The sequence below is a fragment of the Streptomyces sp. NPDC054783 genome (genome assembly GCF_053611725.1).
Genome location: NZ_JBSHAY010000001.1, coordinates 695305 through 808014, shown reverse-complemented (window position 1 = coordinate 808014; position 112710 = coordinate 695305). Strand labels below are relative to the sequence as shown.

The 112710-nt window shown below is 70.5% G+C and carries 103 protein-coding genes and 5 pseudogenes (1 of these 108 only partly in view); 42 read left to right on the top strand and 66 right to left on the bottom strand.

The features are described from left to right. The 3 genes from pstS to ACWGJ5_RS03735 form a co-directional block, all read right to left on the bottom strand. On the bottom strand, positions 1-728 hold the 5' portion of the coding sequence (gene pstS / locus ACWGJ5_RS03745; protein ID WP_453308146.1) for a phosphate ABC transporter substrate-binding protein PstS. It extends 421 nt beyond the left edge of the window; the window shows 728 of its 1149 coding nt (coding positions 1-728); it begins with the start codon at positions 726-728; the stop codon falls past the left edge of the window. Positions 729-1571: 843 nt separating this feature from the next. After that, on the bottom strand, positions 1572-2990 hold the full coding sequence (locus ACWGJ5_RS03740) for an MFS transporter (protein ID WP_453308145.1): 1419 nt from the start codon (positions 2988-2990) through the stop codon (positions 1572-1574). Positions 2991-3323: 333 nt separating this feature from the next. Then, positions 3324-3848 (bottom strand): transglycosylase SLT domain-containing protein, encoded by a 525-nt coding sequence (locus ACWGJ5_RS03735; RefSeq protein WP_453308144.1) that lies wholly within the window; start codon positions 3846-3848, stop codon positions 3324-3326. A gap of 621 nt (positions 3849-4469) precedes the next feature. Between ACWGJ5_RS03735 and ACWGJ5_RS03730 the strand changes: the two genes are divergently transcribed. Then, entirely contained in the window at positions 4470-4751 is a 282-nt protein-coding gene (locus tag ACWGJ5_RS03730) for a VOC family protein (protein ID WP_453308143.1), read from the top strand. A 206-nt stretch (positions 4752-4957) separates the two neighbouring features. Here ACWGJ5_RS03730 and ACWGJ5_RS03725 read toward each other — a convergent pair whose 3' ends face one another. From ACWGJ5_RS03725 to ACWGJ5_RS03715, 3 genes and pseudogenes are all read right to left on the bottom strand, one after another. Continuing rightward, a complete protein-coding gene (locus ACWGJ5_RS03725) occupies positions 4958-5407 on the bottom strand; it encodes a spore-associated protein (protein ID WP_453308142.1) in 450 nt (149 codons plus the stop codon). Positions 5408-6034: 627 nt separating this feature from the next. Beyond that, positions 6035-6631: pseudogene (locus ACWGJ5_RS03720) on the bottom strand (response regulator). A gap of 283 nt (positions 6632-6914) precedes the next feature. Beyond that, the gene (locus ACWGJ5_RS03715) at positions 6915-7139 is read right to left on the bottom strand and encodes a hypothetical protein (RefSeq protein ID WP_228617800.1); all 225 of its coding nucleotides are present in this window, start codon (positions 7137-7139) and stop codon (positions 6915-6917) included. Positions 7140-7481: 342 nt separating this feature from the next. Here ACWGJ5_RS03715 and ACWGJ5_RS03710 point away from each other — a divergent pair, with 342 nt between their 5' ends. The 3 genes from ACWGJ5_RS03710 to ACWGJ5_RS03700 all read left to right on the top strand — a co-directional run bounded on the left by ACWGJ5_RS03710 (position 7482) and on the right by ACWGJ5_RS03700 (position 10097). Further along, positions 7482-7940 carry a DinB family protein gene (locus ACWGJ5_RS03710; RefSeq protein WP_453308141.1) on the top strand — a complete coding sequence of 153 codons (459 nt, stop codon included), beginning with the start codon at positions 7482-7484 and terminating at the stop codon, positions 7938-7940. A 719-nt stretch (positions 7941-8659) separates the two neighbouring features. Beyond that, entirely contained in the window at positions 8660-9445 is a 786-nt protein-coding gene (locus ACWGJ5_RS03705; protein WP_453308280.1) for a pentapeptide repeat-containing protein, read from the top strand. 190 nt (positions 9446-9635) lie between these two features. Beyond that, on the top strand, positions 9636-10097 hold the full coding sequence (locus ACWGJ5_RS03700) for an SRPBCC family protein (RefSeq protein WP_453308140.1): 462 nt from the start codon (positions 9636-9638) through the stop codon (positions 10095-10097). A gap of 350 nt (positions 10098-10447) precedes the next feature. On the opposite strand, the gene ACWGJ5_RS03695 is transcribed toward ACWGJ5_RS03700, so the two are convergent. Then, complete coding sequence (locus ACWGJ5_RS03695; protein WP_453308139.1) at positions 10448-11137, bottom strand: GNAT family N-acetyltransferase; 690 nt, start codon at positions 11135-11137, stop codon at positions 10448-10450. 253 nt (positions 11138-11390) lie between these two features. On the opposite strand from ACWGJ5_RS03695, the gene ACWGJ5_RS03690 reads away from it, so the two are divergent. Together ACWGJ5_RS03690 and ACWGJ5_RS03685 are read left to right on the top strand one after the other, a co-directional pair. Next, positions 11391-11888 carry a MarR family winged helix-turn-helix transcriptional regulator gene (locus ACWGJ5_RS03690; RefSeq protein ID WP_453308138.1) on the top strand — a complete coding sequence of 166 codons (498 nt, stop codon included), beginning with the start codon at positions 11391-11393 and terminating at the stop codon, positions 11886-11888. Continuing rightward, on the top strand, positions 11885-12664 hold the full coding sequence (locus ACWGJ5_RS03685; protein WP_453308137.1) for a class I SAM-dependent methyltransferase: 780 nt from the start codon (positions 11885-11887) through the stop codon (positions 12662-12664). The genes ACWGJ5_RS03690 and ACWGJ5_RS03685 overlap by 4 nt, the downstream gene beginning before the upstream one ends. Positions 12665-13346: 682 nt before the next feature. On the opposite strand, the gene ACWGJ5_RS03680 is transcribed toward ACWGJ5_RS03685, so the two are convergent. From ACWGJ5_RS03680 to ACWGJ5_RS03665, 4 genes are all read right to left on the bottom strand, one after another. Then, a complete protein-coding gene (locus ACWGJ5_RS03680) occupies positions 13347-13715 on the bottom strand; it encodes a YybH family protein (protein ID WP_453308136.1) in 369 nt (122 codons plus the stop codon). Between the two features lie 32 nt (positions 13716-13747). Further along, complete coding sequence (locus ACWGJ5_RS03675; RefSeq protein WP_453308135.1) at positions 13748-14461, bottom strand: SDR family NAD(P)-dependent oxidoreductase; 714 nt, start codon at positions 14459-14461, stop codon at positions 13748-13750. Positions 14462-14611: 150 nt separating this feature from the next. Then, positions 14612-15541, bottom strand: coding sequence for a LysR family transcriptional regulator (locus tag ACWGJ5_RS03670; protein ID WP_453308134.1), 930 nt, complete (start codon positions 15539-15541; stop codon positions 14612-14614). A gap of 339 nt (positions 15542-15880) precedes the next feature. Then, positions 15881-17167 carry an MFS transporter gene (locus ACWGJ5_RS03665; protein ID WP_453308133.1) on the bottom strand — a complete coding sequence of 429 codons (1287 nt, stop codon included), beginning with the start codon at positions 17165-17167 and terminating at the stop codon, positions 15881-15883. 134 nt (positions 17168-17301) lie between these two features. On the opposite strand from ACWGJ5_RS03665, the gene ACWGJ5_RS03660 reads away from it, so the two are divergent. Then, on the top strand, positions 17302-18237 hold the full coding sequence (locus tag ACWGJ5_RS03660; protein WP_453308132.1) for a LysR family transcriptional regulator: 936 nt from the start codon (positions 17302-17304) through the stop codon (positions 18235-18237). A 270-nt stretch (positions 18238-18507) separates the two neighbouring features. Here ACWGJ5_RS03660 and ACWGJ5_RS03655 read toward each other — a convergent pair whose 3' ends face one another. Continuing rightward, entirely contained in the window at positions 18508-19791 is a 1284-nt protein-coding gene (locus ACWGJ5_RS03655; protein ID WP_453308279.1) for a phosphatase PAP2 family protein, read from the bottom strand. Positions 19792-20325: 534 nt separating this feature from the next. Here ACWGJ5_RS03655 and ACWGJ5_RS03650 point away from each other — a divergent pair. After that, positions 20326-20481: a DUF6131 family protein gene (locus ACWGJ5_RS03650; RefSeq protein WP_228617815.1), complete on the top strand. Its 156-nt coding sequence runs from the start codon at positions 20326-20328 to the stop codon at positions 20479-20481. Between the two features lie 635 nt (positions 20482-21116). On the opposite strand, the gene ACWGJ5_RS03645 is transcribed toward ACWGJ5_RS03650, so the two are convergent. Both ACWGJ5_RS03645 and ACWGJ5_RS03640 read right to left on the bottom strand, forming a co-directional pair. After that, positions 21117-21947, bottom strand: coding sequence for a cytochrome c oxidase assembly protein (locus tag ACWGJ5_RS03645; RefSeq protein ID WP_453308131.1), 831 nt, complete (start codon positions 21945-21947; stop codon positions 21117-21119). Then, positions 21947-22513, bottom strand: coding sequence for a DUF2243 domain-containing protein (locus ACWGJ5_RS03640; protein WP_453308130.1), 567 nt, complete (start codon positions 22511-22513; stop codon positions 21947-21949). Before ACWGJ5_RS03640 ends, ACWGJ5_RS03645 begins: the two co-directional genes overlap by 1 nt. Before the next feature lie 625 nt (positions 22514-23138). Here ACWGJ5_RS03640 and ACWGJ5_RS03635 point away from each other — a divergent pair. The 3 genes from ACWGJ5_RS03635 (at position 23139) to ACWGJ5_RS03625 (ending at position 25191) form a co-directional block, all read left to right on the top strand. Next, positions 23139-24053, top strand: coding sequence for an N-acetyltransferase family protein (locus tag ACWGJ5_RS03635; protein WP_453308129.1), 915 nt, complete (start codon positions 23139-23141; stop codon positions 24051-24053). 320 nt (positions 24054-24373) lie between these two features. Next, on the top strand, positions 24374-24604 hold the full coding sequence (locus tag ACWGJ5_RS03630) for a hypothetical protein (protein WP_453308128.1): 231 nt from the start codon (positions 24374-24376) through the stop codon (positions 24602-24604). Positions 24605-24768: 164 nt separating this feature from the next. Next, positions 24769-25191 (top strand): hypothetical protein, encoded by a 423-nt coding sequence (locus ACWGJ5_RS03625; RefSeq protein WP_453308127.1) that lies wholly within the window; start codon positions 24769-24771, stop codon positions 25189-25191. Between the two features lie 169 nt (positions 25192-25360). Here ACWGJ5_RS03625 and ACWGJ5_RS03620 read toward each other — a convergent pair whose 3' ends face one another. Continuing rightward, a complete protein-coding gene (locus ACWGJ5_RS03620; protein WP_453308126.1) occupies positions 25361-25660 on the bottom strand; it encodes a hypothetical protein in 300 nt (99 codons plus the stop codon). A gap of 125 nt (positions 25661-25785) precedes the next feature. Between ACWGJ5_RS03620 and ACWGJ5_RS03615 the strand changes: the two genes are divergently transcribed. Further along, a complete protein-coding gene (locus tag ACWGJ5_RS03615) occupies positions 25786-26979 on the top strand; it encodes a permease (RefSeq protein WP_453308125.1) in 1194 nt (397 codons plus the stop codon). A 42-nt stretch (positions 26980-27021) separates the two neighbouring features. Here the strand turns inward: ACWGJ5_RS03615 and ACWGJ5_RS03610 are convergent. From ACWGJ5_RS03610 to ACWGJ5_RS03600, 3 genes and pseudogenes are all read right to left on the bottom strand, one after another. Continuing rightward, positions 27022-27795, bottom strand: a pseudogene (locus ACWGJ5_RS03610) (threonine synthase); the annotation flags it as partial. A gap of 508 nt (positions 27796-28303) precedes the next feature. Beyond that, positions 28304-28516, bottom strand: a complete 213-nt coding sequence (locus ACWGJ5_RS03605; protein ID WP_453308124.1) for a hypothetical protein — start codon at positions 28514-28516, stop codon at positions 28304-28306. 264 nt (positions 28517-28780) lie between these two features. Then, a complete protein-coding gene (locus ACWGJ5_RS03600; protein WP_453308123.1) occupies positions 28781-29932 on the bottom strand; it encodes a carboxylate-amine ligase in 1152 nt (383 codons plus the stop codon). Positions 29933-30319: 387 nt separating this feature from the next. Here ACWGJ5_RS03600 and ACWGJ5_RS03595 point away from each other — a divergent pair, with 387 nt between their 5' ends. Together ACWGJ5_RS03595 and ACWGJ5_RS03590 are read left to right on the top strand one after the other, a co-directional pair. Continuing rightward, positions 30320-31696, top strand: a complete 1377-nt coding sequence (locus tag ACWGJ5_RS03595) for a glycoside hydrolase family 43 protein (RefSeq protein ID WP_453308122.1) — start codon at positions 30320-30322, stop codon at positions 31694-31696. Positions 31697-31994: 298 nt separating this feature from the next. Next, a complete protein-coding gene (locus ACWGJ5_RS03590; RefSeq protein ID WP_453308121.1) occupies positions 31995-34355 on the top strand; it encodes an alpha-amylase family glycosyl hydrolase in 2361 nt (786 codons plus the stop codon). Between the two features lie 68 nt (positions 34356-34423). On the opposite strand, the gene ACWGJ5_RS03585 is transcribed toward ACWGJ5_RS03590, so the two are convergent. Further along, complete coding sequence (locus ACWGJ5_RS03585; protein WP_453308120.1) at positions 34424-35911, bottom strand: extracellular catalytic domain type 1 short-chain-length polyhydroxyalkanoate depolymerase; 1488 nt, start codon at positions 35909-35911, stop codon at positions 34424-34426. Between the two features lie 1165 nt (positions 35912-37076). Here ACWGJ5_RS03585 and ACWGJ5_RS03580 point away from each other — a divergent pair. Continuing rightward, a complete protein-coding gene (locus ACWGJ5_RS03580; protein WP_453308119.1) occupies positions 37077-39152 on the top strand; it encodes a SpoIIE family protein phosphatase in 2076 nt (691 codons plus the stop codon). Beyond that, positions 39139-39729 carry an aldo/keto reductase gene (locus ACWGJ5_RS03575; RefSeq protein WP_453308278.1) on the top strand — a complete coding sequence of 197 codons (591 nt, stop codon included), beginning with the start codon at positions 39139-39141 and terminating at the stop codon, positions 39727-39729. The genes ACWGJ5_RS03580 and ACWGJ5_RS03575 overlap by 14 nt, the downstream gene beginning before the upstream one ends. A 283-nt stretch (positions 39730-40012) precedes the next feature. Here ACWGJ5_RS03575 and mgtA read toward each other — a convergent pair whose 3' ends face one another. Beyond that, positions 40013-42733: a magnesium-translocating P-type ATPase gene (gene mgtA, locus ACWGJ5_RS03570; RefSeq protein ID WP_453308118.1), complete on the bottom strand. Its 2721-nt coding sequence runs from the start codon at positions 42731-42733 to the stop codon at positions 40013-40015. Between the two features lie 737 nt (positions 42734-43470). Here mgtA and ACWGJ5_RS03565 point away from each other — a divergent pair. Beyond that, positions 43471-43740, top strand: coding sequence for a hypothetical protein (locus ACWGJ5_RS03565; protein ID WP_453308117.1), 270 nt, complete (start codon positions 43471-43473; stop codon positions 43738-43740). A gap of 101 nt (positions 43741-43841) precedes the next feature. Next, a complete protein-coding gene (locus ACWGJ5_RS03560; RefSeq protein WP_453308277.1) occupies positions 43842-44051 on the top strand; it encodes a ferredoxin in 210 nt (69 codons plus the stop codon). 422 nt (positions 44052-44473) lie between these two features. Here ACWGJ5_RS03560 and ACWGJ5_RS03555 read toward each other — a convergent pair whose 3' ends face one another. Beyond that, on the bottom strand, positions 44474-45163 hold the full coding sequence (locus ACWGJ5_RS03555; RefSeq protein ID WP_453308116.1) for a TetR/AcrR family transcriptional regulator: 690 nt from the start codon (positions 45161-45163) through the stop codon (positions 44474-44476). 138 nt (positions 45164-45301) lie between these two features. On the opposite strand from ACWGJ5_RS03555, the gene ACWGJ5_RS03550 reads away from it, so the two are divergent. The 3 genes from ACWGJ5_RS03550 (at position 45302) to ACWGJ5_RS03540 (ending at position 47782) form a co-directional block, all read left to right on the top strand. Then, positions 45302-46492: a cytochrome P450 gene (locus ACWGJ5_RS03550; protein ID WP_453308115.1), complete on the top strand. Its 1191-nt coding sequence runs from the start codon at positions 45302-45304 to the stop codon at positions 46490-46492. Positions 46493-46498: 6 nt separating this feature from the next. Further along, positions 46499-46720, top strand: a complete 222-nt coding sequence (locus tag ACWGJ5_RS03545; RefSeq protein ID WP_453308114.1) for a ferredoxin — start codon at positions 46499-46501, stop codon at positions 46718-46720. Between the two features lie 75 nt (positions 46721-46795). Continuing rightward, positions 46796-47782: an ornithine cyclodeaminase family protein gene (locus ACWGJ5_RS03540; protein WP_453308113.1), complete on the top strand. Its 987-nt coding sequence runs from the start codon at positions 46796-46798 to the stop codon at positions 47780-47782. A gap of 225 nt (positions 47783-48007) precedes the next feature. On the opposite strand, the gene ACWGJ5_RS03535 is transcribed toward ACWGJ5_RS03540, so the two are convergent. Next, complete coding sequence (locus ACWGJ5_RS03535) at positions 48008-49003, bottom strand: hypothetical protein (RefSeq protein ID WP_453308112.1); 996 nt, start codon at positions 49001-49003, stop codon at positions 48008-48010. 92 nt (positions 49004-49095) lie between these two features. After that, on the bottom strand, positions 49096-49533 hold the full coding sequence (locus tag ACWGJ5_RS03530) for a TIGR03618 family F420-dependent PPOX class oxidoreductase (RefSeq protein ID WP_453308111.1): 438 nt from the start codon (positions 49531-49533) through the stop codon (positions 49096-49098). Positions 49534-49656: 123 nt separating this feature from the next. Here ACWGJ5_RS03530 and ACWGJ5_RS03525 point away from each other — a divergent pair, with 123 nt between their 5' ends. Next, on the top strand, positions 49657-50469 hold the full coding sequence (locus ACWGJ5_RS03525) for an amidohydrolase family protein (protein WP_453308110.1): 813 nt from the start codon (positions 49657-49659) through the stop codon (positions 50467-50469). A 24-nt stretch (positions 50470-50493) separates the two neighbouring features. On the opposite strand, the gene ACWGJ5_RS03520 is transcribed toward ACWGJ5_RS03525, so the two are convergent. After that, positions 50494-51024: a hypothetical protein gene (locus ACWGJ5_RS03520; protein ID WP_453308109.1), complete on the bottom strand. Its 531-nt coding sequence runs from the start codon at positions 51022-51024 to the stop codon at positions 50494-50496. Between the two features lie 554 nt (positions 51025-51578). On the opposite strand from ACWGJ5_RS03520, the pseudogene ACWGJ5_RS03515 reads away from it, so the two are divergent. From ACWGJ5_RS03515 to ACWGJ5_RS03490, 6 genes and pseudogenes are all read left to right on the top strand, one after another. Further along, positions 51579-51953, top strand: a pseudogene (locus ACWGJ5_RS03515) (GntT/GntP/DsdX family permease); the annotation flags it as partial. A gap of 115 nt (positions 51954-52068) precedes the next feature. Continuing rightward, on the top strand, positions 52069-52935 hold the full coding sequence (locus tag ACWGJ5_RS03510; RefSeq protein ID WP_453308108.1) for a hypothetical protein: 867 nt from the start codon (positions 52069-52071) through the stop codon (positions 52933-52935). Positions 52936-53014: 79 nt separating this feature from the next. Next, entirely contained in the window at positions 53015-54871 is a 1857-nt protein-coding gene (dnaK, locus tag ACWGJ5_RS03505; protein WP_453308107.1) for a molecular chaperone DnaK, read from the top strand. Positions 54872-54873: 2 nt separating this feature from the next. Next, positions 54874-55419, top strand: coding sequence for a nucleotide exchange factor GrpE (gene grpE / locus ACWGJ5_RS03500; protein WP_453308106.1), 546 nt, complete (start codon positions 54874-54876; stop codon positions 55417-55419). A 129-nt stretch (positions 55420-55548) separates the two neighbouring features. Further along, positions 55549-56790 (top strand): LmeA family phospholipid-binding protein, encoded by a 1242-nt coding sequence (locus ACWGJ5_RS03495; RefSeq protein WP_453308105.1) that lies wholly within the window; start codon positions 55549-55551, stop codon positions 56788-56790. A gap of 100 nt (positions 56791-56890) precedes the next feature. Further along, positions 56891-58177: an ATP-binding protein gene (locus ACWGJ5_RS03490; RefSeq protein ID WP_453308104.1), complete on the top strand. Its 1287-nt coding sequence runs from the start codon at positions 56891-56893 to the stop codon at positions 58175-58177. A gap of 71 nt (positions 58178-58248) precedes the next feature. On the opposite strand, the gene ACWGJ5_RS03485 is transcribed toward ACWGJ5_RS03490, so the two are convergent. Beyond that, positions 58249-59472 (bottom strand): saccharopine dehydrogenase family protein, encoded by a 1224-nt coding sequence (locus tag ACWGJ5_RS03485; RefSeq protein ID WP_453308103.1) that lies wholly within the window; start codon positions 59470-59472, stop codon positions 58249-58251. Positions 59473-59610: 138 nt separating this feature from the next. Between ACWGJ5_RS03485 and ACWGJ5_RS03480 the strand changes: the two genes are divergently transcribed. Continuing rightward, the gene (locus tag ACWGJ5_RS03480) at positions 59611-60318 is read left to right on the top strand and encodes a TetR/AcrR family transcriptional regulator (RefSeq protein ID WP_453308102.1); all 708 of its coding nucleotides are present in this window, start codon (positions 59611-59613) and stop codon (positions 60316-60318) included. Between the two features lie 68 nt (positions 60319-60386). Here the strand turns inward: ACWGJ5_RS03480 and ACWGJ5_RS03475 are convergent. The 7 genes and pseudogenes from ACWGJ5_RS03475 to ACWGJ5_RS03445 all read right to left on the bottom strand — a co-directional run bounded on the left by ACWGJ5_RS03475 (position 60387) and on the right by ACWGJ5_RS03445 (position 64967). Next, positions 60387-60482: pseudogene (locus ACWGJ5_RS03475) on the bottom strand. A gap of 519 nt (positions 60483-61001) precedes the next feature. After that, positions 61002-61352 (bottom strand): ArsR/SmtB family transcription factor, encoded by a 351-nt coding sequence (locus tag ACWGJ5_RS03470; RefSeq protein WP_453308101.1) that lies wholly within the window; start codon positions 61350-61352, stop codon positions 61002-61004. A 159-nt stretch (positions 61353-61511) separates the two neighbouring features. Then, positions 61512-61937, bottom strand: a complete 426-nt coding sequence (locus ACWGJ5_RS03465) for an ATP-binding protein (protein WP_453308100.1) — start codon at positions 61935-61937, stop codon at positions 61512-61514. After that, positions 61937-62344: a pyridoxamine 5'-phosphate oxidase family protein gene (locus tag ACWGJ5_RS03460; RefSeq protein WP_453308099.1), complete on the bottom strand. Its 408-nt coding sequence runs from the start codon at positions 62342-62344 to the stop codon at positions 61937-61939. The genes ACWGJ5_RS03465 and ACWGJ5_RS03460 overlap by 1 nt, the downstream gene beginning before the upstream one ends. Further along, positions 62341-64101 carry a SulP family inorganic anion transporter gene (locus ACWGJ5_RS03455; RefSeq protein ID WP_453308098.1) on the bottom strand — a complete coding sequence of 587 codons (1761 nt, stop codon included), beginning with the start codon at positions 64099-64101 and terminating at the stop codon, positions 62341-62343. Before ACWGJ5_RS03455 ends, ACWGJ5_RS03460 begins: the two co-directional genes overlap by 4 nt. Continuing rightward, the gene (locus ACWGJ5_RS03450) at positions 64098-64439 is read right to left on the bottom strand and encodes an ArsR/SmtB family transcription factor (RefSeq protein WP_453308097.1); all 342 of its coding nucleotides are present in this window, start codon (positions 64437-64439) and stop codon (positions 64098-64100) included. Before ACWGJ5_RS03450 ends, ACWGJ5_RS03455 begins: the two co-directional genes overlap by 4 nt. Before the next feature lie 174 nt (positions 64440-64613). Beyond that, a complete protein-coding gene (locus ACWGJ5_RS03445) occupies positions 64614-64967 on the bottom strand; it encodes a zinc ribbon domain-containing protein YjdM (protein ID WP_453308096.1) in 354 nt (117 codons plus the stop codon). A gap of 145 nt (positions 64968-65112) precedes the next feature. Here ACWGJ5_RS03445 and ACWGJ5_RS03440 point away from each other — a divergent pair, with 145 nt between their 5' ends. Continuing rightward, on the top strand, positions 65113-65322 hold the full coding sequence (locus ACWGJ5_RS03440) for a hypothetical protein (protein WP_453308095.1): 210 nt from the start codon (positions 65113-65115) through the stop codon (positions 65320-65322). A 45-nt stretch (positions 65323-65367) separates the two neighbouring features. Here ACWGJ5_RS03440 and ACWGJ5_RS03435 read toward each other — a convergent pair whose 3' ends face one another. The 3 genes from ACWGJ5_RS03435 to ACWGJ5_RS03425 all read right to left on the bottom strand — a co-directional run bounded on the left by ACWGJ5_RS03435 (position 65368) and on the right by ACWGJ5_RS03425 (position 67682). Then, complete coding sequence (locus ACWGJ5_RS03435) at positions 65368-66075, bottom strand: B3/B4 domain-containing protein (RefSeq protein WP_453308094.1); 708 nt, start codon at positions 66073-66075, stop codon at positions 65368-65370. 73 nt (positions 66076-66148) lie between these two features. After that, complete coding sequence (locus ACWGJ5_RS03430; protein ID WP_453308093.1) at positions 66149-66796, bottom strand: FMN-binding negative transcriptional regulator; 648 nt, start codon at positions 66794-66796, stop codon at positions 66149-66151. A gap of 49 nt (positions 66797-66845) precedes the next feature. Beyond that, positions 66846-67682 (bottom strand): EamA family transporter, encoded by an 837-nt coding sequence (locus ACWGJ5_RS03425; protein ID WP_453308092.1) that lies wholly within the window; start codon positions 67680-67682, stop codon positions 66846-66848. 119 nt (positions 67683-67801) lie between these two features. Here ACWGJ5_RS03425 and ACWGJ5_RS03420 point away from each other — a divergent pair, with 119 nt between their 5' ends. After that, on the top strand, positions 67802-68386 hold the full coding sequence (locus tag ACWGJ5_RS03420) for a helix-turn-helix domain-containing protein (protein ID WP_453308091.1): 585 nt from the start codon (positions 67802-67804) through the stop codon (positions 68384-68386). A gap of 89 nt (positions 68387-68475) precedes the next feature. On the opposite strand, the gene ACWGJ5_RS03415 is transcribed toward ACWGJ5_RS03420, so the two are convergent. From ACWGJ5_RS03415 to ACWGJ5_RS03405, 3 genes are all read right to left on the bottom strand, one after another. Continuing rightward, complete coding sequence (locus tag ACWGJ5_RS03415) at positions 68476-69135, bottom strand: RICIN domain-containing protein (protein WP_453308090.1); 660 nt, start codon at positions 69133-69135, stop codon at positions 68476-68478. 185 nt (positions 69136-69320) lie between these two features. Further along, positions 69321-69578 (bottom strand): hypothetical protein, encoded by a 258-nt coding sequence (locus ACWGJ5_RS03410; protein WP_453308089.1) that lies wholly within the window; start codon positions 69576-69578, stop codon positions 69321-69323. 335 nt (positions 69579-69913) lie between these two features. Beyond that, positions 69914-71419: an FAD-dependent monooxygenase gene (locus ACWGJ5_RS03405; protein WP_453308088.1), complete on the bottom strand. Its 1506-nt coding sequence runs from the start codon at positions 71417-71419 to the stop codon at positions 69914-69916. Between the two features lie 338 nt (positions 71420-71757). Between ACWGJ5_RS03405 and ACWGJ5_RS03400 the strand changes: the two genes are divergently transcribed. Then, a complete protein-coding gene (locus ACWGJ5_RS03400; RefSeq protein WP_453308087.1) occupies positions 71758-72318 on the top strand; it encodes a TetR/AcrR family transcriptional regulator in 561 nt (186 codons plus the stop codon). Positions 72319-72570: 252 nt separating this feature from the next. On the opposite strand, the gene ACWGJ5_RS03395 is transcribed toward ACWGJ5_RS03400, so the two are convergent. Both ACWGJ5_RS03395 and ACWGJ5_RS03390 read right to left on the bottom strand, forming a co-directional pair. Then, the gene (locus tag ACWGJ5_RS03395; RefSeq protein WP_453308086.1) at positions 72571-72945 is read right to left on the bottom strand and encodes a Tn3 family transposase; all 375 of its coding nucleotides are present in this window, start codon (positions 72943-72945) and stop codon (positions 72571-72573) included. Between the two features lie 9 nt (positions 72946-72954). Next, complete coding sequence (locus tag ACWGJ5_RS03390) at positions 72955-75072, bottom strand: SpoIIE family protein phosphatase (protein WP_453308085.1); 2118 nt, start codon at positions 75070-75072, stop codon at positions 72955-72957. 375 nt (positions 75073-75447) lie between these two features. Here ACWGJ5_RS03390 and ACWGJ5_RS03385 point away from each other — a divergent pair. Continuing rightward, a pseudogene (locus ACWGJ5_RS03385) lies at positions 75448-76284 on the top strand (LLM class flavin-dependent oxidoreductase); the annotation flags it as partial. Between the two features lie 106 nt (positions 76285-76390). Here the strand turns inward: ACWGJ5_RS03385 and ACWGJ5_RS03380 are convergent. The 9 genes from ACWGJ5_RS03380 to ACWGJ5_RS03340 all read right to left on the bottom strand — a co-directional run bounded on the left by ACWGJ5_RS03380 (position 76391) and on the right by ACWGJ5_RS03340 (position 89159). Beyond that, a complete protein-coding gene (locus ACWGJ5_RS03380; protein WP_453308084.1) occupies positions 76391-77626 on the bottom strand; it encodes an RNA polymerase sigma factor in 1236 nt (411 codons plus the stop codon). Then, positions 77613-77954, bottom strand: a complete 342-nt coding sequence (locus ACWGJ5_RS03375) for a YciI family protein (RefSeq protein ID WP_453308083.1) — start codon at positions 77952-77954, stop codon at positions 77613-77615. Before ACWGJ5_RS03375 ends, ACWGJ5_RS03380 begins: the two co-directional genes overlap by 14 nt. Before the next feature lie 97 nt (positions 77955-78051). Next, complete coding sequence (locus tag ACWGJ5_RS03370; RefSeq protein WP_453308082.1) at positions 78052-79347, bottom strand: FAD-dependent oxidoreductase; 1296 nt, start codon at positions 79345-79347, stop codon at positions 78052-78054. A gap of 49 nt (positions 79348-79396) precedes the next feature. Next, on the bottom strand, positions 79397-80038 hold the full coding sequence (locus tag ACWGJ5_RS03365) for a flavin reductase family protein (RefSeq protein ID WP_453308276.1): 642 nt from the start codon (positions 80036-80038) through the stop codon (positions 79397-79399). Positions 80039-80145: 107 nt separating this feature from the next. Beyond that, entirely contained in the window at positions 80146-81162 is a 1017-nt protein-coding gene (locus ACWGJ5_RS03360) for a cytochrome c oxidase assembly protein (protein WP_453308081.1), read from the bottom strand. A gap of 152 nt (positions 81163-81314) precedes the next feature. Next, positions 81315-85379, bottom strand: coding sequence for a molybdopterin-dependent oxidoreductase (locus ACWGJ5_RS03355; RefSeq protein WP_453308275.1), 4065 nt, complete (start codon positions 85377-85379; stop codon positions 81315-81317). Positions 85380-85710: 331 nt separating this feature from the next. After that, complete coding sequence (locus ACWGJ5_RS03350) at positions 85711-86352, bottom strand: lamin tail domain-containing protein (protein ID WP_453308080.1); 642 nt, start codon at positions 86350-86352, stop codon at positions 85711-85713. Positions 86353-86650: 298 nt separating this feature from the next. Further along, the gene (locus ACWGJ5_RS03345) at positions 86651-88312 is read right to left on the bottom strand and encodes an alkaline phosphatase family protein (protein WP_453308079.1); all 1662 of its coding nucleotides are present in this window, start codon (positions 88310-88312) and stop codon (positions 86651-86653) included. Positions 88313-88610: 298 nt separating this feature from the next. Then, positions 88611-89159, bottom strand: a complete 549-nt coding sequence (locus ACWGJ5_RS03340) for a YciI family protein (RefSeq protein WP_453308078.1) — start codon at positions 89157-89159, stop codon at positions 88611-88613. A gap of 95 nt (positions 89160-89254) precedes the next feature. Here ACWGJ5_RS03340 and ACWGJ5_RS03335 point away from each other — a divergent pair, with 95 nt between their 5' ends. Continuing rightward, positions 89255-89920 carry a class I SAM-dependent methyltransferase gene (locus ACWGJ5_RS03335; protein WP_453308077.1) on the top strand — a complete coding sequence of 222 codons (666 nt, stop codon included), beginning with the start codon at positions 89255-89257 and terminating at the stop codon, positions 89918-89920. Between the two features lie 39 nt (positions 89921-89959). Here the strand turns inward: ACWGJ5_RS03335 and ACWGJ5_RS03330 are convergent, their stop codons facing one another. Next, complete coding sequence (locus ACWGJ5_RS03330; protein WP_453308076.1) at positions 89960-90613, bottom strand: HAD family hydrolase; 654 nt, start codon at positions 90611-90613, stop codon at positions 89960-89962. A gap of 228 nt (positions 90614-90841) precedes the next feature. Here ACWGJ5_RS03330 and ACWGJ5_RS03325 point away from each other — a divergent pair, with 228 nt between their 5' ends. Further along, on the top strand, positions 90842-91636 hold the full coding sequence (locus ACWGJ5_RS03325) for a PIG-L deacetylase family protein (protein WP_453308075.1): 795 nt from the start codon (positions 90842-90844) through the stop codon (positions 91634-91636). Positions 91637-91673: 37 nt separating this feature from the next. On the opposite strand, the gene ACWGJ5_RS03320 is transcribed toward ACWGJ5_RS03325, so the two are convergent. From ACWGJ5_RS03320 to ACWGJ5_RS03305, 4 genes are all read right to left on the bottom strand, one after another. Next, a complete protein-coding gene (locus ACWGJ5_RS03320) occupies positions 91674-92051 on the bottom strand; it encodes a DALR anticodon-binding domain-containing protein (protein ID WP_453308274.1) in 378 nt (125 codons plus the stop codon). After that, positions 91969-93162, bottom strand: coding sequence for a DSD1 family PLP-dependent enzyme (locus tag ACWGJ5_RS03315; protein ID WP_453308074.1), 1194 nt, complete (start codon positions 93160-93162; stop codon positions 91969-91971). The genes ACWGJ5_RS03320 and ACWGJ5_RS03315 overlap by 83 nt, the downstream gene beginning before the upstream one ends. A gap of 83 nt (positions 93163-93245) precedes the next feature. Further along, the gene (locus tag ACWGJ5_RS03310) at positions 93246-93878 is read right to left on the bottom strand and encodes a helix-turn-helix transcriptional regulator (RefSeq protein WP_453308073.1); all 633 of its coding nucleotides are present in this window, start codon (positions 93876-93878) and stop codon (positions 93246-93248) included. 59 nt (positions 93879-93937) lie between these two features. Further along, positions 93938-94933, bottom strand: coding sequence for a helix-turn-helix transcriptional regulator (locus ACWGJ5_RS03305; protein ID WP_453308072.1), 996 nt, complete (start codon positions 94931-94933; stop codon positions 93938-93940). Between the two features lie 103 nt (positions 94934-95036). Between ACWGJ5_RS03305 and ACWGJ5_RS03300 the strand changes: the two genes are divergently transcribed. Further along, positions 95037-95543 carry a hypothetical protein gene (locus ACWGJ5_RS03300; protein WP_453308071.1) on the top strand — a complete coding sequence of 169 codons (507 nt, stop codon included), beginning with the start codon at positions 95037-95039 and terminating at the stop codon, positions 95541-95543. Further along, the gene (locus ACWGJ5_RS03295) at positions 95540-96832 is read left to right on the top strand and encodes an APC family permease (protein ID WP_453308070.1); all 1293 of its coding nucleotides are present in this window, start codon (positions 95540-95542) and stop codon (positions 96830-96832) included. Before ACWGJ5_RS03300 ends, ACWGJ5_RS03295 begins: the two co-directional genes overlap by 4 nt. 26 nt (positions 96833-96858) lie before the next feature. Here the strand turns inward: ACWGJ5_RS03295 and ACWGJ5_RS03290 are convergent, their stop codons facing one another. Both ACWGJ5_RS03290 and htpG read right to left on the bottom strand, forming a co-directional pair. Further along, positions 96859-98073, bottom strand: coding sequence for a beta-ketoacyl-[acyl-carrier-protein] synthase family protein (locus ACWGJ5_RS03290; protein WP_453308069.1), 1215 nt, complete (start codon positions 98071-98073; stop codon positions 96859-96861). A gap of 201 nt (positions 98074-98274) precedes the next feature. Further along, positions 98275-100173 carry a molecular chaperone HtpG gene (gene htpG / locus ACWGJ5_RS03285; RefSeq protein ID WP_453308068.1) on the bottom strand — a complete coding sequence of 633 codons (1899 nt, stop codon included), beginning with the start codon at positions 100171-100173 and terminating at the stop codon, positions 98275-98277. A 220-nt stretch (positions 100174-100393) separates the two neighbouring features. On the opposite strand from htpG, the gene ACWGJ5_RS03280 reads away from it, so the two are divergent. Continuing rightward, complete coding sequence (locus tag ACWGJ5_RS03280; RefSeq protein ID WP_453308067.1) at positions 100394-100744, top strand: DUF1330 domain-containing protein; 351 nt, start codon at positions 100394-100396, stop codon at positions 100742-100744. A gap of 48 nt (positions 100745-100792) precedes the next feature. Here ACWGJ5_RS03280 and ACWGJ5_RS03275 read toward each other — a convergent pair whose 3' ends face one another. Continuing rightward, complete coding sequence (locus ACWGJ5_RS03275) at positions 100793-101644, bottom strand: SDR family oxidoreductase (protein ID WP_453308066.1); 852 nt, start codon at positions 101642-101644, stop codon at positions 100793-100795. Positions 101645-101765: 121 nt separating this feature from the next. Here ACWGJ5_RS03275 and ACWGJ5_RS03270 point away from each other — a divergent pair, with 121 nt between their 5' ends. Beyond that, on the top strand, positions 101766-102383 hold the full coding sequence (locus tag ACWGJ5_RS03270; protein ID WP_453308065.1) for a TOPRIM nucleotidyl transferase/hydrolase domain-containing protein: 618 nt from the start codon (positions 101766-101768) through the stop codon (positions 102381-102383). A 321-nt stretch (positions 102384-102704) separates the two neighbouring features. Beyond that, entirely contained in the window at positions 102705-103109 is a 405-nt protein-coding gene (locus tag ACWGJ5_RS03265; RefSeq protein ID WP_453308064.1) for a RidA family protein, read from the top strand. 36 nt (positions 103110-103145) lie between these two features. Here ACWGJ5_RS03265 and ACWGJ5_RS03260 read toward each other — a convergent pair whose 3' ends face one another. Then, positions 103146-103577, bottom strand: a complete 432-nt coding sequence (locus ACWGJ5_RS03260) for an ester cyclase (protein ID WP_453308063.1) — start codon at positions 103575-103577, stop codon at positions 103146-103148. A 412-nt stretch (positions 103578-103989) separates the two neighbouring features. Between ACWGJ5_RS03260 and ACWGJ5_RS03255 the strand changes: the two genes are divergently transcribed. Together ACWGJ5_RS03255 and ACWGJ5_RS03250 are read left to right on the top strand one after the other, a co-directional pair. Then, positions 103990-104376: a barstar family protein gene (locus tag ACWGJ5_RS03255; RefSeq protein WP_453308062.1), complete on the top strand. Its 387-nt coding sequence runs from the start codon at positions 103990-103992 to the stop codon at positions 104374-104376. 110 nt (positions 104377-104486) lie between these two features. Further along, on the top strand, positions 104487-104792 hold the full coding sequence (locus ACWGJ5_RS03250) for a GatB/YqeY domain-containing protein (RefSeq protein ID WP_385308977.1): 306 nt from the start codon (positions 104487-104489) through the stop codon (positions 104790-104792). Between the two features lie 65 nt (positions 104793-104857). Here ACWGJ5_RS03250 and ACWGJ5_RS03245 read toward each other — a convergent pair whose 3' ends face one another. From ACWGJ5_RS03245 to ACWGJ5_RS03210, 8 genes are all read right to left on the bottom strand, one after another. Beyond that, positions 104858-105442, bottom strand: coding sequence for an NADPH-dependent FMN reductase (locus ACWGJ5_RS03245; RefSeq protein ID WP_453308061.1), 585 nt, complete (start codon positions 105440-105442; stop codon positions 104858-104860). Further along, the gene (locus ACWGJ5_RS03240; RefSeq protein WP_453308060.1) at positions 105439-106431 is read right to left on the bottom strand and encodes an RNA polymerase sigma-70 factor; all 993 of its coding nucleotides are present in this window, start codon (positions 106429-106431) and stop codon (positions 105439-105441) included. The genes ACWGJ5_RS03245 and ACWGJ5_RS03240 overlap by 4 nt, the downstream gene beginning before the upstream one ends. Beyond that, positions 106428-107366 carry an NAD-dependent epimerase/dehydratase family protein gene (locus ACWGJ5_RS03235; protein ID WP_453308059.1) on the bottom strand — a complete coding sequence of 313 codons (939 nt, stop codon included), beginning with the start codon at positions 107364-107366 and terminating at the stop codon, positions 106428-106430. Before ACWGJ5_RS03235 ends, ACWGJ5_RS03240 begins: the two co-directional genes overlap by 4 nt. After that, positions 107366-107722, bottom strand: coding sequence for a hypothetical protein (locus ACWGJ5_RS03230; RefSeq protein WP_453308058.1), 357 nt, complete (start codon positions 107720-107722; stop codon positions 107366-107368). Before ACWGJ5_RS03230 ends, ACWGJ5_RS03235 begins: the two co-directional genes overlap by 1 nt. 459 nt (positions 107723-108181) lie before the next feature. Next, positions 108182-108919 (bottom strand): hypothetical protein, encoded by a 738-nt coding sequence (locus ACWGJ5_RS03225; RefSeq protein WP_453308057.1) that lies wholly within the window; start codon positions 108917-108919, stop codon positions 108182-108184. Between the two features lie 203 nt (positions 108920-109122). After that, the gene (locus ACWGJ5_RS03220; RefSeq protein ID WP_453308056.1) at positions 109123-109788 is read right to left on the bottom strand and encodes an acetate uptake transporter; all 666 of its coding nucleotides are present in this window, start codon (positions 109786-109788) and stop codon (positions 109123-109125) included. Positions 109789-109899: 111 nt separating this feature from the next. Continuing rightward, complete coding sequence (locus ACWGJ5_RS03215; protein WP_453308055.1) at positions 109900-111351, bottom strand: purine-cytosine permease family protein; 1452 nt, start codon at positions 111349-111351, stop codon at positions 109900-109902. 209 nt (positions 111352-111560) lie between these two features. Next, on the bottom strand, positions 111561-112463 hold the full coding sequence (locus tag ACWGJ5_RS03210) for a polysaccharide deacetylase family protein (RefSeq protein ID WP_453308054.1): 903 nt from the start codon (positions 112461-112463) through the stop codon (positions 111561-111563). Positions 112464-112710 lie beyond the last annotated feature (247 nt).

Here is a 112710-nt window from a genome sequence, read left to right as displayed (position 1 = left end):
GAGGAGCCTGCGGCGGACTGGCCGCCCTTGCCGCTCCATTGCTTGCCGTGCGCGTACGGCCAGGCACTGGAGGCGGTGGTGCTCAGGTAGGTGGTGAAGTTGTCGGTCGTGCCCGAGGCATCGGAGCGGTGGAAGGTCTGGATCGGCGTCTTCGGGAGGGTCGTGCCCGGGTTGAGCTTCGCGATCGCGGGATCGTCCCAGCTGGTGATCTGTGAGTCGAAGATCTTCGCGAGGGTTGGGGCGTCAAGGACCAGTTTGGCGACTCCCTGTACGTTGTAGCCGACCGCGATCGGGCCGCCGACCATCGGCAGGTCGATGGCATTCCCTCCGCTCTTGCAGACGCTCTTGGACCGGGTGATCTGAGCGGGGCTCAGCGCGGAGTCGGAGCCTGCGAATGCGGTACGGCCGTGCAGGAACTCCGTCTGGCCCGCTCCGGAACCGGTGCCGTGGTAGGCGATCCGGGTTCCTGGGCATGCCTGCGTGTAGCTCTTGATCCAGAACCGCATCGCGTACTGCTGGGCGGTGGAGCCGGATGCCAGCAGACTCGCCGCCTTGCCACAGGCGATGCCACCGGCCTTGGCGGTGTAACCGGAGGGGCTGGCAGGTGGTCTGCTGGAGGAGTCGGACGGCTTGTGCTTCGCACCGCAGCCGGCCAGGAGCAGAGCCCCGCAGACCGCTGCCGCGCCAATGGCCAGTGGATGCGTCCGGCTCTTGGGGTGAGGCTTCACTCTCGGGTGTCCCTTCCTGGAGTCCGCCGGTACGACGAGGGCGTGCGGCGGCGCGGGGTACGAGGTCACTGCGGCTGGAAATGGTCTACGGCGGGTTCACCCCCGCATGGCAGTTGTAGCCAGGGAAGATAGCTGTGCGTGATCAAACTATCGCGAAGCGTGTCCGATCTTCTGACTGGGCGGCGCGAGCCCCTGACGCAAACGGGGGAAGATCGAAGTTGTCGACGAACCCTGGCTCGGCAGACCGGCGTGTGTCGCCCACAGCGCGCGCTACTCAGCCATCCGGCGCCGGTACCGACAGTGAGCCCGCACGGGAGGTTGGCCGCACTGCAGGCACCTTCCGGGCGCGCCGCAAACCGCGCAGCCGGCGCCGGATCGGTGCGGTGCAGCTCTGCGCCCAGTGAAGTCAGGACGGCTTCCAGGGCTCGCCGGAGTTCCGCCCCGCCGGTGACCGGACCGGAATGGCCAGGCCAGGGTGATCACCTGGTCGCGAACTGCGCTGATCCAGTGCTGAGCCCGCCACCACCTGCGCCTTGGATGGACGCGTGCGCGGGGAGTGCGTGGCGCCAGGCCGGCGAGGCGGTCGTGGCTCGGCCGCACGGCGGGTTCACGGTGGGCGATCTCGCCGAAGCCGGTGCACCGGGCCCGTCCGAAGGGACCGAACGCGTCCACAGAGGTGAATGCGATGCCGACGGCCCGGCAGGAGAAGCAACGACAGCTGCGGAACCGGTGATCACGGCACCGGCGATTGCAGGGTCGGCGTCGGCGAGTTCGAGGGATCTGCGCGCGCCCAGGGCGTTCACCGCCGCCGGGAAGCAGCGCCGGGGCGCACAGGACCCCTCGCTACGTTGATCGCGGCGTCGTCGGCACGCACAACCACGCGAGGACCGCTGCGGTCAGGTAGGCGAGCGCACCGAGGGTCATGCTGGTGCGCAGCCCGGTGGCGTAGTGGCTGGACGTGGCGAGCAGGCTGCCCCCGAGCGCCACGCCGGTCGCGCTGCCGATCTGGCGGGCGGTGTTGAACAGCGCGGAGGCGGCGCCTGAGTACGACGCAGGCGCGGCGCCCATCACCGTCGCGGTGGAGCCGGTGAGGGCGAAGGACGTGCCGAATCCGGCGGCCATCATCGGGGCCACCAGCAGCGGGTAGGCGGGATCGGCACCCGCCGCGGCCCAGCCCGCAAGCCCCAGGGCGGCCAGCAGCATGCCGGTGACGACCAGGGGACGATCACCCGTACGGCGGGCCAACCGCCCGGACAGGACGGAGGCGAACATGGTCATCGCCACCGCCGGGAACAGCGCCAGTCCCGTGCCGAGGGCGCTGAAGCCGCGCTGGTGCTGGAACTCCAGGCTCGCGGTGAACACCATGCCGTAAAAGCCGAAGTTGAACAGCAGGCCGATGACAACTCCCCCGCTCATCGCCCGGGAGCGCAGTAGGCGAAGGGGCACGACAGGCGACACGGCCAGCCGCTCACGTACCACGAAGGCCGTGCCGGCCGCGGCGGCCAGGCCCACCCCGGCGAGGACGACCGGGGCCGTCCAGCCACGCCGTCCGGCCTCGTTGAGCGCCGCGGTCAGCAGCGCCACCGCCGCCACGACCGCGCACTGCGCCGGCCAGTCCAGGGCCCGGGCTGCACAGCGGGGTGAACGCGCCACGTGCCGCAGGGTCAGCAGCAGGCAGGCCGCACCGACGGGAAGGTTGATCAGGAAGACCCAGCGCCATCCCACCGTGGACACGAGAAGGCCGCCCAGCAACGGTCCGGCCGACGCCGCGATGCCCGCCATCGAACCCCACAGTCCGAAGGCCCGCGAGCGTTCCGTCGGCAGCGGGTAGGCCTGTTGGAGCAGGGCCAGGGAACCGGGCACGATCAGCGCCGCGCCGAGCCCCTCCAGCAGTCGGGCGGCGACCAGGAAGGGCGCATCGGGCGCAAGGGCGCACCCGGCCGAGGACGCGGTGAACACGGCCACGCCCCAACAGAAGACCCGTCGGTTGCCGAGCCGGTCGCCCAGTGCGCCGCCGGTGAGCAGGAAGCCGGCGAAGACCAGGGTGTAGCCGTCGGTGATCCACTGGATGCCGGTGAGCGAGGTCTGAAGGTCCCGGCCGATCACGGGCACGGCGACGTTGATGACCGTCACGTCCAGGATGACCATGAAATACCCGGCGCACACGGCAAGGAGCGGTACCCACATCCGCCGCTCGGGCCGGCGGGCCGGTTTGTGAGGGGACAGGGACTCACTGCCGTCGCTCGGCTCCGCGAACGCCACGGTCTCAACCCCATCCCGCGCACGGACGTACACAATCGAACGTCACAGTAAGGGACGTGTGCCCCGTAGCCCGGGAAGACCGGGCTGATGTGCCTCACGGCTTGCGGGGGCTGCGGGACAGCGCGGTGTGCCGGTAGAACGCTTGTCGATCACGCTGTGTGTCTCGCGCGTGCTGACCGCCTGCGCGGTGGGCCGGTGCCACACCCGGCCGTCGCCCTCCAGACGCTCGCAAGAGCGGCGGCGTCGTCGTGGACAAGCCTTGCCATGGCGACCGTGCACCGGCAGTGGACCCGCCTCAGCTGCGGTGCTCTGTCCGCGTGTGCAGGGCCGGAATCAGTAGGCGGAGTTGACGTTGTCGATGGAGCCGTAGCGGTGGGCGGCGTAGTTGGCGGCCGCGGTGATGTTGGCGACCGGGTCGGTGACGCTCTTGGCGGTGCCGGCGACGTGGTAGGCGTTGAAGGTCGGGTCGATGACCTGGAGGAGGCCCTTGGAGGGGGTGCCCTTCTGGGCGTTGCCGTCCCAGTTGTTCTGGGCGCCGGGGTTGCCGCCGGACTCGCGCATGATGTTGCGCTTGAGGCCCTCGTAGCTGCCGGGGATGCCCTTGGCCTTCATGATCTGCAGGGACTGCTTGATCCAGCCGTCGAGGCTGTTGGCGGAGCCGCTCGTGGACTGGGCGGTGGTGCCGCTGCCGGTCGAGGAGGCCGTGACCACCGAGGAGGCGGGCACCTGCGTCGCTTCGGCGGCCTGTGCGTTCGCGGGCATCAGGGTGAGGGCGGCGGCTGCGGCGCCCGTGGTGGTGATGCCGGTGAGGGCGAGGGTGCGAAGGCGGGCGATGCGGGTGCGGGTGGTCATGATCATACGAAAGCAACTCTCCGGCGGGGACATGGGCGGTGCCGGCCGCTGTTCGTTGCGGCGGCGTCGATCTGCCCGCGCGGATGCGGGGCAGACCTCGGGGGGTTCGCTGGGTGCGTGTTCCGGCTCCCGGCGACGACAGCCATGGTTAGCGGCGGCCAGGGCGGAAGGCAATGATGTGACCTACTACCCCACTGCGGGCAAATGGACCTAAATCGGAAACTGTAGTGACATCTGTCCTGTTCAGGGGCATCTCGTCCTACGATGCTGGTTAGGATGTGATCCCGCTCTCGTGGGCACCGTCACGCCTGGCAGCCCCCTAGGCACCGAAGAGCGAGCAGCAGTTCCACGAGACCGCGGCCTGGAAGACTGCCGTGTCCTGGGTCAGGGGGCCTGCGCGTACTTCCGCTCCGAATCCCTGACCGCCGGCGCGAACCTCGTGCAAGCGATGGACGAACTGCCCGGCCTCACATCGCGGCCGTGGCACGCGCGCTCGGCATCCCCACGGACCGCCCGTCCGCCGTACACACCGTCCAGGTCACCTTCGACGCCCTTGCCGGGCCGGCCGTAGTCCGGTTCTGACGCTCACTGCTCGGTCATTCGGACCGGGCGAACAACCCTGAGGACTTGGTCGACCGCACCGCCGCGGGGCACCGTCCCACTTCCAGCAGATGGACGCACCAGGCTCGGCGCAACCGGGTTCACATCGACGTCTGGGTGCCCTATGACCAAGCCGGAACCCGCTCAGCCGTAGCCATCGCCGCCGGAGGGCGCCTGGTGACCGACGCCCACGCTCCCTCGTACTCCGTACTGGCCGACCGGGAAGGCAACGAAGCGCAGTCGTTGGTGGTGATGTCGGCCGTTGCCCGGCGCGGGGTGGCCGGGGTGTCCAGCAGCTGGATTCTCTGAGCTGTGGCGTCCCTGCCGACAGATCACTCCCTCCCAGCCGCTGCCGCGCGGCAAGCAGCTGACGCCCGCTTCAAGGGGGGCCGGCCTGCTCTCACAGGCCGCCGTCGCGGGGATGTGGTTGCCCTCCAACGCTCCTACGTGTCCGACGGACCCTGGCGGAACAAGGTGTGTTCCGCCAGGACACGCCGGACCACTTCGCCGGCCAGTCAGCGGGTGAAGGTGACCCTGCTTTCCTTCAGAGCGCCGCAGTTGGAGCCGGTCACCTGGACGTACACGTTGCTGATGTTGCCACCCCAGTCGACGCAGTGAGCCTTGCCGTAGACGTAGGTCGGCCCCGCGTACGACGTGTACTGCCCGTAGTCCTGGTCACCCTGATCGGTGGCGGAGACATAGATCCATGCGGACATGGCCACGACGGTACCCGGGTTGCTGCGGATGGTCGCGACGCAGTTCTTTCCGTTGGCGGAGTTGTACGTCAGATAGACGGTGCCCAACGACCCGACGGGCGCGGAGTTCACGGTCTTGTAGCCGCTTCCGCAGACCTTCTGCGGTGTGGTGTTGGCCGTGGCCGAGGCCGGTGCTGCCAAGGCCGTCGCGGTCCCCACCGACAGGGCCGCCAGTGCGGTGGCGGCCAAAGCGGAACGAGCAAATCGCATATTTCCCCCTTGCGACTGTTGGAGGTGTTTGCTCCTACCTGGTGTGACCCCCGAGGCCGCCAAAGGGTTGTGCCCTGTTCGCCAGAGACGTCTTGCGGGCAGCAACAGCAGGCCGGCCGACGACGCCAGCACGTTTCATGTCGTGCGAGGGATCGCCCATGACGTCGCGCAGGTCGAACACGGACAGCCTGTCCAGGTCCAGTTGGCCCATTTGCCTGGGCAGGTCGTCGGCGCAGGCGTCGATGTGGTCGTCGCAGACGCCGCCCCGTGCCCCCGCATCCGCCCGGCAGGCGCCGCCCACTGAGCCGGCTGAGCTGGAGAAGCGGAAAGAGGCGAACCTGCGCCGACTGCGACAGGAGAACAGCGACCTGCGCCGCACGCTCGCGCTGTACGACGAGGTCATCCGGCAGCACGCCCTCGAAACCGACGCCCTCCGCCGGAGCGCCAACGCCCATCCCCGGCACGCCCGCACCCGCTCCTCGCCATCGTCCCGACCCTGGCCTGCGGCCATTCGGAGCGCTCAGCACGCGAGTTCGGCCAGCACTCCTCCACTCGATTCCGATCCGTCGCTCTGGGAGAGACGACCTGGCCCATCGGTGAATGGCGGGCCAGGTTGAACTCGGACGGTCAGACCAAGGCTGACTCGTAGGAATCGATGACGAGTTGGCCTCGGTCGCGGGCGTCGAGCTTGGTCAGCAACCGCGCCACGTGGCTCTTGGTGGTGGCCGCGCTGAGGTAGGTGGGCGGCGATCTCGGCGTTGGACATGCCGCGTCCGACAAGAGTCAGCACTTCGCGTTCGCGGTCGGTGATCCCCTTGATCTCACGTCGGCGTCGGTTGGGGGCGACGCCCCGGCCGGTGAAGTCCTGGATGAGGCGGCGGTGACGCCGGGTGCGGTCAGGATGTCGCCGGCGGCTACGACGCGGACCGCCGTCACGATGTCGTCCAACACCATGTCCTTGACCAGGAAGCCGCTTGCGCCGCCGTGCAGCGCAGCGTAGACGTTCTCGTCGTCGTCGAAGGTGGTGAGGATGACCACGCCGGCCGGGGCACCCGCCTTGATGAGCCGGGTCGCCTCGATGCCGTCCATGACGGGCATCCGGATGCCCGTCACCACGACGTCGGGGTGAAGATCAGTGGCAATCCGGACCGCCTCGGCCCCGGCCCCGGCTTCAATCGGCACCGGCTCCAGGTCGGCTCCCCGCCACGCACCGACTCCCTCCATTCGGCCATCCTCCCGCCCGGGCCGCCGCCCGCATGCGACACGTGACCCAGTCGCCGCCCCGCCGCAGCCATTCCGGCCTTGAGAAGGCCACTCCTGCTGAAGTGTCGATGAGGCACCTCCGGCGGCGGGAAGCCACACCCCCAGCTGGTGGCGGCCCGACGCGGCGAAATCCGGCGGGGCGACACCGAACGGCCCTGCGGCTAGCCGGGGCCTGGTCACACGGCCCCCGGCGTCCGACGTACACACGCCCGTAGGGGTCGCGACAGGGAACATCGAGGGCCGACTACACCTCGCCGGTGGCGAACAGCTCCAAGTGCCCGCACTTGGGGCAGCGGAACGCCTCTATCTGCCGCCGGGGTCGGCCCATCCGCTTGGCGCCCCCGAAAATCCCCCTCTCCAGGGCGCCTTCGATCCACCGGGCGTAGCCACGCGAGTGCTCGCCGGCGTCCTCGATGAAACCTTCCACCAGACCGACGGTGCCGCATTGTGTGCACGTGTAGTTGCTCATCCGGTGAGTGTAGAAAACGGTCTTCACGCTCCGCCGTCCCAGCCGGGCAGGGGTCGACGGCTGCGGGTCCCGTTCTGGACCCGGGTGTTGTTGTCCGTCTCGTGATGAGGCCGGATACAGCGTCCGGACAGCGCGTCTCGCCGCCGCGGCGCCTCACGGCACACCGACGCCCCCCGGCCAGAGCGCGTCCTACCCCCCTGCGCCGCGTTGTCGCACAGGGACCTCGCCGGACGACGACCCCGGGGAGTAGATACTGGCCCTTAATGCACGCACGGACGAGGAGTACGACCAGTGGTCAGTGACCATCGCACAGGACCCCCCAACTTCGGCAGCGAACGAGACATGTTGAGGGCGTTCCTCGACTTCCACCGTGCCACCCTCGCGATGAAGTGTGACGGGCTTACCGATGAGGAACTGCGACAGCAGTCGATGCCGCCGTCGACGCTTTCGCTGCTCGGTCTGGTGCGGCACATGGCTGAGGTGGAGCGTGCCTGGTTCCGCCGGGTGTTCGAGGACAACGACGCGCCCATGGTCTGGTCCGACAAGATCGACTTCCAGGCCGCGTACGACGCGAGCGCTTCGACAAGGGCCGAGGCGTTCGCAGCCTGGGAGGCCGAGGTGGAGAACTCGCGCCGCATCGAGCAGAAGGCCGAATCCCTGGACCTGGCCGGGTACCAGCCAAGATGGGACGAGGAAGTATCGCTGCGGATGGTGATGGTGCACGTGCTCCTGGAGTACGGCCGCCACAACGGTCACGCGGACTTCCTGCGCGAGGGCATCGACGGAACCGTGGGCGCCTGAGTCCGCAGAGGCCCCCGCCCCCGCCCCCGCAAACTCCCCGCTCACAGCGGATCGCCTGCGCTGGTGCTCAGCCCTGGCGGCCGCGTCTTTGAGGAAGGGCTGTCCGGCCTGGGCGTCCGCCCAGAAAGGATCTGCAGCTGCCCGTCCACGTCGACTGAGAAAGACGGGAGCCGGCGCCCGGGCCCAGCCTGCACCGCTGCGCCGGACCCGACGAGGCCGGCCGTCAGCGGTCCCGGCCGCCGTCGCTCGGGGTATCGCGTGCCGTCTGCGAGAATGCAGGGCGTTCTCGGAGCGCCGCGGTATGCGGTGGTCATCACCCACCAGGAGTACACACGGTGTCGCCACAGCACGGACTCCCCTCTTCCTCCGGGGAGCGCAAGCGCCCCGCCGCGGGCGAGGTGCGCAAGCAGCCCTCCTCCTCGCGAGGAACCAAGCGTTCCTCGGCCGCCGACGGGCAGGGGCGGCCGTCCGAGGCGGGAGAGCGCAAGCACCCGTCCGGGACTCAGGGCCGGGGACGTGCCGCCTCCACGGCTCAGGGCCGCGAGCGCGCCACCGTCGGCCAGGACCGTAATGCGCAGCAGACCGGGAAGAACCGGCACAACCGCCGGAAGGAGCGACCGGACCAAAGGGGCGACGACCGCAGGGCATCCCACGACTCCGAGGCACCCCGGAACGGCGGAAGCGCCCACGCGCGTGGGACCGCCCAGGATCGCAAGGACCTGCAGGCCGACTGTGCCAACTGTTTCGGCCTGTGCTGCGTGGCCCTGCCTTTCGCCCGCTCCGCCGATTTCGCCGTCAACAAGCCGGCCGGGCAGCCGTGCTCGAACCTCCAGTCGGACTTCCGCTGCGGCATCCACGAGCGGCTGCGCGACAAGGGCTACCCCGGCTGCACCGTCTTCGACTGCTTCGGCGCCGGCCAGAAGGTGTCCCAGATCACCTTCGGCGGCACCGACTGGCGTCGGGCACCGAAGACGGCGCGCTCCATGTTCGAGGTCTTCCCGGCCATGCGGCAGCTGCACGAGCTGCTCTTTTACGTCACCGAGGCCCTCGACCTCGCACCGGCCCGCCCCGTCCACAAGGAGCTGCGGCGGACGCTGGCCCACATCGACGGCCTGACCCGCGGCAGCGCCGAGTCGATCACCGGGCTCGATGTGAACGCGCTGCGCGGCGAGGTCAACACACTGCTGCTGCGAGCCAGCGAGCTGGCCCGGGCCCAGGTCCCGGGCCGCAAGAAGAACCACCGCGGAGCCGACCTCATGGGCGCGAAGCTGGCAGGCGCCGACCTCAGGGGGGCGAGCCTGCGCGGCGCGCTGCTCGTCGCCGCCGACCTCAGCGGGGCCGATCTGCGTGACGCCGACCTGATCGGGGCCGACCTGCGCGACGCCGACCTCAGCGGGGCCAGCCTCACCGGCGCTCTGTTCCTCACCCAGGCACAGTTGAACGCGGCCAAGGGAGACGCGGCGACCGAACTGCCTCTGACGCTCGGCCGACCCGCTCACTGGTAGGCGCGGGGAGCGCTGACGGCGGACACCACCAGCCCGTGACGGACCCGCCACCTCCGTCGAAGCGGTCCGGGCGGACCCGGCCCCTGTCGTAAACGGCAGCGACCCAGGTCGCGGTAGCGCGAGCCCGAGGTGGTAGCCGGTGACTCGCCGGGTACTCGGCTCAGCACCAGGTCGATCAACGGAGGCACTGATGAGCACGGTCAAGGAAACAGTGGAAGTCGACGTGCCCGTTCGCACCGCCTACAACCAATGGACGCAGTTCGAGAAGTTCCCGGACTTCATGGAAAGCGTCGAGGAAGTCAGGCAGCTGGACGATCGCCACAACCACTGGACCACCAAGATCGGTGGAATCCGCCGGGAGTTCGACACGGAGATCGTCGACCAGCTTCCCGACGAGCGGATCACATGGCGCACCACGAGCGGCGACACGTCACAGAAGGGTTCCGTCCGCTTCCAGCGCATGGACGACATGCACACCAGGGTGGAACTCGTCATGGATGTCGAACCCAGTGGGGCCGCAGAAAGGGCCGCGGACATGATCGGAACGCTCGACCGGCGCGTCAAGGGCGACATGAAGCGTTTCAAGCAGTACATCGAGCAGCGCGGAGGAGAGTCCGGAGCGTGGCGCGGACGCATCAGGCCAGGCGGATAGCCGTACCTGCCTGAGGTTACGATCCGCCGCCATGTCCCGGCGATGACGCCATGTCCGGCGATGAGCCGCCATGTCCCGGCGATGTCGGGTGCGGACGCGGCGGATTCCGGCTGCGGCTGGCCGACAGCCTTACGGCCGTCCCGCGGCGCCGCCGATACCGCGAACACCACCAGCACGGCTGCGGCGGCAGCCACAAGGAGGGGCCGGCCCCGCCCGATGAGACATGCCGGTCAGGCGGCCGCCGCAGCGCTCGCGCAGACCAGAACGAACTGCCATCTCCCGGGCGGAGAAGTCGAGCCGGCCTCGCCGGGGCCTCGGGCTGCCTGCCCCGCACAGCGCTCTCGGGCGTGTCATTCGCGGTGCTGATCAGGTTCGGCAGGAACTGGGAGATCGGCTCCCGGTCGCAGGCCCCGGTGTCGTTCGAGGCTTCGGGTGATCCGCTCTCGGAGCATGGCGCGGCGGTCCGGCCATTCCTCTGCGGTGATCGAGAAGATCGCGGAGTCACGGAGCCGGCCGTGTTCGCCCGGAACCCACGACCGGGACCAGTTCCGCAGCACGCCCTCGAACCGGGCTCCCACCCCCTCGATCGCGGCCCGTGAACGGCCGTTGCGCGCGTCGGTCTTCAAGTCGAGGCGTGCCACCTTCCAGTTCTCGAACGCGTGGCTGAACAACAAGTACTTCGCCTCGGTGTTCACTCCCGTGCCCTGGGCCGACGCCGTGAGCCAGGTGAAGCCGACCTCGATGGCACACAGGCCGTCGCCTGTCGGCCACAGTCGCGGATCCCAGTACGCCGTGGCCCCGATCGCTCGTCCCGATGCCCGCTCCACCTGCGCGTAGGGGGCCAGTTTTCCGGCAGCGGCACGGGCGAGCTGGGCATCGATGTACTCCTCGACCTCGGCGGCCGTAGGCACCCACGTGAACCGGTACGAGCTTCGGTCCTCCTCCGCCGCCACGGCCAAGTCCGCCGCGTGGCGGTGATCCAGAGGCTCCAGACGCACGAGCGTGCCGTCCAGAACCGGTCCCTCCAACCTGAAGCCCATGAAACAAAACCCCAGTCCAATGAGTACGGCTGATTGAATTCAGGCGCTGGACCTGATGGCCCCGGCTCGACGGCCCCGGCGGTCGCCGCGGGGTGCTGCTCCGAACCCGGGCCAGGAGGTCAAGATCGGTTGCATCGATGACCACACCGCTCACGCCAAGTCCCGCGCTGTGCCGCCGCTGTCCCGTCATGCTCCCGCCCAGTGTCAGCATTGCGCCTGTTCACTTGCTTGAGCAAGCAGATAATGTTGCTTCATGAACGCATCGCCCGTCCGCGACCCCTTGCCCGCCGACGACGCCCAGGACGACCGCTGGTGCATGGCGGTACGGCTGCTGGGCCGGGTGGAGAAGCACCTGGACGAAACGCTTCAGCGACGGCACGGACTGCCGCTGTCCGAGTACCGGGCGCTGTGCGCGCTCGCCCGGCCGGACAGCGGTCCGGCCTTGCGCATGGGGGAACTGGCGGACCGAATCGGTCTCAAGGACAGCACCGTCACCCGGCTGGTCGACCGTCTGGAGGGCCAGGACCTGGCCGTACGTGCCGCCGCCGCCGGAGACGGGCGCGCGGTTGCCGCGAGCGTCACGGAAGCCGGCCGACGGCGCTACGCCGAGGCGACACCGACCTACCGGGCCGCGCTCGGCACAGCCCTGGATGCCTCGCTCACCAACGTCTACCTCGCCGACCTCGCCGCCTGGGTCCTGTCCGGACAGTCGGCGGCGAGCGGCGACGGAACCGAAGGGACACAGCCGTGACCACCGCCTGCGAACACTACGAGCGGCTGCTCGCCGAGCATTACACCTGGATGCTCGGCGGTGACATCGAGGCGGCGGCCTCCGGGCAGGCCGCACTGCTGCGGGAGGCGGGTCTGCCGGCGGACACCGCCGAGGCCGGCGGGGACATCGCGGTCGACCTCGGCTGCGGCCCCGGCCCGCAGACCCTCGCGCTGGCCCGCCTCGGTTACGCCCCGGTGATCGCCGTGGACACCAGCGCCCTGCTGCTCGACGAGCTCACCAAGTACGCCGCCGGCGCGGGTCTGGCCGGAGCGATACGGCCGGTGCACCGCGACATCCGACAGGCGCTCCCCCAGGTCCTGGACGCGGCCACGGCCGCCGTGGTTGTGTGCATGGGCGACACCCTCCCCCACCTGCCCTCCAAGGCCGACGTCTCCCGGCTTCTGCGCGACGTCGCCGCCGCACTCCGCCCGGGCGGGCAGTTCCTCGCCACCTACCGCGACCTGTCCCGGGAAGTCCGGGGCACCGACCGCTTCATTCCTGTACGCGGCACCGACGACCGCCTGCTCACCTGCTTCCTCGACTACACCGACGACGACACCGTCCAGGTCCACGACCTGCTGCATGTTCGTGGCACGGACGGTGGCTGGGAACTGCGTACCAGCAGCTATCCCAAGCTGCGGCTCAGCCCGGCCTGGCTGGCGGACCAGTGCCGGGACGCCGGCCTGGAGGTCCGGTGCGCGGTCCCCGGGCCACGAGGGCTGCAGCTCCTGCACGCCACGAAACCCGGCACCTGACCGGCAGGGCACGGCCGCGCGGACCCCGCACTGGCGTGCCGACGCCGCCGGACCGGAGCGTGCTGCCGGACCGCCCGCGGGAGCCGTCCCGGCCCGGCCTGATCTCCGTAGGCACAACACCGCACGTGTCAGGAATGAGAACCCGTCCGACGACGGGAGTCTCCGTGGACCAGCAGCTCGCGCGCACTCTGGACGATCTCCACCATGAAGGACGGGCGCACGACGGCCCGTTGGCAGACCGCCTGCTGCGGCTGCGCAACATGACCCCCCGAGGCGGCCCGGCTGGTCGCCCTGCTGATCCGTCTCCAGCGCGCCGGCCCGGTACTGGAGATCGGACCCTCCAACGGCTGCTCGGCGATCTGGTTCGCCGACGCGGTCCGTGACACCGGCGGCCTGCTGACGACCGTGGAAGTCGGAGGGGAACCGAGCGGGGATCAGGCACTTGGTCGGCCGAGGCAGTTGGTCGGCCGTGCCGGCGATGTCTGCCGCAGCTCTCGGTCGCGACCACCGGCCCGGCTACGACACCAGGCACTCTGACATCGTAAGAAGACTGGCTTGCCGCTCCAGTCACGCGAAGCGTCTCAAGCCGTCGCAACGCCAACTGCCGTTGCCGAGCAGGAACGATCACGCGAGGCAGTGCGGGCCGCGTCTCAATGATCCGGTCCTTTCAAAGGAACCGCCCTCACAGGCGGGAGACCTGGTAGTGGCTGACGTACCAGCCTTCCGCCGCCCGGGTCACCAGGACCGACAGCTTCACCTCCAGCGGGGGCCGGTCCGTGAACGAGAACTCCACGTCCAGATAACCAAGGACGACGCCGTCGGCGGGCCGTCTGGTCTGGAGGATGCGGTATGCCGCCTTCATGCCGAGGGGCTGGGAGTCGTAGTACTCGGCGATCTTCCGTCGTCCGACCCCGTAGGGGTGCAGCCCCTGAAAGATGGCGTCCTCCGTGAAGAGGGAGGCGACGCGGTCGGGTTGGTGTGCGTCGACCGCCGCCTTCCACCGGTCGAGAACTCCGCCGAGGACCGCTGCGTCGTCGGGTGTGGTGGTCATGTCCGCTCCTTCGTCGATAATCTGACGCTCTGTCAGTGTCCGGCGCTCATACCGCCGTCGACGTGCAGGATTTCACCGGTGACGAACGGTGCCGTCTCCAGGAAGAGCACCGCATCGACGATGTCACTCGCTTCGCCCATCCGGCCCACCGGGTGCAGGGCGGCGAGGAACTCGTGGGTCTCCTCGGGGTGCATGGGGGTCTTGATGGTGCCGGGTGAGACGGCGTTGACGCGGATGTTGCGGGTGGCGTACTCGACGGCCAGGGACTTGGTCGCGGACTGCAGGCCGCCCTTGGTCAGCGAGGCCAGGACGGAGGGAACGCGTGAGTCCGCGTTGTCGACCAGGCTGGTGGTGACGCTGACGATGTGTCCGCCGCCCCGGGCGAGCAGGTACGGGAGGGCCTGCTGCGTGAGGTGGAAGAAGCCGGTGACGTTGATACCGGTCACGGCCGCGTAGTCCTCGGCCGTGTAGTCGGTGAAGGGCTTCGCGATGAAGATGCCCGCGTTGTTGACCACGGTGTCGATACGGCCGAACCGCTCGAGGGCGGCGGAGACGACCCGCTCGGCGGTCGCCGGGTCGGCGATGTCGCCCTGGACGGTCAGGACGTCGGCGTCGGGGACGGGGACGATGGTGCGCGAGGTGGCGACGACGGCGTACCCGAGCTTGCGGTAGCCCTCGACGAGGGCGGCACCGATGCCCTGCGACGCGCCCGTGATGATCGCGACCTTCTGGTTCTGTGTGCTCATGGTGACCTTTCCTGGATGACCGACCCGCTATAGCCGACCGGTCGACTATTTAGAGAAAGTAGGTCGGGCACGCTGACGGCGTCAAAGGCCGGAGGGTGTTCGGCGGGACTCGTTTCCTACCGCCTGCGAGGATCAGGCTCGCAGTGCAGGTCAGCTGGGGAGCGCGTAGGGGTCGTGGGCCGGCAGCCAGGCGTCCGGGGCATGGATCCCGAGGTCTCCGACGCCGTCGCGCAGGGCGTCGATGGTGGCCAGGACCGCGGGCCGGTCCTCACTCGCGCGCCAGACCAAGGACCAGGTCCAGTACACCTTCGGCGCTACGACCGCACGGCGCACCAGGTCGGGCGGGAGCGCGTCGACCTGTCCTTTGGGCGAGTTCAGGACGGGTCGGGTGCATCGGCGCACGTGGTCGAAATAGGCGGGGCCGGTGACGGCGCCGTCGGAGATGCGCACCAGGCGGGCCCCGGTGAACTGCGCCAGCTCTTCCGCGTACACGTTCCACGAAGCCCATGAGGTGATGTCCTCGTCGATGAGGACGTCGATCTCCTTGGCCGGCAGATCGCTCGTGTCGGTGCCCTTCGCGACGGCGTAGAGCCGGTCGGCACCGAGCAGCGCGGCCCGCAGTCCGAGCCGTTCGAGGTCCTCGGTACACACCCAGCAGACAGCGAGGTCCAGGCTGCCGTCGGCGACCCGGGCGGCCTGGGTATGGGAGGGGGCGACCCAGGCGTCGACGAGCACCCGGGCCACCGTGGTGGTACGCGAAGCCAGGTCCGGCGGCAGCCAGTTGACGTAACCAATGCGCACCGTTTGTGAACCCGACAGCCGGCCGGCCCGGCGCTTGAGGTCGTCGGCCCGTTCCAGCAGGGCGCGGGTGTGCGGCAGGAGCGCGGCGCCGGCCGAGGTGAGGGAGACCGAGCGGCGGTCCCGGTCGAACAGCCGCACCCCCAGATCCCGTTCGAGTGCCTTGATCTGCTGGGACAGCGAAGGACCCGCGATGAGCAGCCGCTCGGCGGCCCGGCCGAAGTTCAGCTCCTCGGCGACCGCGACGAAGTACCGCAGCTGACGCAACTCCACGCGCGCCATGCTACGCGCGGCGGGGGACTGCGCCTGTCAGCTGCGAGGAGGCCGGCCTGGGCGGCGGTGCGGGTGATCGACGGACACGGGGTCACCGCCGACTAGCCGAGCACGTCGTACGGCAGCTCATGGCGGAGATCAGCGCCAGAGTTCCGGAAAGCACCGGACACGCCGACACCGACCGGCGGCGGGCCGACGGACGAGGTGCGCGGCATCGGCCCGGGCGGGCCGACGACGAGGCAGAGCTCGCCCAGAAGGCTCCGGGCCCGTACTCCCCCCCTGCCGGGCCCAGACCGCAACGGCCTCCGCGGTCGCCGCGGCCTCCGCGGTCGCCGCGACGGCCGCCCGTCAGGTGTGGCTCGGTGTCGGTTCCGGCTCCGGTTCCGGTTCCGGTTCGGAGAAATGCGCTGACGCGCGACGGGGAAGCAGCAGCGGGGTCGCCAGCAGGAGCACGCCGGCCAGGCCGATGGCCGTACGCGGGCCGAGCAGGCTGCCCAGCACGCCCCAGACGGCCGTCAGGAGCGCGGTCGAGGCCTTCGTCGTCACCGCCCAGGCGGACAGCGTGCGGGTGACCCGGTCGGTCGCGGTGCGCTCGAGGCGGTAGGTGGCGTAGACGGGGTTGAAGACCCCGCAGCAGGAGATGAGCCCGAGCTCGACGCCCATCACCAGCAGCAGCCCTCCGGTACCCGGCCCCAGGAAGGCCAGGCCGACGGGCCAGAGCGCGCGTAGCGTCCCGGTCACCACCAGGACCCTGTGCTGCCCGAACCGGGTGACGAGCGGTCGGGCCAGCCGTGAACCGAGCAGCCCGCCGATCGAGGGCGCGGCGAAGGCGAGGCCGTACTGCCACGGTGCGAATCCGAGCCGGCCGAGCATCAGGACGGCCAGCAGCGGCTGGGCGGCCATCACCAGGCCGTTGAACAAGGCGGTGTTGAAGAACAGCGGACGCAGCGTGGCGTCGGCGAGGATGTACCGCCAGCCGTCGAGCAGGTCCCCGGCCCGCATGCGCACGGTCTCCCGGCGCTCCGGCCTCGGCTCGTGCCCGCCCGTCGCGCGGATGCCCAGGGCCGAGAGCAGGTAGCTGACCGCGTCGGCCACCACCGTCGCCACCGGACCGAGGAGCCCGGTCGCCGCACCGCCCAGCGGCGGTCCGATGATCGTGGTCGTCCAGGACGTGGACTCGAACCGGGCGTTGGCGACGAGGAGGTGCTCGGCCGGCAGCAGCGTCTTCAGGTACGCGCCGGAAGCGGCGCGGAAGGTGATGTCGGCCGCCGCGACGACGACCGAGACCAGCAGGAGCTGAAGGAAGGTGAGCACGCCGAGCGCGAACGCGGCGGGGACCGTCAGCAGCGCCGCGAACCGCACCAGGTCCATCGCGATCAGCACCGGCCGCTTGCGGCGGAACTCCACCCACGGGCCGAGCGGCACCGCCACGGCGGCGCCCACCGCAGCCCCCACGGAGGAGAGCGCGGCGACCTCGGCCGGCCCGGCGTGCAGCACCCGGACGGCGATCAACGGGAACGCGCCGAAGGCGAGCCACGTGCCGAGCGCGCTGGTCCCGTACGCTCCCCAGAGCCACCCGAACCGCCGCCCCAGCCGATGTTCCAGCAGATGTCCCAGCCGGTGCCCGCTCCTCATGCCCATGTCCCTCGCCCACTCACCCGCACCACCGATCCGCGTTGGGAAACATCAAAGCGAGCACCACAGGCAGGGATCAAACAACCGCAGGGTCCGCCATCCACAACCAAAGGTTGTGCCCATAGGGTGGCCACATGGACCTCGAGACCGTCCGGACCTTCGTCGCCGTCGCAGAAGCGGGGCAGTTCCAGGAGGCCGCCGCCGAGCTGGCGGTCACCCAGCAGGCCGTCTCCAAGCGCATCGCCGGGCTGGAGCGCAACCTCGGCGTGCGGCTGTTCACCCGCACCGCGCGCGGCGCCGAGCTGACCATCGACGGGCAGGCGTTTCTGCCCCACGCGCGCGAGCTGCTGCGCGTCGCCGAACGCGCGGTCGCGTCCGTGCGCACCGGCCGCCGTCCGCTGCGCGTCGACGTGATCGCCTCGCGCAGCGCGCAGTCGGGCCTGATGCGCGGCTTCCACCACGCGCACCCCGAGATCGACCTCGACGTGATGATGCTGTTCGACATCGAGACGGCGGTCACCGCCATCCGCTCCGGCACGATCGACGCATCCTTCCGCGCCGTCGGCGCGCCCGGACGGCCCCTTCCCGAGGACATCGCCTCCGTCCGGGTCCTCGACGAGCCGCTCCAGCTCCTCACCGGCCCCGCCCACGCCCTGGCGGGCGCCCGGTCGGTGACCCTCGCTCAGCTCACCGGGCACCGGATCTGGATGCCCGGCATCGTCCCCGGCACCGAGTGGGCCGCCTACTACGACGACCTGGTCGCCGAGTTCGGCCTCACCATCGAGGCGACCGGCCCGAACTTCGGCTCCGACGCCCTCCTCGACACCGTCGCCGACACCCCGGCCCTGGCCACCTTCATGGGCGAGCACACCCGCCTCATCTGGCCCGCCGGCCACGGCCTGCGCCGTATCCCGGTGACCGACCCGACGCCCGTCTACCCGCACTCGCTGCTCTGGCACCGCGACAATCCCCACCCGGCACTGGCCACCCTCCGCGCCCACCTCGCCGCCACGGCGGCCGACCACGACGCCGCCGGGACCTGGGTTCCGGGCTGGGTGATTCCGCGCTGAACCGCGGCGCGTCTTCCAGCACCCTGGCCGGATCGACGGACGGTGGCTCGGGACGGGCCTGACAGCCGTATGCCGACGAAAGCGCGGCAGTGCTCGGGCCTGCGCTCGCAGCGGCGATGCACGCGCAGTCCGCCGGCCAGGGCACGGTCCGCTCCACCGGCCGGCGGTGGCGGCTCAGGCGGAGGAGGAGTCGATCCCCTTGTGGGTGAGCCCGGGCGTGGTGCCGCGGGCATGGCCCGGGGACTCGCGCTCCTCCTGGTGCCACATGACTCAAACGGGTTCCGGTTGCGGTTCCGGTTGCCGTACCGGTGCAGTCGCCGGGTCCCACAGTTTGGTGGTCCGTACGTAGCCGTGGACCACCGAGGCCATCGCCAGGATGAGAAGTGGTCCGAACAGCCATGGGTGTTGGGCCATCTGCATCGGCAGATACCGATAGGTCAGCAAGAGCGCGACGAAGACCGTGGCGCCATGCGCGACCAACTGGATTCCCGACCGGTCCCAGCCACGTGCGAGCGAGCGCAGAGCTGCCTCGATCGTGAGCGCAAACACCACGCCGGCGACGAGATCCACGCCGTAGTGGTAGCCGAACCCCAGCGTTGCGCCGAGCGTGGCAACCAGCCAGAACGCGCCTGCGAACCGCAGAATCCGTGGTCCCTTGCGGGAGTGGACGAAAATGGCCGTGGCCCACGCCGTATGCAGGCTGGGCATGCAGTTGCGCGGGGTGATCTCGTCGAACGGAATCTGGTGCGGGGTATTGATCGGCGGAGGCGTGTCGGGCCACAGGTTGGCCACCGCCCAGTGCCCGCCGTCGGCGCTGTAGGCGAAGACCGGCCCGACCACCGGGAAGATCATGTAGATTGCCGGCCCGAGCAGGCCGATGACGAGAAAGGTGCGCACCAGATGGTGGCTCGGAAATCGGCGCTCGATCGCCACGTTACGCAGCTGGTACGCCGCGACGACGACTGCGGCCACAGCAAGCTGAATGTAGACGTAGTCGAGAATATGAGAGCCGATCGGACCGGTGGCCCTGACCATCTGCCCTGCCAGCCATGACGGGTTGCCCAGTGCGTGATCGGCAGTTGCCACGTACTGGTCGAACACGGCCGGACGGGTCTTCGACGTGATCAGTAGCCAGGTGTCACCGGCCTTGCGGCCGGTCACCAGCAGCAGGCCCAGCCCGACGCCCTTCAGCAGCAGGACACGTTCCCGGCCCTTTCGGCGTGTGACAGCGATGACGGCATAGCCCAAAATCACCCACAACGCGCCATTACCGAAGGGGTGACCGTCGGTGACCTTGACGCCGAGCACCCACCTCCCCAGGAAAAAAGCAACGTCGATGCCGATCGCCGCACCAGCCGCGATGAGCCGTTGCCGCCAGGTGAGCACAACCATCATCAACGCCATGCTGGCGTACAAAAGAAAACCGGATTTGGGCGGGAATATCACCTCTCGCACTTGATTGGCGATCGGCCCCGACAGGCCGTAGCAGCGCGCACCGACCTCCAGTGCGACAAGGAAGCCGAGGACCACCACACCCGCCGTTGCCCACAGCATCACCTGCGGCCGGCGGCACGCGGCGAACTCAAATCTGGATTTAATTCGCGAAAACACCCGCGACGCGATAGGTATCAATTATTTGGCCAATTTGTCAGTTGTTAATTTGTTAATCAATTGGTCGTCCTTCATGCCGGACGGCATGCATGCCCCCCCCCGTGAAGGACAAGCCATCAGGGAGCTCGTGGTGAGTTCGATCATGTTACCCGAGCGGCGCAAGCGGATTTCGCCGGGCCGAACCGGGCCCGAAAGCGTCGCAGCGGCGGCTCGATGACGGTGCTCCGCGAAAACTCCTGACACACTGCCGGACCCGTCCCCCGGTCCGCCTTCTCACTTTCCGGCGAGTCGCGATGACTCCGGGTAGCGGATCTGGCCTTTCCCGTCCGTCCCTTCCGACCCTGCCGCCCTGCCGCACTGCCGCCCTGCCGCACGGCCCGCTCGCACGGAACAAGGACGGCATGGGCCTCATGGCGTATCACGTCCCAGTTCGGGGCACTCGGATGGCCGGAACGATTCATCACCAGGAGGCCTGTCATGATCGCCCTCGGTGTCATCCTGCTCATCATCGGTTTCGTCACAGGGGTATCCATCCTGTGGACCATCGGGATCATCCTCTTGGTCGTAGGCGCGGTGCTGTGGATCCTGGGCTCTATGGGGCACGCGGTCGCCGGTCGGCGGCACTATTGGTAGGCGTTGATCCCTCCATCTGGAGGCCGGGGGCAAACCCCCTGCTCGCGTCTGAGTAACCCCTGGGCGCAGACGGCGAGTAGCCGTCTGCCCGGCCGAGACGCCCGCTGCCCCGGCACGCCCGGCCCGGCGGGCGGAGCGGCTTCGTGTCTGCACGGGCGAGTTGATCAAGGACCACGGCAAGCGCACCACACTGAGCGTCCCAATCTGCGGCGCCGCCTTCCAGCCGAGCCCGCACGGTAGGGGGCATGCCCGCAGCGAGCCGGAGTCGAGGCGCCCGAGGAGGCCGCCGCAGCTGAATGAGGTACGGCGTCCGGGTTGGTGCGCGGTACGTCATCCTGGCCGACTGTGTCTCCAGCGGATACGGCAGGAGACCGGGCCGGCGACCACTCCGTGGGTCTCGGGGGGCGTACACGCGCCGCCGGCGATGGAACAAGTGCCGCCGCTCTTGAACAGTCGCCCTGGGGGCTACCTGGGCAAGGCCGTTCAGCACGTACCGGCTTCCTCCGTCTCGGACACCGTGTGTGACATGACCCGCAGGGAGGAACATTGCCGACCCCGTGAGCGGTTCCTGTGGTGGTGCACTTGGCGGATCCGCCCGGCCCGAGCGCTTCCGCTGGGCGAGGCGCGGAGTCGGTTCAGCGCGGCGTCGGCGCACCGACGCCTGGCCGGCCGCGCCAACTGGCCGTCGTGGTGCGGCGCTCGGGCCGCCAGGTTGCCACCAGCGCGCCGGCCAGCAGGAGTTCGGCGATGTCCCCGCCGTAGTACATGATCTCCGCGCCTTGCTGGACCTGGCCGATGGGCGCATGGACGTCGATGAAGAATCCGCCGTACATGGCCTGCGCGATCAGGGCGTGTACGGCGATGGCGATGCCCAGGTACACCAGGCGGCCCCGCACACCGGGCCGGGTGGGCGCGGGGTCGGGACCGGCGATGACGTGGGCGAACAGGCAGCCCGACACGAGGAAGTGGGCGTGCAGGAGCCAGTGCCCCGCCGGGTGCGCCATGGCGGCGTTGAACAACGGGGTGAAGTACAGCACTGCCAGGGTTGCGGTGCTCAGCGTGAGCGCTGCCGCGGGATGCACCAGCAGCCGGGCCGGTGGGCTGTGCAGGAATACGGCCACCCTGCGGGCTTGGTCGTGAGGCAACGTGCGCAGGAGGAGCGTGACCGGCGCGGCCAGTACGAGCGCCAGGGGCGCGTACATGCCGATGAGCATGTGCTGGGCCATGTGCCCGCGGAAGTCGAAGTGCGCGGCGGGTGCCAGCGGCGGCAGCAGCGCGACGGCGAGCAGCGCCAGCCCGGCGAGGAAGGACGCCGATCGCCAGGCGCTCCATCCCTGTACAGAATTGCGGCTTCGGGCCCGTCGCGCGGCGAGCAGGTAGCCACCGGCAGCGCCGAGCAGGAGCAACCCCACCAGTACCGCTCCCGGCAGGCCGCCACCGCCCTTCCCCTGGTGCATGGTGCCCATCAGGCGTGGCCTCCGGCCCGCTCGCCGCCACGGGCGGCCTCGGGGTCGAAGGGCCGGCCACTACGCTGCAGCAGATACCCGGTGATCACGAACAGGCCGCCCAGGAGGAGGAAACCGGCGTCCCACCAAGCCTGGTGAGGGCCACCGTGGACGTGGTGGATACCGAGGATCTGGTGGTCCACGATGCCCTCGACCAGGTTGAACAAGCCCCAGCCGGCCAGGATCCAGCCCCACAGCACCCGCGAGGCCCACACCGCTCGCCGGTTGTGCGTGACCCGCGCGTACAGGATGGCCAGGCCCACCAGTACGGCGATCCAGCACACCGCGTGGAAGATGCCGTCCCATAGGGTGTTCATCTCCAGCCCCGACACCGTATGGGGGTCGTAGTACTTCACCCCGATGTGGTCGTGGTTGGTGCTGGTGAGCATGTGGTGCCACTGCAGGAGCTGGTGCAGCAGAATGCCGTCGACAAACCCGCCGAGGCCGATCCCGAGCACAATCCCGGGCAGCCGCAAGCTGTTCGGCGCCCCCGGAAGCACGCGGGCCGTGCCCGCCGTCGTGGCCATCACCTGATATCCGTCCCGTCGGCAGTGTGAGTCGGGGTCAGACCCTCCCGACACCGTTTCCCGCCCGGCTCATCCCAATCAACTGCCCGCACGGCTTCAGCCATCTCGCCCATGCCGGGCGATCCACCGCAGCGCCACGGTCGACATCACGGAGAACATCGAGGTCGGTGGCATCCTGGCGGGGCCGCGAAGCCGGTGCTCCCCGGCCCCGCCTCTGCCCGGGAAAGCCTTCGGCGCGCCGCTCGCTGGGTCCGCCCCTGAAGGCACATCACCTGTGATCGCCATATCGGCGTCGGTGTGTGCGCCGGCGCCGAACCAGACCTGTTCACTCACACAGATTTCGTGAACAAAGGCTTCCAGGAGGGCGCCTGGCGAGTACCTCCGAGAGCCGTGGGGTGCGCGCCTCGTAGCCTGTTTCGGCGGAGGCCCGGAGTTGGCGGCGGAAGGCGCGGCGCGCACCTTGGGAGGCTGTCCACCTACCGCCGGTTCCCCTCACCTCAACCCGCACTTGCACCAGCACCAGCACCAGCACCAGCCGTTCTGTCGCTACAAATGCGGCTCCTGCAAGACCCGCCTCCCCGACAACGGCAGCGGCTTCGCCCCCCCGTCTGGCTACTGTGTTCAGGTGACAGAACTCAGCATGGTTGGTGACACAACGCATTGGCAGAAGGGCTTCGAGCGGCGGCTGCTCGCCTCGTACACCGCGGCCGGGCTCAGTGAGGCGGCCGCGGAGCGCATGCTCGAGGATGTACGGGCCGACGTCGGCGACTGGTCCGTGGCCGAGATCACGGACGCCGGGATGAGAGTGGGATACGTCGCCGTGGTCGTTGCCGAAAACCACGGTGCCCTCGCGGGCCGTATCGGCGACCTCCGCATCGACGCGCCCCACGCCGGCCGCGGCCACGAGCAGGCCGCCAGGGACTGGGCCCAGCAGTGGTGTGCCGAGCGCGGCGCACGCCGCCTGAACATACGGCTCACCGAGCCCGCCGGCGAGCTGTTCGACGGTTACGGCGTCCGCGGCCAACTCAGGACGCGGCGCATCGATTCCCCGCCGACACCACTCGCCGGTGTCACCGCACGGCCGATGACGCCGGCCGAATACCCCCACTGGCTCGGCCTGGAGAAGGCCGCCTACGTCGACGACATCGTCCGCTCGGGATCGCTGACTCCCGAGGAGGCCGAACGCAAGTCCGACCGCGACTTCGCCGACCTGATCCCCCAGGGCCTGGCGACGCCCGACAACACCTTCCTGGTGCTCGAGGCGCGGGGCGAGCAGATCGGCACCGGCTGGCTGAAGCACGGGTACCTCCCTGGGGTCACCTATGGCTACTCGCTGCACATCAAGGAGCAGCACCGCGGCAAAGGGTACGGACGGGCCGCGATGGCGGCCGGCGAACAGGCGACGCTCGAGGCCGGCGACACGGCGCTGATGTTCACCGTGTGGGGCGGCAACGAGGTGGCCATGAACCTGTATACGAGCGCCGGTTACCACGTGGTGGAGGAGAGTCGTTCCATCAGCCTTCCGCATCCTGCGGCCTGACGCCGGGTCACCAGAGCACAACCACCCGAAAAGGGGGGCGAGACCGTACTGCCTCGCCCGTGTCGCCGGAGACCCGGCCCAAAGGTGAACAGGCTGCCGTGGACAAGCCGGGCCGGGGAGCGTTCCCGGCCCGGCTCACCCGAGCGCGTGCTGGGGAACGGCCAGGGCTGGCGGGCGAACAGCCGGGGCAGGGCCCGCGGGCCGTGCCTGGCGCAGGCCTCTGCAACCACGTCGATCAGCCCGTCGTACTCCGGTCCCGTCTTGCCCGCACGGGCCTCGGTCACGCGGCCCCACTGGTCCCAGGGCAATACCTCCGCTCGATGTCGAAGAGCGGGATGGAAGGCGGAGGTGGCGCGAGCGCGGCATCGTCGGTGCGCGAGCAGCTCACGGTCCGCTACCTGACCGACCTCATGGCCTGCGGCGGGATCGTCGTCGCCCTGCGGGAGGGGAAAACGGTGTCGGCGGGTCTCGTCACCCATATCGGCCTGGAACGGCCCGAGGGGCTGCACCCCGGGTCACAGATCGTCACCGTCGCAATTCGCGCGGCCTGATCCCCGCCTGACTGTTGACGTTGGCCGTGGCGAGGCCATGAATCCAGCCTCTTCGCTTTCCTCGCCGCCGACTTCTGGCCTCGGCCGTCCCGTTGGCGCCCGGGGCGGCCCGAGCACGGCACCCTTTGACACGTGCTCCGCCTCAGTCGCCTATGATCATGAGCATGTCCGCCCTCCGTGAGCGTTCCGCCCACAGTCAACTGACCCCCGGCGAAAGCCTCTTGGCGTACGCCACCGTGGTCCCCGCCAAGAGCGCCAAGGGCATCGGTATCGGGGCATCCCTCGCGAACCACGTGGTCAACTCCGTGGGCGCAGAGTCCGGTGGGGCGGGCAGCATCGCCGCAGGGATGCCGCCCACCTCCGGAGCGTTGCTGTTGCGCGTGACCGACCAGCGCGTCGGACTGGTCCAGCCGCTGGACGGGACCCCGGTGTGGGAGGTGCCACGGGCGTGGGTGACCCGGGTCGAACGCCGGCCCCGGACGCAGCTGATGGCCCGCTTCCGGCTGCACTACGCCGACGGCTCCTGGCTGGCCTTCCTCACCATGCGACGCCGTACGGTCGAGCAGTTCCGCTCACTCATCGGCTGACGCAGGACCGGCTCCCTCCCCGCTGAACCCGCATCCCCCGCTCCCCCGCCGACCTGCGTCCCGGAGGATGCCGCCGACGACGGCCCTGGCCTGCTCGGGGTGTCGTTCCAGCCACGTGCCACGCCCACGGCACGGCGGCCGCCTGGCTGAGCCCCGGCGCACCTGCGGGTCAGCAGGGCCTCCGACGCCGGGACTGTCGGTGTCGGTGTCGCCGTCGGCCTCGACCAGGAAAGCCCGGGCCGTCGTGGGCGACACGCAGGCCGCCGTCCGGCGTGAGGGAGACGTCGATGGTGGCGGCGCGGCCGGCCAGGGCCTCGTTCACCGCCCGGTCGACGGCCTCGAACGGGAGCTGGTGCGGGCCGTGTCCGCCTGTCGAGCCGACGTACATCCCAGGCCTCCTCCTGATGACTTCCCTCTCCTGCAGCACCTCGGCGTGGGTGGTTTCGTACCCGACGGCGTCCTCGCTCACAACACCCCTCCTCCGGTGAGGGCGTGTCGAGCCTTCAGGCGCACACTGCGGCGGGTCGATGAAATACCCCCATGGGGTATATGATCAGGCCTGCTGGCGGCAGTTGACGGCGAAGGGTGTGCATCATGCATGCGATCGGACACGCTCTGTCCATCGCCGGGTCCATGACCTGGGAGATCACCTGGGCGTTGATCCTCGGCTTCACGTTGTCCGCCGTCGTCCAGGCGGTGGTGCGCCGGACCACCGTCGTACGACTGCTGGGCGACGACCGGCCCCGTACGCTCGCCCTGTCCGCGGGACTCGGCGCGGCCTCGTCGTCCTGTTCGTACGCCGCCGTCGCGCTCGCCCGCTCACTGTTCCGCAAGGGCGCGGACTTCACGGCGGCGATGGGCTTCGAGATCGCCTCGACCAACCTCGTGGTCGAACTGGGCGTGATCCTGGCACTGTTGATGGGGTGGCAGTTCACCGCCGCGGAGTTCGTCGGCGGTCCGATCATGATCGTCGTACTCGCGGTGCTGTTCCGGCTCCTCCTGCGTGAGCGGCTGCTGCGGCAGGCGCGGGAGCAGGCCGAGCGCGGGCTGACCGGGTCGATGGAAGGGCACGCGGCGATGGACATGTCCGTGGGCGGCGAGGGCGGCTTCCTCCGTCGGCTGCTCTCCCGCGACGGCCTCACCTCCGTCTCGCACATCTTCGTCATGGAGTGGGCGGCGATCCTGCGTGACCTGGTGGCGGGACTCCTGATCGCCGGGGCGATCGCCGCGTGGGTGCCGGACGACTTCTGGCGCGGCTTCTTCCTGGCCGACCATCCGCTCGCGGCCAAGCTGATCGGGCCGCTGATCGGGCCGGTGGTGGCCATCGCCACCTTCGTATGCTCCATCGGCAACGTGCCGCTGGCCGTGGTGCTGTGGAAGGGCGGCATCAGTTTCGGCGGTGTCATCGCCTTCATCTACGCCGACCTGCTGATCCTGCCGATCCTCAACATCTACCGGAAGTACTACGGCGCCCGGATGGCCGCCTTCCTGCTGGGCACGTTCTTCGCCGCGATGGCGGTGGCCGGCTATGTCGTGGAGTTCACCTTCGGGGGTCTGGGCCTCATTCCCGACCAGGCCGACGCGAGGATCCCCGAGGAAGGCGTCAGCTGGAACTACACGACCTGGCTCAACATCGCCTTCCTGCTGCTGGCCACCGCCCTCCTGGTCCGTTTTCTGCGCACCGGCGGTCCGGCGATGCTGCGCACGATGGGCGGCTCACCGGACCCGGGCGAACACGGCCACGACCACGACCACGCACATGGGCAGGGTGAACACCACCATCACTGAACCGCTCAAGGGTTTTCCGTGCCGTGGCCGCTCACCGTACGCTCACTCACCGAGCCCGGCCGCCCGCAGCCGGGCCCGCACGGCATTCCACTCGGGTGCCACGGGCTCGCTGCGGTGCCGACCGACACCCCGGTCCTTGAACCCGCTGGAGGTGGACACGCAGACCACCGGGCCGTCGAAGTCCTCGTCGGCGCAGACCCGCAGCCCTGCCAGGCCGGCCGCCGCCGAAAGCTCCGCCCACAGGCCGGCTCGGGCCAACTCGGTTTGCGCGGCGCGTAGTTGCTCGTCCGTGAGCAGGACAGCGCGGCCCCCGCTACCGCGCACCGCGAGTACTCCGCGGTAGCTGTTCACCGGGCAGTCGATGCCGTACGCGTCGGTCGCACCGACATCCACATGCGCTGCCGGCAGCCCCTGGCGCAGGGCGGCGGCCAGCGGTCCGCCGACGGCGGGTTCGCAGGCGATCAGCCGGGGGACCCGGTCCGTGACCCCGAGGCGGCGCAGCTCGGCGAAGCCCTTCCCGATGCCGAAGAGCAGCTCGCCGTAGCCGGTCGGGACGAAGACGGCCGCGGGGACACCGAGATCGGCGTGGATCTCGTACGCGACCGTCTTGTAGCCCTCGGGCCCGAAGGCGTGGCCGGTATGGGTGCGGGTCTGGTTGCTGACGGGCTGCAGCCCGAAGTGCTCGGCGATCCGTCGGGTGAGCGGCCAGCGTGCCTCCTCCGGCACGGGCAGCACGACGGCGCCGTACGCGCGCAGGAAGGCGTCCATCGCCGGTGTCAGGTCGGTGGAGGTGAGGACGACGCGGGGGCAGCCAGGCATAGCGCAACGGCTTCTGGCGGCGGGGCTCTACGCCCTCCCCGGCCCGGTCCCGCTCCCGGACCGGGCCACCGCCGACGAAGCCCACGCCGGCCGCGAACGGGAGCGGCCGGCCGGCGGCACCACCGTCGGGCCGTACCAGCGCTGATCACGGCGGCTCCGGCGCCAGCCCGGACACGCGGCGGCCGGGACGGGCCGGCCCGCGGAGTCCGGTGACGGGCGCGCCTGCGGCCGGTCACGCCGGGCGGCATGGCCCGTCTTCGGCGATTCATCCGTCGTGCCTTCCGTGCCATGGGCAGCTTCGTGCGCGGTCCTGGTGCACTTCCGCGCCCTGGGCATCGGTCACGCCCCGCGCCGATCGGGTCACGACGAGAAGCACTGCCCGTCCGGCCCGCGCAGACGTCAGCGATGCGCTTCCGTCATCCGGTCCAGCGGTGCCTGCTCGATGAGGGGCAGGGTTCGCACGCCGTGCTCCCGGTTCCACGGAGTGCGGCACCAGGTCCCGGCGTCAGCGAGCACAGCCGACGTCCAGCACCTCGACCACGTCGTCGCGGATCGTGTACACGAGCCAGCACCACTCCCCGAACGCGGCTGCAAGGTCCGGCGCCCGTGTCTCGGCGTCGCCGGTGACCGCGCTGATGAGCATGATGATCTCTTCGTGCATCTCGTCCGGTACGTCGAAGAGAACGTCGGCGGCCCTTTGGATCATTTCGACTTTCATGGCACCTCCCGCACGAGCAGGAGCGGCACGGTCGGCGAAGCCGAGTCCTCCGGGCTGCGCTCGTTTTCCGAACAGAGCCCTCACGACCACCGTAAGCCCAAGGGCGTCCATCGATGTCGACGGATGAAGCCGAGTTCGGTCCGCACGTCCACGAACCGCGCCCACTCCTGCGGCTTGCGCAACAAAGCCAACACCAGCCACATCCTCCCCAGCCGCTTGACGCGCCAGGTTCCCTGAGGTCGGCCCATGACGACCGGCTCGGATTCACGGAACCTCGACGGCCAGGTCGTCCACCACAGCCCGTAGGCCGTCCTCGTGCCGTTCCGCCACACGCCTCTGTCGCGCCGAGCCGGACCCGTTCAGCCGGACATCCGCCAGCCAGTCGCCGACGCGCCGATCGTCGCCGTACCGGCCGAGGTGGGGCTCGACCCGTTTCCAGAGCTCCTCGATCAGCCGGCCGACGGTCATGGGAGCGCAGTCGTGGATGTGGGTCCCGGGGAGGGTCCCGCTCGGCCCGTGCCGGGCGGCTTGCCAGTACGCGGCCCTCAGCAGCAGATCGGGGGCCTCGGGGGCGAGTTCCCCGGCGCGTACCACCTCCACCGCATGCCCGACGAGGGCGCGGACGAGCAGTGCGTACGCGGTGGTGGCCCCGGCGTCGGGCAGCACGTCCGCGATGCGTACCTCGATGGTGGGAAGATGCGCCGAGGGCCGGACGTGCCAGTAGACCATGGCCGGATCCAGCGCCGCCCCGCTGCCCACGAGTTGGCCGACCACCTGTTCGTAGTGGGCCGCGCCGCGCAGGTGGGGAGGGGGTCCTGCCGAGGGCCATCGGCTCCACACCATCGAGCGCCAGCTCGCGTATCCGGTGTCCCTCCCGTCGCAGTAGGGGGAGTTGGCAGTCAGGGCCAACAGCAGAGGCATCCAGCCCCGCAGGTGATTGACCGCATGTACCGCTTCCTCCCGTTCGGCCACGCCCACGTGCACGTGACAGGCGTTCACGCCCTGCCCGTGGATCACTGGCCCGAAGCGGCGCGCGAGGGCCTGGTACCGCGCCTGGTCCAGGACGGGCGGCGGCCCGGAACGGCCCAGGACCGCCACGCCGCTGGGCACCAGCAGGCAGTCGTGCTCGGCCGCCGCGGCAGCCGCACCCGCGCGTAACCGGACGATCTCCGCCTCCAGTTCGACGCCCGTACGACACACCCCGCTGACCGTCTCCACCTGGGACTGCGACAGCTCGGGTACGACATGCGGCCCGCCGAGGTGATCGCGAGCGGCACACACGACGGAATGCGACCTGCAGACGGCCGACCTGGTGCCCCGGTCGGCCAGGACGAACTCCTCCTCCACGCCGACCGTCGGCGGTGCGGGCAGCTCCGGCGGGCACCCGGACCCGCCCGCGGCAGCAGCAGGGGTCACGGCATCAAACGGCTCTGGCACATCCAGCCCTTTCGGAAGACTTCGGAAGACACGGGACACCGGCATCCACTCGTCACGACTCCGCGCAGCTCGCGATCACTCCTCACGCGCCCGGGCGCCTAAGCGACTTGTCGACGAACCACGAGTGGGAATCGTCATGCTGAGCCTTCGGGCAAAGCCCCTGCAAGCGATTACCAAGCCACCATCGGACCGCACAGACCGACGACCAGGGTGTGGGCCAGTCCGTTCGTCCTCGAATCAATGATGCGCGAGGAGATTGACGCGAACATGGCCACGCCCTACCGTCTGACCGACTACCCGAACCTTGTTCGATATACCAAACAATGCTTGCCGTCCTGAAGGGCCCAACTCCCCCTTGGAGCACGCATGACCACCTCCCGTCGTCACTTCCTCGGCCTGGCGGCCACCACTCCCTTGGCAGTGACCGGCGCGCTCACCCTCGGCGCCGGCACCGCTCACGCGGCCGACTCGGCGTACGTGATGTGCTACTTCACCGAGTCGACCAGCCTCGGCGAGGGGACCGACTACGGCCTCCACCTCGCCGTCAGCACCGACTCGCTCAACTGGACACCGCTGAACCAGAACAACCCCGTCGTCACGCCCACCGAAGGCGACCTCGGGCTGCGCGATCCGTTCGTCCTGCGCAAGCAGGACGGCACGTTCGTCGTCCTGGCCACGGACCTCAAGGGCACCGACTGGACCTACGTCAGCCAGTACATCCACGTCTGGTACTCCACCGACCTGCGCACCTTCACCGGCTACCACCGACTGAAGCTGCACGACATGAACACCCACTGCTGGGCACCCGAGGCCTTCTGGGACGCGGGCCGGGGCCAGTACGCGGTCATCTACTCCGCCGTCAACGACAGCGGACACAACGTCATCATGGTCAACTACACGACCGACTTCGTCACCGCCTCCGCACCCCAGGTCTTCTTCAACCCCGGCCATGACGTGATCGACGGTGACATGGCCGTCGGCGTCAACGGCGCCAGCTACCTGTACTTCAAGAAGGACCAGACGCTCGTCGGCGCGAGGTCCACCTCACTCGAACCCGGGAGCTTCACGGAGTTCAGCACGGCCGTCTCCCGCGGCGGCACCGAGGCCCCGACCCTCGTCAGATCGCTGACGTCGAACACCTGGTACCTGTGGGGCGACACCTACACGCCCAACGGCGTGTTCTACGCCTGGCAGACCAACGATCTCGCCACGGGCACCTGGACCGCCCTCGACCAGAAGACCTACACCCAGCCGCTGAACTCCAAGCACTGCGGCATCACAGCCATCAGCAGGACCGAGTACGACAACCTCGTCGCCAAGTGGGGCGCGCCCGCCTGGAACCGCCTCAAGTCCTACAATTGTCCGGCCCGTTACGTCCGCCACAGCAATTTCGTCGGCCGTATCGACGAGTACCCCGTCGACCCGCCCACCGACTCGCAGTGGACGCTCGTCCCCGGCCTCGCGGACAGCGCGGGCGTCTCGTTCCGGTCGGTCAACCACCCCAACCGCTACCTCCGCCACTACGACTACCAGCTGCAACTGGACGTCAGCGACGGTACGTCGATCTTCGCCGCCGACGCGACCTTCTACCGCACAGCGGGCCTGGCGGACGCGGAGTGGGCGTCGTTCCGTTCCTACAACAACCCGACCCGCTACATACGGCACTCGAACTACGTGCTGCGCATCGACCCGATCTCCACGACCACGGACCGGCAGGACGCGACGTTCCGGGTCGGCTACTGACCGGGAGTCGCCGCGGTGCACATCCGGCTGCGGCTCTTCGTTGCCGTGCTCCCGCAGCGGCTGCCCGCGCACGGCGACGGGCCTACGCGCTGCGCGTGCGCCGCGGCCTGCCCGGCGAGGGCCTGAGGCTGTGGCTCGCGCCCGGCTGGCGCACGATGAAGCAGCGGGCATTCCCGGAACCTGGTGGACCTCACGAAGTTGCACTATCTTGCGGCACCGTTCTGCAAGGCATTTCAAGCCATCGGTGCTTCGGACGGCGCCGAGGCCTTCTCCGCACGCCTGCACTCCGGGAGCCGCCATGACCTCGATACGCCCTGCCCCGCCGCGCAGTCGACGCCGTCTCGCCACCGCGGCCGCGGCGCTGGTTCTGGCCACCGGCCTCGGCGCCCCGATCGCCCCCGGGCCCTTCGTGGCACGCGCGTCGGCGGCGACGGGCGGGGCACTTGGCGCGCACTACGACGCCACGGGCACGACGATCGACTTCCGCGTCCACTCGTCCCGGGCGACCCGCATCGACCTGTACCTGTACCGCACCGCGCTGGGCAGCCAGGAGGCCGCGATCGTCCCGCTGACGAAGGACTCCGCCACGGACGTCTGGGCGGCCAGTGTGCCGGTGTCCACCATCCAGGGCCAGTACGGGCTCACAGGCGCGGTCTACTACGGATACCGCGCCTGGGGACCCAACTGGCCCTACGACCCGGCCTGGACGAAGGGATCGAGCGCCGGATTCCTCGCCGACGTCGACGCGGCGGGCAATCGCTTCGACCCCAACAAACTCCTCACCGACCCCTACGCCCGCGAACTCAGCCACGACCCCGTCACGCCGGGCGGCGCCGACAGCACGGCCTACGGGACCGGCCCGCAGTACCGCACGGCGGACGACGGCGCCCTCGCTCCCAAGGGCATCGTGCTCCCCGACGACACCACGAGCACCGGCACCAAGCCCACCCGCGCCCTCAAGGACGACGTCATCTACGAGGTGCACGTCCGTGGCCTCACCGAGAACGACCCCTCCGTGCCCGCCGCAGAGCGCGGCACCTATGCGGGAGCCTCCCGCAAAGCGGCCGATCTGGCCGCGCTCGGTATCACGGCCGTGGAGTTCCTGCCGGTCCAGGAGACCCAGAACGACGCCGACGACGTCGACCCGGCCTCGACCGCAGGGGACGACTACTGGGGCTACTCGACCCTGGACTACTTCGCGCCCGACCGCAGATACTCCTCCGACAAGACCCCGGGTGGTCCCACCCGCGAGTTCAAGGCGATGGTCAAGGCCTACCACGACGCCGGCATCAAGGTCTTCACCGACGTCGTCTACAACCACACCGGCGAGGGCGGCCCCTGGAACACGAGCGACAAGAACACCTACAGCCTCCTGTCGCTGCGCGGCCTGGACAACCCCACCTACTACGAGCTGACCTCCGACATGCAGAGCCCGTGGGACAACACCGGCGTGGGCGGCAACGTCAACACCTACAACCCGGTCACCGGCAATCTGATCACCGACTCCCTGGCGTACTGGAAGGACTCCCTCGGCGTCGACGGCTTCCGCTTCGACCTCGCGCCGGTCCTCGGCAACACCTGTCAGGCCGGCTGCTTCCAGTTCAGCCGCACCGACCCCGGCACCGCCCTGAACCGCATCACGGCCCTGATGCCGGCCCGGCCGGCCGGCGGTGGCACGGGCACCGACTGGATCGCGGAGCCCTGGGCGCTGGGCAGCGGCACCTACCAGGTGGGCAACTTCCCGCCCGGCTGGTCCGAATGGAACGACAAGTTCCGCGACGGGCTGCGCCGCAGCCAGAACGCCCTGGGCGTGGAGAACGTCACCCCCGGCGAGCTCGCCACCCGCTTCAGCGGATCCTCGGACCTCTACCAGGACGGCGGCCGCGCCCCCTTCAACTCCATCGACTTCATGGTCGCCCACGACGGGTTCACCCTCGCCGACCTCTACCGGTGCAACGCCAAGAACAACAACCAGCCCTGGCCGTACGGTCCCTCCGACGGCGGCTCGGACTACAACCTCTCCTGGGACCAGGGCGGTGTCGCCACCGACCAGCGCAAGGCCGCCCGCAACGGTTTCGCGTTCCTGATGCTGTCCGCCGGAACGCCGATGATGACCGGCGGCGACGAATACCTGCGCTCCCTGAAGTGCAACAACAACCCCTACAACCTCGACTCCTCCGCCAACTGGCTCACCACCGGCTGGAGCGGCGACCAGAGCACCTTCCGCACCTACGTCCAGCGGCTCATCGCCTTCCGCAAGGCCCACCCGGCCCTGCGCCCGGCCGGCTTCTACACGGCCTCCGACACCAACGGCAACGGCATGGGCCGGCTCCAGTGGTTCACCCCCGCCGGCACCACCCCGGACGGCACGTACTGGTCCGACGCGAACAACCACGCCCTCGCCTGGCGCATCGACGGCACGGAGTTCTCCGACCCGGCCTCCGCGTTGTACGTCGGTTACAACGGCTGGTCCGGAGACGTCGACTTCACCCTGCCCGCACCGGGAGCCGGCAAGAACTGGTACCGCGTCACCGACACCTCCACCTGGGCCGAGGGCCCCGACCAGGTCGCCAACCCGGGCTCGGAGAGCCTGATCGGCGGCGCCGGTACCGTCTACACCCTCCACGCCCGCGCGACACTCCTGCTGATCGCCAAGTAGAGAGACGCGGCGGTGGCCTCACCTGACGGGGCGGGGCCACCGCCGCCTGTCACGCCCCGTCCGAAGCGTCAGGACGGACAGCCGGAGTCCGCAATGACGTAGTAGCCGGACGAGGTCTCCTCAAGGGTGTGGGTGACAGCGACGTTGTAGAGGCCCATGTTCTGGTTGGAGCCGTTGGCATAGACATAGCCGCCGCTCTGATGGGCGCGGCCCGCCGCCACCTGGTTGTAGTTGTTCGCGGTGAAGCACTGTGGCTGGTATCCGGTGGTGGTCGCCGAGACCGCCGACGACTGGGAGCCGACCTTGCCTCCGGAGTCCACAGCGGCGACCGTGTAGCCGTAACCCGTACCGGAGTTGAGCCCCGTGTCGGTGTACGACGTGCCGGCCGTCGATCCGACCTCGGTGCCGCCGCGGTAGACGTTGTACGACGCCGCGCCGCTCACCGCGGACCAGGACAGGGACACGGTGGTGTCGGTCGTGCCGGTGACCGTGAGCCCGGAGGGTGCCGGGAGGCTGCCGGTGCCGCTCCCGCCGGAGGTGTCGAGGCCCCAGAACTTCGCGGTCCAGTACGACGAGCAGATGTAGTCGAGGTAGTACGTGCCCGTGCTGCCGCACTGGTCGGTGGCGGAACCGGGGTTCACCGCGAGGCCGTGCGCCATCCCCGAGACGGAGAAGGTCTCCACCGCCGGCTTGCCGTTCGCGTCGTTGTACATGGCCTGTGTCGTGCCGCCGGTCAGGCTCGTGGTCGAGGACGGGGTCCGGCTGAGCCCCCAGACGTTCGTCCACTGGTCCCGTTCCTCGGTGGCGTTGGCCGGGTTGACCGTGCTGTCACCGGTGCCCTGCCAGATCGCGATGCGCGGCCACGGCCCGCCCCAGCCGCCGGAGGCGCTGCGCACCGCGTCGCCCCACTGTTGCGGCGTCTTGTTCACCGCGTTGTACTCGCAGGTCAGGCCGCTCGACAGATCGGTCGCGCAGCCGGCCGGGATACCGGAGTCGATGGCGCCGCCCGCGAACACGTCCGGGTAGTCGGCGAGCATGACCGAGGTCATCGCGCCACCGGCCGACAGGCCCGTGACGTAGACGCGGCTGGAGTCGCTGCCGTAGTGGGACTTGGCGTAGTCCACCATCTGCTTGATCGACAGTGCCTCGCCCTGGTCACGGGTGTAGTCGGAGGACTGGTACCAGTTGAAGCAGGAGTTGGCGTTGTTGGAGCTGGCGGTCTGCGGGAGGACCAGTGCGAAGCCGTACATGTCGGCGTACTTGGGCCAGCCCGAGTGGCTGTAGTAGTCGCTCGCGCTCTGGGTACATCCGTGCAGGGCCACGACCAGCGGCGCGCCGGACGGCAGGTTGTCGGGGACGTACTGGAACATCTGCAGATCACCGGGGTTGGAGCCGAAGCCCGTGACCTCCTGCAGGCTCGCGGCCTGCGCGGAGGCCGGGGAGAGGCCGAGGACCACTGCGATCAGGGACAGGACCAGCGCCGCCGAGGAGGCGGGGCGCGGCCACGTTCGGCGCCACCAGCGGCGCGGTAGCGAATGGGGGGATGTGGGGTTCATCGTGCCACCTGGGTGCTCGCGTCGGTCGGGGAGGTTGAGAGCAGCCGGGCCCCTTCTTCCCATGCGGGTGCGTGGCTGCGGAGTTACGGGGACGTTACGTCCGGCCTTACGCGGCCGTAATGGAGATGCGCCCCACCTCCCGGCAGTCGGGCGTGTGGGTCCTCAACGTTGTGAAGCGCTTCGCTCCGGCGGCAGGGAGTGTCGAGGTGGTTCCGGATGCGTGCCAGGGTGACGGTGCGGCCGGGTCGGGTGGCGAGGCAGATCAGGGCCGCTCCTGCCACTTCTCGCCTGTCGCGTCGGTAGCGTTCGATCAGGGAGCGGGACGGGCGGGAGCCGCCGCGCAGCAGGTGCCGCAGGTCGGGCAGGCCGTCAGGGGCGGCTGTCTCGTCGGCGACCGCCATCCGGATCGTGGGCAGTCGTCCGCGTCAGGCCGCCGCCACCGCCGAGCGTGCCTTGCGCCCGCTGTCCCCGGACCGGTCGGTCGGCGCGACGTCGTGGCCTGTGTGGCGTCGCCCGGTGCGCGTATCCCGGCCTGCTCACCCTCGCGTACTCGCTCGTCGGCGGTGACGTACAGGGACGTCAGGTGCTCGTACCCGGCGCCGCAGGTGACGTCCGCACCGACGTGTACCACCACGCCTCCCGCGAGCGCCCGGACGGCCGTGTTGCGCAGAGTCGCGACACTGAGTGCCGTCACAGGCGACACAGAGCCCGGCCACACCGTGCGAGCAGAGCGGCATCGGATCGAACCGTGCCGGCACGGCCGGATGCCCGGTGTGCGTCCGATGCTGTGCAGCGCGACGGGATGAAGGCGAAGGCATGCACGGACGGCCTGATCCCGCTGTCCACGACCGCGAGGACGACGACCGTCGCAGTGAACACGGCGTCCACGCGTCGGGGCGGCCAGGACGCTCCCGCGTGCCCGCGCACGACGTCACCCCAGGCCACGGCCCATGGGTCCGGCTCGGTGCCATGGATGATCAGGGCGCTGCTCGCGGAGGACGACGCGGCGGCGCGCGCATCCCCGGCAGGGTGTTCCTTCCGCGTTGAGATTCCGGGCACCCTCAGTCAGCATCAGGCATGGAAGGTACCTTTTATCCGGTTCTCAGGGAACGAACGGAGCGCTGTGAGTACTCCGCGGGACACTCCTGACGACACAGGGCGTGGAGTGGACGAGGCGATCCTCGCTGCACTCTTCTCCGAGTCGCCCATCGGCCTGCACGTCCTGGACACCCAGCTGCGCATCGTGCGCTTCAACTCCGCCGCGCGCCACATCCACTCCTTTCCCTTGGAGGGCTATCTGGGCCGCCCCCTGGGTGAGCTCCTGCGGGACTACGGCGTCGAGGACGCCGACGTCATCGAGTCCATGGTGCGCGAGGTCCTGCGCACCGGCACGCCCAGGCGTGACGTCCTGATGAGGCTGCGCTCGCGCCGTGAGTCGTACACGGAGGCGGCAGCCTCGGTGTCCTGGTTCCGGTTGCAGGATGCGCAGGGACGTCCACTGGGCGTGGCGGCGGCCCTCCTGGACGTCACCGACCGGTACCGGGCGCGGGCGCGGCTGGCCCTCCTGGAGCGGGCGAGTTCTCGCATCGGCACGTCGATGGACCTCTTCTGCACCGCCCAGGAGCTGGCCGACGCCGCCGTTCCCGAGTTCGCCGACACCGTCACGGTCGATCTGCTCGACCCGGTGCTGCGGGGCGAGGCGCCCGAGTTCGGACCGCTCGTCGACGGCATCCCGCTGCGCCGCGCGGGCTGGTCCTCGATGCACAGCATCGAGGAGTCCGGGAGCCCCATGGCCGGGGAGGTGAGCGGCTTCCCCGCCGAGTCACCGTTCCGGCACAGCATGGCGGACCTGCGCCCACGCCTGATCGGCCGGCTCGATCCCGAAGCCGGGTGGTTGAGTGATGAACCGTTCCGCCACCGCCTGCTGACGGCCGTCCAGGTCCACTCGATGATCGTGACACCGATGCGCGCCCGCGGTCTCGTCCTCGGACTCGCCTGCTACTACCGCTGGCGCTCCCCCGACGCATACGAGGACGACGACCTGACGCTCGCCGAGCAGCTCACCGCCCGAACCGCGCTGTGTCTGGACAATGCCCGACAGCACACTCGCGGCCGCTCGGCGGCTCGCCTCCTGCAGCCCACACCGAGACCTCCCGAATTCCCCGTCCACAGCGCGGTCGAGACCGCACACAGCTATGTGCCCTGCCAGTCCGGCGGCGACTGGTTCGACGTCATCCCCCTGCCCGGTGGCCGGGTGGCCCTGGTGGCGGGAGAGATCGCCGGACAGGGCACCGGTGCCGTGACCGCCATGGGAGAACTCAGAGCCGCCATCGGCGCCCTGGCCGCGCTCGACCTGCCGCCCGACGAACTCCTGGAGCGCCTGCACGAACTCGTCGCCCGGCTCAGTGGCCAGGAGTCCCACCCGTCGCAGGACGCCTCCGGCAACCTGATGGTGGGTGCGCATTGCCTGTACGCGATCTACGACCCCGTGACCCGGCAGTGCGTCATGTCCCGTGCGGGTGCACTGCGGCTGGTCGTCGTCCTGCCGGGCGGAAGCGCGGAACTCGCCGACATCCCATACGGCCCGGCGCTGGGACAGGGCATGCCCGCCTATCGGACGGTGGAGCGCGAGCTGCCCGAAGGCAGTGTCCTGATCCTCAACAGCACGGCGTTGCCGAGGGGCTGTTCACCGTGGGATGTCGAGGGTCGGCTCGACGAGGTGAGCGCGCTCTTCGCGGGCGGTCGCCGGTCGCTCCAGGAGGACTGCGACGCCGTCACGCGCGTTCTCGTCCACGAGCAGCCCGGTCGGCCCGATTACGACGCGAACGTACTGCTGGCCAGAACCCGCGCTTTCGGTCCCGACCGGCTTGCCTTCTGGGAACTGCGCCACGAACCCGAAAGCGCGTCGAAGGCCCGGAAGCTCACCGCCGACCGGCTCACCGCGTGGGAACTCGACGAACTCGCCTTCACCACCGAACTGGTGGTGAGCGAACTGGTGACCAATGCCGTCCGCTACTCGGACGGGCCGATCGGACTGCGGCTGATCCGCGATCACACCTTGATCTGCGAGGTCTCCGACACCAGCAGCACCGTCCCGCAGCTACGGCGGGCAGAGGACACCGACGAGGGCGGCCGCGGTCTCTACCTCACCGCCCAAATGACCCAACGCTGGGGCACCCGCCCCACCGGGCGCGGAAAGATCATCTGGGCCGAGCAGACCATCCCCGATCACACCCCGTGACTCTGCAGGCAGATGCCCCCGGCTCCATTCGAGGCCAGGGGCACAGTGGGCGGCCGAGCGGCGCGGGCACCACCGCTTCCGCAGCGAGAAGCCGCCGCACTCGATCCTGACCCACGGCGTGGAGAGCCGCGTGCTGCCCACCGCTCAGCGCTATGGCATGGGCGTGCTCACCTTCGGGCCGCTCAACTCCGGCTGGCTCTCCGGGCACGTGGATCCCACCGCCGGGCACCGCAGCGCCGGTGCCGGGGCGAAGATGTTCGACCTGTCCCGGCCCGGTGTACGGGCGAAGGCCGACGCGGTGCAGAAGCTCACCGCTCTCGCCGCCGAGGCTGGTCTGCCGCTGCCCCGTCTGGCCGTCGCCTGCGTCCGCACCCACCCGGCCGTCACCGCGGTTCTCATCGGCCCGCGGCGGCCCGAGCACCTCGCCGATCTCCTCGCCGGCGCCGACGTCGAACTCGACGACGACCTGCTCGACCACATCGACGCGATCGTCCCGCCCGGCGTCACTGTCAACCCCGGCGACTTCTCCATCGACCCCACCCCGCCCCTCACCGACAAGCGTCTGCGCCGCCGCTGAGGCACACAGGCAGGACGTTGCACGCTTCATCCCGCTGCGGGTACACGACGTGTGCCGCTCCGCGGGCAGCGACGCCGTCGTCGCCACACGTGAAGCACGGGAACGCTCATCCTGTGAAAAGGCCGCGCTGTACCTCTTCCATCCGCACTCGCCAGGGCCGCGGCGCCAACACCGTCACCGGATCCGGCCGAACCCGAACGTCCCGCGCCGCGTCATGGGCCGTCTCCGGTCGACCTGGCATTTTGCACCCCCGGCGACCCGGAGTGCCGAGCCGCCCGACGTATCACCTCGACGAAGCCCGAAGAGCCTTCGCCTGCCCGGCTCCGGTGGTACCGGTCGTGTGCGGTCCGCTCGCGGGCGGACGACGGGTGGCGCTCGCCCGCCGCAGCGGGGTCACGGTGCTGAACCGTGCCGCACGGCGGCGCAGATGCCGGTGGCCGAGCGCCGGTTGGGGCGCAGCCGGTGGCCGTGCGGCCCGGTAGAAGATCCGCTTGCCGAGCTCGACGAGGAGAAGGTAGGCGACGACCATGGCACCCACCGCGGCGAAGAAGCCGCTCGGCAGCAGCTGGAATCCGAGGACGGGTGCCAGCGGGGTGACCGGCAGGACGGCGCCCAGGGTGACGACACCCAGCACCGTAAGCGTCAGGGGCAGGCTGGGGCGGCTGTGCCAGAAGGGGCTGCGACGGGTACGGATGGCGAAGATCACCAGGGTCTGCGTCGCGAGCGACTCCACGAACCAGCCGGTGTGAAACTGGTCCGCATCGGCGTGGAAGACCCCCAGCATCACCCCGAACGTCACGAAGTCGAACAACGAGCTGACGGGCCCGAAGCACACCATGAAACGCCGGATGAAGGCGATGTCCCAGTGCGCAGGCCGGCGTACCTGCTCCTCGTCGACCTCGTCGGTGGGGATGGCGAGCTGGCTGGAGTCGTACAGCAGGTTGTTGAGCAGGATCTGGGAGGGCAGCATCGGCAGGAACGGCAGGAACAGGGAGGCGCCGGCCGCGCTGAACATGTTGCCGAAATTGCTCGAGGTTCCCATCAGCACGTACTTGATGGTGTTGGCGAAGATCCGCCGTCCCTCGGCGACACCGTCCGCCAGCACTCCGAGGTCCTTCTCCAGCAGGATCACATCGGCCGCGTCCTTGGCCACGTCGGTGCCCGAGTCCACCGAGATACCCACGTCGGCGGCGTGCAGTGCGAGGGCGTCGTTGACGCCGTCTCCGAGAAAGGCGACATCGCCGCCGGTCCGCCGCTGGATGCGGACGATGCGGGCCTTGTGTTCCGGGCTGACCCGGGCGAAGACGGTGGTGTGCCCGATCGCCGTGGTGAGTCGCTCGTCGTCCATGGCGTCCAGGTCGGTCCCGGTCAGCACACCGACGTCCTTCAGCCCCAGGTCGTCGCAGACCTTGGCGGCCACCGCCGGGTTGTCCCCGGTGACGATCTTCACCGTGATGCCGAGCGCGTCCAGTCGCCCCAGCGCCGCGGCCACGTCGGGTTTGGGCGGATCGAAAAAGACCAGCAGCCCGGCCAGGGTCAGGTCACGCTCGTCGGCGGCTGTCGGAGCGGTGCCGGCCCGGGCGGGACGGGTCGCCACCGCCACGACGCGGTTGGCAGCGGCGAACTCGGCGTCCAACGCCGTACGCGCACTCTCGGGCACCTCTGCGCAGCGGTCCAGTACCGCCTCGGGTGCGCCCTTGGTGATCAGCATGGTCGCACCGCAGGGATCGGTGACGGTGACGGAGACCATGCGCCGCTCATGGTCGAAGGGCAGCACCCCGGCCCGCTTCCAGCCGCCGAGCACCGAGTGCTGCGAGGCGGCAGCCGGGGAGTCCCACAGGGCGGCGTCCAGCGGGTTGCCGCCCACCGGTCGGCCCTCGTCGTCCACCTCCGTCTCCGTGCACAGCAGCCCAAGGCGCAGCACCTCCTCCGACGACGTGCCGCCGACGGGTACGGCCCGCATGAAGTCGATACGGCCCTGGGTCAGCGTCCCGGTCTTGTCGGTGAACAGCACATCGACGTCGCCGAGGTCCTCGATGCACACCAGTCGTTTGACCAGCACTTTGCGCCGACTCATCCGCCGGGAGCCGGCGGCCAGGCTGGTGGAGACCACGGCGGGAAGCAGCTGCGGGGTGATGCCGACCGCGATGGCCAGCGAGAACAGGAGCGCGTCGATCAGCGGCTTGTGCAGCGCCGCGTTGGCGATGAAGATCGATGTGGTCAGTGCCCCGGCCACGTAGACCAGCAGCATCGAGAACCGGCGCAGCCCGACCTGGAACTCGGTCTCCAGCTGGTGGCCGCTCAGCCCGGCGGCGATCTTCCCGAACTCGGCCTCCGCCCCGGTGGCGACCACCACCCCGCGGCCGCTGCCGGCGTGCACCACGGTCCCCATCAGCGCGCACCCGGACAGGTCCGCCAGCGGCGTGCCGACCGGCACCGGGGCGGTGTCCTTCGCGACCGGCAGCGACTCACCGGTCAGCACCGACTCGCTGCACTCCAGCCCGGTGAGCTGAAGCAGCCGCATGTCGGCGGGCACGATGTCGCCCAACCGCAACTCCACCACATCGCCCGGAACCAGGCGGGTGACCTCCACCTCCTGCGGTCGCCCGTCGCGCTGCACGACCGCCCGGTGTCGGATCTTCGCGTGCAGCGACTGGGCGGTCTTCTCCGCCCGGTACTCGTTGACGAAACCCAGACCGACGGAGAGCGTCACGATCACCCCGATGATCAAGGCGTCGCTGCGCTCGCCGACGAAGTAGGAGACGACGGCTGCGGCGAGCAGCAGGCCCAGCAGCGGGGACCGCAGCTGGTGCCACAGGACGAGCCACGCCCGGGCTCGGTGCGAGTGGACCGCGTTGGGTCCCCAGCGCTTGAGCCGCCGTGCCGCCTCCGCCGACGACAGGCCGGCGTCGGTGACCTCGGCTTCGCGCAGCACTTCACAGGTGGGGCGAACGGCCGCCGCCGCAGCACGCCCCGCGACCGCCGGCCGCACGGTGGTCACCATCACCGACCGCCCCCTGGGCGCCTGCCCGAGGGCACGGAAGGACACGCGTATGCCGGGTCTGGCCCGCACGAGGCGTCGTGGACCGTCGGATCCGACAGCGCGAAGCGGACGGAGCACCTGACGGTGACGGCCTGGCACAGGCAGGAACGAGCCGATGGTGAGGTCACAGCTCCACCTTCGGCCCGCTCCGCCCCCGCCCCAAGGGGCCGTCCGGGCTTGTCCATCCGGGACCTAGGTCCCGGGGAGTCGCCCGGGCAGACCCAGGCGCCGCACCAGTGCCGGCCGGTCAAGTCCGCGCTCGGTTCGGCGCAGGCTGCGGTCAGCCGGTGTGACGCCCCCGAACGGCTCGCCGGGCGCCCGACCGATGACGGGGCGCAGCGCCTGCGGACCGATCCGGCACCGCACGGAGGTCCTGAGGCTGGGAAGGATCGAGCAGAAGCAGCGCGGACTCGCGATCGGACCCACCCGCCCCGCTTGCCGAGAGATGCCGCCGGTGTCAGGTGATCCGAACTGCCGATGACCGTTGGACATGAAAGGATCAGTCGCCCCCGGTCACGGATCCAATCGCGAGGCCGTCTCCGTGCCTTCGCACCCGTGCCGGACCGCAACGGCGGCGCACCGGTGAACATGCTGTCGACGGTCTCCTGGGCACATGTCAAGCACAGCCCGTCACAACCGCTCGGACGGTGCAGAGTGGCCGGCCCAGCTCGCCCGGAAGGAACGGCTCACTGCCGGCGGTGATCGTCTTGTGCTGTGCTGATGACATCCCTGACCAGGTTCATCGCCCCCACCACCCCGTCCGGCTGTCCGCCCTGGAGACCTTCCGCCACGGCGCCTGGGACGAAGCCCGCACGGCCTGCGAGGAGCTGTTCACCTGCGCCGGCCATGTCGGCGCGTGCTCCGAGGAGATCAGCCGCACAGGCGAGCAACTGGACGATTTCCTGCCGCCGTTCAGCCACCCAGCCCGTGTCGGCGTCACGTTCGGCCCCGACCGCGCACTGGGCTGACGACGGACCGGCGCAGTCCCTCGAACAGTCGCGGTGCGAGCCTCCCGCTCCCGCACCATGCTGGAGGTGAGGGGGGTGTGACAGCGGAGGAAGTGGTGGAGATGCGGACCGTTGTCGACCTCACGCGCTGCCAGGGCTATGCACAGTGCGTGTTCCTCGCGCCGGAGGTGTTCGAACTGCACGGCGAGGAGGGGCTGCTCTATGCCACGGCCGTACCCGACGATCAGGTCGAGCGCGTGCGCCAGGCCGCCGCGGCATGCCCCGTCCAGGCCATCCTCCTCGGAGCGGAGGTGAGCACTGGTGCCCGGTGACCTCAAGGACGGCCGTATCGTCATCGTCGGCGCGTCGCTGGCCGGGCTGCGCCGACTGACGGTGGTGTGAGCACCGCCCGCCTCGTCCAGGACCCGCCGCCCTACCGGCAGAACGCCATGCTCCGCGGCCCCCGCCACCTGTCCGTCCAACTCTGAGGCCGCGCGGCGGCTCACGGCACAGGGGGCGGGCCTGTTCGGGACCTTTCCCGCGGCTCGGTCGCCGTCGGCCAGGGGCGACGCGCAACTGCAGGATCCGCATGACTACGGCGCCCGCTGAGAAACCAGCGGACACGCCCTGCACGGCTTTGCCCCCCGCATGCGGAGGGGCAAAGCCGTGCCTGCTCCCGCCGCCGGCTGTCGGAGGCGAGGAGAGGGGTCCGGCTGCCCCGCGTCCTCACCGCTCTGCCCGCCGGACGCGTCGGCTACGGCCGCTCGTCGGGCCGCCGCTTCGCCGCTCGGCCCGTCGGCGCTGTCTCGTCACGTGCGAGAACCTCGTCACGCAGGAGTCCGTCGAGTGCCGTGAGAACGTGGCGGCAGATCTCGTCGGGTTCCGCGCTCGCCAGTGGTTCCTGGCCGACGACGACGCGCATCAGGCCGATGCCGAGCAGCCAGGCCATGGCGAGCTGGGCGCGCAGCGTGCCGTCGTCGGCCGACGAGAGGGCGGCGAGCGCGGCGGCGTACTCCTCCCCCAGCGCGCGGACGGTCTCCGGGGCGGCGTCGGCGCTGCCGATGGAGCGCAGGTAGACGGCCAGCAGCCGGTCCGAGCCGGGTTCGCCGCCCTCTTCCGCGAGGACACCGCGCAGCGCGGTCTCGAACAGCCGGTCCGGGGGCGTGCGGAGCAGCTGCTCCTTGCTTCCTTGCGCCATGACCTCGGTGAGCAGGGCTTTCTTGGACCCGAAGTAGCGGAATATGAGGGCCTGGTTCACCCCGGCTCGGCCGGCGATCTCACGGACCGTGGCCGCCTCGTATCCACGTTCGGCGAACACCGCGCCGGCCGCGTGCAGGATGCGCGTGCGGGTCCCCCGGGCGTCACGCGGGCGGTGCGCGGCCTCCTCGCTCGCGGGGCTGCCGCCGGACCGGTCCTGCCGCCGCGTGTTGCCGCTGGTGTCCACCCTGTGCTCCCTTGTGCCGCCGTGAGCCCGTTCGCGCGTGCCGAGGAGCCGTCAGAGTAACGGGCCGATTAGCGTCGTTGACCGGCCGGGAAGCACCTCCTAGCGTTGTAAGCGTGTGCTTACACCAGGGAGGCAGCAGTGACGGCAACGGACCACACACCCCTCGCCTATCCCTTCAACTCCAGCCAGGACCTGGCCCTGTCCGACGCGTACGAACGAGCCCGCGAGACGCCGGGACTGGTGCGCGTTCAGCTGTCGTACGGGGAGTCGGCCTGGCTCGCCACCCGCTACGCGGACGCCCGGCTGGTCCTCGGCGACCAGCGCTTCAGCCGGGCCCTGGCCCTCGAACACGACGAGCCACGCCCCTCCGAGGGCCGGCGGGACAGCGGGATCCTCAGCATGGATCCACCCGACCACACCCGGCTGCGCGCCCTGGTCGCCAAGGCCTTCACCGTCCGTCAGGTGGAAAAACTCCGCCCGCAGATCAGGGAGTTGACGTCCACTCTGCTGGACGAGATGGAAGCGGACGGGCCGCCGGTCGACCTGGTCGACCGTTACGCCCTGCCCATTCCGGTCGCGGTGATCTGCCGGCTCCTCGGAGTACCGGAGGAGGATCGCCCCCGGTTCCGCACGTGGAGCGACGCGGCGCTGTCCACCAGCTCGCTGACGGCCGAGGAGTTCGACCGCAATCGCGAAGAGCTGCGCGCGTACATGGCCCGGCTGATCACGGCGCACCGCGATCAGCCCCGGGACGACCTCATGACGGCGTTGATCGGGGCGCGCGATCACGACGACCGGCTGTCAGAGCTGGAGCTCGTCGACCTGTGCGTCGGCATCCTCGTCGCCGGCCACGAGACCACCGCGTCACAGATCCCCAACTTCGTGCTCACCCTTCTCGACCACCCCGAGGCGCTGTCCCGCCTGCGCGCCGAACCCACGCTCATCACGAGCGCGGTCGAGGAACTGCTGCGCTTCGTGCCCCTGGGCAGCGGTGCCGGTCAACCGCGGTACGCCAAGGAGGACATCGAGGTCGGTGGCACCCTGGTGCGAGCCGGGGAACCGGTGCTGGTCGCCATCGGCGCGGCCAACCGTGACGCGCTGCGCTTCACCGCGGCCGGCACGCTGGACATCTCCCGGAACGGCAACGCCCATCTGGGCTTCGGCCACGGCGTGCACCACTGTCTCGGGGCTCCCCTGGCCCGCCTCGAACTCCAGGAGGCCATCGGCGCACTTGTGGCCCGTTTCCCCCGGCTGCATGTCGCCGGGGACATCACCTGGAAGACCGAGATGCTGGTGCGCGGCCCTCGCGTCATGCCCGTGGGCTGGTGAGCGGCCATGACCTGGCATCTGCACGTCGCCTCCGACCGCTGTATCGGCTCCGGTATGTGCGCCGGGGCCGCACCGGATCTGTTCACTCTGGACGGCGAGCACGCACGCCCCGTGAACGAACGCATCCCGGAGGACGACGACCGCGCTCTCGAGGCTGCCGACATCTGCCCGATGCTGGCCATCACCGTCCGGGACGCGGAGGGAAGGGAGATCGGGCCTCGCGAATGAACGCTGGCATACGCTCAGATGTGATCGGTCGGGGATGGCGGCGTTCGACCGGATGTGTCCTCGGGAGGTGAGGCGGTGCTGGTACTGGGGCGCTCCCAGGTCGAGGCCCTGCTCGACGTGGACACCCTCATCGATGCCCTGGGCTCGGCGATGGCCGATCTCAGTGCGGGCCGCGCCTCGGCCCCCGGCCGCATCGCCGCGCCGGTGCCGGAACACGAGGGGCTGCTCGCGGCGATGCCGGGATTCGTGCCGTCGGCCGGGATGCTCATGAGCAAGCTGGTCTCCCTCTTCCCGCACAACGCCGGGACACCGCTGCCGACCCACCAGGCGCTGATCGTGGTGTTCGATCCGGACACCGGCGAGCCCACGGCGTTGCTGGACGGTACGGCCATCACCGCGGCGCGGACCGGCGCCTGCTCCGCCCTTTCCGCCCGGCTGCTGGCCCGTGAGGACGCCACGGTGCTTGCCCTCCTGGGCACCGGCGTACAGGCCCGCTCCCACGCCTACGCGATGTGCCGTGTCCGCCCCATCCGGCAGATCCGGGTCGCCGGCCGGGATCCGGCGAAAGCGGCAGCCCTGGCCGGGGAGCTGTCGGCGGTACTGGACGCCGAGGTCCGCTCAGCGTCCAGCTACGCCGAGGCCCTCGACGGCGCGGACATCGCCGCCGCGACCACCCATGCCCTGGAGCCGGTGATCCGCCGCCCCTGGCTCTCACCGGGGGTACACATCACGTCGGTGGGGTTCAATCCGGCCGGCCGCGAGATCGATGACGCCACGGTCGCCGAGGCTCTGGTGTGCGTCGAATCCCGGCAGGCCGCGCTGGCTCCTTTCCCGACAGGCAGCAACGATCTGATCATCCCGATCGGAGAGGGCCGTATCACGGTCGACCATGTGCACGCCGAGCTGGGTGAACTCGTCACCGGCAGCATGACGGGACGCAGCTCGCCGGACCAGATCACCCTCTACAAATCGGTCGGGGTGGCGGTGCAGGACGCCGCGGCCGCGGCCCTGGTCGTCACCGCCGCCCGGGAGCAGTCGATCGGCCAGGAGATCACGTTGTGACACCGAATCCCGGGGTGACCTGGACCACACAACTGAAGGGGTTCCGCCACGGCCGGTGGAGGCGTAGGTTCCGTTTACCCCGTGAGAGCGCCTTCACAGGCGCCGGTCCGCCAAGTCCCGGGGCGGCGGACCAGCGGGGGCCAACCTTCACATGGTGACGATCCGGCCGACGGCAGCCGTCAAGATCCCGAACGGCCGGAGGCCGGGCCGGCTGCGGCATCGTCCTCAGCCGGTCGGGAGGCCCAGGCCGTAGAACGTGACGTGGTACGGGCCCATGTACTCCGCCTCGCCGCCGACGATGAGGTCCTCCGGCTGCCGCACTCCCGCCGCGCGTGCCGTCGCCACCAACATCTCCGCCAGCTCGTGGCCCCGCGGCTCCCCGGGGCCGCCCGCGTCGACGCGCCAGCGGGGGTCGTGGTCGTCGTCCCACACCTGTCGCGTGGCCGGGTGGTCCGCCACCTGGCCCCAGCCGAGGGCTTCCGGTCGCGGGTCCATGTCATGCGGCGGGAAGCAGCCGATCGCGAGGCGGTCGTCGCAGGATATTTCGAAGAGGAGCGGTGCGCCGGGGCCTGCCCCGCGGCCGTAAAGCGGCATGCCGACCGGTCTGCCCAGGGCCGTGGTCTCGGCCGGGAGGGTGGACAGGAAGTCCGCCAGCGAGCCCGTCACCGTCTCCCAGCTCTGCGCGCGCCAGCCGCCGGGGTGGCCCAGGCCCACGTTCGCCGGGTCGTTGCGGCTGCCGAAGAATCCGCTGATCGCGTGTTCCTCGCCGTGCCCCTGGCGCCAGAACCAGTTCTCCAGCGGATCGGTCGGCTGCAGCACGAGCTCGGGGCCATCCGCACCGGCCCGGAGTTCCAGTGTGTTCGGGCGGCCGCGCCAGCGCAGGTACGGCGTGCCCCAGACCGGCCCTGAGGCATAGAAGGGACCAAGGCCGCCGTACACGCCCATGATCGACGCTTCGCCGAGTTCCGCCGTCAGCTCCTCCCTCACCGCGCGAAAGGCGGCCGCCTGCGCCGCGGCACCCGTGCCTGCCGGCTTCAGCACCGGCACCGCGAGCTCCACGTACGCCTCGCCGTGCACGTACGCCTCCTCGAACCGCCCCACCGGGCGCGGGCGGCCCTCCCGGCCGAGGGCGGCGAGCAGGGCCCGCGCGCCTGTCTCCGTCCAGCCGTCCGCGTCGGCCGCGAGCAGGCGCCTTGCCAGGTGGGCGTTCGTCTCGTTCATACGGAGATCATGGCAGCCGGCACTGACAATCCTGGAAGTCGGCCACACCTGCCGGGCGTTGAGAAGGCTCGCGGTGATGCAGGAGGTCCGGCTCAGGAAGGGAGGACGCCCGGCCGGAACGGTTCGACTCCGACGATGTGGCGCACCCGCTCCGGCTCGACCAGCACGTGTACCCGCTGCTCGCCCTCGAGCAGCCAGGGATATCCGTTCAGGCCCAGGTACTTGCGGGCCAGCCGGTCCATGCCGCGCTCGGCCTCCTCACCCTCCACGAAACGCACCGCGCGGCCGGAGATCTGCACCCGGTCGTAGGGGTTCTCGGCGTCGGCGTGCGAGAGGTGGACCCGGGCGTCGTTGCGCAGGTTCTCCTCCTTGATCCGTCCGACCGAGGTGTTGAAGACGATCAGCCCGTCCTCCAGCCCCAGCCACATCGGCGTGACATGCGGTGCTCCGTCCGGCGTCACCGTGGCCACGTACCAGAAGTTCGGCCCCTCCAGCCGCTTCCGCACCAGTTCGTTCAACTCCGCCGCCATGACCGCTCTCCTCGCCCTGATCACCTCGTGCACAATCACTCTGTCACAGAGGCGCATTGACGGTCCGTCAGTCCTGGGCAGTGTCGTACTGCGGCGATGCCACGAGCGAGGCGAGGAGAGCCCGTGCCGGTCATCGATGTGTGGATGCAGCACCCCACGCTCCGTCACTCCAACCACGAGATGTTCGAGTCGTTGCGCCGCTGGACGGGGCAGGAGCTGCTGGAGGAGCCGCTGCCGGTCGAGGCCACCGTGGCGGCCATGGCCGCGGCAGATGTGGAGATCGGTCTTTCGGCCGCCTGGTACGGGCCTCAGGGGCCGCTGATCAGCAACGACGAGGTGGCCGAGTTCGTCGCGCAGTCCGACGGACGGCTGCGCGGGGTCGCAGGCGCCGACCTCACCCGGCCCGTCCAGGCCGTGCGCGAACTGCGCCGGGCCGTTGAGGAACTCGGCTTCATCGCCCTGCGGATCGTGCCCTGGCTGTGGCAACTGCCGCCCACCGACCGGCTGTACTATCCGCTGTACGCCACCTGCGTCGACCTCGGCATCCCCTTCTGCACCCAGGTCGGTCACACCGGCCCCCTGCGCCCCTCCGAAACCGGTCGCCCCATCCCCTATGTCGACCAGGTCGCGCTCGACTTCCCCGAACTGACCATCGTCTGCGGTCACATCGGCTACCCGTGGACCACGGAGATGATCGCGGTGGCCGACAAACACGCCAACGTCTACATCGACACCAGCGCCTACACCGCGCGCCGCTACCCGCGAGAACTCGTCGAGTATCTGCGCGGCCGGGGCCGCAGGAAGGTGCTGTTCGGCACGAACTACCCCATGATCACCCCTGCCCAGGCGCTGGAACACCTCGGTGACCTCGGCCTGGACGAAGAAGCCACCGAGTTGTTCCTGTCCGGGAACGCCCGCAGGGTTTTCGGCCTGTGATCGCCGAGTCGGCCCGGGTCGGGTTCACCTGCGGCGGCAGTAGTAGGTGATGTCGTCCGTGGTGGCGTAGTTGCCGTGGTCGACGTCGATGACGGTGACCACCGCGGTGTCGCCGCTCGTCGTGTCACGCAGGCAGAACACGGTGCCAGGCGGCGCCTGACGGAAGTGCAGCAACCCGTCGGCAGGGTGGCGAGTGGCCTCGGCGGCGCACTGCGCGGCAGTCGGCACGGCCTTTCCGGGTACGACGAAGACGTCGGTGAGCGGCTGGAGTTCGAAGGCGCCATTGCCGTCGCCACCGGGGTCCGTGCCGACGCTCCAGGCGGTCTCCGAGCCGCTGACCGCGCCCGCACGCAGGTCGAAGTAGTAGCGGTAGTTCTTCAAGGACAGGGTCCGGTGCCGGTAGACCGGGGTGTAGTCGTTCGGGGTGGCCGTTGCGGGGTCGGACGGTCGAGTACTGGAGGCCGCGGTGGTGGGTGTCGCGCCCCCGTGGCCGGCCTCCGGCCCCAGCACCCCGTAGATCACTCCGCCCACCGCAGCCGTGACGGCCGCCGACACCAGCGGCGGTCGTCACACGATCCCGGGTCAGCCACCGCCGTCCGGCGGGCGGCAATGGCGGTGGGCCGGACGGATCCGCGTTCGGGCCGTCGGACGGATCCGCGTTCGGGCCGTCGGGGGGGATCCGTGTTCGGGGCCGTCGTCGCGGCCGGCCGCCCGTTGTTCTGATCCGTGGAGGGCGCCGGCAGCGGCGGAGCCGTCCATGGCGTCAGCGCCTTGTCCGCGGCTCCGGAGGCCGCCACGGCGAAGGCGATGGCGACCGCCCACCGATTGGCAGCATCGTGCGTCACCCATAACCCGCTCAGCGCCTACAGCGCCGTCAGCGCGGCGGCAAATGTCCCCAGTGTCACAAGGAGCACGACCAATCGCCGGCGTCCCGCGCTCGCATCCGCTCCCCAGTGTCTGTGGCACAGCGACCCGTCAAGTCTGGTATGGGACGGACGTGTTGGGGAGGGCGCAAGCGACGGCGAGTCAGATCCCGTCCGTGCAGACCCATTAACCTTGATCGTCTACATCCATAGCCTCCATCTCCATATGTAGACGCTTGGGCCGCCGGGATCTCGGACTACATCAAGGACACCACCGCCGGCTGGCCGCCGTCGCCGATCGTCCTCGCCTGGCTCATCGCCGCCATCCTCCGCGTGGCCCTCGGCTCCGCGACGGTCGCCGTCGTCACCGCCTCGGGCGTGGCTCTGCCACTGCTCGCCGGCAGCGGAGTCCACCCGGAGGTCATGGTCCTCGCCATCTCCTGCGGATCGATCGCCTTCTCGCACGTCAACGACCCCGGGTTCTGGATGTTCAAGGAGTACTTCAACCTGTCCGTCATCGACGCGATCAAGGCGCGCACCACGTACACGACCGTGCTCTCCATCCTCGGCCTGGGCGGCGTCCTCGCCGTGGAGTCGATTCTGGATGCCTTGAACGTGTGACCGTACGGCCGGCTCCCCGCAAGCCCGGCACCGCCGTGCGACCGAAGCACACCGAGCACCTCGGTGTGGCAGACATACCAGGGCACAAGGGGCGGGACATGATGGAGGCACCGATGTGTTCCGCGAGGAGGAGTACGGCATGGCCGAGTCGGGCTCTGGCGACACCGAGGCCGTGGCGAGCGGCAAGTCTCGGTTCGACGACATCTACGACCGACCGGACCCCCGTATGTACTTCAGCCGACTGGCCCCGCTGGAGTACGAGATCCCGCACCACGCCCAGCCGGCCTTCCGGCAGGCCGCCGCCGAACGGGCCGCGCTCGACGACGGCATCCCCGACCGGCCTGCGGTGCTGGACGTGTGCTGCTCGTACGGGATCAACGCCGCGCTGCTCAACCACGACCTGACGCTGGCGGACCTGTACGAGCGGTACACCTCACCCGACTGCCTGAAGATGTCGACGGCACAACTCGCTGCGCGGGACAGGGAGTTCTACGCCGGGCGGCGCCGACCGGACGCGGTGCCGGTGTTCGGCCTGGACGTCGCGGCCCCCGCCGTGCGGTACGCGGTGGAGGTGGGTCTCCTGGACGCCGCCTTCACCGACGACCTGGAGCAGGGACCGCCGGGCCCCGGGCTGAGGCGCGCGCTCGCCGAGGTCGGCCTCATCACGCTGACCGGGGGTGGCAGCTATGTCACCGCCCGCACCTTCACCGCGCTGCTCGACGGTGCCCGCAGACCGGTATGGGTCAGCGCGTTCGTGCTGCGGACGGTGTCGTACCACCCGGTCGTGCGCGCATTGGCCGCGCGCGGTCTGCACACCACGCTCGATGTATCCCGCACCTATCCCCAGCGGCTCTTCACGGACGAGCGGGAGCGCCAGTATGCGATCGCGACGGTCCGGGCGCTGGGCCACGATCCTGCCGGGCGCGAGGAGAACGGTCGTTTTCACAGCCTGCACTACGAGTCCCGGCCCGGCACCCCCTGACATCCCGCCGCGGAGCGTGCTCGCTTTCCGCCATCGGCCAGGGCGCCGAGAATGGAGATGACGAGGAAGGAGAGTCCAGATGGCGCGTCCAGTCGGCATAGACCTGGGAACGACGAACTCCGTGGTCTCGGTCCTCGAGGGCGGCGAGCCCACCGTGGTCACCAACGCCGAAGGTGCCCGTACGACGCCTTCGGTCGTGGCATTCGCGAAGAACGGCGAGGTGCTGGTCGGGGAGGTCGCCAAGCGGCAGGCCGTCACCAACGTCGATCGCACCGCGCGTTCGGTGAAGCGGCACATGGGCGATCACGCCTGGCGGTTCCCCGAGCACGGTGACATCGACGGCAAGCGCTACACGGCGCAGGAGATCTCCGCACGCGTGCTGCAGAAGCTGAAGCGGGACGCGGAGGCGCACCTGGGCGAGGACGTCACCGACGCCGTTGTCACCGTCCCCGCCTACTTCGACGACGCCCAGCGGCAGGCGACCAAGGAGGCCGGGGAGATCGCCGGCCTGAACGTGCTGCGGATCATCAACGAGCCGACGGCGGCGGCGCTGGCGTACGGCCTGGACAAGGAGAACGACCAGACGGTCCTCGTCTTCGACCTGGGCGGCGGCACCTTCGACGTGTCCCTGCTGGAGATCGGCGAGGGCGTCATCGAGGTCAAGGCCACCAACGGCGACACGCACCTCGGCGGCGACGACTGGGACCAGCGGGTCGTCGACCACCTGGTCACGACCTTCAAGAACAACTACGGCATCGATCTCGCCAAGGACAAGATGGCCGTGCAGCGTCTGCGGGAGGCCGCCGAGCGGGCCAAGGTCGAACTGTCGAGCTCGACGGAGACCAACATCAACCTCCCCTACATCACGGCCTCCGCGGAGGGCCCGCTGCACCTGGACGAGAAACTCACCCGCGCCCAGTTCCAGCAGCTGACGTCCGACCTGCTGGAGCGTTGCAAGGGCCCGTTCCACAACGCGGTCAAGGACGCCGGGATCAAGGTGTCCGACATCAACCACGTCATCCTGGTGGGCGGCTCGACCCGGATGCCTGCGGTGACGGAGCTGGTGCGCGAGCTGACCGGCAAGGACCCGCACAAGGGCGTGAACCCGGACGAGGTGGTGGCGGTAGGCGCCTCGCTCCAGGCCGGTGTGCTCAAGGGCGAGGTCAAGGACGTCCTGCTGCTGGACGTCACCCCGCTGTCCCTGGGCATCGAGACCAAGGGCGGCATCATGACCAGGCTGATCGAGCGCAACACCACGATCCCGACCCGCCGTTCGGAGATCTTCACCACCGCCGAGGACAACCAGCCCTCGGTGACCGTGCAGGTCTACCAGGGCGAACGGGAGATCGCCGCGTACAACAAGAAGCTCGGCATGTTCGAGCTCACGGGCCTCGCACCCGCGCCGCGCGGAGTGCCGCAGATCGATGTCGCCTTCGACATCGACGCCAACGGGATCATGCACGTCTCGGCCAAGGACCTCGGCACCGGCAAGGAACAGAAGATGACCGTCACCGGCGGCTCGGCACTGCCCAAGGACGACATCGACCGCATGGTCCGTGAGGCGGAGCAGCACGCCGAGGAGGACCGCAGGCGCAAGGAGGCCGCGGAGACCCGTAACCAGGCCGAACAACTCGTCTACTCCACCGAGGGGCTCATCAGGGACAACCCCGACAAGATCCCGGCGGACGCGAAGAGCGAGACGGAGAGCGCGATCACCGAGCTGAAGGAGAAGCTGAAGGGCGAGGACACAGCGGCGATCCGGCAGGCCATGGAACGTGCGGCCGAGGCGGCGCAGAAGATCGGTACGGCGATGTACCAGGGCTCCCGCGCGGAGAGCCAGGCGTCCTCCGGTGCGGACACGTCCTCCGCCGCCGCCTCGGACGAGGGCGTGGTGGACGCCGAGATCGTCGACGACGACAAACCGGAGGCGGGCTGACGATGGACAAGGGCTGGCTGCACCACCCGGACCCCGCCAAGCTGCAGCGTCTGCTGGAGGAACGCACGGCCGACCTGCAGCGGGTGAAGGCCGAGTACGACAACTACCGCAAGCGGGTGCGCCGGGACCGCATGGCCGTGCGCGAGATCGCCGTGGCCAACGTCATGCGCGCCCTGCTGCCCGTCCTGGACGCCGTCGACCGCACGTGCGCGCACGAGCCCATGACGCCGGGCCTGAAGGACATCACCGACACCCTGGCCGGTCAGCTGGGATCCCTGGGACTCGAGGTCTTCGGGGACAAGGGCGACCCCTTCGACCCGGCGTGCCACGACGCCGTCACCCATCACGTCTCCTCCGACACCGACCAGCTGATCTGCACAAAGATCCTGCGCCCCGGCTACCGGCTCGGTCCCCGGCTGCTGCGCCCGGCCAACGTGGAGGTCACCGGGCCGGAGCCGGCCGCGAGAAACCCGCTCGTGCACGATCGAGCGGCGCCCCTGTTCACGATGATCGACGCGGGTGACGGTCCCCGCGGCTGCGGCGCGTAGACGGACGATGCCACACGGTGTCGGCCGACCGGCCGGAGAGGCTGCGTCGCGGCCGCGAAGGGGCTGATTTCGCGCCTTACTTCTGGTAGGGCTTGCGGCTTGGGTGTGTCTATATGATCAAATCTACCGATGCGTACCCCCCACCATCAGACGCATCATGCTGCCCAGTCGGACGGAGCTGCCGCCGAGTTGGTTCCGCCCCGCCGTAACCCGTACGAGGAACTGGCCTCGCTGGCAGACCATCCGCTGGACGACTTCCTCGCCGACGACGGCACGGCGACCCGGCAGGACGACGCCGAGGAGCCCTGGGCTCCGCCCAATCACCGGCGTGGCAGCCGCCGTCGCAACCGCGCAACGGGCCTGACCACCGTGGCCCGGTGCCTCGTCTGGGTTCTCACCCTCGCCTGTCTCGCCATCCTGGCCGACCGCTGGGCACTGCTCTACGCCGAGCACAAGGCCTCTCAACAGCTCAAGGACAAGCTGCATCTCGCCGCCGCCCCCGAGGTCCACATCGGCGGCTTCCCCTTCCTCACCCAACTGGCCGCACAGCGCCTGGACTCGGTCTCCGTCACCGTCCCCGACATCCCCGCCCACCGGGTGACCCTCACCCAGGTCACCGCCACCGCCGACGACATACGCCTCGACGGCGACGGACCCACCGCGGTGCGCGGAGCGCTCGTTCGGCAGGTGCACGGTCAGGTCCTGCTGTCCTTCGCCGACATGAACCGCGAACTGGGCGCCTCGCAGGTGGCGTTCACGGCACATGGCCCCGGCCGTGTCCTGGCCAGGGGCACCGTGCGTGTCGGGGGCCGCGCGCTGAGCGTACGGGCCGACACCCGCATCCGGCGCGACGGGGACCGCGGCATCGCCACCTCCGTGGACGGCATACGGCTCGACATCGACGACCTCGCCACGTACCGGCCCGGCACCGGGTCCACCGAGGGTCTCCACCTGACCCCCGCCTCGGCGCGCCGTCTCACCCGGGAGGCGGAGAAGATCAAGGCCCTGCTGTCGGTCCCGGCGATCGTGCACCGCCTGGGTGTCCCCGACAGCACGGTGCGCGCCGCCCTCCACGACGAGGACGAACTCCATCAGCTCACCGGCGCGCCGCGCTTCCTGCACGAGCTGACCCGCGTCAACCTCCTGGACGTGGCACTCGCCCACCCGAAGCTCCTGAAGCGGCTGGGCCTGGACCTGACCCTGCTCACCGCACTGACCAAACTCACCCGCCCCGACATCGCCGACCGCTTCTCCTTCGCCTTCCAGCTGCCGGCACCATCCGACGGCGCCGTGCGCCTGCAGCGCGTGACGGTGGACAGAGACGGCATCCGCGTGGACGTGTCGGGGACGGGACTGCTCCTGGGCCACTGAGCGCTCGGGTTCGGTCGCCGCCCGCTGCGAAAGATCGGGATCGGCTCGGTTCGTCCCCGGCTGCCGCAGCGGGGACAATGGGACTCCCACACCGGGCGAGGTGGTGGCGATGCCCGCTTGGCATCTGCGCGATTATCACGACGACGATCTCGACCAGGCCATCCAGATCTGGGACCAGAGCCGCCGGGCCGACGAGGACCGGGTGTTTCCCGTGTCGGAGGTGATGGCCGCGGCCAAGGCCGGCCAGACGGCGGTCGTCGCCGTGGTCGGCGACGAACTGGTGGGTATGGCAGTGGCGCAGGCCCAGGGCAAACGGGGTTGGATCCTGCTGGTCGCACTCGCCTCCCGATGGCGCGAGCGCGGGATCGGCAGCGCTCTGCTCGCCGAACTGGAACGGCGGCTGCGCGCACTGGGCGTGCGCCACATCAGCGCGCTGCTCCCCGCCGGCGCCGCTGGGACGAAGGCTCTGGAGAACTCCGGCTACCGGTTCCGCGACGACCTGACCTACTACGAGAAACTCGAACGACCGGGAACCGCCAACGCCGATGTCCTCGCCGCGCTGGGCGGCCGCATGCTCCCCGGGGGGCTCTGGGGCACCATGGCCGGCATGGAGCGCGAGAAGGAGGTCATCGAGCGCCGTGTCGTGCTCCCGCTGACCGAGCCCGTGCTGGCCGAGCGCTACGGTCTCACCCCGCCCAAGGCGATCATCCTGTTCGGCCCGCCCGGCACCGGCAAGACCAGTTTCGCCAAGGCGGTGGCCTCGCGGCTCGGCTGGCCGTTCGTGGAACTCTTCCCTTCCCGGCTCGCGGCCGACACGAGTGAGGGTCTGGCCGTGGCGCTGCGGGACACCTTCGCGGACCTGGCGGAACTGGACTCGGTACTGCTCTTCATCGACGAAGTCGAAGAGATCGCGGGGGTGCGATCCGGAAAGGCGGTCGATCCCGGCCATGGTGTGACCAACGAGCTGCTGAAACTCATCCCCGTCTTCCGCGAGCACGACTCTCGGTTGCTGGCCTGTGCCACCAATTCGGTGCGCTCGCTCGACCCGGCCTTCCTGCGGCCGGGCCGGTTCGACTACGTCATCCCCGTCGGCCCTCCGGACCCAACCGCCCGCGCGGCGATCTGGGACCGCTATCTGAGGGCATCCGCCGGCTCGGTCGACCTCAGCCAACTGGTCGAGGCCAGCGAACTGTTCACGCCGGCCGACATCGAATTCGCCGCCCGCAAGGGCGCGCAGGCCGCGTTCGAACGCGAGGTCACACAACGCCAGGGCCGGCCGGCCACCACCGAGGACTACATGACCGCCATCGCCGACACCCGGCCCACGCTCACCGCACGGGCCATCGAGGAGTTCTCCGAGGACATCGACACGTACAGCCGGCTCTGAGTCACGGCGTCGCCCAGTACCCGGCCGCCTGCCACGCGAGAAGGGCGAGGAAGCCGAGGACGACAGCGGGATCAGCTGTCGTCGCGCAGGCCCCACGGGGAGCCGTACTCGGTGAGCAGGTCCAGGAACGGGCGCGGGGGCAGGGCCTCCGGGCCGAGAACGCCCTTGCCGGACCAGGCGCCGGTGGACAGCAGTTCCAGCGCGACGACCGGGTTGAGCGCCGTCTGCCAGACGACGGCCTGCGAGCCGTACTCGCGCATCGACCACTGGTTGTCGACCACGTGGTACAGGTACACCTCCCGAGGCACCCCGTCCTTGCTGCCCTTGACCCATGTGCCGGCGCAGGTCTTGCCCGTCATCCGCTCCCCCAGGCCGGCCGGGTCGGGCAGGCACGCGGCGACCACGTCACGCGGCGAGACCTGCACGGATCCGTCGCCCCCGGGCACGCTCACGGGGGCCGTCGAGTCCAGGCCCAGTTCGTGGAGGGTCTTCAGCTTGGCGATGAAGTCGTCGCCCAGCCCGTACTTGAACGTGACCCGTCGCGCGTCCACCCAGCGCGGTATCAGCAGCACCTCTTCGTGCTCCACGTTGACGCACTCCACGGGGCCGATGCCCTCGGGAAAGTCGAAGACCTCGGGCTCGCTGAACGGAGGGGTGGTGAACCAGCCGCGGCCCTTTTCGTACACGACCGGCGGGTTGAGGCACTCCTCGATGGTCGTCCAGATACTGAAGGACGGCGCGAAGTCGTGGCCCTCGACCCTCAGATCGGCACCGTCCCGGACACCGATCTCCTCGATGTCGTCGAAGAGTTCGTCGGCCGCGTACCGGGCGAAGACGTCGGACAGGCCCGGCTCCACGCCCATGCCGACCAGCGCCAGCTGTCCGGCCTCTTCCCAGCGCCGGGCCAGTGCGAACTGTTCGTCCCCGAGCTTGACACCGCACTCCTCATGAGGGCGCGCGCCGTGCGGCGCGGACAGCGACATCGCCATGTCCAGATAGTGCGCACCGGCCTCCAGGGCGGCCTGGAACAGCGGCATCACGAACCGGGGGTCGGTGGCGTTGAGCAGCACGTCGCAGCGCTCCTCGACGAGCATCCGGCGGACCGCGTCCTGGTCCGAGGCGTCCAGCCGCCGCGCGCTGAACCGGGCGCCCCGCTCCCCTAGCGCCGCGACCGCGGCCTCGGCGCGGACGAGGTCGTAGTCGGCGACGACCATGTGGGCGAGGAACTCGCGACGAGCGGCGATCCGGGTGACGGCCGTCCCCACGCCGCCCGCGCCGACCAGAAGTACGCGCATGTCACACACCTTTCTCCCGGGAGGCGAGCGCCTCCGGACGGGCTCGATGCAACGCGACGCAGGGATATAAGGTCAACCCCGTTGGCATAAGGGTGGTCGCAGGGGCGGCTCGGATCCGGCGACGGAAGGACGACCGAGATGGCGAAGCAAGTGGTGCCGGAGGCGGCACGTCAGCGGCGGCGGCCCACACGCGGCGGCACCGTGCTGTCGGAGGAGATCATCGTGCGGACCGCCCTGCGCGTACTGCGGGAGCACGGCAGCACCGGGCTGACGGCACGCCGTCTCGGCGCGGCGCTGGGCGCCGATCCGAGCACCCTCTACCGTTACTTCGCCGGGATGGACGACCTGGCCCGGGCCATCGGGGACGAGCTGATGGGCAGGGCGCTCGACAGCTGGACGGCCACTGGGGACTGGCGCACCGACCTCCGCGCGCTGGGCCGGGCCATCCACGCCTCCTACCTCGACCACCCGCAGGCGGCCGTCCTCACTGCCAGCCGGGTCACCGGAAGGCCTCGCGAGATCGCCGTGGACGAGGCCATCCTCGGCATCCTGCGCGGCGCCGGGCTGACCGACCCGGTGGCGGTGCGCGTGTACCACGCGTTCATCGACCAGAGTCTCGCCTTCGCCGCGCTCGACGCCGGAGCCCTCGCGCTGGCGGACGAGGCCCGCGCGGGCGACGAGGAGATGTGGCACTCCACCTATGCCCGCCTGCCCGCCGAGTCGCATCCGAACATCGCCGCCACGGCACACCTGCTCGCCCGGCACATGCCGCACAGCGCCTATCCGGTCGCCCTGGAGATACTGCTGGAACACACCGCCGCGCACCTGTCACGACCGGGTGCGTGACGCGTGCGGCTCCCCCGCTGCGCCTTCCCGTGCGTGGGTCTCTCTGCCGGGCGGCCCTGAGCTTTGTGCGGAGAGGGCAGGATTCGAACCTGCGTGGACCCCGAGGGATCCGACCGTGAGGCGTGGCTCGCTGGTCCCCGATAAACCGCTCCGGGCACCTCTCCCGATGCTCCCGGCGGTCCGGTCTCCCGCACCGCCGTTCACGTGAACAACCATGGCAGAGGCGGCTGACAGGGCTCTGACGCGTCTCTGACGACTTGTCACCCTGCTGTGGACTGCGGCCACCTGGACGCGGGCGCGGACCAGACCGTCCAGCCAGGCCTGATGGCCGTTCAACATCGGGGTCGGGGCCTGCCGGGCCAGTTCCGCGGCCGGACGGCCGATCTGGGTCTCCTGGTCCAGGACGCGGATCCGGCCGCCGGGCAGGTCCTCGACCAGCCAGGCGTCCGCATGCCGGGGCGAGGCCACCAGGCGTGCCCCGTACCGCTCGGCGTCGTACAGCGGGCCGAACGCGGCGGCGATCTCGACCTCGCAGCCGTTGCAGGAGCCCGCGTCCACGCAGCGAACCCGCGCCGAACCGCCCAACTTCCGTGCCCTCGGGAGCACTTCGCCCTCCGGGCGCGGCGGTGCGGGCTCCGCGGGGCCGTGCGCCGGTCCGGATCATGCGCGGCCGGCGGGCGTCGCTACGACCGCGGCTCCCCCTGCGACTGGGCCGCCTTCAGGTCGGCGAGCAGTTCGGCCTGGCCGGCCAGCACGCCGGAGAGGATGGTGCGGGCGACCCGGAGCAGCTCGGCGACGTGGGGGCTGGTCAGGGAGTAGTACACGTTCGAGCCCTCCTTTCGCGTCTTGACCAGGTTCGCGCGCCGCAGCACGGCCAACTGCTGGGACAGGTGCGCGGGCTCGATGCCCACCTCTGGCAGCATCTCGGCGACCGCGTGCTCGCGCTCGCTCAGCAACTCCAGGACGCGGATGCGGGCCGGGTGGCCGAGGGTCTTGAAGAACTCGGCCTTCAGTTGGTACAGCGGCGTACTCATCGAGCCGTCTCCTTCTCGGCACAACAGAACGGCCCCGCCGGCCGGGCCCCGGCACATCCCATCCATCCACTCGTCAAGAACATGCGGCCATCCTCGCCTGCTGAACCGGCCTGGCCCAACCCGCATCGAGGAACCGGGCCGGTCGGGCGCTCGCGGGTATCACAGCGGCAGGGTGATCCATATGCTCTTGCCCCCGCCGTCGGCGTCCGTGCGGACGACCGCCGTGCCGCTCAGGCCGAGGACGAGCTCCATGACGGTGCCGAGACCGCCCGTGCCGCCGCTGGTCGCCGATCCGTACAACAGCGGCTGGTACGGGTGGCGGTCGTGGACGGCGAAGGCCAGGCAGTCCCGGCCGGCCGCGTAGATCACCGTGAGCTGGGGGGAGAGGGCCGCCGCATGCCGGACGCTGTTGGTGACGAGTTCGCTCAGGATCAGCAGGGCCGGGTCCACCGAGGGGTGCCGCAGTCCGATTCCCCACTCCACGAGCACCAGCTCCGCGGTCTCACGGGCCAGCCGGACGGCAGACGGTTCGCTGGGCAGGGTGAGCACATGCCGGTGCGGCAGAACCTCCAGCTGCGTCGACATCACACCTCCGCGCGGGTCAGACGAAACCCGGTGACCGTCTTGGGGTGGATCCGCAGGACGGTGTCGTGCGGACCGTGGGCCCAGCCGGCCATCGTGCGCCGGTAGTGGGCGATCTCGTCGCGATCCGTGATCACCTCGGCGGGGCCGGCCACGGTCACGGCCCAGCCCGTACCCGGCGCCTCCTGGATCTCGTCCACGAGGTACGTCGCGCTCGCGGGCACCGCCGCGGTCGGGGCAGGTGTGCGCACGACCAGCCGACCGTACTGGAACACGTGGCGGGCCGGGCGGATGACGGCCTGCTCCCGCAGCACGTACACCAGGCGGCCCAGGCTGCCGCCCGCCAGCAGCCACAACGCCTCGGCGCCGGACAGCTCGAGCATGCGCACAGGGGTGGGGGACGCTCTCATACGACGGCTTCCTCGGGCGTGGGGCCGGTCTTGGGGACAGGGACGGTCTTGGGGGCCGGGACGGTCTTGGGGGCCGGGACGGCCGGCAGGACTCCGGCGTTCTCCAGGTGGTCGCGGGCGGCGCTGATCGCCTCGGGTGTGGTGGCGTACTCCGCGCCCTCCCGGCTCAGCAGTTCCAGTGCGCCGACGGAGTCCAGGACCTGACGCTGGCCGGGGCGGATACCGGAGGCGAGGACGAGAATGCCGCGCCGGTTCAGCTTCTCGACCGCGTCCTTGAGGACCAGGGCACCGGTCGCGTCCATGGTGGACACGCGGGACATGCGCAGGATCACCACCCGGACGTCTGCCACTTCGCTCAGCTCCAGCAGGAAGCGGTGGGCGGCGGCGAAGAACAGGGGCCCGTCGATGCGGTAGGCGACGATGTGCTCGGCGAGCAGGGCGTGTTCCTCGGCACCGTGGTTGCCCTGGTCGAGCGGCACCTGGTCGAGACGGGCCTGTCTGGCCACCGCACGCAGGGCGAGCGCGCCCGCGACGACCAGACCGATGATCACGGCGTAGACGAGGTCCAGGGCGAGTGTCGCGACAGCGGTCAGGACGAGTATCACCGCGTCCGAGCGGGTCGCCCTCGCCATCGCCCGCAGTGAGCCGACCTCCACCATGCGGATCGCCGTGGCCAGCAGCACACCGGCGAGGGCGGCGAGCGGGATCTTCGAGACGAGGGGCGCGGCGGCGAACACGATCACCGCGAGGACGGCGGCATGCGTGAGCGCGGCGAGCCTGGAGCTCGCGCCGGTGCGGACGTTGACGGCGGTGCGGGCGATCGCGCCGGTCGCCGGGACGCCGCCGAACAGGGGGGCGGCGATGTTGGCCAGGCCCTGGCCGAACAGCTCTCGGTCCGCGTCGTGTTTCTGGCCCACGGTCATACCGTCGGCGACCGATGCCGACAGCAGCGACTCCAGCGCGGCCAGGGCCGCGACCGCGACGGCCGGTGCCAGCAGGGTGCCGAGGGAGCCCGGATCGAGGAAGGACAGCGAGGGCACGGGCAGCCCTGCGGGCAGGGCCCCGATCGGCCGCGCCGCGTCCAGCCCGGCCGCCTGGGCCACGATCGTCGCGGCGATCACCGCGACGATGGAGAAGGGGATCGTCGGCCGCCACCGGGCGCCGGCCAGCATGACCGCCGCCACGCCGACCGCGAAGGCGAGGGCGGTCCAGTTCGGGGCCTTCGCGAACTCCTCGACCGCCCGCCAGGTGACGACCAGGACGCGGTTGCCCTGGGGCTTGGGCACTCCCAGGGCGTTCGGGATCTGCTGGAGTCCGATCACGCAGGCGATGCCGAGCGTGAAGCCCTCGACGACGGGCGCGGGCACGTACTGCATGTACTTCCCGGCGTGCAGCGCGGCGAGCGCGACGAGCATCACGCCGGCCATCAGACCGACGGTGAGGACACCGCTCGGGCCGTACTTGGCGACGATCGGCACCAGTACGACGGTCATCGCGCCGGTCGGCCCCGACACCTGCAGATTCGAACCACCGAAGACGGCGGCGAGTGCACCGGCGACCACCGCGGTGGCCAGGCCCGCCTGCGCGCCCAGACCGGAGGAGACACCGAAACCGAGCGCGAGCGGCAGCGCCACGATCGCCACGGTCAGCCCGGCCAGCAGATCCCGGCGTGGGTCCCGCCGCATCCGGTCGAGGTCGGCACCGGAGGGCAGCAGTGAGACGATCCGGGCCCCGGCCCGGCTGATCTGCGAGGTCATCGCGCGGTGACCTCGGCGTCCCGCAGTTCGGCCAGCAGCTCGTTCCGTCCGGCCAGCATCTCGGTCAGGATCCGGCGCGCGGCCTTCATCAGGTCCGCGACATCGCCGCCGGCCAGCGCGTAGACGACCGTGGAGCCGTCCCGGGTGGAGGTGACGATCCCGGAGCGGCGCAGTACGGCGAGTTGCTGCGACAGGCTGGACGGCTCCACCTCGATCTCGGCGAGCAGGTCCCGCACCGGCTTCGGCCCGTCCTGCAGGAGTTCCAGCACCCGTATGCGCACGGGGTGACCGAGCATCCGGAAGAACTCGGCCTTGGCCTGGTACAGCGGAACGGACACGACGCCTCGGCTTCCCCTTGTGGACCCCCGGCCGGGGGCGGACGCGAACGGCTGTGCCCGCGGCTATCTGCAGGCCCAGCCAACATAGCATCTAAGCAATTGCGAAATTTTGCAATTGCGCATCAGAATGCACCCTGCGCCCCCTGCTCCGGCAGGCAGGGGCGATCAGGCCCTTCAGGCCTTCTTGACCACGCTGGACTTGAGCTGCATAGCCCCGAAGCCCTCGATCCTGCAGTCGATGTCGTGCCCGTCCACCCCGTCGACCAGCCGGATGTTGCGCACCTTCGTGCCGGCCTTGATCCCCGAAGGGCTCCCCTTCACCTTCAGCGCCTTCACCACGACCACCGAGTCGCCGTCCTGCAGCACATTGCCGACGGAGTCCCTGACGACCCGCTCCCCCACGGCGTCTGCGGGCCCACTCTCGGCGGGAACCCATTCGTGGCCGCACTCCGGGCACACGACAAGGGAGTTCATCTCGTAGGTGTACTCACAGGAGCACTTCGGACAGGGAGGAAGGTTCTCAGTCATCCGACCAGCGTATCCGGCCTCGGCATCCGCCCCGAGTCGGCGGCGAGCTCGTTGTCGAGCATCCCGGCCCCCGGGCCGTACCGGTGCACCCTCAGAGGTTCCGGCGCGGGCCGCTGCCGCGGGGACCGTCGACTGCGACGGCTGGGTGCACAACAACGATCCGGACGTCGGCATCGCGGGCTGCCAGAACAACACCGACCACGCCGTCACGTTCCGCGCCGAGATCGTCTGCGGCTGGGCCCCGGACGTCTCCGGCAACTGGGTGACGCTGAACCCGGGGCAGTACGGTGAGTCCACCGGCTCCTGCGCGTTCTACAGCACGGGTGTGGGCAGCGTGGGCTGGACCATCCAGTGACGCATGGGCAGTTCGGACGCTCGTGTGATCGCGTAGTGCCCGCTCTCAGGCCGCGGCCTCGGGTTGGGTCGGGCTGAGGTGGTGCACGGAGGTCTGGTCGGCGTGCGGGGCGAGCAGGCCCTGGAGCTCGTCGGCCGCGACCTTGAGGAGGTCGCCGTCCCGGTCCGCGTGGAGGGTTTCGAGGACGAAGGCGATGTGTGCGGAGTCCTCGGTGACGCGCGCGCGGTGGGCATCACGGTGGTTCCAGTGGCGGGTCAGGACGCCGGTGGTGTCCGCGTAGATGACCTCGCCCGGCTTGGGGTTCTCGACGGTGCCGGGTTCGCCGAGCGGCGTGAAGGACTCGGTGCCGTCCGCGTACCGGATGTCCACGTCGCCGGTGACGTGGTCCAGGTCGAAGGCGCCGGCGGGCAGACCGTGCCGTACGGAGACGGAGTTGTAGGAGTCGACGGCCGGGTTGATGCGCGGCAGGCTCCCCTTCTTGGCGAGGCGGCGGCCGAGCGCGTCGACGCTGGGGCGGATGCGGCGGGGGTTGGTGCCGAAGGAGCGGTAGGCGGTGTGCCAGGCCTCGATGCGGGGGTCGGTCTCGTCGGCGGGGTGCCAGCTTCCGTCGGCGAGCCGCTGCTCCAGTTCCTCCAGGGCGGCGGCGGTGTGGGGCCAGGACTCGTGGCCGCGCACGCCGGTGGCGGTGACCAGGGCGATGAGGGCGGAGGGGAAGGCTTCTGCGACGGCGGGGGCGAGACGGAAGTCGGTCATCGGCGGGTTTTCCGTTTCCTGGGACAGGGTGTGTGTGTGCGGGGAGGGGGCGGTGTGTGCGGGGTCCCCGGAGTCAGGGCTTCCAGGGACCCACACGGTCCAGTCGGCGCAGCTGCTGGCGCGCGGTGGGCACGTCCAGGCCCTGGCCGCGCGCGGTGCGGCGGTCGGCGACAACGGCGCGGTGCTCGACCGGTTTGTGGTCGTCGTACTTGAACTTGGCCCGCACATCGGTGACTTCCAGGCGCAGACCGCGGATGCCGGACAGCATCCGGCCGTACGGCGGCCGGCCCACGGCGACGGCGGCGTGGTCGCCCTCGGGCTGGAAGTGGGCCGGCTGACGGCGCAGCAGATCCGCCTTGGCCTCGGGATCGTCGACGATCCGGGCACGGCAGGTGAACTGGACGGCCGCGTAGTAGCTGGTCGGCACGCCGTCGGTGGGCGGGGTGCCGGGTCTGGCGCGCCAGGAGCCCGGGACGAAGGCGTAGTCGCCGATGACGGCGAAGGTGACGTTCGGGTCGTGTTCGATCGTCCGCCATACCGGGTTCGGCCGGGCGAGGTGGATCAGGAGGCGTGTGCCGTCGCTGGTGAAGTGGGTGGGGACGACGACGGGCGGGTGGCCGGGCAGGCCGTTGACGCTCAGCTGGCCGAAGTCGTGGCCTTCGGCGGGCCACGTCTGCCATTCGGCCGTGTCGAGGCCGGCGTCCCAGGGTTGGATGAACATCCGTTTCTCCTTGCGTGGCCGCGACTGCGGCGGGGTGTGGCACTGCGGCTCAGGTCAGTGCCAGAAGGCCGACAGCCACGGCGGCGCTGCCCAGACCGACCGGCCGGCCGCGGTGGATGCGTTCGGCGAGCACACCGCGGGCGAGCAGGACCGTGCCGGCCGGGTAGAGGGCGGTGATCACGGCGATGACGGTCAGGGCCCCGCTGCGGGCGGCGAGCAGGAACAGCAGGTTCGCCACCGAGTCCAGCACACCCGCGGCCGCCGACATGCCGTACGCCGGCCGCTCGGGTCCCAGCCTGCGGCGCAGCAGCCCCGCTGCGGCCAGCGTGACGGCCGAGGACACGGCCCGGCCGGTGATCAGCGGGGCCACGCCGCTGCCGGACGGCGCCTGGTGCAGGAAGATCAGTTGGAGGGCGATTGCGGCGCCCGCGCCGAAGGCCGGCAGGAGCGCCGTACGGGAGGGGCGGGCCGAGCCCGCGCCGTGGCCGGCGCTGACCAGCACCACCGCGAGCAGTGCGAGTGACAGCCCCACCAGTCCGGTGATGGTCAGGTGCTCGCCCTGCAGCAGGCCGACGGCGACGGGCAGCGCGGCGGAGACCAACGCGGTCACCGGCGACAGGACGTTCATCGGGCCGATCGCCAGAGTGCGGTAGAGCAGGACGAGCGCGGCGGCCGAGGCGACCCCGGACACGGCGCCCCAGACGAGGGCGCCGGCGCTGAACGAGGCACCGAGCACCGGCCACAGCAGCAGCTCGACCGCGAGACTGGCCGGGGCTGCGACCATCACCGTCCGCAGCACATGGGCCTTGCGGGCGCCGAGGCCGCCGAGGAAGTCGGCGCATCCGTACGCGAGGGAGCTGCCCAGGGCCAGCAGCAGAGCGATCACAGCACATCCCTTGAGTCAGTGGAACGACCGCACAGTACAACGAACCGACCACGCCGTGTCAATCAAACGACCGTGCAGTACATTCCAGTACTCAAGGCTTAGGTGAGGACGGTGATCAGGTGGCCGAGACAGCCGCCGCCCTGCGGTCGGTCGCGCACAACGTCCGGGCGGCCCGCACCCGCGCCGGGCTGTCCCTGGATGAACTCAGCAGGCGCGCCCAGGTCAGCAAGGGTGCCCTGGTGGGACTGGAGAAGGCCCAGGGCAACCCCAACCTGGCCACCCTGGTCCGGCTGGCCGACACCCTCGGCATCTCGGTGTCCGCGCTGATGCAGGGGTCGCCCGAAGGCCGCGTGCGTGTCGTGTCCGGTGACGCCGTGGCGCCCTTGTGGACCGGAGAACGCGGCAGCGAGGCCCGTCTCATGCTGACCACCTCCGGCCCCGCCCCGGTCGAGGTCTGGCGCTGGCGGCTGGAACCGGGCGAGGAATATCCCAGCCACCCCCACCAGGCCGGGGTCGTGGAGACCGTCAGCGTCACCTCGGGCCGCATGACCCTGATCGTCGACGGCGCGGAACACACGGTCGCGGCGGGCCAGACCGCCACGTTCGACGGCGACACCCCGCACACCTACCGCGGCGCGGGCACCGAGACCTGTCACCTGATCATGACGGTCCACCTGCCGCCCGGTCCCGCCACCCCCAAGTGAAGGACGCCACCCCCAGGTGACGTACGCGTCCCCACGCCAAGTACGCCCCCGGCCGACATCCGGGGGCGTACTCGTCTCCGGGTCCGGCCTCAGCGCGAGGTCAGCTTCCACAGGTGGTCGGCGGTGCCGTTTGCGTCCCAGATCAGGGCCGTGCCACCGTCGGCCGTGCTCATGTTCTGCATGCCGAGGAACAGGCCGGTCCCCTGGTTCGCGATCTTGTAGAGGCCCGAGCCCGCGGCCACCAGGGTCCAGTTCTGGTCCGTGCCGGTGGTCGAGGTCGCCTGGACGACCGGCGTGCCCTGCGCGGTGCCCGCGTTCCGGGTGTCCAGGGCCAGACCGCTGTTCTTGTTGGTGATCTGGTACCGCCCGGCCGGCGAGGTGGACGTGCCACTGGGGCTGATCGTCAGGTGGTAGCCGTCGGCGGCGTTCATGGTCACGGGGACGGTGACCGAGCCGTCGGAGACCGTGTAGTCGGTGTCGGAGACGGTGACCGGGCCGGACACCGCCGTCGTACGGCCCTTGGACGGGGTGTACTCCAGCTTCACGTGCACCGTGCTGCCGAACGCCGGCAGAGCGCCGAGGCCGTTGACGGTGACCGCGCACGAGCCGGTGCAACCGCCCGCTATGACACTGATCCGGTCGGCGGAGCCGTTGCGGGAGGCGATGCCGTCCATGCCCGTCTGGGCCGGGGGCGTGGCGACGAGCATGTCACCGGACATGTCGCCGTACCGCCCAGGCGGGTCCAGCACCGTCGACGCCTCGAACGGACATCTGTGCGGGTTCGGGAGGCATCTGGCCGCCGGGAGCGAGTCGAAACGTTCACCGGTTTCGACAGCGCCAGGGCGCTCGGCAGGGACGCCGAGCAGCCGCTGGCGACAGTGGCTGACGAGAGGTGGGAACGAACCAGCGGCCCGCGCGGGGACCCGGCCAGGCCCTAATCGCGGCTGCCGGCGGCTTCGATCCGGCGTCGGGGGGGCGCATGCCAGGCCGCTGCCGACGCGGTGACCCCGGTGACGTGGGCGCAGAGCGCGACGGTCCCCAGGCCCTGCGCCCACGGGATCACCGTCGGCGCGCCGGTCACGAGTTGGCTCAGCGAGACGTGCTGGGTCACCGCGGCGAGTCCGGTCGCCACGGCGGCGAGCACAGTGCCGACGACCACCGCCTCGGCAGCCTCGGCGGCGGCGACCTCCACGATCTGGTTGCGCGCCGTGCCGGCCAGCCCGAGCAGGGCGAACTCCCGCGCCGCCCTGCCATCGCCGTGATCAGCGCGTTGGCGACCGCGATCGGCGCATGGGCCAGTGCGATCACCAGGATGGCCACCGCGGCGCTGTTCGTCTGCGCTGTCCGTCTGCGTTGTTCGTCTGCGTCGGCCGGCCGATCGGCGCCCTCTTGGCGCGCGACCCGGGCGACGCCCTTCCCGGCCGCGCCCGGGTGCGGCCGGGTCGTCATCGTGAAGACCCGGCCGCGCTCCCTCGTGGAGGCGCTCGAGGCCTGCCTGTGTGCCGGCCGCCAGGTGCGGGACGGTCGCTAGTCGGAGCGACCCGTACCGTCCCCCAGCCAGCGTGTCAGGGCGGCTTCCAGGCCCACGGGGTCACTGGCGGCCGACGCCCACGCCACGAAGCCGTCGGGACGTACCAGCAGGCTGTTCGCCCCCGCGCCGTCCGAACCGCCCCGGACCAGCTCCAGACGCCCGGCGTACGGCTTGGCCAGAGCTGCCAGCCGGTCGTCCCCGGCGAGATCGACGAGCAGAGCCCGGCCCTCGTGGGTGCGGTCGGAGAGCCATGTGCCGTCGTCCAGCCGGAGGTTGGGCATCGTCATGCCGACCAGCGGATGGCCGTTCCCCAGGTCGTAGCGCTGCCACAGACCGGAGATCCGCTTCACGTAGTAGGTTGCCCCGTCCCGCGTACCGAGGAAATCGGTGGCCACATCCCTGAGGGCACGGCTGTAGGCGTCGCCGCGCATCACGGCCACCTGCGCACGGGTCCAGTCGAGCACCCAGGCGCCGATCGGGTGCCGTTCGCTGGTGTAGGTGTCGAGCAGGTCCTCGGGCGCCCACCCCTGCACGGTGGCGGCGAGCTTCCAGCCGAGATTGACGGCATCGCCGATTCCCAGGTTCAGGCCCTGGCCGCTGAACGGTGAGTGCACGTGGGCGGCGTCGCCGCAGAGCAGCACGCGACCGCGCCGGTAGGTCGTCGCCTGCCGGGCGTTGTCCGTGAAGCGTGTGCCGAAGGTGACCGTGGTCATGCGAACGTCGGCGCCGCTGACGCGCCGCAGGCTGGCCTGCATCTCGGCCGCGGTGACCGGCGCTTCGCGGTCCGCCGGGGGACCGTCCAGCTCGACGGTGCGCACCTGGCCCAGACCCGGTCCGTGGATGTAGACACCGGTGGGAGTGTGCTGCCAACCTCGCCCCAGGCGCTCCGCCCCCTCGATGGTGCCCATCGCGTGTCGGACCGTGATCTGCGGGTCCGTGCCGGGGAACTCGAAGTCCGCTCGGCGGCGAACCAGACTGCGGCCTCCGTCGCAGCCGACGAGCCACGCCACGCGCACGTCGTCCCCGCTGTGCAGGTGAACGGTGACACCGGCATCGTCCTCGTCGAAGCCACGGACCTCGACCCCGCGCCGGACCTCTACGCCCAGCTCCGCCGCACGCTCACCGAGGACCCGCTCCACCTCGGCCTGCGGGACCGGCACATACCAGTCCGGGCCACGTCCACGCAGGCTGGGTTCCTGCTCGTCGACGGGTCCGGACGAGACCTGGATCCCGCCGAAGTGCCCGACGAAAGGCGCCCGCTTCCCCTCGGCCTGCAGCGGCTGCCTCCCCGCCACGGCCTGCATCGCGGCAAGCAGGCCACGCCGCTCGAAGGCCTCGGCGGAGGCGGTGTTGAACGCGCCCGCCTTGGGCGCGGTGTCGAGCTCCGTCCGCCGCTCGACGACCACCACCCGGACCCCCACCAGCCGCAGTTCCGTGGCGAGCATCAAGCCGACCGGCCCGGCGCCTACCACGAGCACGTCGTAGTCCGTCGTTGTCGACATCTGGGTTTCCTCTCTCATGGCCATCTGGTTCTTCTTCTCTCCGTTGGAGCCCCTCCTGCGCAGGTCGGGCCTTCGGTGATGCAGTCGGCATCGCCCCGGGGCTGAAGTCAGGGGGCCGAGTTGATCGGTTCTCAGCGGGTCCGGTGGCAGGACGCCGACGATGACCGCGAAGGCCGGGCGCCGTGCGGCGGGATCGATGCGGTCGGGGTCCGCCGGCGCGGGCGCGGTTCCGTGGCGAAGGCTCACGGACAGGGATCCTTAAGATAGAGAGCCTTATCTTGCGGCTCTCAGGCTAGGATGCCGAGATAAGAAAGGCAACTCTTTCCAAAGGGGTCTGGATGGCTGAGCGACGCCGCGGAGCGGCACTGGAGAAGGCGCTTCTCGACGCGGCCTGGGAAGAACTTGCGGACCACGGCTACGCCGGATTCACCATGGACGCCGTCGTCCGGCGCGCCGGCACCAGCCCGCCCGTGCTCTACCGCCGCTGGTCGGGCCGCGACCAACTCGTCCGGGCGGCCATCACCCACGTCCTCGAGCAGTCCCGGGTCGACATCCCCGACACCGGCAGTCTGCGCGAGGACGTCCTCACCCTCATGCGGACGATCAACGCCACCCGCGTCCAGCTCGTCACCGTCATGAACGTGCACCTGGCCGGCTACTACCAGGAGACCGGCACCAGCCCCGGCGACCTCCTCGCCACAGCACGCGAGAAGACCGCCGACGTCCTCTTCGACCGCGCCGTCGCCCGCGGCGAGGTCGAACCGGCACGCCTCAGCGAACGCATCAAGTCCCTCCCCTTCGACCTGCTGCGCCACGAGATCCTCACGACCTTCGCCCCCGCGCCCGACCACGTCCTCGAAGAGATCGTCGATACGATCTTCCTCCCCCTCGTGCGCTGACCGCGGCACCTCTCACAGGCAGCCCTCTGCCCGAAGGGGACCACTCAGTGGCCGGAAAGACCCTCCGGACCCCGAATCGGTTCGCACAACTCGTTCTCGTCGAAGAGCGGGATACCCCCCTTCGAGCCGCGGCCGTGTCCGATGCGGGCGGCATCGGGCGCGGCCACCCGCCGGATCGCCCGGCCCTGCCGCCCGGGCAGGGCCGGGCGGCTTCCCGGTGCCGGGGACGGCTCTGCCGCGACGCCGCCGAGCTCACCGCGCTCGCGGACCGCCTGTCCGCCCGCGGCTCCAGAACTGCGGGGACAGCGCACGCCGGTCTGCCTCGGTGAGGCGGCCGGCCCGCTTCGGCTCGGCCAGGACCTGCCGCATCAGCAGCGTGTTGGCGTGGACCAGGGCGGACTGCAGCAGGTGCAGGGCCGGCATGCCGACCTCCTGGCTCTCCTCGTCCGCGCCGGTCAGGTCGCCGTCCTCGCCGTAGAACAGGTCGTGGTTGGCAAAGTTCCGGTTCTCCACCACCTGCAGGCCGTCGTCGATCCCCTGCCGCAGCTCGACGTCCGCCAGGTAGTCGCAGATGAACGCGAGCGGACCGCCCGGCCCAGCTCCTCGATCGCCTGGCAGGTCGCTCAACCCGGGACATCACCGATACCCCAGAAAGTGCAGTACGAGCAGGGCGACGTCGTCGGTGCGCCGCCGGTGGGCGCCGGTGGCCCCGACGAGGGTGTCGATGAGTGCGTCCAGGTCACTGTCGTCCGCCTGGGCCAAGTGGCCGGTGAGGGCGGCGATGGAGTCGTCCAGGTCGACTCCGGGTGTTTCGATGAGGCCGTCTGTGTAGCAGGTGAGCATGAACCCAGGGGTGAGCGGAATCTCGGTCACGGGGAAGTCGGCGCCCGCGTCGATGCCGAGGACGGGCCCGGGAGGCACCTCCAGGGGCCGCGTGCCGCTGTCGGGCAGCCGCATGATCGGTGGCGGATGGCCGGCACTGGCCAGGGTCACGCTGCCGGCGGCGAAGTCCAGGCGGGCGTACAGACAGCTGGTGAACAGGTCGGCGCCGAGATCCGTGAGGAGCCGGTTGGTGGCGGAGAGCACCCGGTCCGGGGCGCCGAGAGCCGTGTGGGCGTGGACGGCGGTGCGCACCTGGCCCATGAGAGCGGCCGCGGACGCGTCGTGCCCCTGGACGTCGCCGATGACGGCCGCGACGGCGGTGTCGCCCAGCGGGACGAGGTCGTAGAAGTCCCCGCCGATGTCCATGCCCCGGGTGGCGGGCAGATAGCGGGCGGCGATCCGCAGGCCGGGGACGGCGGGAAGAGCCGGCGGGAGCAGCGCCTGCTGGAGGCTGTGGGCGAGGTCGTGTTTGGTGTCGTAGAGGCGGGCGCGGTCCAGGGCCTGCGCGATGAGGCCGGCGAGCGAGGTCAGGACGGCGCGGTCCTCGGCCGTGAACTCATGAGGCCGGTCGTAGGACAGGATGCAGCAGCCGACGGGTCTGCCGGAGACGATCAGCGGCAGGAAGGCCCAGGCCTGTTTGCCGCTGATCTGCGAAGCGTCCGGATAGATGCGCCGCATCTCCTCAGGGTGGGAGAAGAAGGCGGGGATGCCGCTGCACATGGCCTGTCCGGCCGGGGTGAAGGTGGTGTCGAGAGGCAGGCCGTTCAGGCGTTCGATGCTGTGGGGATCGTAGTCGCGGTATCCGGTGATCCGCAGCCGCCCGGCGTCGGCGGTGGACAGCACCAGCCCCTGGGCGCCGAAGGCGGGCATGATCTGGTCGGCGACGAGGTTGATGACGTCCTGGACACCGACGACCTCGGTCAGCCCGGCGGCAAGGTGCATCAGCTGGTAGAGCCGGCCCGCCCGGGCCGGTGCGGCCGTGCGCGCCGAGAGGGGAAGCGCCCGGCCGGGCGGGGACTGCGTCCCGCTGGGCACGATGCGGACGCTGATGCCGCTGGCGTCCGGGTACAGATGGAAGTCCAGCCAGCGGTCCGGCGGGCGGCACGCCGTGAACGCGACCGGCTCGCGGCTGATGACCGCCGCGCGGTAGCGGTCTTCGTAGGTCGGGTCGTCCAGCCAGCGCAGGGACTGCCACGGCAGCGTGCCCAGCAGTTGTTCGGCCGTGCGGCCCAGCAGCTCGCAGGCGCCCGCGCTCAGGTACGTGATGTGCCCCTCCAGGTCGAGGGAACAGCTGCCGCCGGGCAGGCGCTCGACGAAGTCCGAGGCGGCCAGAGGGGGCCCCGCGGCCCGGCGGCCCGCTCCGGTGGGGAGCGTGCGCGGGACGTCGCGCGGGGCCGGAAACCGTCCGTGCGCGACAGCTTCCTCGAGCAGTCTGGCCAGCCGTCCGCAGCTGGACATGATGTGTCCGCGCTCCCGCTGGGTCACGTACGCCGGACGGGTCCCCGGCCACATCAGCAGCAGGGCTCCCCAACGGCGAACCCCGGTGACCGGCGCGGCGACGAGCGCGAGCGGGTACGGCAGCACCATCGCGGTGCGCGGATAGCGACGGGCCATCTCCTCCTGGGTGGCCACCCACACGATGCGATCCTCACGCACCGCGTCGGCCACCGGCGCCGGAGCGGTCACCGGAATCCTCACCCACGGCGCCGCGAACTCGGCCGGCGCCCCGTACAGCACGTCCAGGAAGAGCTGCTCCTCGTCGGGGGTGAGAAGGTAGAGACCGCCGATGGCCGCGCCCGTCCGGCGTACGGCGTCGGCGAACGCGGCATCCAGTGCCTCCGCGTCCGTTGCCCCAGCACCGACACTGGTCACAAGGCGCCTCCAGCCCGGCAGCCGCGACTCCTGGGACGTCACCCGGAGGGGCCTCCCGCCGGGCTGCGCGGGTCACCGGGGAGCCCGGCGGTACCGGCCCCACTCCTATGGGGACGCTACGCCCCCGGACGACGATCGGCACGCCGTCACCGACCCGGCGATCGCACTCTTCAGGGCGTTGATCCTCCGGCTCCCCTCCCTGCCACCGCCTGCCACCGCCTGCCACCGCTTGCAGCTCGCCTTCTCGCGTCCGGCGCGCGGAGGAGTCCTGATGTCCGCGAACACGAGGGCGGCGGCGAGGAGCAGCGCCGTGAGGGCGGTGAGGACGGTTCCCCGCCAGCCGAGGGTGGTGAGCAGGGGTGCGGCGAGGGCGGTGCGCAGACCGCCATCACGTTGTCCAATCTCTCCGGCGGACGCTTCCTGCTGGGCCTGGGAGCCTCGGGCCCGCAGGTCATGGAGGGACTGCACGGGGTGCCGTTCGCCCGGCCGCTGCGCCGGATGCGGGAAACCGTCGAGATCGTCCAGCGGCTGCTGGACGGCGGCAAACTCTCCTGCTCCGGGGCGGAGTTCACCATCCCGCTGCCCGGCGGCGAAGCGGTCCCCATGCGGTTGTCGATGCGGGCCGAGCACCCGGTGCCGCTGTACCTGGCCGCCTTGTCACCGGCCATGCTGCGGCTGACGGGGGAAGTCGCCGACGGCTGGCTGGGCACCAGCTTCGTACCCGAAGGCGCGGACGACGCCCACTTCACCCACCTCGACGACGGCCTCGCCCGCAGCGGCCGCACCCGCGGCGACCTGGACGTCTGCCAGGGTGCCGAGGTCGCCTTCGCGCCCGACGAGGAGTCCCTCGGCGCGATGACCGCCCAGCGCAAGAGGGAACTGGCCTTCAGCCTGGGCGGCATGGGGTCGGCGTCCACCAACTTCTACGACAGCGCCTACAGCCGTCAGGGCTGGGCCGAGGTCGCCGCCGCGGTGCGCGAGCGGTGGCAGGCCGGTGACCGGGACCGCGCGGCGACTCTGGTGACCGACGAGATGATCCTGGGTACGACGCTGATCGGCACCGAAGCCATGGTGCGCGACCGTCTCCGGGTCTGGCACGCCGCCGGGGTGAACACCGTGCGCCTGTACCCGGCCGGGGAGACGCTGCAAGCCCGGCTCGACACCTTGGGCAGGGCGATAGAGCTGGTGCGAGAGGTCGACGGCACCTCCTGAGCCCTGCCGTCGGCACGTCGCCGGTGGGCTTCCGGACGGACCTTCCGACGAACGCGGGGCAAGCACGGGAAAAGGCCGACATCACTCCCTGAAGCCGGGTCTCCGTCTACGGCGCCAGGCGGGCAGTGAGCAGCGAGCGTTCGGCAGGGTTGGTGGTGAGGCCGAGGGCCTTTCGGTCGGCCTCGGCGGCTTCCTGGTCGCGGCCGAGGTCACGCAGGAGCGCGGCACGGGTGGCGTGGAACAGGTGGTAGCGGCCCAACTGGTCAGCGAGGGCTTCGACTTGGGCGAGCGCCGCAGCCGGGCCGTCGGTGTGGCTGATCACGACGGCGCGGTTCAGGCGCACGACCGGCGAGGGGTCGACGGCCAGCAACATGTCGTACAGGTGCAGGAGTTGGGGCCAGTCGGTGTCTTTCCAGTCCGGTGCCTCGCAGTGTACGGCGGCGATGGCGGCCTCGATCTGGTACGGGCCCGGCCTGCCGAGCGCGGCGGCCCGCTCGATGAGGGCGGTGGCACTGCGGATGCGCCGGGTGTCCCATCGGGTGCGGTCCTGGTCGGCGAGCGGCACCAGCCGTCCCTCGGCGTCCAGGCGGGCGGGCCAGCGGGCCGCATACAGGCGGATGAGGGCGAGCAGGGCCAGGGGTTCCGGTTCGCGGGGCAGTGAGCCGGCGAGGAGGGCGACGAGCCATTCGGCGTCGTCGACCAGTTCGCGCCGTACTCCCAGGTCTCCCCCGGTGGTGAAGCAGCCCTCGTTGAAGACGAGGTAGACCACGCGCATGACCTGGGGCAGTCGTGCGGCGCGCTCCTCGGGCTCGGGCGCGCGGTAGGGGATGCCGGCGGTGGCGATCTTCCGCTTGGCCCGGGTGATCCGCTTGGCGAGGGTGGCTTCGGGCACCATGAACGCCCGCGCGATCTCGGCGGTCGTCAGGCCCACGACGGCGCGCAGGGTCAGCGCGACCTGGGCGTCCGGGTCCAGCGCCGGATGGCAGCAGGTGAAGATGAGCCGGAGGCGGTCGTCGGGCTCGCGCTCGGCCGTCTCGGGCAGGGCCTCGATGCGGGCGGCGAGTTGCGGGAGCCGGTCCTGGAAACGGACGTCGCGGCGGATGCGGTCCAGGGCCCTGTTGCGCGCGCAGGTCAGGAGCCAGGCTCCGGGCCGGCTGGGCGGGCCGGAACTCGGCCAGCGCCGCAGCGCCTCGACGACGGCTTCGCCGACCATCTCCTCGGCCAGGTCGAAGTCGCCCAGGAGGCGGACCAGGCTGGCGGTCAGCCGGCCCGCCTCCTCGCGGAAGACCCGCTCGATCAGCGACCGGGTGTCCCGGGCGCCCGCCGGGTCAGCGCTCGACAACCGGTCGCACCTCCACCTTGCCGTCGGGCACCGGGAAGCTCGCCGCCAGCTCCAGGGCGGCGTCCAGGTCCGGCACCTCGACGACCGCGTACCCGCCGATCGCCTCCTTGGCCTCCAGCAACGGGCGGTCGATCATGGTGGAGCGGCCCTGCTCGACCACCACCGTGGTCGCGGTGCCGGGCTCGCGGAGTTGCTGGGCGTCGACGACCGTCCCGTCGGCACGGTGCTTGGCGAACCACTCCACGAGCCGGCCGTAGACCTCGCCGCGCTCCTGGTCGGAGCCCTCTTCCTGCCAGGCTCCGCGGGTCAGCAGCAGTACGTACTTCATGGCGTCCTCCTCAGCCGTTTTTTCCTGTCCACCTTCACGACGAACAAGCAGACGCCGACAGGACAGGACCGTCCCGGCAATTTCGGTCGCGGCCATTTCAAGGGGACACCTCGGCGGCGCTGTCCGTCCCGCCGGGCGGCGCTGCGACGCCCGGCCGTGCCCGGCGGACGGCCGAGTGGGGTGGCCGTTCCTTGAGTGCGCCGTAGCCGATGAAGTACGCGGGCAGCCGGCGCAGCCACCGTGACCCGGCGAGCAGGCGTGCCGTGCGCCGGGCCCTCTTCTCACGTCCGAGGGGTGGCCGGCCCTGCAGGACGGGCGCGATGACGCGGGCGTGGGCCACCCGCTGGAGGGTCTGGGTGGCGACCGTGGTGGGACGGCGGCGTCGCTGCAGACGGCGTACGTCCCGCGGTCGCACCGTCCCGCGGCGCAGTGGCTCGGTGAGGTAGCGGGCGGCGGCCACGGCGTCCTGGACGGCGAGGTTGATGCCGATGCCGAAGATCGGTGACATCGCGTGCGCGGCGTCGCCGATGCACAGCAGGCCGGGGCGGTGCCAGCGGCGCAGGCGGTCGAGGCGTACGTCGAGGAGCTTGACCTCGTCCCACGAGCGCAGGGCGTGCACGCGGTCGGCGGTCCAGGGGACGGCCGCAGTGAAGTCGGCCAGGAAGCGGTCGAGGCCGGCGGCGCGGCGCCGGCCGTCGGTGCCCTTGGGGATGAGTCCGGCGCACTGCCAGTAGTCGCCGCGGTCGATCATCGCGGTCAGGAAGCGGTCACCGGCGCTGCCGTAGAGCCCCTGCGGGTCGCCGTCCCGGCGCGGCAGCCGGAACCACCAGGCGTCCATCGGGCAGGGGAAGCGGCGCAGGCGCAGTTCCGGGCGGGAACGGGCCAGTGATCCGCGGCCGTCGCAGGCGACGGTGAGCAGGGCGCGCAACTCGCCGGTGCGGCCGTCGGCGGTGCGGTACCGCACTCCGTTGACCCGTCCGGACTCGATCAGGAAGTCGGTCGCTTCGGTGTTCATGCGCAGCTCGAAGGACGGCTCACGCCGGGCCTCGTCGACAAGCAGGTCCAGCAGGTCCCACTGGGGCACCATCGCCACGTAGTTGTAGGGACCGGGCAGGACCGAGAGGTCCCCGACCATGACCGCCGAGCCGTCGGTTCCGATCGGCAACTGGACGGTCTGGACCCGGCGTTGCGGCAGCTCGGCGAAGCGCTCGGCCAGACCCAGGTCGTCCAGCAGCGCCAGGGTGGACGGGTGGACGGTGTCGCCGCGGAAGTCGCGCAGGAAGTCGCCATGCTTCTCCAGCACCGTCACCGGAACACCGGCCCGGGCCAGCAGCAGAGCGAGCACCATGCCCGCGGGGCCGCCTCCCACGACGCAGCACCTGGTCTGTTCCATGGCGGTCCTGCCCTTCAGAAGGCCATTAATTCACCATTCGATGAATATTCTACTCCTTCTGCCGGCGCCCAGCCCGCGACACGAGGATTGCGGCACGAGGATTGCCGGGCGTCTCGCAGACGTGGCTGTGGCCGAGTTCGGGGCCGAGTCCGAAGTAGTGCCGGAAGTTGTAGATCAGCGGGCTCCAGGCCGCGGGCTCGATGTGCTGGGTGCCGGGGACCACCAGGCGCGAGTCGGCGTGTACCCTCAGCACCCGCGCTTCGACGATCAGGAAGTCCCCCGCGGCGTCGGTGCCCACGTGGACGGCCCGTGCCTCCAGCTGGATCGGGCAGTCGGCCACCCGCGGCGGGCGGACCGCGTGCGAGGCCTGTGCCCGGAAGCCTGCGGCCGTGAACTTGTCCGGCTCGTAACGGGCCCGGCGGGGTCCGCACCCCGCCGCCTCGGGCCGTCCGGTGAGCTGACCCAAGTACTCGACGGCCGCCCACTGCCCGGGTTCGGGCAGGTTGATGACCAGCTCCGGCCGGGCCGCCAGGTTCGCACCGGTCTGGCCCTGCCTGCCGAGCCCCAGCACCACCTGCCCGAGCGCCCAGGCCGACGAGATCGGCGCCAGATTGAAGGTGCCGTCGGCGTTCTCGGTGGTCAGCAGTACGACGGGGGTGCCGAAGTAGAGGATGCTCGGTGTGACGGTCAGATGGCTGCCGTCGGTCCCGGCCCGGTGCGCGCGGTTTCCATGCGGCCGACCGTAGAACGCCGGCCCTTCGGCGGCAGCCGAACCGTGCACGCGCGATCATGGCCGGCTCACTTCTCCCGGTGCTGGCTCCGGATCCTCACGGCCACCTCGTTCTGTTCGGTCTCCCACCAGGGCCGTACCCGTTCGGAAACGACTGCCTGATCCTGCTCCGGGGCAGGGGCCGCGACAGGAACGAGTTCCGCGTCGAGCCGCCGGTCGAGGACCACGGTCTGGACCCGCTCCGCGCGCGCCCACTGGAACAGGAGCGCCAGCAGGAAGGGCAGCGCGACCAGCTCGGCGATGCTGAGCATCGCGCCGCCGCCGATCTGCTGGTCGCGCTGGACGTCCGGGGACCAGGTCGGGGCGTGGTGCAGGTACCAGGCGCCCGCGATCAGCGTGCTGTGCGTCATCACCACAATCCCCGGGACCGCGTCGACGATCCCGTCCAGGAACACCAGCGCCGCTCGCACCGGGTGGGTGCACCAGGCGGGCAGTGCCTCTTCGTGGGTCAGCACCGGTACGACGAACAGAGAACCGGCCGCGAGCAGGTGCAGATACATCAGCTCGTGCAGCCAGCCCACGCGCAGAGCGGTCTCGAAGTACGGGGTGAAGTACACCGCCAGCTCGGTGCCCAGCACCAGGGCCGTGCTGACCAGCGGAAACGTCAGCACGCGTACCAGGCGGCCGGTCATGGCCCGGCGCACTCGTGCGGCAGCGCCCTCCGGCAATGCCTCGACGGCGAGCCGCAGCGGATCACCGAGGGCCAGGCCCAGGGGTGCGACCAGGTCGAGGAGGATGTTCTGCACGGCGGCGGGCCAGAACAGCACATGGTCGTAGACGGCGAGGGCGGACATCGTGGCCACCACCAGCGCGCCGAGGCCGAGCAGCACGAAGGCCACGACCCGTGCGGGCGGCCAGGACGCGCCGCGCCTGCGCAGCCGCGCGACGCCCCAGCCGTACAGGGCGCCCAGGACGATGACCAGCAGCAGCGCGGGGACGTCCAGGTGCCACGCGGACAGCAGACGTCCCGTGGTCAGCTCGGGAAGCTGGCCCGCCGACAGTTCGGTCATCGCGTGACCATCCATGCAGATCGTCCTCCTTCGGCTCGACACGGAAGAACCGGCTCGGATCCGTGACGGGAAGACGCTAGTCCCCCGCGGATCCAAGACGGGCACGGGGGTGCTGCACGCCCGGGTGAAATCCGCGATCGAGCAGGACGGCGCTCGTACGGGCCGGGTCAGTACACGTCCCGCACGTACCGCTTCTCGGCGCCGAGCTGCTTGACGTACGCCGCCGCCTCGGCCTCGTCCATGCCGCCGTGGACGGTGGCGATCTCGCGGAGGGCCTGGTCGACGTCCTTGGCCATGCGGGAGGCGTCGCCGCAGACGTAGAAGTGGGCGCCGTCGCGGAGCCAGGACCACAGCAGGGGCCCGTGCTCGCGCATCCGGTCCTGGACGTAGACCTTGGCCCGCTGGTCGCGGGAGAAGGCGGTGTCCAGGCGGGTGAGCGTGCCCTCGGCCAGGAACGCGGTCAGCTCCTGCTCGTAGTAGAAGTCCGTCGCGCGGTGCTGTTCGCCGAAGAACAGCCAGTTCGGGGCGCGGTGGCCGCGGGCCCGGCGTTCCTCCAGGAAGCCGATGAAGGGCGCGATGCCCGTGCCGGGGCCCACCATCACCGCCGGTGTTGCAGGGTCGGCGGGCGGGCGGAAGTGCGGTGCCCGCTGGACCCGGACCGGCACCGGAGTGCCGGGCTCGGCGTCGGCGAGGAAGGGCGAGCAGACACCCTGGCGGGGCCGGCCGGCCAGGTTCTCGTACCGGACGACGGAGACGGTCAGCGACACCAGGTGGGGGTCCGTGAGAGGGCTGGAGGATATGGAGTACATGCGTGGTTGCAGGCGCCCCAGCAGGTCGGCCCACTCCTGTGCCCCGGCCCGGATGCCGAACCCGGCGACCACGTCGACGGCCTGGCGTCCCCAGGACCACTGCGCCAGCTCGCCCTTGTTGTCCGGGCGCAGGAGCTTGCGCAGCTCGCGCGGGTCGCGGACCCGGTCGGCGGTGAAGCGGAGCAGGTCGGAAGTGATGCGCGTGATGTCCAGGTGGCGCAGCAGGGCCTCGGCGAACGGCAGCTCTCCGACGCTCCCGATCCGAACGGCCGCGTCCGCGTCCAGACCGCTCACGGCGAGCCACTCCGTCACGAGGTCGGGCGAGTTGACCGGGTGAACGGCCAAGGCGTCCCCGGCCTCGTAGACCAGCGGGGTGTCGCTGTCGCGGGTGTCGAAGGTGAAGCGGCGCACTTCCTTGCCCGCGCCGGGCAGGCTGAGCAGGCGGTTGCCGGTGAGGCGGGCGGTTACGGGGGCGGGACGGCGGCTCGGCCGGGGGGCCATGGGAGTTGCCGAGACTGAGGCGGCCTCGGCGGGGACCGGCTGGTCGGTGGTCTTCAGTTCGGTGAGCACCTGGTCGAGCCAGGCTCCGGCCGCCGTCTCGTAGTCCGGTTCGCAGTCGGTACGTGGGGCCAGCCGTATCGCGTCGAGCTCTTCCAGGCGCCGGTCGAGGCGGCGGCCGTGGCCGCAGAAGTCGTCGTAGGAGGAGTCGCCGAAGGCCAGGACCGCATAGCGCCTGCCCTTCAGGCGCGGGGCGTCGGCTGCGGCGAGGGCGTCCCAGAACCCCGCGCCGTTGTCCGGGGCGTCGCCGTCACCGAAGGTGCTCGTTATCAGCAGCATGTCGGCGTCGGACGGCAGCGCGGCGGGGTCCGCCTCCGCCATGGGCAGGAGGGAGGCGGCATGGCCGTCCGCGGTCAGCCGCTCCGCCGCCGCGCCCGCGAAGTCCTCCGCGTTCCCGGTCTGCGACGCCCAGAGGATCACGACCTGACGGCGAAGGGAGTCGGTGGTCGGTTGCACGCTTCCGCCGGGGCGGTACGCGGCGGACGGCGGCGCCTCGGTCCTGGAGTACATCCCGGCCAGTACGCCGTTCACCCACAGCGCGTGCTCCGGGGTGAACGGGGCGTCCGGCGGGAGCACCGGCACGCCCGGGAAGCCGGACGGTATGCCGGCGAGGAAGCCGGTCAGATAGCGGCGTTCGTGTTCGGTCAGGACCGGCGGCGGCGCGGGGTCCAGCCCGAACACGGAGGGAGCGGACAGCGCGGCGGACGGTGCGGCGCCATCGGCCGGGGTCGGGGCCAGGGCGCCTGCCGGGGCCGGAGTCCGCACGGTCACCGGGGTGGCCGCCTTGCTCAGCGAGACCGCGCACACCTTGAACTCGGGCTGGAACGACAGCGGGTCCACGGCGTCGCTGGTCACCGCGTTGACACTGAGGTACTCGCCGAACAGGTCGTTCCAGTGGAACGGCGCGAAACAGCAGCCCGGCCGCACCCGGTCGGTGACGACCGCGGGCAGCACGGCCCGCCCGCGCCGCGAGGCGACCTCCACCGAGTCCCCCTCGGCGAGGCCCAGTCGGGCGGCGTCCCGCGGGTGGATCTCCACGAACGGTCCGGGGTTGAGCCTGTTCAGCTTGGCCACCTTGGCCGTCTTGGTCAGGGTGTGCCACTGGTGCTGGAGGCGGCCGGTGTTGAGGACGTAGGGGTAGTCGTCGTCGGGCATCTCCGCCGCCGGGATGTGCGGGCGGGCGTAGAAGACCGCGCGGCCGCTCGCGGTCGGGAAGGTGGGCGAGCCGGCCCTTCCGTCCTCGCCGACGTACCGGATCGGATTGCGGTCGGGCCCGTCCTCGTCGGCCGCCGGCCATTGCACCGGAGTGGTGCGCAGGCGCTCGTAGCTCACTCCGCGCAGGTCCCAGCCGCTCGCCGGGTTCCACGCGCGCTTGATCTCCTCGAAGACGTCCTCGGCGCTGTCGTACGCGAAACCCTTCTCGTAACCCATCTCACGGGCCACGGCGGCGATGATCCGCCAGTCCGCCGTCGCCTCGCCGGGCGGATCGGCGGCCGGCTGGGCCAGGGTGAGGTTGCGCTCACTGTTGATCAGCACGCCCTCGGTCTCGGTCCACAGCGCGCCGGGCAGGACCACGTCGGCGTACGCGTTCGTCTCCGTCTCGGCGAACACGTCCTGCGCGACGACGAACTCGGCGGCCTCCAGACCCTCGATGACCGTCTTGCGGTTCGCGACGGAGGCGACCGGGTTGGTGCAGATGATCCAGCACGCCTTGATGTCCCCGTCGGCCATCTTCCGGAACATCTCGACCGTGCCCTTGCCGACGCCGTCGGCCCGCAGGGTGCCCGGCTCCAGCTTCCACAGCTCCTCGACGAAGGCCCGGTCGGCGTCGACGAGGACCGAGCGCTGCCCGGGCAGCCCCGGCCCCATGTAGCCCATCTCCCGGCCGCCCATCGCGTTGGGCTGACCGGTGAGGGAGAAGGGGCCGGAGCCCGGGCGGCAGATGGCACCCGTGGCGAGGTGCAGGTTGACCAGGGCGTTGGTGTTCCAGGTGCCGTGCGTGGACTGGTTCAGGCCCATCGTCCAGCAGCTCGTCCACTCCCCCGCCTCGCCGATCAGCCGGGCGGCCGCGCGGATGTCGTCCTCCGGGATGCCGGTGATCTCGGCGACGGTGGCGGGCGGGTAGTCGGCGAGGAAGGCGGGCATCGCCTCCCAGCCCTCGGTGTGCGCGGCGATGAAGCCGGGGTCCGTGTGACCGCTCGCGTGCAGCAGGTGCAGCAGCCCGTTGAGCAGAGCGAGGTCGGTGCCGGGCCTGATCTGCAGGAAGAGATCGGCCTTGTCGGCGGTGGCGGTGCGCCGCGGGTCCACGACGATCAGCTTGGCGCCCGCCGACTTCACCCGCTCCATCATGCGCAGGAAGAGGATGGGGTGGCAGTCGGCCATGTTGGAGCCGATGACGAAGAAGACGTCGGCCTTGTCGAAGTCCTGGTACGAGCCGGGCGGTCCGTCCGCTCCCAGCGACAGCTTGTAACCCGTTCCGGCGCTCGCCATGCACAGCCGGGAGTTCGACTCGATCTGGTTGGTGCGTATGAAGCCCTTGGCCAGCTTGTTCGCCAGGTACTGCGCCTCCAGGCTCATCTGCCCGGAGACGTAGAGGGCGACCGCGTCGGGACCGTGCTCGTCGATGATCGCGCGCAGGCGGCGGGCGGTCTCGGCGACGGCGGCCGCCAGGGGCGCGGGCCGCGGTTCCTCGCCACGGTCCGGCCGGACGAGGGCGGTGGTGAGCCGGCCCGGCGCGGCGAGCATGTCGGCGGTGGTCGCGCCCTTGGTGCACAGCCGGCCCGAGTTCGCCGGGTGCTCCTTGTCGCCCGTCGCCTTCAGGACCGTACGCCGCCCGTCCGGTCCTCGGCCGACATCGAGGACCATGCCGCAGCCCACACCGCAGTACGAGCAGACCGTCCGCACCTTCGTCGTGCCCTCACTCCGCGAGCCCGGCGCGGCCACGGGCGCCTCCCTCTCCTGTGCTCCACCTGATCTCACTCTTCGTGACCGTACGAAGGGCTCATTACGGAGGTGTCTCCGTGTCCGATCAGCGGGAGTTACACCCGCCGCACAGGGCTCGGGAGCAGGGTGTGAGCACGGTGCCGCCGGTACCTGGCAGGGGACAGCCCCGGTCGGCGAGGAGGCCGTCCGGGGCTGGACCCGTGTGGATGTGCCGGCGGTGGTGCACCCGAGGCGCGAGCCGCGGGCGGGCGGGTCAGCGGCGGTGGCTGCCCGCGTGGTCGCCGTGGTGGTGCTCGCCGACGCTGTGGAGGTAGTGGACGCCGCCGTGGAGGTAGTGGTCGACGCCGTGGTGGCCGAGACCGGCACCGTGGTGGCGGAAGCCTGCGTGCTGCCATCCGGCCCCGTCGCGGCGGCCGATGTCCCCGGCGCGGTGGCTACGGCCCCAGGAGAGGGTGTCGACGAGGCGGCCGCGAGCGTCGCGCAGGGTCGCGGTGTCGGAGTTGACGTCCCACACGCGCGTACGGCGGTCCTGGTACAGGTCGGTCCTGGTGTCCCGGCCGACCCCGGTGTGGACACGGACGGTGGCCCGGCCCGCCAGCCACACGTGACGGAAGGTGTAGGAGTGGCCGTCCCGGTCGGACAGCGTCCAGCTGCCCAGGTTCATCGCGCGGCGGGAGTCGTTGGTGATGTCCACCCACTGCTTGTTCAGCGAGCGGTTGGCACGGTCGTCCCGTCCCTGCCAGGCGTGCTGTACGCCGCTGATGTGCACCACTGCCCGGTGCATACGGCCGGGCTGGTGGCCGGCGGCCGCGGCCGGGATCGCCATGGCCCCGACCATGGCGGCGACCACGGCCGCGGCGGCGGTGATACGGCGGACGGAAGAAGAAGCGGACACAGTGTCCCCCTTCGCGAGGATGCGCGGGTAGGCGGCCGGTCGGCCGCACGGCCACACCCTGCAGTCTTCGTCCCGTTCTAAGCCGGTAACACACATGGCATTACGGATCCAGCAACAATCCATGACTCTCGCATGCAATGGCCATTTACATCACGAATGCCGGACTTTACCGATGCATCAGCCTTGTGCCACTGGAATACGGGCCCGGAGTCGGCCCGCCGCCCATGCGGCCACCCGAAAGTGAGCAACGAACGCTACGCCGACCGGAGCAGCCGCATGAGTGACGTGGGGGCGAAGGTCAGCGCACGGGGAGGGCAGGGGTGTGTTCGATGCGGACGGCGTCCAGGTCCCGCGGGTCGAAGCCCAGCAGCCGCAGGATCGTCGGCGCGATCTGCGTGGTGTGCACGGGTCCGTCGACACGTACGCCGTGCGGGGTCGCGGCGCCGGAGACGACGAGCGGAACGTCGAGGTCGTCGGCGTGGGCGCCGCCGTGCTCGGCGATCTTGCCCTTGCCGCCGGTGTAGACGACGCCGTACTGGGCGACGCCGATCAGGTCGGGCACCCGGGAGTCGCCGGGCCGGACGTGGAAGTACCTGGCGGCGTCCGCACCCGCGTAGAGGGTCTGCAGACCGCTCGCGGTGAAGGGCCTGGCCTTGCCGTCGATGTCGTTGCCCGTGCCGGACCGGGCCAGCAGGTAGGCCTTGGCGAAGTCGGTGGCGGCCCGGGACCGGTCGGTGAGCCAGATCAGCATGGCGTCGTCGTCCACCGCGTGGGCGACGAGATCGCCGGAGCCCGGGTGGGCTGCCTTCCAGGCGGAGTTGAGGCCGTCGAGCAGCGGGCCGTCGTCGATGCGGGTCAGCGCCTTGGGATCGGTCGGCGACTGGCCGTGCTTGGAGGAGAGGATGACGGTGGTGCTGTCGGCGAGGTGCCGCTTGCGGAGTTCGGCGAGGAAGGCGCCGACCTGCTGGTCCACGAATTCGAGGTTCTTCACCACAAGGGGCCCGGGGACGCCCTTCTCCTGGTAACCACCCGCCAGGCCGTCCGAGTTGGGCAGCTTCTGGGCGGTCGAGACGGACTGGAAGTTCATGCCGAAGACCGCCGGGGTGCCGACCTCGTGGGTACGGCTGTGGTCGTAGCCGTCGATCTCGTTGAGCACGGCTTGCGCCTTGTACCCGTCGTACTGCTCGGTCGCGGCGTTGTCCTTCGTCCAGTCGCCGGCGTCGTAGCCGATGGCCTTGCTGTTGATCTCAGGCGTGAACAGGTCCTGAATGCCCTTGCCCGAGGGGCCGTTGAGGATGTCGTAGGCGGCGTGCTTGTCGGACCACGCGGTGCGCAGGCCGCCCGTGCGGACCACGTCGAAGACGGTGTTCACCCGCAGGTAGGAGTGCGGGTAGAGCGGTCTGCAGGTCTTCGGGTCGACCGGAAGCTTCGACGGGTCGACGAGGCGGGCGGGGTCGCCGGTCATCTGCAGGATGCTGCCGGGCAGACCGCTCAGGCCCTGGCCGGCGTCGAGGGAGTCCTTGTTCTTGTCGAGGTCCTCGGTCAGGTCCACCTCGGCGCCGGGCTTGGCGCCGGTGCACTGGGTCGTACCGGCCGGCAGGAGGGCGGAGCTGTAGGTGTCGTCGTAGAAGACGCCCGTGGTGCCCGGGGTGCCGCCGGTGAGCTGGCCGACCATGCCGGGAAAGGAGTCCGAGGGGTTGGTGGTCGCGGCGTGGGTGTACTGCACGCCGCCGGCGGTGAGCCGGGCCAGCGCCGACTGGGGGTGACGGGCGATGTACCAGGCCAGGTCGGACTGGTGCAGACCGTCGACGGACAGCAACAGGACATGGCGGGCGGCCGGGTGCGGGTGTACGGAGGCGTGCGCCGAGCCGGGCGCGGCGGCGCTGAGCGCGCCGACCGCGGCCAGCGCGGCCGCGGCAGCCGTGACGGAACGTGCGGGGTGGGCCGGGCGTCGGGACATGGCGTCTCCTCGGAGTGTGTGGAGCCAGCGAGCGGGTGCGAGTCGTGCACCGACATCCGAGGGGCGGAACATGTACACAAGCAGGCCGTCACATCCTGTTCAGCCCAAGAAACGCATCGGCACGGGCAAAGACTTCGGCCGCCTGACCGACGCTCAGGCGGCCGTCTTCGCGCGAGGGAACGGTCTCGCCGCATCCGTGTACGGCATTGCCTGAACGCGGCATCACCGACCCGGCCCGGAGGCCGGGACTACGAGCGACGCACACGGTCCCATGCGCAACCTCCTGCACGACGGTTCATCATGGCCGTCCGCCGAACTGCCAGTTGTGGACCTCGATGTCGGCATACCGGTCCGCGGTCAGCACGGCGCGCGCCGCCTCCGGGTCCGGTGCCCGGACCAGCGCTGCCGTACCCAGCCAGGTATTGCCGTCGTCGGACAGCAGTGGGCCGTATGCGATCAGCTCGTCACGGTCCTGAGGCACGGCCAGGTCGGCGGCCTGTCCCTGGCCGAGCCCGAGCACGAGGAATCGTCGGCCGCCGGTCCGCCCTCCGGAGAAGTCCCACATGGTGCGCCCCAGCACGTTGCGCCATCGGCGCAACAGCACGTCACGGTAGACACCGGCCTGGTAGCCGGGTTCGTCGAAGGCAAATGCGCGGGCGGCGGCGGGATCCGGCAGGTCGACGATGTGCACGCTGCCCGTGGGCACCTCGCCGTCGCCGGTGAGGGTCGGACCGCGGGCGATCATCTCTTTGTCGAACCGGTCCATGTAGGACCAGTGCGCCTCCAGCAGCTGCATGCGCAGCGCCAGGGAGTCTCGCCGATCGCGGTGGTAGCAGAAGAATTCCATGCCCGCAGTCTGTCGGTCCTGGCCACACCGGCACAGCGGTTATCCGTGATCTTCGTCGCGGCGACCGGGCCCAAGGCACCGTAGAGTCCCGGGACATGAGCAGTGACGCAACCAGCGAGCAGTTGCAGGGGATGGCCGGCACCGCCGGATACGGGGAGGCGGCCGAGGCGTTGGCCGAGCAGTACGAGAGCGTGACCTTCGCCGAAGTGCACCGCGAGGTGCTGCACCTGTTCCCCTCCCGGCCGAGCAGAGTGCTGGACGTCGGGGCGGGCAGCGGGCGCGACGCGGCGGCGCTGGCTGCCCGGGGTCATCGGGTCGTCGCCGCCGAACCCACCGTCGAACTGCGCTCGCTGGGCCGGCGCCTCCACGCCGGCCAACAGATCGAGTGGACCGATGACGCGCTGCCCGAGCTGCCCGGCCTGACCGCAGCGGGGAGCCGCTTCGACTTGATCCTGCTCACCGCGGTCTGGATGCATCTCGACGAAGAGCAACGAGCTTTCGCGATGGCAAGTCTGGCCGGGCTGCTCGCGACCGGCGGCCGGATCGTCCTCTCCCTGCGTCACGGCCCGGTGCCGACGGGCCGCCGCATGTTCCCCGTCACCGCGCAGGAGACGATCGACCTCGCCCGCAGACACGGCCTGGACCTCCTCCACCACGCCCAGCGGGAGGACCCGCATGGCCGTGCGGGAGTGTCCTGGACCTGTCTCGGCTTCCAGTTGGACGAGGTACGGGGCGTCGCGGACGGCATCCTCGGGCAGTGACCACGGTCATCCCTCGGTCCGATCACGATCACCGAGGACTCACTGCTGCCCGGCGATGAGCGCGGGCAGTTTGCGCATGTCGTGGAAGACGGTGGTGCCAGGGCCTTCGAGTCGTCCGGCCGGGGTGAGGCCGCCGGCGTACCCGAAGGCACGCATGCCGGCCGCCCTGGCGGCCAGGACACCGGGCCGGCTGTCCTCGACCACCACGCAGGCGGCGGGATCGACCCCCATGTGCCGGGCGGCGTGCAGGAACAGGTCGGGGGCAGGCTTGCCATGGGCGACTTCGGTGGCACTGTGGATGCGGCCCGCGAATCGGTCGTAGAGCCCGGTGCGACCGAGAGTGTGGCGCATCTTGTCATGGGAGCCGCTGGAGGCCACGCAGGTCGGCAGCGCAATCGCATCCAGCGCCTCGGGCAGTCCGTCAACGGGGGCGAGATCGGCGTCCACGGCCTCGCGGTGGAGCTGTTCGAACCGCTCCGCCCATATCGCCGCGGTCTCCTCGCCGAGCCGGGCGGCGACCTGCCGGCGAATGGCGGCATGGGAGCGGCCGATGAAGCGGTCGACGACCTCTTTCTCGGTGAGCGGCCAGCCCAACTCCGCACCGAGAGCGACCTGGACGCGTGCTGCGATGCGCTCACTGTCGACCAGCACACCGTCGCAGTCGAATATGACGAGCTCAATCGGCTTGATCATCCTGGCAGCATAGGGGCTTGTCGATCATGTCGCGACGACCTTTCCCCGGGGCGCTGCACGCTCCGCCCCACCCTGATGACTTCTGACGCCGGCCATGGGCACGCTCCCCGCAGGTCTCGGAGGCTGGGGCGTCCGACACCGGCCCGGCCGTGGTGCACGAGGGCGGCCCACCCGGCGTTGTTCGGAGTTCGCGGACACCCGGAGGGGTGCGTGGTCCAGGATGGCCCCATGGCAACCGTCCTGGCCTTTCACGCCCACCCTGACGACGAGGTGATCCTGACGGGAGGCACGCTCGCGCGTGCCGCGGCCGAGGGGCATCGTGTGGTGATCGTGGTCGCCACGGACGGGCTCATGGACGCCGTGCCGGAGGGCGGGGCGCCACGGCTGGACGAGCTTCGGGCGAGCGCTGCCGTGCTGGGCGTGCGGCGTGTGGCGCATCTGGGGTATGCGGACAGCGGCCACGGTGCGCTGCTCCATCCGGATCCGCCGGACCGGGCACGTTTCCTGCGGGCGGACGCGGAGGAGGCCGCCGCCCGGCTGGCCGCCGTCCTGCGCGAGGAAGAGGTGGACCTGCTCCTCAGCTACGACGCACAGGGCGGCTACGGCCACCGGGACCACGTCAGGGTGCACGAGGTCGGCAGGCGTGCCGCCGAGCTCGCCGGGGTACCCCGGGTGCTGGAGGCGACCATCCCGCGCGATCGGGTGGCGCGCCTGGTGAAGCTGGTGCGTGTGCTGAGAATCCCGTTGCGGTTCGACGCGGACGCGGTGCGGACCGCCTTCACCCCGCGCGCGGCCATCACCCACACCGTCGATGTCCGACGGTTCGCGGCACGGAAGCAGGCGGCTCTCGCCGCTCATCGTTCGCAGGTGTCCGGCAAGGGTCGGCTTGCTCCGGTGATGAGGGCGCTGGTCCGGATTCCGGCCCCTGTCTTCGGATGGCTGCTCGGCCGGGAGTGGTTCGTCGAGGCACATGCGACGGCGGCATCCGACGTCGTCGGCGACATCTTCCGATCGGCCTCGTAGCGTCTGCCGACCGGCCTCGCGGCGCCTCCAGCCGGCCTCACATCCGTTCCGGTGCCGAGACGCCGAGCAGGTGCAGGCCGTTGTGCAGCACGCGTTGGCCGGCCTCCGTCAGCCACAGCCGGGCCCGCGTGCGGTCGTCCGGGGCCTCGCCGGCCCGCGGCAGGCCCCGGCAGGCGTCGTAGAAGCGGTGGTACGTGCCGGCCAGCGCCTCCAGGTAGTGCGCCACCCGGTGTGGCTCGCGCAGCGTGGCCGCGGTGGCAACGACCTGCGGGAACTCGGCCGGCATGCCCAGCAGGTCCACCCTGTGACATCGGTTTTCCGCCGGCTGGAGTTCACCAGCCCGTGACGCGTTCCCAGAATGCGTCGATGGCCGGTGCCGGGCCGCCGATGGGGCGGGTGCCGTCGACGACGTGATAGCCGCGGTGCTGGGCTGCGGTGGCGCATGCGTGGTTGGGCAGGATGCGCAGGCGGGTGCCCACCGGCAGGTCGGGCAGGCCGGCGCCGTCGCGGGCCGTGAGCGTGCCGTGCTCCTGGCTCGCGGCCGTCATGACCAGGCCCGGGACGAGGTTGCCGGCGAGGTCGGTGACCAGGCCGTAGCCCTGGTCCTGGGCCTGCGCGGCCGTCCCGCGGTCGCGCGACATGGCCATCCAGCCGCCGTCGGTCATGATCCACCCGTACTCGGGGCGGCGACCGATGACGGTCACGACCACCGACAGGGCGATGTCCTCGACCCGGCAGACGCCCAGACCTGCCATGACCAGGTCGAAGAAGACGTAGTTCCCGGCGCGCAGTTCGGTGACGCCGGTGAGGTCCTCGGCGGCGTGCGCGGTGGGGGTGGAGCCCACGCTGACGACGTGCACGGGCAGGCCGGCCGCGCGCAGTCGCTCGGCGGCGGCGACGGCGGTGTCGCGTTCGTTCTTCGCCGCCAGGCGCTGTTCCTCGGCGGTGTGGGCGAAGTAGGACTCGCCGGCGTGGGTCAGGACGCCGTCCAGACAACCCTCGTCGTGCAGGATGCGGCCGATCTTGGTGAGCGCCGGGTCGTCGGGCTCGAGACCGCCTCGGTGGCCGTCGCAGTCGATCTCGATCTGGGTGGGCAGGGGGATGCCGGCCCGGCGGGAGGCTGCGGCGACGAACGACGCCTGTTCGACGCTGTCCAGCAGGATGCGCAGGGTGACGCCACGGCGCAACAGTGCGATGACGCGCGGGAGTTTGTGCGGGTCGATGCCGACCGCGTACGTGATGTCGGTGTAGCCGCCGTCGGCGAACGCCTCGGCCTCCGCGAGGGTGGAGACGGTGACGGGACACGGTGTGCCGGAGTGCAGGAGGGCGGCGGCGTCGAGGCTCTTGGCGGTCTTCACGTGCGGGCGCAGGGTGACCGCGAGACGGTCGGCCCTGGCCTTGAGGCGGGCGACGTTCCGCCTCATCGTGTCGGCGTCGACGACGGCGAACGGGGTGTCCGGATCGGCCAGGGTTGGTACGGGGGCCGAAGCGGTGGTGCTCTCCTGGGTGTTCACATGAGGGTTCACAGAACGGTGGACCGCTTTCTTCGGAAGGGCGGGGGTCCAGGTCTCCGGACGGGTATGCGACGCGGACTCGGGAGCCGCTGCCGCTACTTGGCGTAGTTGTAGACGGTCGCCCGGGAGACACCGAGCAGGTCCGCTATGGTCTGTGCCGCGTCGCGCGAGTCGAAGTAGCCGTCCCGCTGCAACTGTCGTACAAGCGCCTTCTTGTCCTCCCGGCTCAGCGACCGGGGAGTCGCCGCGCGCTCCGCGGCGTGTGCCTCCACCGCCTGACGCAGCTCGCGGGCGGTGCGGTCCCGCAGGGTCTCCAGGGACTGCTCGCGGTGTTCGGTGTCCGTGGCCAACAGGTTGGACAGGGTCAGGGTCACCGGCGACAGCACGGACACGTCCAGGTTCAGGCAGAGAGCCGCGATGTACTCCCCCGCGGCGTTCTTGATGCCGATGGACGTGCTCTTCGCGGGGCGGCCGTCCGGGAACCGATTGGGGTAATTCTGAATGATGCTGGGGTAGTCGGGATCTTCGATGCGGGCCAGGCCCAGCTCCGTGGCGGAGTCCCCGACCCGACGGCCGGAGAGGTTGTTCTCGATCGCCCGGATCGCATGCTCGGGCTCCCGCAGGTCGTGCAGCACCACCTCGCACAGCCCCGGGAACATGCGCCCCAACGCCATGGCGATCTTCTCGGCCTCACGGATGAGGTGTTCGTCAGCCTCAGCCTCTTCCACGGGAAGCCTCTCCACAGAGTGGTTAGATCAATTTTCCATCTCTGGATACCCAGTCTAGATCAGGCTTCGTGTTTGTCCAGCGGGTGGCGGTAGGTCTCTGCCAGGGCGCTGATCGTCCGTGCCATCAGCGCCCGCAGTCCGGCGGGCGCCACGACCTCCGCCTCGGCACCGAGACGCAGCAGCAGGCCGACCGCGTGTTCCTCGGACTCGATGGGGATGACGGCCTGGACCAGTCCGTCGGGACCCGGTGGCCCGGCGCTGTCCCGGGCGGCGCGTGCAACTGCCGGTTCCAGGAGGTCGGGCAGTTGCGCCAGGATCCGCGGTGTCAGTCGTACGACGGCTTCGCCCCGGAGCCTGCGGGCGTCGAAGTCGGCCAGGTAGGTCTGCCAGTGCGCTCCCAGGTCGAAGTCGCGGGGGCGCTCGAAGCGGTCCTCCAGCACCTGGATCCGGAGGATCTGGGAGACGCGGTAGGTACGGACGGCTTCCGGGCGGGCCGCCACCAGGTACCAGCGGCCGGACTTGAGGACCAGCCCGTAGGGGTCAAGCGTCCGGGTCACCTCCTGGGGAGCCTTCCACCGCCGGTAGCGGAGGCGGATTCGGCGCTGTCGCCACACCGCGTCGGTGACGGCGGCCAGGTGCGGGGTCGGGTCGGCTTCGGCGTACCAGCCGGAGGGGTCCAGGTGGAACCGCTGCCGTATCTCACCGGTACGGCCGCGCAGTTCCTCGGGCAGGGCGGCCATCAGCTTGAGCTGGGCGGTGGCGAGTACGGTGCCCAGGCCGAGGTCCGCGGCGGGTCCGGGCAGTCCGGCCAGGGAGAGTGCCTCCGCCTCCTCGCGGGTCAGCCCGGTCAGCCGGGTGCGGAAGCCGTCGACCAGCCGGTAGCCGCCGTCGTGACCGGGGTCGCCGTAGAGCGGGACGCCGGCCGCGGCGAGCGACTCCATGTCCCGGTAGACCGTGCGGACGGACACCTCGAGCGCGTCGGCGAGCTGCTGGGCGGTCATCCGGCCGCGGGTCTGGAGCAGCAACAGGACGGACAGCAGTCGGCTCGCACGCATGACGGAAGTCTGCCGCAGTCCACTGACAGAGGTTGTCAGGGAAGCCGGTCTACTTTTCCGGCGGGCGCCCGCCCAACGCACGGACAGCAAAGGACATCCGCAGATGAACGCTCCTCTTCCCGCCCTCCGCAAGCCCGGTATCGGTGACTTCGACTTCCTGGTGGGCACCTGGCACGTGACGAACCGGCGGCTCGTCGCACCGCTGACCGACTGCACCGAGTGGGACCGCTTCCCGGGCACGGTCGTGTGTCACAGCACGCTGTTCGGCGGAGCCGCGAACCTGGACGAGATCAGCTTCCCCACCAAGGGCTTCAGCGGCCTGACACTGCGCCTGTTCGACCCCGTTCGCGCGGAATGGTCGCTGAACTGGGTGAGCAGCCGTACCGGGCTGCTGCAACCGCCCGTCGTCGGCCGGTTCCACGACGACGGACACGGCGAGTTCTACGGCGCCGACACCCACGAAGGCACCCCGGTCCTGTGCCGCTTCGTCTGGTCGCAGATCACCTCGGTATCGGCCTGTTGGGAGCAGGCGTTCTCGACCGACGGCGGGCAGAGCTGGGAAACCAACTGGACCATGGACTTCCGCCGGACCGGGAAGGATGCCGCATGACCAGCGCGCCCGCCGCGCCGGAACTCTCGGCTCGGCCCGTCGGGAGTCTGACCGTCTGGCAGGGGGCCGCACTGTACGTCGGCGCGGTGCTCGGTACCGGGGTGATCGCCCTTCCCGGTCTGGCCACCCGGGCGGCCGGACCGGCCTCGCTGCTGGCCTGGCTCGGGCTGGTCCTGTTGTCGGTGCCGCTCGCGGCCACCTTCGCCGCGCTGGGCGCCCGCTACCCGGACGGCGGCGGCGTCTCCACCTACGTGCGGCACGCCTTCGGCGCGCGGGCGGCTGCCGTGGTCGGCTGGTGCTTCTACTTCGCCGTACCCGCCGGTGCTCCGGCGGCGGGCATGTTCGCCGGGGCGTACGTCGCGACCGCGCTCGGCGGCGGCCGGCGCACGGTACTGGTCACCGCTGCGGTGCTGCTGGTCCTGGTGGCCGTGGCCAACGGATTCGGTCTGACGGTCTCCGGCCGTCTGCAACTCGCCCTCGCCGTGCTGCTCGTCACGCTGTTGCTGACCGCCGTGCTGACCGCGCTGCCGCACGCCCGCCTGCAGAACCTGCATCCGTTCGCGCCGCACGGCTGGCCCGCGATCGGCTCGGCCGCGGCGCTGCTCGTGTGGAGCTTCGCGGGCTGGGAGGCCATCACCCACCTCGCCGCCGACTTCCGCCGACCGGCGCGCGACCTGCCCCGTGCCGCCGCCGTGGCGGTGGCCGTCGTAGGCGTGCTGTACCTCGCCGTAGCCGCCTCCGGCGTCCTGGTGCTCGGCCCGGCGGCCGGGACCTCCGACGCCCCGCTGGCCGAACTGCTCGCCCTCGGCATCGGCGGCACGGTCCACGTGCTGGCCGCGGCCGCCGCGCTGCTGCTCACCCTCGGCACGATGAACGCCTACTTCGCCGGCGCGGCCAGACTGGGCGCCGCGCTCGGCCGCGACGGCGCGCTGCCCGCCCGGCTCGACCGGGGCGGCGGCGCCGGCGAGGTGCCGCGCCGCAGCCTGGGCGTCGTGACGGGGCTCTCCGGCCTGGCTCTGGCCGCCACCGCGGTCGCCGGCGTGGGACCACAGCCTCTCGTGCTGCTCACCACCGGGTCGTTCGTGACCGTGTACACCCTGGGAACGGCCGCCGCTGTACGGCTCCTGCCCCGGGGCAGTCTGCCGTACCGCTGCGCGCTCCTCGCGCTCGTCGCGGTCGCCGCCCTCCTCGTCATGACGGGCTGGTACCTGCTGTGGCCCCTGGTCATCACGGCGAGCGCGCTGTGCTACCTGCGACGGCGCCGAGCGGCGGGTTCCGTGACGAGCTGAGCCGAGCCGAGTCTTTCGAGGCCTGGTCAGCTCGTGAAGACCAGGGTGACGTTGTGGCCGCCGAAGCCGAAGGAGTTGGCCAGTGCCGCCGTCCACCGCCCGGTACGGTTCGCGCCCTGTACGACGTCGATCTCGACCTGCGGGTCGATCTTCTCGAGGTTGCGGGTGGCCGGCACGGTGCCCTCCTTGAGTGCCATGACGGTGGCCAGGGCGCCGACGGCTCCGGAGGCGCCGAGCATGTGGCCGGTCATGGACTTCGTCGCCGTCACCACGGCGTGCGTGCCGACGGCGCGGCGGACGGCCTCCGCCTCCGCCAGGTCACCGGACTCGGTGGAGGTGGCGTGGGCATGGACGACGCCGATGTCCTCGCGGCCCAGCCCCGCGTCGCGCAGCGCCTGTTCGATGGCGAAGACCTGGCCGTCCGCGTCGGAGGCGGTGATGTGGTGCGCGCTGGAGGTCACGGCGCTGCCCGCGAGGGTTCCGTGAACCCGTGCGCCACGGGCCCGGGCGAACGCGGGGCGTTCCAGGACCATCATCCCCGCTCCCTCCCCCATCACGAACCCGGAGCGATCGCAGTCGAAGGGCCGGGACACCGACGCCGGGTCCTCGGACCTCGTCGACAGCGCCTTCATCTGGGCGAAGGCGGCGATGGTGAAGGGGTGCAGACAGGCTTCCACGCCGCCGGCGACGACCACGTCCACCCGGCCGCTGCGGATCAGGTCCTGGCCGAGGGCGAGTGCCTCCGCGCCCGAAGCGCACGCGCTGACCGGTGTCCGGGCGCCGCCCTTCGCGCCGAGGTCCATGCTCACGCAGGCCGCCGGCCCGTTGGGCATGAGCATGGGCACGGCGAACGGCGACAGCCGGCGTACGCCGCTGCGCTCGAAGATGTCGTCCTGGCCGAGTGTGGTGAGGACACCGCCGGTGCCGGTGCCGATGACCACGGCGAACCGCTCGGGCTCCACCTGCGGAACTCCGGCGTCCTGCCATGCCTCGCGTGCGCTGAGCACGGCGAGTTGCTCACCCCGGTCCAGCTTCCTCGCCTCGACCCGGGGAAGCATCGTGGCGGGATCCACCGGGAGGCCGGCCGCGACGTGCACCGGCAGGCCCGCGGCCCACTCCTCGTCGAGAAGAGAGACACCCGACACCCCGGACAGCAGTCCCGCCCAGGTCGAGGGCGCGTCGGCCCCCAACGGGGTCATCGCGCCGAAACCCGTCACCAGCACTTCGCCGCTGTCCGTCATCCGTACCTCTCCTGGGTCGAGGACTTATGGGATCTCTACAAGATCCCTTTCGCTTCCGCCACGATCATTTCAGCGAGTCGGGAGGCAGTCAGGACGGGCACGGAACAATTTCGCCGCCACGGTTTGTCGTGTGTCCATAAAACGCGACCGGCGGCCCGCCCCGCTTCCCGGGACGGGCCGCCGGCGTCGGGCGGTGCTGGGTCACAGCGCGCGTTGCAGGCGGTCCGCCATCAGCTTGACGAAGCGGGCGGGGTCCTTGGGCTGGCCGCCCTCGGCGAGTACCGCCAGCCCGTGCAGGAGTTCCGCGGTCTCGGTGAGCTCGGTGCGGTCCTCACGTTCCTTGTACACCTGGTTGAGGCCCTTCACCAGCTGGTGGTCCGGGTTGAGTTCCAGGATCCGCTTGGCGCGGGGCACCTCCTGGCCCATCGCCCGGTACATGTTCTCCAGGGCCGGGGTCAGGTCGTTCGCGTCGGAGACGACACAGGCCGGGGAGACGGTGAGACGGGAGGACAGTCGCACCTCCTTGATGTCCTCGTCCAGTTGCTCCCTCATCCAGCCGAGCAGGCCGGCGTAGTCCTCGGTCTGCTTCTCCCGCTCGCCCTCGGAGGCGTCGTCGTCCTTGGTGCCGAGGTCGATCTGCCCCTTGGCGACGGACCGCAGCTTCTTGCCGTCGTACTCGCCGACGGCGTCGGCCCACACCTCGTCGACGGGGTCGGTGAGCAGCAGCACCTCGATGCCCCGGTCCCGGAAGGCCTCCATGTGCGGGGAGTTCTCGATGCTCTGCCGGGACTCGCCGGTGAGGTAGTAGATGTCTTCCTGGCCGTCCTTCATCCGCTCGACGTAAGCCTTGAGCGTGGTCGGCTCCGTGTCGTCGTGCGTGCTCGCGAAGGACGCGACGGCGAGGACGGCGTCACGGTTCTCGGGGTCGGTGACCAGTCCCTCCTTCAGGACGGTGCCGAACTCCCGCCAGAACGTGGCGTATCGGTCCCGGTCCTTGGCCATCATGTCCTTGACCGTGGACAGGACCTTCTTGGTCAGCCGTCGCCGCATCATCTCGATGTGGCGGTCCTGCTGGAGGATCTCGCGGGACACGTTGAGCGAGAGGTCGGCCGCGTCGACGACACCCTTGACGAAGCGGAGGTACGGCGGCAGCAGCGCCTCGCAGTCGTCCATGATGAAGACGCGCCTGACGTACAGCTGTACACCGCGCCGGAAGTCACGGGTGAACAGGTCGTGCGGAGCGTGCGCGGGGAGGAACAGCAGGGCCTGGAACTCGAAGGTGCCCTCGGCCTGCAGCCGGATGGTCTCCAGCGGGTCGCGCCAGTCGTGCCCGATGTGCTTGTACAGCTCGTGGTACTCGTCGTCGGACACCTCGTCACGCGACCGCGCCCACAGCGCCTTCATCGAGTTCAGCGTCTCGGGTTCGCGCGACTCGCCGCCCTCGCCCTGGTCCGGGAGCATCCGGATGGGCCAGGTGATGAAGTCCGAGTAGCGCTTGACGATCTCCCTGATCTTCCACGGGGAGGTGTAGTCGTGGAGCTGGTTCTCCGGGTCGGCGGGCTTGAGGTGGAGGGTGACCGAGGTGCCCTGCGGCGCGTCGTCGACCCCTTCCAGCGTGTACGTGTCCTCGCCGCGGGAAGTCCAGCGGGTGCCCCGGCTCTCGCCGGCGCTGCGGGTGACCAGGGTGACCTCGTCCGCCACCATGAACCCGGAGTAGAACCCGACGCCGAACTGGCCGATGAGCCCTTCCGCCCCGGCGGCGTCCTTCGCCTCCCGCATCTCCTGGAGGAACTGTGCGGTGCCGGAGTTGGCGATGGTGCCGATGAGCTGCCCGACCTCGTCGTACGACATTCCGATGCCGTTGTCCCGCACCGTGAGGGTGCGGGCGTCGTTGTCGATGTCGATCTCGATGTGCAGATCGGACACGTCGGCGTCCAGCGAGTCGTCCCGCAGCTTCTCCAGGCGCAGCTTGTCCAGCGCGTCGGAAGCGTTGGAGACGAGCTCACGCAGGAAGACATCCTTGTTGGAGTAGACCGAGTGGATCATCAGCTGCAGGAGCTGACGGGCCTCCACCTGAAACTCGAGCGTTTCAGTCGGCATGGTCGCGCATTCCTCCCAGGTGTTATCGCGGAACTGCTGCCAGCCACTGTAAAACACCATGTCAGGGCGGTGGCCGGATATGCGGGTGGTGGCTGGATTCAGACCCCGTGGCCAGGTGCGGATCCGGTGCGCGCCTGGATTACCTGAAAGGTCATCGACCGCGGAACGCACCTGCGGCAGGATCGTGATCAGCACAGCAGCCGACCGACGGAGGGACACCATGACCGCCTACGCGATCGCTCACCTGCAGGAAGCGGCTCCGCACCCGGAGATCGCCGAGTACATCGCGCGCGTCACCGCCACCTTCGAACCGTACGGCGGCCGGTTCCTCGTCCACGGCAGCGCGCACGAGGTGAAGGAGGGCGCATGGCCCGGGCATGTCGTCGTGATCGGCTTCCCGTCGATCTCCCAGGCACGCGCCTGGTGGGACTCGGACGAGTATCAGGCCATCGCGCCCCTGCGCTCCCGGCACATCGAGGGCGACATCATCCTGGTTCCGGGTGTCAGCGAGGACTACGACGCGACCGTCACTGCACGGGCCATGCTGGAGGCTCTTTCGGCCCGCGACTGATGCCGTGAGGTCATTGAGTTCGCCCGCAGTCCTGCTCCGCTCCGGGAGTCAGCCGAAGACATCGCGGTTCCGGCGCACGAATGCGGCAAGACCGACGGCCGCACGGCCGGTGAGATCGGGCACGGTCGAAGTGACGGTCTCGGCGCCGCCGTCGCGGTAGGCGCGGGCAACTTCTATCAGAGCGTCGGCGTGGAACTCGGGTGTCCCCCGACTCACCATCGCCGCGCGCGCTTCGTCGTCGGGCAGGCCCACATAGCGCACCGGCCTTCCGAGGACTCGGGAGAACTCCTCCGCGACTTCGGTGTAGGTCAGTGCCTCGGGCCCGGTGAGGTCATGGACGCGACCGTCGTGGCCCGCCGTGGTGAGGACGCGCGCGGCGACACGGGCGATGTCGCCGACGTCGATGAAGCTGATGGGTGCGTTGATCAGTGGCAGGCTGAACTCGCCTGCCGTGTGGATCGACGGCTGGCGCAGGAAGTTCTGCAGGTAGAAGTTGGGGCGCAGGATCGTCCAGGGCAGTCCCGAGGTGACCAGCTCCTGTTCAACGGGCCGATGCAGCCGGGCAATCGGCGACAGCCCCTCGTCGGCCCGCCAGACCGACAGCTTGACCACGCGGGTCCCGGCCGCGCGGGCGGCTTCCACCATGTTGATTTCGTGCGTCGTCTGGGCGGGGCCCGTGGCACCGACGAGAAACACGGTGTCGATGCCATCGAGTGCGGGCGCGAGCGTGCCAGGGACCGCCAGATCAAGCGTCACCGCGTGACCGCCGGACTTGATCGCATGGGCGGTCGTCCGCGGATCACGGTACGCCGCCCGCGCGGGCACGCCGTCGGCGGCAAGGCGAGCGAGGACGGCGCTGCCGACGTTCCCGCTCGCGCCGGTCACCAGAATCATCGTCATGTCCTCCGGTCGGTTACCCAGATGGTAAGCGCGCTCTCGCAGGCAGCCGGCCGACTGCGATCGGTTGGCGGCCGGCGGAAATTCCCTACCGCGGTGGCCCGAGAGGGCGGAGACTCATCGCATGGCTGACATGAGGTCGTTCCGGGAAGCGGTCACCGCGTGGGCGGCCGGTGGACCCGGCGATCTCGCGCGCGAGCTGGCCGAGCGGCTGCCCGTCCGGGCCGCCGTTCTGCTCGAAGGGCTGAGCGACGTCGCGGCGGTCGAGGCGCTGGCCTCGCGCCGCGACCGGGACCTGGCTGCCGAAGGCGTCTGCGTCCTGTCGATCGGCGGTGCGATGAGTGTCGGGCGCTTCGCCCGCCTCCTCGGGCCAACCGGCCTGGGCCTGCGCCTGACCGGACTGTGCGACGAGGGGGAGCGTGGCTACTACGCCCGCGCCTTGGAGGGCGCCGGCTCAGCACAGCGCGGGTTCTTCGTCTGTGCGGCGGATCTGGAGGACGAGCTCATCCGCGCGCTGGGCGTGACCCGGGTGGAGGAACTCGTCCGAGCGGAGGGGGATCTGCGCGCCCTGCAGACCTTCCTGCGCCAGCCCGCGCAACGGGGCCGCACCTCGCACCAGCAGTTGCGGCGGTTCTTCGGCACGAAGAAGGGGCGCAAGATCCACTACGGCCGCGTCCTCGTCGAGGCCCTCACCCCCGACCGCGTACCCGCGCCCCTCAACGACCTGCTGACCAGCCTCTGACCGCTGGGGCGATGTTCATCCGCCCCCGGGGTCCGCTGGTGGCCTCCGTGTCCCCCGGGGCGTGGAAGGAGCCGTCGCTGCACCGCGTTTCCGCCGTTCGTGGAGGGGCCGGCCCGGACGGCGCTCTCCGCGTGCTCCCCCGCGGCGCAGCAGTTCGCGGTATGCCGCGGTAGTACGTCGAGGATCGCCCAGGCATGAGACGAGGGCTTCGCTGTCGGTCCTGACGAATCCGAGCACGGCCTCAGTGCCGGCTTGCGTGACGGGCCCGGGCAAAGGGATTTCCGCTTCCGTGAGGACGGCCAGGCGCAGCACAATGCCCGCATGATCGAAGGCATCCGCACCGACAACGCCCCCTTCGTCCGCTTCCCCGATGGCACCGAGCCGCCCCTGTCTCAGGCCATCAAGGTCGGCGACCTGGTGTTCACGTCCGGCCAGGGCCCGCTCCACCCCGTCACGCACGAGATACCGGACGACTTCTCCGCACAGGTCCGCCAGGTTCTGCACAACCTCGTTGCGGTCGTCACCGCCGCGGGCAGCAGGAAGGACCTGATCGTCCGGTGCACCTGCTACCTCGCGGACAGGGCCGACTTCGGGACCTTCAACAAGGTGTACCGCGAGTTCTTCGCGGACTGCCCGCGGTTTCCGGCCCGGACGACGGTCGTCACGCACCTCGTGCGCGACGGCGTGCGCGTCGAGATCGACGGTGTGGCCGCCGTGGTTCGGTAGTCCCGGTCACGGTCTGCGGGTGGAACGCTGGTTCGTTCACGAGACGACCCCCAGCTGGCGCATCTGTGAGAAGACGTCGACCACGCCCCAGATCTCAGCGATCCGGCCGCCCTCGAAACGGAAGATGAAGATCTCCCCGTAGGTGACGGACCTGCCGGTCGGCGGCATCCCCCGGTACTCGCCCCGGTGGGTCCCGGTCACCGTGTTCCTGGCCACGACCCTGTCCCCCTCGGCGATCACATCCTCGACCGTGACGTACAGGTCAGGGAACGCGCGGAAGAGCACCGTCCACACCTGCTTGAGCGCCTCCACCCCCGTCATGCCCATCGGCACCGGTGCGTGGAACAGAACGTCCGGCGCCACGAGTTCGTCGATCGCCTTCGAGACGATCTCCGGATCTCTGGTGGCCACAGCGTCATGAAGACGCGCTGCCGTCGCCTTGTTACGGGTTTCCTCATCGGTTGACATACGACTTCCCCTCAGGCCGGTACGGACGTGCGGGGCGGACATCCACACCGGGGCTCCTCCGCCGCCGCAACTGACTGCACACATATGACGAACCAGCCCGCCAGGATGTGACACGCCCGAGCGTGACCCGCCTACGCACGCGTGCTGGCCACACGGGCAGGCGACGGCGGCGTCGATCCATGCCCACCGCGGCCGGGACCGCCCTGTACGACGAAGTCACGTCCTGCGCATCGCCGACCTCGACGACCGCACATGGCTCCGGTTTCCCGACGGCACCGCCCCCCTCTGGCGCGCCTGTTGGAACGGCACCGAGCCCATCGAGCCGCTGTGCGAAGGCCTCGGCGGCATGTCGGTGAATCGGACGGCGCGGACGACGCGGACATCGACTGACACGGCGCGTAACCTCTGGGCGGTGACAGTCACTTACGTGCTGGACGGCACGCAGATCGGGTCCATGGAAGACTTCTGGCGAGTCATCGGCGAAGCCGTGAACGGTCCAGGCGGCTACTTCGGCAGCAACCTCGACGCCTTCGCCGACTGCCTCAGCGGTGGCTTCGGCACCCCGGACGACGATGACTTCGTGGTGGAGTGGCGAGACCATCAGGTGTCCAGGGAGCATCTCGGCCACGCGGAGACGGCCCGCCAGTTGGAGATCCGGTTGGCGCGCTGCCACCCCACCAACCGGGCACTTGTGAGTGCCGAACTGGCCGCGGCCCGTAGCGGGCACGGAGCGACCGTCTTCGACTGGCTGACCGAGATCTTCGAGGACCGGGCACCGGGCGCTCTGCGCCTGCGGTGAGGGCTTCGGGAACCCGCTGAGCGGATATTCCGTTGAGTGTCCCGGGAACGGACCATAGAGTCACCGGCATGTCTCTGCGCCTTCACATGCGTCAAGCCCTGCGAGAAGCGATGCGTGCCCGCGACAAGGTCGCGGTGAGCGCCCTGCGTTCCACGCTTGCGGCGGTGGACAACGCCGAGGCGGTACCGGTCGGCCCGGCCGAGCTGCGCGGCTCGGCCATCGAGCAGGTGCCGCTCGGTGTCGGCGCCACCGAGGCTGCCCGGCGTGAGCTGAGCGAACAGCACATCACCGACATCGTGCGCGCCGAGGCCGACGAACGGCTCGCGATCGCAGCGCAGTTCACGGCGCCCGCGCAGGCCGACCGGGCAGCGCAGCTCCGCGCGGAGGCCGCCGTACTGCTCCGGCTCCTCGGCTGACCTGGCACCACGAAGCGAGCACTCGGCGGCCCCGGTCCCGGGACCGCCGAGCATCGGCAAGCCGTTCAGGCGGTCGCCGCAGAAGCCGCCGCCCGCAGCGGGGCGAGTGCCCGCGCCCATGCCAGCAGCTCGTCGACCAGGCCGTGCACCTCGGGCACGTGCAGCTCCTGCGGACGGAAGTCGGTGAAGTTCACGAAGTCCTCGCGCAGCGACAGCGCCACCTGCGGTCCGATGTCCGCCATGCGCAGCACGCCCGCCTGGGCGCGCAGCTTCTGCACCGCCATGACCGCGCCGAAGATGCCGTAGCCCACGTAACCGACCGGCTTGCCGCCCCACTCCTCGTGGAGGTAGTCGATGGCGTTGGTCAGGGCGGCCGGAGGGACGGTGTTGTACTCGGGAGTGACGACGACGAAGGCGTCGTACGAACCGATCCGCTCGGCCCATCGCCTGGTGTGCGGTCGTCCGCCCGGCGCCATACGCGCCGGGACGGCCTCGTCGAGCAGCGGCAGCGCGTAGTCCTTCAGGTCGACGAGCTCGAAGTCGGCCGCGTCGCCCGCGTGTTCGGCGGCGAGGTCCCGTACCCACTCGGCCACCCGGTCGCCCCTGCGGCCGGGTCGGGTGCTGGCGATGATGATGCCGATCCTGGTCATGTCCGGTTCTCCCGCTCTGCTTCCAGTACGAACTTGCGTGTGGTGGCCGGGTCCGTCGGTTCCGGGCCGGCCATGTTCCGGCGGGCCAGCTGTGCTTCGCGCAGCAGGGCCCAGGCATCCGCGACGGGGCCCATGTGGCCGAGTTTGTCGGGATTGCTGACCGTGCGGATCGCCTGGATCCGCCCGTCGAGGATGTCGAGAGTCCAGATGTTGACCACCTTGCCGTCGCGGTCGCGGAAGACCGCCCCCGGCCGGCCGTTGACCTGGCGTGGCTCCAGGGTGCCGCCGATGCCGAGGAACGGCAAAAGGAGCTGGTCGAGCATCTGGCACATCTGGTCGATGCCGTGGATTCCCCCGGCCCACTGCGGGGCCTTGCCGCCGCTGTCCGCAGCCATCTGTACGTCGGCGGCGAGGAGTTGCCGCAGCCCGTCCACATCGCCGTCCTTCAAGGCGCCGAAGAACCGTTCCGCGAGCTCTTCGCGTTCCTTCCGGTCGGCCTCGAAGCGCGGCCTGCCCGCGTCCATGTGGCGGCGGGCGCGTACGGCGAGCTGGCGGCAGGCCGCCTCGGAGCGTCCCACGGCGGCGGCGATGTCGGGGAAGGCGAAGGCGAACACCTCCCGCAGTACGAACACGGCCCGTTCGAGCGGACTGAGCCGCTCCAGCAGGAGCAGGGACGCCATGGACAGCGAGTCGGCCAGTTCCGCCGCGTGCTCGGGGTCCTGGTAGGGGTCGGTGAGCAGCGGCTCGGGGAACCACGGTCCGACGTACTCCTCGCGCCGCACACGGGCCGAGCGCAGGACGTCGATCGAGATGTTCGTGACCGTGGCCGACAGAAAGGCCCTGGTCGACGTCGGCCGGGTCGCGGAGAGGTCGTAGCGCAGCCAGGTCTCCTGAACCGCGTCCTCGGCCTCGGCCACGCTGCCGAGGATGCGGTAGGCGATCGAGAACAGCAGGGGCCGCAGCTCCTCGAATTCCTCGACCCGGCTCATGTCAGGGCCTCCTTGAAGCCCTGGCGCCACGAGGGATAGCGCAGTTGCCAGCCGAGTTCGCGCTTGGCCTTGGCGTTGGAGAAGCCACGGCCCTCGGTCATCATCGTCACCACGACCTGCCCGGCCAGCAGCCGGGCCAGCCACTTCGGCACCCGCATCGGGGGCTTGGCACCCGCGCACGCCGCCAGATACGGCAACCAGGCGCTCTCCGGAGCGGGTTCGTCGTCGACGATGTTGAAGGCGCCCCTCGCCCGCTGCTCCACGGCGAGCACGGTGGCGCTCGCCGCGTCGTCGAGATGCACCCACGAGGCGTATCCGGTGCCGTCCCCGACCAGCGGGAACTGCCGTTTGCGGACGAGCACGAGCTGGTCGTCGGTGGCGCCGGGCCCGTAGAACCCGCCGTAGCGCAGGATCGCTCCGCCTGTTCTGCCGACCGCGTCCTCGACGTGACGCAGCGCGGCCATCGCCGCGTACGCGGGCGTCCCCTCGTGCAGGTCCAGCGGGTCCTCCTCGGTCTTCACCCACCCGCCCTCGCGGATTCCGTTCCAGTTGGCGTAGCCCTGGGCCACGAAGTGCGGTACGCCGGTCGCCTCGGCCGCCGCCAGCAGGTGGTCGGTTCCCTCGGTGCGCAGCCTGATGGTGGGCGCGGCCCACCGGTCGAAGTGCTTCAGGTCGGGTTTGCCGGCGTGCGCGGGGCCTATCCCGGTCATCTGGTGCACGATCACGTCCGGCCGGGCGGCCGCCACCGCCTCACCGACGGACACCGCGTCCAGTCCGTCCATGACGACGGCTTCCGCGCCCAGCTTCTCCACCAGGGCGAGCTTGGCCGCGCTCGTCGTCGTGGCCGTCACCTGGTGCCCCCTGGCCAGGAGCTGCGGCACCAGCCGCCGCCCGAGCACCCCGGTTCCGCCCGCCACGAACACCCGCATGACCATCACCTTCCTGATCCCAAGTCGTTCTCCGGGATCTGGGACGAGACAGCCCGGCCGTCTGTGACATGGGCGAGCCGATCTCCGGAGCCGAGTGCGTCGCCGGCCGGGGAGCGCGGATCCACCGGGTGTACGGCGCCGAGTCCGTGGTGGGTGGGCTCGGGAGAGTCGGGCAGCCACCGGCCTGCGAAGCGGTCGGCGCTGCCGAGGGCCGGATCGTCGGCGGCCAGGGCCAAGGCGCAGTGCCGGGACAGGGCCTGCCCCAGGGCGTGTTCGGCGTCTTCGGCGTCTTCGGCGTCTTCGATGTCGCCGAGGCAGACCGGTACGGTGGCCGGCGCGGCGGTCGGACGTGAGGTCTCCACGGCGAGGTCGCCCCAGCCCAGGGCGAGCAGCGCGGAGTACTGGTCGAGGGCGTCGCGCGCGGCATCCGCCGCTCGGCCGTCATGCCGTCCAGCGCCCGTGCGATGGCCACACGCTGAGTGCTCTGGTGCGAGCCGCCGACAGCGCGTACGTGCCCGGCGACCGGGCCAGGGCGGCGTGCGCCGCCTCCTGCGCGCGCAGGGCCCGCTCCTGGGCGCCCGGCGTACCCAGAGCGCGAGGGCCGCGCCGCGCGCTGCCGGCGCTTCCCGCGGCCGACCGGTGCGGCGCAGCCACACGGCTCGGGCGCGGTCAGGATCTCCAGCGCCTCGGTGCGGCAGCGCTCGCCCACCTGCGGGCGTCGGCGCGGGTCTCCCGCGTTCGGGCCGCCTGAGCGTTCCTCAGCCGCTTCTCTCTGTGGTGCCCCCAGGGTACGGCGCCCTGAACTGCACTGCGCCTTGCGGCTACTTCAGGATGTTGACCGCCCGGGCGACCACGAGGACGACGGTCACCAGGGACACCGACGACTGCAGCATCATCAGCATCTTGGACCAGCGGGACAGCGGCATGACGTCGGTCGGGCTGAAGGCGGTGGCGTTGGTGAAGGAGAGGTAGAGGTAGTCCAGGAACGCCGGTTCCCAGTCCGGCGGCGCCAGCTCCGGGCTCTGCATCTGGACGAAGAGGAAGTCGGGGAACTGGTGCTGTCCCCGGACCCGGGCCATGGGTCCGCCCCGGTCCCACTCCCAGTACCACAGGGCGAACACGATGACGTTCGTCACCCAGATGACGCCACCGGTCAGCAGGAGCGGGACGGCGTTCTCTCCCCCTTTGCCGCTCACCAGGTCCTCTACGAGCCGGACCGCCGCCCAGCCGTTGGCCAGGCTGATGACGCAGGTCAGGGCCAGGCCCAGGTACCGCAGCAGGCGGGTGTGGGGCTCCACGCGCCGGGGGTTGGCCGCGATCAGTCCGGCCAGCAGCAGCAACTCCAGCGCGGGCAGAGCCCACACCGTGCGGAGGAGGATGAGTCGGTGCGGCAGGATCAGCTGCAGGGCCACGGCCGCGAGGATCACCGCCGTCACCGTCCAGCGCGGCTCACCACGGGTCGCCCGGCGCCAGGCGGGGACCAGTTCCCGTTCGCCGCTCTCCAGCAACTGCTCGATCCTGGCCAGTCTGCTCCGGGCGTCAGCCATGTCGTCGTTCATGACGGGGATTGTCCCGGCCCGGTGTGTGTCGGCGGGAACCGGGACTCCTGTGAGGCGGTCGTGCGTGTTGTCGGACGGCAGCACTTCGACGGAGTCGCACGGTGGCGCGCCGAACCAGCCGCCGGCGGTATGCCGGTCGGCGCCGCCTCGGCCCGAGCGGGGGGCCGGCTGCCGAAGCGGACCGCTGCCGTCCCGCGGCGGCCTCAGACGATCCGCTCCTCCCCTGCCGGTCGGGCCACGCCGGGCCGGCGCGGGCCCGCGGGCAGCAGGGTGCGGCCGTGTGTGTCGTTGATGACGGTCGCCGCCGCGGCGTACCAGGCGGCGAGTCCCGTGAGGATGCCGAACCATCCGCCCACCTGCGTCATGGCGTGGGGCTGCGCGCCGGTCTGGAAGGCGCCGATGGCCAGGAAGAGGTAGGTGAGCGTGAGCAGTGCCAGCACCGCCAGCACGGCGAGGCTGACCCGCAGCGCGGCGACGGCCATGAACGCGGTGAAGATCATCCAGCCGAGCAGGAACAGACCGAGCGCGTTGTGCGTGTCACCGGCGAACGCCAGTCGCGGGACGATCCACCAGTAGGACAGCCAGAAGGCGGCGTACGAGCAGAACATCGTCGCACCGAACGTATTGCCGCGGCGGAACTCGAACAAGCCCGCGACGAACTGGGCGAGGCCGCCGTAGAACGCGGCAAGACCCAGCAACGGCACGATGGCGCCGGCCTCCTTCAGCAGGTTGGTGTTGATGATCGAGAGCATCAGCGTGGTCAGCGCGAAGCCGGCCAGGCCCAGCGCGGCAGGATCGCCCCATACCGCCGGGCGCGCGTTCTCCGCGGATGGCTGCTCGGGGTGGAGGCTCCTCGTGTCCTCGTTCATGACCGGCACATCCCTTCGACCAGAGCCGCCTGCGCCTACCTTACAGAAAGTACCCATTTGTCGTATTTGGTAGACGTACCAGAGCGGTCCAGCCCCGGCCGGCAGCAGCCGTCAGGGCTCGCGGTGCTCGTGGGCCGCCTGCTCCAGCGCCTCCGCCTCGGCCTGGGCGATGCGTGTCTCGGCAGCCACGTCGATCGAGCGGGTCAGCCACCGGTACAGCAGCGCGGCGACCGGAAGGCCGATGAACAACGAGATGTCGGCTCCGTCCAGCGCCTTGGCGGCGGGACCCACGTACAGGGTGCCGACGGAGAAGAACGGGATCATGACGGCGAAGCCGACCACGTAGGAGATGATGCCGTGCCAGCCCCAACGGCCGTAGATGCCACGCGGGTTGAAGATCTCCGCGATCGCGTAGTGACCGCGGCGCACCACGTAGTAGTCCATCAGGTTCACCGCGGTCCACGGGATGAACAGGTAGAGGACCAGCAGCAGGAAGTTGTTGAAGTTCTCGAGGAAGTTGGAGGTCGCGGCCAGTGCGCCGACCAGGGAGAGAGCCGCGGTCAGACCGATGGTCAGCAGGCGTACGCCCAGTGTCGGCCGCACCCGCTTGAACGAGTCGATGCCGCTGATGAGGGTCAGCGAACCGCCGTACATGTTCAGCGCGGTGACGGACACCAGGCCCAGCGCGGCGAAGAGCAGCACGACCGCGCCGAAGCCGTCGAACACCTTGTCTCCGGCGGCGTTGATCGACTTGATCGTCTCGAAGTCCTTGCCGGCCCAGGCGGCGAGCAGCGTGCCGAGGACCATCAGCCAGATGCCGCCGAGCGCGGAGCCGAAGTACGTCCAGTAGAAGGTCTTGCGGACCGTCACGTCCGGCGGGAGGTAGCGCGAGTAGTCGGACACGTAGATGGCCCAGCTGATCTGGTAGCCGGCGACCACGCCGAACTGCGCCAGGAACGGCGTCCACTTGAAGGCGCCGAGGTCGAAGGAGCCCGCCGGATAGTGCAGCGTGACGAGCACGCCCACGGTGAAGATCCCGAAGACGACCAGGAAGGTGTACGTCAGGACTCTCTCGGCCTTGTGGATGATGTCGTAGCCCACCAGCGCGATCACGAGCGCGACGACGGTGACCACGACCACCCACAGTTTGACGCTGCCGTGCAGGGTGGTGTGCAGGGAGTCGGCGGCGAGGATGCTGTTGAAGACGTTGAATCCCGCGTACTGCACATAGGCGAAGAGCCACACCAGGAGGGCGCCGACGTAACCGAACTGGGGCCGCGACTGGATCATCTGGGGCAGGCCCAGCTGGGGTCCCTGTGCCGAGTGGAAGGCCATGAAGAAGGTGCCGATGACGGTGCCGGCGACGATGGCCAGCAGGGACCAGATCAGGTTGCCGCCCTCGGTGATGCTGATGAGCCCCACGGCCAGGGTCGCGATCTGGGCGTTGGACATGAACCAGAGCGGGCCCAGGTGCCAGAGCTTGCCGTGCCGCTCGTCCAGGGGGACGTAGTCGATGGACCGGACCTCGAGGCCGGACACCCTTGGCTCAGCTGATGTGCTCACGACGCCTCCCCGGCGGCCGGTCTGCCTGTGGGACACATTGTGATCCGACGGGGACGCGGTGACGAGTGCTGCGACATGGCCAGTAAGGGCCGCGAGCGGCAGCGGAGCGAGCCCGGCACGCCGCGTTCGGCGCACTGCCGTCGGTGCGGTCACCCTGCGCGACGACTGGTCACGATCGGTACGTCCATCGTCCCGATCCGTGACACATGTCAGGTCCGGTGCAGGGCGTCCGAGAGGCGGACGAAGCGGTGGCCCCTGGCCAGCAGGTGCGGGACGGCGCTTGCGATGCCCCGTGCGGTGCCGCGCTCGGGGTGGTTCATGTGGCACAGGACGATGGAACCGGCCCGGGCCGAGGCGACGGTGGTGTGCACCTGCTCGGCGGTGAAGGTGGCGCCGCCGTCACCGTTGACGGAGAAGCTGACGAAGCGTTCTGCGAGGTCGGTCACGATGCGGGCCGCGATGTCGTCGCAGTACGCGGTGCCGGACCGGAAGAAGCGCGGCGGGGCGCCCAGCAGGCGGGCCAGCTTGGCCCGGTTGCCGGCGATCTCGTCGTACACCTCGCCCGCTCCTTCGGTACCGGGAATGCCGTAGGCGGAGCGACCGGTGACGGACAGCGGGCGGTGCCGGGTGCCGTGGTTGGCGATCTCGAACAGCGGGTCGCCGGCCAACCGGTGGAACACCGCCGGGTTGGCGTCGATCCAGCGGGAATTGATGAACAGCGTCGCGGGGATGTGCCGTGCGCGGAGAAAGTCGATGAGCGCCCGGTCATAGCCGCTGCCGCCCGGACCGCCGCACGCGTCGAAGGTCAGCGCGATGTCGCGGGTCGTGCGCGGCAGGGAGTGCACCACGCCCGGGGCGTCGAAGCCCCAGGTGTGCGGCTTGCTGCGCCCGTAGCGGGCCACGATCTCCGCGCGGGTGACGGGCGGCCGCGTGGTGGCGGCCGTGGCCGAGGGGGTCGTGCCGGGGGTGGGCGGGGGTGCCGCGCCCGAGTCCGCTCCGGCCGGGCCGGAGGAGGGGGTGACGGAGGCGCCGCCGCCGTTCTCCGGGCCCGCGCAACCGGCGAGCAGCCCTCCCGCCATGGCGGCCAGCACCGCACGGCGACCAGCCGCCATCCGTTCCCCCACACCTGATCGAAGGCTGCCGCGGTCGACAGCCGCCCACGTCGGCAACCGTACGCAGCGGACCGTCCGCGGCCGTGAAGACGGCGGTAAGAGATCATCCAGAATCGGGCGCGAGCCGAGGCACGGTGGCACCGCCTGCCGTTCCCGGCTGGGACCGGTACGGCGTGGAGCGGCGTGCAGGCGGGGGCGCAGACGGTTCGCGGCGCCGCACGGCGGAGGACGCCCCGTCGGAGGGGGA

Bases quoted from the DNA above. Each gene is read 5' to 3' on its own strand.
- ACWGJ5_RS03290 (WP_453308069.1), bottom strand. From the start codon at position 98,073: ATGACGGACAGCGGCGAAGTGCTGGTGACGGGTTTCGGCGCGATGACC.
- ACWGJ5_RS03265 (WP_453308064.1), top strand. From the start codon at position 102,705: ATGATCGAAGGCATCCGCACCGACAACGCCCCCTTCGTCCGCTTCCCC.
- ACWGJ5_RS03325 (WP_453308075.1), top strand. From the start codon at position 90,842: ATGGCAACCGTCCTGGCCTTTCACGCCCACCCTGACGACGAGGTGATC.
- ACWGJ5_RS03480 (WP_453308102.1), top strand. From the start codon at position 59,611: ATGGCGAAGCAAGTGGTGCCGGAGGCGGCACGTCAGCGGCGGCGGCCC.
- ACWGJ5_RS03400 (WP_453308087.1), top strand. From the start codon at position 71,758: ATGGCTGAGCGACGCCGCGGAGCGGCACTGGAGAAGGCGCTTCTCGAC.
- htpG (WP_453308068.1), bottom strand. From the start codon at position 100,173: ATGCCGACTGAAACGCTCGAGTTTCAGGTGGAGGCCCGTCAGCTCCTG.
- ACWGJ5_RS03405 (WP_453308088.1), bottom strand. From the start codon at position 71,419: ATGTCGACAACGACGGACTACGACGTGCTCGTGGTAGGCGCCGGGCCG.
- ACWGJ5_RS03300 (WP_453308071.1), top strand. From the start codon at position 95,037: ATGAACGCTCCTCTTCCCGCCCTCCGCAAGCCCGGTATCGGTGACTTC.
- mgtA (WP_453308118.1), bottom strand. From the start codon at position 42,733: ATGGTGACCACCGTGCGGCCGGCGGTCGCGGGGCGTGCTGCGGCGGCG.
- ACWGJ5_RS03235 (WP_453308059.1), bottom strand. From the start codon at position 107,366: ATGGTCATGCGGGTGTTCGTGGCGGGCGGAACCGGGGTGCTCGGGCGG.
- ACWGJ5_RS03560 (WP_453308277.1), top strand. From the start codon at position 43,842: ATGCGGACCGTTGTCGACCTCACGCGCTGCCAGGGCTATGCACAGTGC.
- ACWGJ5_RS03590 (WP_453308121.1), top strand. From the start codon at position 31,995: ATGACCTCGATACGCCCTGCCCCGCCGCGCAGTCGACGCCGTCTCGCC.
- ACWGJ5_RS03340 (WP_453308078.1), bottom strand. From the start codon at position 89,159: ATGGAATTCTTCTGCTACCACCGCGATCGGCGAGACTCCCTGGCGCTG.
- ACWGJ5_RS03625 (WP_453308127.1), top strand. From the start codon at position 24,769: ATGTCCGCCCTCCGTGAGCGTTCCGCCCACAGTCAACTGACCCCCGGC.
- ACWGJ5_RS03710 (WP_453308141.1), top strand. From the start codon at position 7,482: ATGTTGAGGGCGTTCCTCGACTTCCACCGTGCCACCCTCGCGATGAAG.
- ACWGJ5_RS03270 (WP_453308065.1), top strand. From the start codon at position 101,766: ATGGCTGACATGAGGTCGTTCCGGGAAGCGGTCACCGCGTGGGCGGCC.
- ACWGJ5_RS03545 (WP_453308114.1), top strand. From the start codon at position 46,499: ATGACCTGGCATCTGCACGTCGCCTCCGACCGCTGTATCGGCTCCGGT.
- ACWGJ5_RS03455 (WP_453308098.1), bottom strand. From the start codon at position 64,101: ATGACCTCGCAGATCAGCCGGGCCGGGGCCCGGATCGTCTCACTGCTG.
- dnaK (WP_453308107.1), top strand. From the start codon at position 53,015: ATGGCGCGTCCAGTCGGCATAGACCTGGGAACGACGAACTCCGTGGTC.
- ACWGJ5_RS03645 (WP_453308131.1), bottom strand. From the start codon at position 21,947: ATGGGCACCATGCACCAGGGGAAGGGCGGTGGCGGCCTGCCGGGAGCG.
- ACWGJ5_RS03470 (WP_453308101.1), bottom strand. From the start codon at position 61,352: ATGAGTACGCCGCTGTACCAACTGAAGGCCGAGTTCTTCAAGACCCTC.
- ACWGJ5_RS03280 (WP_453308067.1), top strand. From the start codon at position 100,394: ATGACCGCCTACGCGATCGCTCACCTGCAGGAAGCGGCTCCGCACCCG.
- ACWGJ5_RS03485 (WP_453308103.1), bottom strand. From the start codon at position 59,472: ATGCGCGTACTTCTGGTCGGCGCGGGCGGCGTGGGGACGGCCGTCACC.
- ACWGJ5_RS03615 (WP_453308125.1), top strand. From the start codon at position 25,786: ATGCATGCGATCGGACACGCTCTGTCCATCGCCGGGTCCATGACCTGG.
- ACWGJ5_RS03295 (WP_453308070.1), top strand. From the start codon at position 95,540: ATGACCAGCGCGCCCGCCGCGCCGGAACTCTCGGCTCGGCCCGTCGGG.
- ACWGJ5_RS03220 (WP_453308056.1), bottom strand. From the start codon at position 109,788: ATGAACGAGGACACGAGGAGCCTCCACCCCGAGCAGCCATCCGCGGAG.
- ACWGJ5_RS03595 (WP_453308122.1), top strand. From the start codon at position 30,320: ATGACCACCTCCCGTCGTCACTTCCTCGGCCTGGCGGCCACCACTCCC.
- ACWGJ5_RS03630 (WP_453308128.1), top strand. From the start codon at position 24,374: ATGTCGAAGAGCGGGATGGAAGGCGGAGGTGGCGCGAGCGCGGCATCG.
- ACWGJ5_RS03465 (WP_453308100.1), bottom strand. From the start codon at position 61,937: ATGTCGACGCAGCTGGAGGTTCTGCCGCACCGGCATGTGCTCACCCTG.
- ACWGJ5_RS03690 (WP_453308138.1), top strand. From the start codon at position 11,391: ATGAACGCATCGCCCGTCCGCGACCCCTTGCCCGCCGACGACGCCCAG.
- ACWGJ5_RS03430 (WP_453308093.1), bottom strand. From the start codon at position 66,796: ATGTTCATCCAACCCTGGGACGCCGGCCTCGACACGGCCGAATGGCAG.
- ACWGJ5_RS03675 (WP_453308135.1), bottom strand. From the start codon at position 14,461: ATGAGCACACAGAACCAGAAGGTCGCGATCATCACGGGCGCGTCGCAG.
- ACWGJ5_RS03260 (WP_453308063.1), bottom strand. From the start codon at position 103,577: ATGTCAACCGATGAGGAAACCCGTAACAAGGCGACGGCAGCGCGTCTT.
- ACWGJ5_RS03585 (WP_453308120.1), bottom strand. From the start codon at position 35,911: ATGAACCCCACATCCCCCCATTCGCTACCGCGCCGCTGGTGGCGCCGA.
- ACWGJ5_RS03335 (WP_453308077.1), top strand. From the start codon at position 89,255: ATGAGCAGTGACGCAACCAGCGAGCAGTTGCAGGGGATGGCCGGCACC.
- ACWGJ5_RS03640 (WP_453308130.1), bottom strand. From the start codon at position 22,513: ATGGCCACGACGGCGGGCACGGCCCGCGTGCTTCCGGGGGCGCCGAAC.
- grpE (WP_453308106.1), top strand. From the start codon at position 54,874: ATGGACAAGGGCTGGCTGCACCACCCGGACCCCGCCAAGCTGCAGCGT.
- ACWGJ5_RS03680 (WP_453308136.1), bottom strand. From the start codon at position 13,715: ATGACCACCACACCCGACGACGCAGCGGTCCTCGGCGGAGTTCTCGAC.
- ACWGJ5_RS03355 (WP_453308275.1), bottom strand. From the start codon at position 85,379: ATGGTCCTCGATGTCGGCCGAGGACCGGACGGGCGGCGTACGGTCCTG.
- ACWGJ5_RS03535 (WP_453308112.1), bottom strand. From the start codon at position 49,003: ATGAACGAGACGAACGCCCACCTGGCAAGGCGCCTGCTCGCGGCCGAC.
- ACWGJ5_RS03245 (WP_453308061.1), bottom strand. From the start codon at position 105,442: ATGACCAGGATCGGCATCATCATCGCCAGCACCCGACCCGGCCGCAGG.
- ACWGJ5_RS03210 (WP_453308054.1), bottom strand. From the start codon at position 112,463: ATGGCGGCTGGTCGCCGTGCGGTGCTGGCCGCCATGGCGGGAGGGCTG.
- ACWGJ5_RS03460 (WP_453308099.1), bottom strand. From the start codon at position 62,344: ATGAGAGCGTCCCCCACCCCTGTGCGCATGCTCGAGCTGTCCGGCGCC.
- ACWGJ5_RS03605 (WP_453308124.1), bottom strand. From the start codon at position 28,516: ATGAAAGTCGAAATGATCCAAAGGGCCGCCGACGTTCTCTTCGACGTA.
- ACWGJ5_RS03735 (WP_453308144.1), bottom strand. From the start codon at position 3,848: ATGATCATGACCACCCGCACCCGCATCGCCCGCCTTCGCACCCTCGCC.
- ACWGJ5_RS03225 (WP_453308057.1), bottom strand. From the start codon at position 108,919: ATGAACGACGACATGGCTGACGCCCGGAGCAGACTGGCCAGGATCGAG.
- ACWGJ5_RS03660 (WP_453308132.1), top strand. From the start codon at position 17,302: ATGGACCTCGAGACCGTCCGGACCTTCGTCGCCGTCGCAGAAGCGGGG.
- ACWGJ5_RS03345 (WP_453308079.1), bottom strand. From the start codon at position 88,312: ATGTCCCGACGCCCGGCCCACCCCGCACGTTCCGTCACGGCTGCCGCG.
- ACWGJ5_RS03305 (WP_453308072.1), bottom strand. From the start codon at position 94,933: ATGCGTGCGAGCCGACTGCTGTCCGTCCTGTTGCTGCTCCAGACCCGC.
- ACWGJ5_RS03715 (WP_228617800.1), bottom strand. From the start codon at position 7,139: ATGAGCAACTACACGTGCACACAATGCGGCACCGTCGGTCTGGTGGAA.
- ACWGJ5_RS03275 (WP_453308066.1), bottom strand. From the start codon at position 101,644: ATGACGATGATTCTGGTGACCGGCGCGAGCGGGAACGTCGGCAGCGCC.
- ACWGJ5_RS03250 (WP_385308977.1), top strand. From the start codon at position 104,487: ATGCGTGCCCGCGACAAGGTCGCGGTGAGCGCCCTGCGTTCCACGCTT.
- ACWGJ5_RS03435 (WP_453308094.1), bottom strand. From the start codon at position 66,075: ATGACCGACTTCCGTCTCGCCCCCGCCGTCGCAGAAGCCTTCCCCTCC.
- ACWGJ5_RS03360 (WP_453308081.1), bottom strand. From the start codon at position 81,162: ATGGATGGTCACGCGATGACCGAACTGTCGGCGGGCCAGCTTCCCGAG.
- ACWGJ5_RS03665 (WP_453308133.1), bottom strand. From the start codon at position 17,167: ATGAGGAGCGGGCACCGGCTGGGACATCTGCTGGAACATCGGCTGGGG.
- ACWGJ5_RS03370 (WP_453308082.1), bottom strand. From the start codon at position 79,347: ATGGAACAGACCAGGTGCTGCGTCGTGGGAGGCGGCCCCGCGGGCATG.
- ACWGJ5_RS03445 (WP_453308096.1), bottom strand. From the start codon at position 64,967: ATGACTGAGAACCTTCCTCCCTGTCCGAAGTGCTCCTGTGAGTACACC.
- ACWGJ5_RS03650 (WP_228617815.1), top strand. From the start codon at position 20,326: ATGATCGCCCTCGGTGTCATCCTGCTCATCATCGGTTTCGTCACAGGG.
- ACWGJ5_RS03725 (WP_453308142.1), bottom strand. From the start codon at position 5,407: ATGCGATTTGCTCGTTCCGCTTTGGCCGCCACCGCACTGGCGGCCCTG.
- ACWGJ5_RS03495 (WP_453308105.1), top strand. From the start codon at position 55,549: ATGCGTACCCCCCACCATCAGACGCATCATGCTGCCCAGTCGGACGGA.
- ACWGJ5_RS03670 (WP_453308134.1), bottom strand. From the start codon at position 15,541: ATGGCGCGCGTGGAGTTGCGTCAGCTGCGGTACTTCGTCGCGGTCGCC.
- ACWGJ5_RS03240 (WP_453308060.1), bottom strand. From the start codon at position 106,431: ATGAGCCGGGTCGAGGAATTCGAGGAGCTGCGGCCCCTGCTGTTCTCG.
- ACWGJ5_RS03695 (WP_453308139.1), bottom strand. From the start codon at position 11,137: ATGGGCTTCAGGTTGGAGGGACCGGTTCTGGACGGCACGCTCGTGCGT.
- ACWGJ5_RS03700 (WP_453308140.1), top strand. From the start codon at position 9,636: ATGAGCACGGTCAAGGAAACAGTGGAAGTCGACGTGCCCGTTCGCACC.
- ACWGJ5_RS03330 (WP_453308076.1), bottom strand. From the start codon at position 90,613: ATGATCAAGCCGATTGAGCTCGTCATATTCGACTGCGACGGTGTGCTG.
- ACWGJ5_RS03530 (WP_453308111.1), bottom strand. From the start codon at position 49,533: ATGGCGGCGGAGTTGAACGAACTGGTGCGGAAGCGGCTGGAGGGGCCG.
- ACWGJ5_RS03655 (WP_453308279.1), bottom strand. From the start codon at position 19,791: ATGCTGTGGGCAACGGCGGGTGTGGTGGTCCTCGGCTTCCTTGTCGCA.
- ACWGJ5_RS03375 (WP_453308083.1), bottom strand. From the start codon at position 77,954: ATGAAGTACGTACTGCTGCTGACCCGCGGAGCCTGGCAGGAAGAGGGC.